This is a genomic window from Nonomuraea sp. NPDC049152 (assembly GCF_040648355.1).
In the GTDB taxonomy this organism is placed as follows: Bacteria; Actinomycetota; Actinomycetes; order Streptosporangiales; family Streptosporangiaceae; genus Nonomuraea.
Map to the genome: position 1 here is coordinate 1 of NZ_JBEZDO010000030.1, position 110960 is coordinate 110960.

Consider the following 110960-nt stretch of genomic DNA (forward strand, 5'->3'; position numbering starts at 1 on the left):
CCGGGCCAACTTCGACCTCCTCCGGGCTCGAGTCCTCCGCTACATCTGACGGAGCCACGCTCTGTCACTGAGATCATCAAAAGTGAGCCAGAGCCCTGGAATGTCAGTGGGCCGCGCGGACAAGATGTCAGTGAGGTCTACGCGCTGCGCCCATCCGAAGGAGGCGGTTCGTCGATCCATGAGAAGTCCGGTGGTGATGGATCCCACAGGTCGTCTTCGATGTCACTACCACTGCCGTACAGCAGGTCCTGGAGATACTGCTCATCTTGAAGGCGTGGCCGGCGCCACCATGGCGGCTCAGCGAAGGTGCCCTCGGGATCGTTGAGGTGGTCGCCTCGCGTGAGGCGCAGACTGTACTGTGACGATGAACACGCCCGTACAGGAGCGCACGATCCGCGCAATCCCGTTGCTGGCCGCACTGGCAGCCCTCGTTCGCGACCGCGCGAGCGACACCATTCCCTTGCGCAGCATCACCTTGAGGGACCACGATGTGGTCATCGTCACCTCGGCCGACGAACTCGCGCTGGACTACGACATCACCCCGGCGCAGATGGCCAGGACGCTACTCACCAACCCTGCGGAAGGCGCCACCTCTTCCCATGCACCTCCAGCCGACTCGCCCGCGCTTCGCTTCGCCTACCTGCTAGAAGACGTCCTCGCCTATCGCGATGCCTGGACCGATTACCAGCTGGCGGTGGTGCCTTCCGCACGGTTCGGCCTGTACAGGATCAGCGTGGCCGAGGACGCTGTCCTCATCACTCTTGAGCGTGAGGACGGCGTCAGGCACACGTTGCAGGTCGCCTTGGACTACGACAGCGGGCTGGGATACAGCTTGATCGACTTAGCGCATGAGAGCACGTGACGTCCCGGTAGGCGATGCCGCCGCGAGATCGGGTTCACCTCCCTGCACGAACGGATCGACACCACCACCCCCGGCGGACGCCTGGTCTTCCACGTCTTCGCCGCACTCGCCGAATTCATCCGCGAACTCATCATCATCGGCACCAACGAGGGCCTGACCGCCGCCCGCGCCCGCGGACGTACCGGCGGGCGCCCCACCGTCGTCGATGAGAAGATCCTGCGCGCCGCTCGCGACATGCTGCCCAAACCCCGCTACTCCATCACCTCGATCGCCAAGCTCCTCGGCGTCTCAGTCGGCACCCTCTACAACCACATCCCCGACCTCCAGGAGCTCCGCGCCGCCGGACAGAGCGCGGCCCTGCCCGCGCCTCAACCTCCGTCCTGAACCTCCACCGGCGCAGATAGCGATCTCGCGAACGCTGAGGGCTGGGTGCAGAAGGTGTTGGGCGCGGGGGTTAGATGCCAGTGGATGCGCGGAACCCACAGGTCAGCGTGACCACGCCAGTGCCGCTGCGGTTGTCGGCGCGAGGCTGCCGAGGGTGGTCACCGCCTGTTCCTGTGATGGGCTGTTGATCTCGACGAGTACGCCATGCCGAACGCCGAACAAGACAACACCGCCCAGCCCGTGCTCGCGGATCCACTGCCCCGAAGTCAGCTGCCGGCAAGGGTACGGCGGCTCGCCCGGGTACGGCTTTTCGCACGCCGCCTGCGGGTTGCCCACCGAAACCGGGTGGAGGGCGACTGCGCTGGAGTTGAAGTCGAGAAAGACAAAGGTGTCGTTGGGGTCGTGCTCGATCTCGACCCACACGGGCGCCTGACCCTGGAGGCCGAGCAGCGGGATGTCAACGGCTGCGAGAGCGCGCTCCTCATGCCAGTTGACGATCCACGTGCGACTCTGCAGCACCATCGTGACGAACACGCCCACGCCGAGGGCTGCGCACAGCACGGGCCACCGCCACCTGACGCGAGTGACCACATAGCCGGCGATCACATAGGCGACGACCCCTGCGACCAGGATCGGTAGCCCGAAGAGCGCCCGTGGCAAGCTGGTGATCGAGGGGCCCGGGGCAAGAGCGATCATCGCGGGGATGAGAGCGGCGAAGGCGCCGGTCCCCAGGAGAGCTACCCAAGGCGCCCGTTGAACCCGGAACACACTGGTCAAAATGAGGCCGAGTGGGAGCGGGAAGAGCAAGGCGGCGAAGGCATGGAGGATGGCGATGCCTTCGGCGGTGACGTACAGCACGCTTTCAACCGCACCAACGATCGCCCCGGCCGCCCCAGCCCTCCCCAGAATCCCCAATGTTCGCATAAGGCGCCATCATGCATGGAAAGTTCATTTCGGCACAATAAGGACTCGGCTCCTCGGATGCCGCCACCGGCCTGGCTACCGAGGGGCGCGCGTCACCGCCGAAGCCGACCCTGCCGCCCGCCGTCGTACGCGCTGACGTCCACCCAACACCAAGGTCATTCTCACCGCTAACGGCTGTACCGCTATTCCTCAACCCCGTTGCCTGAGTCTGTACGAGGTGCCCTTCACCGGGGGCGAGAAGACCGACTCACCCGGCCACGTAGCGCCTCGGGAGTGGTCTTGGTGGAGGTGGGTGAATACAACAGCGGCCACGTCGGACGCGCCGTACCCGGCCGTGGTCAGACCATCGGTCAGCACACTCGACCAAGGGCTCGATCTGTGATCCGTAGCCGAAGAACCGCTTGCCCAGGCCAGTGTCGAGCAGGGCCAGGCCATCAGGGGTTTGCACGCACAAGCAGTTGTAGCCGAGCGCGAGTGACGATCTACCGTGTGTCGCGGCGCACAGCTCTTCGCTCGGCACGCCGGATTCGGGCGTGAAGAACTCAGCCAATGGCGGTTCCCAGGGCGGCTTCGGTTGACCATCGCTGATCACCACACAGCTGAGGCTGCCGACGGGGAAACTGTAGATCACACGACCAGCGTCCCAGGTCGGTTGGGACACCCCGCGCAGATCGAGGGGGTATCCACGTGCCGCGATCAGCCGGAAGCACAAAGCCCGCTGACATCGATTCCGCGCGACCACTGACCATTCTCACCGCGCCCAACAGCCGGAGCGACATCCGGTCGGCCACAGGCTTGTACTGGTGCCCGCAGAACGTGCCAGGTTGCCTAGCCGCTTGCTACGATGACCATCGACGACGATGGCCATGCGAATGGGGAGTTGCGGGCGATGACGACGGGCGGCTCGGGGTTCTCGATGATCCCTGTGGTCAAGAAGAGCGCGGCGGTCCAGGTCGCCGACCAGCTCGTGGCGGCCATCCGCGACGAGCACCTCAAGCCGGGCGACAAGCTCCCCTCCGAGCGCGAGCTCGCGCAGAACTTCGACGTCAGCAGGCCGACGATAAGGGAGGCGCTGGCCGCCCTCGAGCTGGCGGGGCTCGCCAAGTCGCACAAGGGCAGGGGCACCGTCGTGACGGGCTCGGCCGCCGCCGTCGCCACCTGGGGGGTGGAGGTGCTTCCTCCACAGGTCTTCGAGGCGCGGCTGGCGATCGAGCCCGCGCTCGCCGCGCTGGCCGCCGAGAAGCGCTACCCGGAGGACATGGACATGCTGGAGGCGACGCTCGCCAAGATGGAGGCGGCGTTCGCCGAGACCGGCGACTACGGCAGCGACCTGCCCCTCCACAGGGCCATCGCCCGCGCCGCCCGCAACCCCATCCTCGAGCAGTCGCTGGAGGAGGCGCTACGCCACGTGGGCGGGCCGCTCTGGACGGAGCTGCGCCGCCGCGCCCTGGTCGAGCCGAGCGCTCGCGGCGGCCACATGGAGGAGGCCCGCATGGTGATCAAGCACATCAGGGCGGGCAGGGCGGAGGAGGCGGCACAGGTGTGGCGCCAGGGCCTCCTCCGCTACCGCGACGAGATCATCGGCGCCGAGACCGCGTGACCCACGGGGTCAGCCCTCGCTGATCACGTGGCCCCGCGCCTCCAGCGCCTTCGACGCCCGCCGCAGGTCGGCCGTCCTCACCAGCAGGTAGTCGGTGTCGAACGTGGACAGCGCGAACACCGAGACGCCCGCCTCGGCCAGCGGCGCGGTCAGCGAGGACAGGATGCCGACGAGCGAGAAGTCCAGCTCGCCCGCCACCCGCAGGGCGCTCCATCCGCTCTCCACCCTGGCGCCCTGCGGCTCCTCGCCCGCGGCGCACACGACCGAGACCTCCTCGGCCGTGACGGTCACGCCGTACAGCTCGGCCGCGGGCGGCGGCTGGGGCGCGGCGGATCCGGCCGGCAGCCTGCAGACGGAGTACCCATGGGAAAGAAGGCGGAGCTCCACGTCCATCACCTCTGAAGAGCGTTGGGAAGTTCGGCCACGACGGGCGACAGGGCGTCGAGCGCCTGGGACAGGTAGCCGGTGTCCATTCCGATGTTGATCCTGAACCACCCCTCGCGTCCGAAGAACACGCCGGGCGCGACCAGAACGCTCGCCTTCCGCCTGAACAGGTCACCGACCTCGACGGAGGGCAGGTCGCTGTCGTAGCGCACGAACGCCAGCGCCGAGGCCATCGGCGCGAGTGCGGTGAGCCTGCCGTCCTGCCGCTGCATCCATGAGGAGAACAACTCGTAGCCCCTGCGCACGCACGTGCGGTTGCGGTCGAACAGCCGCTCCCTCGTGGAGGCGCGCAGGGCGCACTCGGCCAGGTGGTTGTCCAGGCGGCCCGTGGCAATCGCGACGTACTCGTGGCGTCGCCACAGGTCGGCGAGCTCGGGATGCGTGCACACCGCCCACCCGATGCGCAGACCCGACAGGCCGTAGGACTTCGACAGGCTCCCCACGCCGATGACCCGGTCGGTCATGCCGACGAACGAGGGCGTCTCCCGCTCGGTGAGACGCTCGCTGCCCCTGTAGACCTCGTCGGCGACGATCCACGCGCCGCAGTCCTCGGCGATCCGGACGATCTCGGCCATCTCCTCCTCGGTGAGGATGTAGCCGGTCGGGTTGTTGGGGTTGCACACGTAGATGATCCTGGTGCCCGGCGTGGCGACCCGCCTGAGCTGCTCCAGGTCGGGCGCCCAGCCCCGCTCGGCGTCGAGCTCGAACGCGGCGACGTCGCAGCCGCGGTTGAGCGCCAGCCCCCACACCTGGCGGTAGCCGGGCTCCATCACCACCACGCGGTCTCCCGGTTCGCAGAGCGCGTCGACGATCGCGGCGTTGGCCTCGGACGCGCCGACGGTGACCAGCACGTCGTCGGAGCCGATGCCGTCGTAGAGGCCGGCGATGAGGCCGCGCAGGCCGCGCTCGCCGTTGACCTCCGGGTAGTACAGCGGCACGGACATGATCCGCTCCACGTCCTTCCCACCCTCGATGAGGTCGGCGACGGTGACGGGGTCCACGGTCGAGTCGGCGAGGTTGAAGCGCACGGTCTGCTCGTAGTCCGACTGCCAGTTCTCGAGCTCGAACTTCTGGAAGGTCACGGACACTCCCTAAGGACAACAGGTCAGGTTGCCTGGCAGGTTGCCTGATGCCCAGAACCCTGTCAAGGGTGGGCTTAGTGCGGGAATTCTTGGTGAATTCAGGGCTTGACACGGCATCTCAGCACATGGAGTCTGGCTGTCAACCTACCAGGCAACCTTTCATGTGAGGGGTGATGCTATGGATCAGATCCGTGTCGAACATGACCTCCTCGGCGAGATCACGCTGTCTTCGAGCGACCTGTTCGGCATCCATACGGCGAGGGCCAGCGAGAACTTCCGCCTCGGCGGCGAGTCGCTGCGCCAGTTCCCCGCCCTGTTGACCGCCCTGGCGCTGGTCAAGAGCGCCGCCGCGTGGACGAACGTGAAGCTCGGCGTGCTTCCCGCCGAGATCGGACAGGCCGTCATGACCGCGGCCCACGAGGTGGCGGAAGGCCGCCTGCACGAGCACTTCCCGCTCGACGTGGTGCAGGGCGGCGGCGGCACCTCGACCAACATGAACATGAACGAGGTCCTCGCCGGCCGGGCCACCGCCCTGCTCGAAGAGGCCGTCAAGGTCGACCCGCACGACCACGTCAACAGGTCCCAGTCGACCAACGACGTGATGCCGACGGCTCTCAACATCGCGGTCCTGACGACGGCGCGCGCCACGGTACGGTCTCTGCGGCTGCTGGCCGAGTCGCTGGAGAGGAAGGGCAGGCAGTATCGGTCACTGGATCGGCTCGGCCGTACGTGCCTGCAGGACGCCGTGCCTGTGCCGGCCGCCCTCGTGCACGAAGGGCAGGCCACCTCGGTGCTGTCGGCCGCCAGGGTCCTGGAGTCGGCCGCCGACGAGCTGCGCATGGTGCCGCTCGGCGCGACGGCGATCGGCACGGGCCTCGGCGCCCCTCCCGGCTACAGGGAGCCGGCGCTGCGGCGGCTGGCCGAGTTGACGGGACTCGACCTGGAGCCATCGGCCAACCTGTCGGAGGGGATCTCCTCGCTGGAGGGCCTCGCCTCGGTCGCGGACGCCATGGCCAGGGCCGGACGGGTGCTCGCCCGCATCGCGAGCGACCTGCGCATCCTGGCCTCGGGCCCGATCGGCGGCTTCGGCGAGATACGGCTGCCGCCCGTGCAGGCCGGGTCGTCGATCATGCCGGGCAAGGTGAACCCGGTGATCCCCGAGCTGGTCATGCAGGTGTCCTTCCAGCTCGAAGGCGGTGCCCACATCGTCCACCTGGCGTGCTCGGCGGGCGAGCTGGAGGTCACCCCCATGGGGCCGGTGGTCACCGCCGAGCTGCTGCGCGGCCTGCGGCGCCTGGACCGCGTCGCCGTCCTGTTCGCCACCCGGTGCGTCGACGGACTGGCGTGGAACGAGGACGCGGTGCGCGCCAACCTGCGCGGCTCCCTGCAGGAGGCGGTGGAGTCGGCGGTCGAGCACGGCCACACCTACGCGGTCACCCACTTTCCCCTCGAACCAGCAGAAGGCAGGACATGACCCGCGCGCTCATCACCGACCCGATCCACGACGGCGCCACGGATCCCGTGCTCGTCTGGAACAGGGAGGAGGCCACGTGGTGGTGCCTGTTCGTGCACCGCAGGGCCAACACCAAGATCGGCGGCCCGGCCAGGATCGGCCGCTGCCACGGCAGCCAGGTCGCCGTGGCCAGCTCGGCCGACGGCGGCGGGAGCTGGCTCTACCGAGGCACCCTCGACCTGCCGGTCGAGCCGGGGCTCAACACCTTCTGGGGCCCTGACGTGCTCTGCCACGACGGCGTCTACCACCTGTTCGTCACCTTCATCAGGGGCGTGCCCGACGACCCCGCGTGGGACACCCACGGCAGGCCGAGCCCATGGCGTCGAGAGGTGCACCATCTGACCAGCGCCGATCTGTGGAAGTGGACGCACGGCTCGCGCCTCGACCTCGGCACCGACCACGCCGTCGACCCCTACGTCCACCCGCTGCCCGAGGGCGGCTTCGGCCTGTGGTTCAAGGACGAGGCGCGCGGCGGCTCCATCTGGCTGGCCGTCAGCCCCGACCTCGACGAATGGAAGGTCGAGGGGCGGGCCCTCGCCGACTGGCACGAGGGACCCGCGGTGTTCACGCTGGGCGGCTTCGCGTGGATGCTCGCCGAGAGCCGCTCGGGGCCGGCCGTCTACCGCTCGGACGACATGCGCGAGTGGGAGCCGAGGGGCGGCCTGGCCGTACCGGGTGACGTGCCGCGACAGCCGTACGTCCAGCCCTTTTCCGAAGACAGAGCCCACATTCTCTACTACGCGCAGACCGGAAGGGACAGCTTCGGCGAGGAGGTGCCGACCGCCGGACAGGCGTCGGACATCCGCGCCGCGGAGCTGGCCCTGGTCGGGGGCGACCTTGAGTGTCGTACGGCGAGCGCGCTGAGACTGACCGGCGGAGCTTCCGCCATCCGGCGTCCGCCCGCGGCGAGCACGTCAAGCCCCTGAACCTCGCACAGCAAGTTGGTGACACCATGAACAACCGCATCTTCGTCGTCGCCCTCGTCACTCTGCTCCCGCTGACCGCCTGCGGCACCGGTGCGGCGCCCGCCGCGGCGCCCTCGGCCGCTCCGTCCGCCGCCGCGTCCGCCGCCGCGATCGCCAAGGACGAGAAGCTGGCGGCGGCCGTACCCCAGGAGATCCGCACCCGCGGCACGCTCGTCATCGGCACGAACGCGCCCTACGCCCCGCTGGAGTTCTTCGCCGAGGACAACAAGACCCTGGTCGGCTTCGACATCGACACGGGTGACGCCCTCGGACAGGTTCTCGGGCTGAAGGTGGAGTGGAAGAACACCTCCTTCGACAACATCATCCCCGGCCTTGAGGCCGGCAGGTACGACATCGGGATCGCCGGATTCGGCATCGAGAAGGACCGCCTGGGCGTGGTCGGCTTCGTCTCCAACTACCTCAGCGGCGGCGGCTTCCTGGTGAAGAAGGGCAGCGGCGTCAAGGTCAACGACTTCAAGGACACCATCTGCGGCCTGCGCGTCGGCGTCCAGAGCGGCACGACGCAGGTGGAGCGGCTGGAGAAGGCCGACGCCTACTGCAAGGGCGCGGGCAGGCAACCGGTCCAGATCATCCGCATCCCCGACCAGAACCAGGCCGTGCTCACCCTGTCCAGTGGCCGCGCCGACGTGGTGACCGCCGACAAACCCGCCGTGGAGTGGGCGGCCAAGCAGTCCGAGGGCGCGCTGTGCGTCACCGGCACCTATCGCACACCCCACAGCCTGTCGGGCATCGCCGTTCCCAAGCGTAACGCGGCGCTGAACGGCGTGCTCCAGGCGGCGATGACCAAGCTGCTGCAGGAAGGGCACTACACCCGCATCGCCGGCAAGTGGGGCGTCGTGGACGGCGCGATCGAGAAGTCGGAGATCTTCACCGACCCCGGCCAGGTCCAGGACGGTGACGAGATCTTCCCGCAGCCGATCAAGGAAGGGTGTGCCTAGCCATGGCGACCGGCACCGCCCGGCAGGGCCTGCGGTCCGACGCCGACATCAAGGCGATACCGGTCAGGCGCCCGTGGCGGTGGGTCGCCACCGCGCTCGTCCTGATCCTGCTCGCCCTGCTGCTGACGTCCATGGTCACCAATCCCCGCTACCGCTGGGAGATCGTGGCCAGGTACCTGCTCGACGGCAGCGTGCTCAACGGACTGCTGCTCACGCTGGAGTTCACCGCGATCGCCATGGTGATCGGCATCGCGCTCGGTGTGCTGTTCGCGGTCATGCGCGGCTCGTCCAACAGGGTGCTGGCGTGGACCGCGGGGGGCTACATCTGGTTCTTCCGCGGCACGCCGCTCCTGGTCCAGCTGATCTTCTGGTTCAACCTGAGCGCGCTGTACCCGACGATCGAGCTCGGCGTGCCGTTCGGGCCGACCTTCGCCACGCTCGACGCCAACACGCTCATCACCCCGTTCATCGCGGGCGTGCTAGGGCTCGCGCTCAATGAGGGCGCCTACATGGCCGAGATCGTCAGGGCGGGCATCGTGTCCGTCCCGAAGGGTCAGCTGGAGGCGGCCAGCTCGCTCGGGATGTCCAAGAGCATGACGATGCGCAAGATCGTGCTTCCCCAGGCGATGCGCGTGATCATCCCGCCCACCGGCAACAACGCCATCGCGATGCTCAAGACCAGCTCGCTGATCAGCGTGCTGGCCATCCCCGAACTGCTCTACAGCGTCCAGATCATCTACGGGCGCAACTTCCAGACCATCCCCCTGCTGCTGGTGGCCAGCATCTGGTACCTGCTGGCGACCTCGATCCTGACCGCCGTGCAGACGCGGATCGAGAGGCACTTCTCACCCGACCGCGACCCGGGCGAGCCGTACGGCGTCCGCCTGCGGCGCAACCTCACCTCCCGCCGCGCCCACGTCAAGGAGGAGCGCTGATGTCCGTTCTGGTCCGTGCCGAGGGGGTGCACAAGCACTACGGGCGCAACCACGTGCTCAAAGGCATCGACCTGTCGCTGGAGGAGGGCCAGGTCATGTGCCTGGTCGGCCCCTCGGGGTCGGGCAAGAGCACGTTCCTGCGCTGCGTGAACCACCTGGAGACGATCAACAGAGGCAGGCTCTGGGTGGACGGCGAGCTGATCGGCTACCGGCAGAGCGGCGAGGCGCTGCACGAGCTCAACGACAAGGAGGTGTGCGGGCAGCGCGCGCGTATCGGCATGGTCTTCCAGAGCTTCAACCTGTTCCCCCACTACACCGCGCTGGAGAACGTCATCCTCGGGCCCTGCCTGGTCAAGAAGGAGTCCAAGGCCGCCGCCACCGCCCACGCCGAGGAGCTGCTGCGCAGGGTGGGGCTCGGCGAGAAGCTGCACAGCTACCCCAACAGGCTGTCGGGCGGCCAGCAGCAGCGCGTCGCCATCGCCAGAGCGCTGGCGATGCGGCCCAGGCTGATGCTCTTCGACGAGCCCACCTCCGCGCTCGACCCCGAGCTGGTCGGCGAGGTCCTCGACGTGATGCGAGGACTGGCCAGCGACGGCATGACCATGATCGTCGTGACGCACGAGATGGCCTTCGCCCGTGAGGCCGGCGACACGCTGGTCTTCATGGACGACGGCGTGATCGTCGAGTCGGGCGATCCGCGCGAGGTCCTTGCCCGTCCACGGCACCAGCGCACCCAAGCATTCCTGTCCAAAGTGCTGTAACACCCGGGAGCAACACATCCATGAAAGCTTTCCACGCCGACGTCGTCGTGATCGGGCTGGGCGCCATGGGGTCGATGGCCGCATGGCAGGCCGCCGCGCTGGGCGCCTCGGTCATCGGCATCGAGCAGTTCACCGTCGGCCACGCGCGAGGGTCCTCGCACGGCGGGTCGCGCATCTACCGGCAGATCCTCTTCGAGGGCAAGGAGTACGTGCCCCTGGCCCGCCGCTCCCTCGACCTGATCAAGGCCCTCGAACGCGACAGCGGCGAGGCGCTGTTCACCCCGTCGGGCGGGCTGGTCATCGGCCCCGAGGACGGCCCGCTCATCCAGGACGCGCTGGCCAGCGCCACCGCGGGCGAGGTCGCCTACGAGTGGCTGGAGGCCGACGACCTGCGCCGCCGCTACCCGCAGCACGCCGTCTTCGACGACGACGTGGCCGTCTACGAACCGGGAGCCGGAGCGCTGCGGCCCGAGGCGTGCGTCACCGCCGCGGTGGCGGCCGCCAACCGGGCGGGCGCGCACATCCGCACCGGCGTCCCCGTCTCGGCGCTGCGGGTGGAGGACCGGCACGTGGAGGTCACGGTGGGCGAGGAGCGGTTCGTCGCCGACAAGGTGGTGCTCGCCTCCGGCGCCTGGACCCTCGACCTGCTGCCTGAGGTGTCACTGCCGCTGCGCACGCAGCGCTCGTGCCTGTCGTGGTTCACGCCGCGGGGCGACAGGACCGCGTACGGACCCGAGCGCTTCCCCACCTTCGTCCGTGAGAGCCGCGGCCTGCACGGATGGGGCATCCCCGACGTCGACGGCCAGGGAGTCAAGGTCGGCGTCAGCGGCACGAGCAAGCGGTGGCTGGACCGGCCCGAGGACAACTGGCACGACCCCTCCCCCGAGGACCTGGCGCCCGTCGAGGACTTCTGCCGCATGGCCTTCCCCGGGCTCGACCCGCACACCGCGAAGGCCACCGCCTGCATGAACTCCAAGAGCCCCGACGGCGACTTCGTCATCGGCCCCGTCGGGGCCGGCGGAAGGGTGGTCTTCGCCGGCGGCTTCTCCGGGCACGGGTTCAAGCACTCGGCCGCCGTCGGCCTGGCCTGCGCCCAGCTCGCGCTCGACGGCGCGTCCGAGTTCGACCTCGCGGCCTTCTCCCCCAGCCGGTTCGAGGACGGCCGATGACCATGCGATACACCAACCTCGGACGCTCGGGCCTCCAGGTCAGCAGGCTGGCCCTCGGCACCATGAACTTCGGCCCGCTGACCGACGAGGAGACCTCGCACCGCATCCTCGACGCGGCCGTGGACAGCGGCATCAACCTCGTCGACACCGCCGACGTCTACGGCGCCGACGCCAACAAGCAGGTGTACGGGCTCGAACCGGAGAAGGGCAGGACCGAGGAGATCATCGGCACCTGGCTGACGAAGACGCCCTCGCGCCGCGACCAGATCGTGCTGACCACCAAGGTGTACGGCGCGATGGGGCCCGGCGTGAACGACATCAGGCTGTCGGCCAGGCGCATCAGGCGAGCCTGCGAGGACTCGCTCCGCCGCCTGCGCACCGACCACCTCGACGTCTACATGCTGCACCACGTCGACAGGTCCACGCCGTGGGAGGAGATCTGGGGCGCGCTGTCCCAGCTGCGGCAGCAGGGCAAGGTCCTGTACTTCGGCACGAGCAACCACGCGGCCTGGCACATCGCGCGCGGGCAGGCGGTGGCCGAGCGGCTCGGCGAGTTCGGTTTCACGGTGGAGCAGAGCATCTACAGCCTGATGCAGCGGGCGGTCGAGCTGGAGGTGCTGCCCGCCTGCCGCGACATGGGGATCGGCTTCCTGCCGTACAGCCCGCTGCACGGCGGCCTGCTCAGCGGCATCCTGCGCAAGCGGGAGGTCGAACGCGGCAAGGAGGGCCGCGCGGCGGCGGCGCTGCGCGGCGACAGGGCGCGGGTGGAGCGCTACGAGCAGGCGTGCGACGACTTCGGCGAGCATCCGGCCACGGTCGGGTTGGCGTGGCTGTTGCACCAGCCGGGGGTGACGGCGCCGATCGTGGGAGCGCGTACGGCGGAGCAGCTGACAACGGCGCTTCGCGCGCTGGAGATCGAGCTGGACGAGGAGCGGCTGGCGCTGCTCGACGACATCTTCCCCGGTCCCGGCGGCCCGGCCCCCGAGGCCTACGCCTGGTAGTCCACCCCGGTGACGCAGTGACCAGGCCCCGCGTCCCGTCTCCTGACGCGGGGTCCACGGCAGCTGCGCACGGCCAATCTGCTGCAGCAGGGATGATCAGGAGTGGATCGCGAGAATCGCGACCACGGCGCCGACGGCGTACAGCGCGCCCGCGCCGATCAGCAGCGGTCCCACCAGCGCCTGAAACCAGCCGCGCGCGCCGTCGTCGATCCTGACCTCTCGCGGGTGGGCCGGATCGTAGATCACTTCCACCCGCGCGCCGAGCTCGTGGGAGGGACGCGGATAGGTGACCCGCGAGTCGGCGGTGATCTCCCTGCCGTCGAGTGTCGTGAAGCGCAACGACGTCAGCCAGCGCTGCCCGCCGCCGGCCTGCGTGCGCGGACGCCTGCCGATCACCTTCGCGGGGACCCGCACCCCGTGCCGCAGGAGCCGCTGGTCCCTGATCGTCCGGCGAAGTCCGGCGACGACCAGTGTGAGACCCAGCAGACCGACTAACGCGACGATCGTCTCGATGTAGCTCATGGGTCACCCCTCAGCCGGATCGTAGACTCACCTGCCCGCATGCAAGGCATGGATTATCACCGTTGCCCCATCTTGAACAGGTATCGATGATCATGTGATACTTCGGAAGCAAAGAGTGACTGATGTCGGAAGAGTGACTCTTCTGGCGCATGGTGCTTGAGACGTATTCAAAGTGGGGAATCGTCGCCATGTCGTTTGACAGGGACACCGCCGTGACGGGACCGCGCGTCCTCCCCTTCTACCGGGCCGTCCCCCGGCTCATGAAGGATCCCGTCACCGAGCTGGCCAAGATGGGCACCGAGGCAGGGGGGCAGATCGTCCGGCTGGACATCGGCCCTTTCCGGCCCTACCTGGTCTCACATCCCGACCATGTCCAGCAGGTGCTGAAGACGGACTGGCCCAACTTCGTGCGCGAGGGGATGTTCTGGCGACCGCTGCGGCGTGTGACCGGCCAGAGCATCCTGGGCGAGGGTGAGGGCTGGGCGTCCAGCAGGAAGATCCTTCAGCCGTTGTTCACCGCGAGGTACATCGCCTCACTGGGCGAGGACATGGCCGACATCATCGCCGACTGCGTCCTCGAACTCGACGACCACGCGCGGACCGGCCGGCCGGTCGACGGCGGATCCCAGATGACGACGATCGTCAACCAGACCGTCATCAAGGTGCTCTTCGGCGGCCGGATCTCCCCAGACATCGCCGAGCGCCTCACGCCCGAGTTCGCCACGTGCGCCACGTCGATCGCCTTCCGACTGCTCTTTCCTTTCGCTCCCTACTCCATCAGGGTGCCAGGGGACCGGGCGTTCCTCGCGGCCGCGAAGAAGATCGACGAGATCGTCTACCCTCTGGTCGAACGGGCGCGCGAGCAGGACACAGGCACCAACGAAGTGGTCTCGGCGTTGATCAGGGCCAGGATCGAGCAGGACGGCCAGGCGGACCTGCGACAGGTCCGCGACGACCTGGTCAGCATCTACGGCGCCGCCTCGGAGACCACGGCGATGTCGTTGACCTGGCTGTGGTCGGTACTGCATGACCATCCGGACGTGAACGCGAGGCTGCAGGAGGAGATCGACGAGGTAGTGGGCGAGGGCCAGGTCCGGCCGGCGCATGTCGCGAAGCTCAGATATCTCCGCATGGTCTTACAGGAACTGGTGCGCCTTTATCCGCCGGGGTGGATCATCCCCCGTCAGGCGGTCGCGGACACGGAGATCGGCGGGATCCGGATCAAGGCGGGCTCGCAGGTGCTGGTCAGCCCGTACACGAGCCACCGGCTCACGGAGTTCTGGGACCGACCGCTCGAATTCGACCCGGAGCGCTGGGCGCCGGAGCGGAACCATCGCCCGCATCGCTATGCCTTCTTCCCCTTCGGCGCGGGCCCGCATGTCTGCCTCGGACAGCACCTGTTCTACCTCATGGCCCCTTTGGTGATCGCCAACCTGCTGAGCAGGTACCGACCGGTGCTGACCAACCCGCAGCGCCTCACCCCCGTGCCGGGGGCATCGGTGCGGCCGAAGGAGAAGCTCATGCTGAAGTTGCTGCCGATCAACCGGAGCCGATGAGCATGAGCGCGCGAACCAGGAAGAAACGTCCGGCCAAGGTGGGCGTGTGAGCATCGGAGAGATCGCGGCTCATGAGACGGAGAGCGTCACCTCGGCCGCCGACGCGCTGCTGACTGGTCTCATGCACAAGCCCTGGGGCCAGGTCTCCCTGTCGACCTACGAGACCGGCCGCCTGGTCACCCTTGCTCCCTGGCTGATCGGTCACCAGGAGCGGATCCGCTACCTGCTGGCCGCCCAGCGGCAGGACGGCAGCTGGGGGGCGCCCGACGGATACGGGCTGGTGCCGACGCTCAGCGCCACCGAGGCGATCCTGTCGGCGCTGCTGCGCGACGATTACGACATCGAACGGCAAAGCATCAGGGACGCCGCCGACGGTGGCCTGCGCGTCCTGGCCGGCTGGCTGAGCGGGCGACAGGAGCTGCCCGACATGCCGGCGATCGAGCACATCGTGCCCTCGCTCGTCGCTCTCATCAACCGGCACCTGGAAGACCTGCCGGGCCGGCCGCCGCCGCTGCCCCTCCCCCACGGCATGAGTTACGACACGATCACGCTGGTCAGGTCGTGGATCGAGTCAGGGGCGGAGGTCCCGGAAAAACTGCTGCACGCTCTGGAGGTCGCGGGCCCTGCGGCCATCGGGGCCGCCTCGGTCCGGCCGACGGCTATCGGCACCATCGGGGCCTCGCCTGCCGCCACCGCCGCCTGGCTGGGAGATCGGGGGGCACGCGACCCGGACGACCCGGCCCGCGGGCACCTCGAGGCGCTGGCCCGTCGCCATGGCGGTCCCGTGCCCGTCGGAGTGCCCATCACGGTGTTCGAGCGAGGCTGGGTGCTGAGCTGGCTGGTCCGCGCGGGCGTGCCCGTCGACGTGCCACCGGAGATGGTGGCGGACCTCAGAGCGGCGATCGGCCCCGCCGGAGCCTCCGCGGGACCTGGGCTGCCGGCCGACGCCGACACGACCTCCGTGGCGTTGTACGCGCTGGCACTGCTCGACATGCCGTACGAGCCGGACAGCCTGTGGGCGTTCCATTCCGGCACACACTTCTCCACCTGGCCAGGCGAGCAGGGGTGCTCGGTCAGCGTCAACGCCCACGTGCTCGACGCCTTCGGCCAGTACGTCGTCTGCCGGCCAGGCGCCGCCGCCCGATACGGCGAGGCCATCGCCGACGTAGCGGCCTGGATCCGCGGCCGGCAGCGGGCCGACGGAAGCTGGATCGACAGGTGGCACGCCTCGCCGTACTACGCCACGGCCGGCTGCGCACTCGCCCTCGACGAGTTCGGCGGCGACGCTTCGGCCGCCGCCGTGCGGGGGGCCGTCGACTGGGTGCTGGCCGGTCAGCGGCCCGACGGCTCCTGGGGACGGTGGGAGGGCACCGCGGAGGAGACCGCCTACGCCATGATGACCTTGCTGCTCACCCGTCGGCGCAGCGCCGATCCCCGGTCCGCGGAGGCGGCAGCCCGCGGCCACGCCTACCTGATGCGCTCGTCGGGCGCGAACCATCCTCCCCTGTGGCACGACAAGGACCTGTACACGCCGGTCGCCGTCGTGCGCGCCGCGGTACTCGCCTCGTCGCACCTGGCCCAATGGGCCTAGCCCGCGTGGCCTTCCACGTCACGGGACAGGTCGTGAACGGTGTACGCGTGGGTGTCCCTGGCCATGTACCACCGGCCGTTGAACGACACGCTCCTGCGCTGCCCTTCCGCGATCTTCTCCAACTCGGCGGGCACATCGACGAGCTCGGCCTCGAAGGCCACCTCGAGCTCGTCGATGTGGGCGGCGACCCGCGCGACCGCCGACGCCGCGCTCATGCCCGCCCTCTCCAGGATGCTGATGGAGTTGGGCTTACCCTCGACCTTCTCCCGCTCGAACGTCCTTATGTCGTTGGCCAGCCGCACGCACGACGCGCCGAGATGCGTCACCGGCTCGATCGACGTCCAATGCGCGGCGTCGGCGAGGACCGGGCCGCAGATGGCCAGGGCCGCCGACCACCACGTGGGGTACAGAATGGTGAGCATCCCGTTGGCGAGATAGTCCTCATACGATGGCCACGGCTGCCTTGCCGAGGCCCAGGCGCGCTCCTTGGTCATGGCCGCGCCCGCGAGCTCCAGCTGCCGTGCCAGGTTCGGCGCGTGGAGCGCAGCGCCGGCGTATCCGTGGAACCGGGCGCACCACTGAGCCCAGGCGGCCAGGATCTGGCCCGCGGGGCCCCCGGAAGGGTCCGCGTTCGCGTCGCCGGAGAGGATCGCGGGAAGCTCGGCGAAGAACGCCGCGAAGTCATGCTCGGACCACTGCCCGGCGATGCTGTCAGCGATGTCGTCGACGCCGAACAGGATCGCGGTCAGTGCCCCGAGGTCGGCGATCTGATCTCGATGCGCGCGCGGAAACGTGGCCGCGGCCGACAGGCAGCTGAAGGCGAGTCTGCTGGCCGAGCCCTCTCCATCGGCGAACAGGACCGGATAGGGGCGCAGGAGTGCCGCCGCCTCGGGTACCGCGCCCAGCGCGGCCCGTAGGACGACGCCGCGGTCCTGGCTGGGCACGCCGGCCAGCTGGTGCGATCCCTTGAGTAAGCGGTCCGCGAGGTCGTTGCGGATGCCGAAGTAAGTTTCAGGGCTCGGGCCGCTCACCCATCGAGCCTAGCCATTCCCGATCTTGTTTGACAAACAACGTAACTGACCGGAAAACCATTACTTGATCATGATCGTGATCCTTGCTAAGGTGCCCGGGTCGTCGGCGCCGGTATGCCACTGCTCGTCCCGGTGGTCAGCCCCTCACATGACTTCGCAGAGTAGGTTCTATGCGCCTCCGCAATACACGTCTGCGGACCAAGGTCACGGCTTTGCTCCTCTCCCTGACAGCACTGTGGGCATTCGCGGCCTGGGTCACGCTGCGCGAGGGTGTCAACCTGCTCTGGGTCGCACAGCTCGACAGCAGCGTGGTCGGACCGAGCGAGCCGCTGCTCGTCGAGCTCCAGCGCGAACGCAGAGCGTCGATGATCCAGTTGGGCGAACGCTCCTCCCGCTCCCGCAAGGAGCTGCAGAGCCAGCGCCAGATCGCCGACCGCGCCAGAGCCGACTTCGAGAAGTCCGCACGCGCGGGCATCGTCGAGTGGGCCACCGATGACGACGGGGAGAAGCGGCTCACCGAGGTGTTGGCGAAGCTCGGCAACCTCGCCACGATCCGGCAGGCCGTCGACGTCGGAGCCATGAGCCGGATCGCGGCGAGCGTGGCCTACGCCGATGTCATCGATTCCTTCTACCGGATGTACGGCTCGGTCGCGACGCTCGATGACAAGACGGTCGCCAAGGACATCCGTACCCTGCTGGCTCTCAGCAGGGCGCGAGAGATTCTCGCCACAGAGGACGCGTTGCTGGCTGGAGCGCTTGCCGAAGAACGGTTGAGCGTCAGGGAGCACACGCAGTTCACGAAGACCGCGGGCGCCTGGCGTGTGGTCGCCGAGCAGGCCGCCGCCGAGCTGCCGGACTCCGACCGGGCCGCCTACACGAAGCTGGCCAATGGCCCCGCGTTCACCCGGCTGGCACATCTGGAGACCCTGCTCACCGAGCAGAACGCCGCCGCCGAGGGCATCCCGTTCAGCGCCGACCAGTGGAAGGCCGCGACCGAGCAGGCCCTGGCCGACTTCAACACCTTGGTGCTCGGTGCTGGAGACCGCGTCGTCGAGCGCGCGACGCCCGTCGCGGCCGGTGTCATCGTACGGCTGGCGCTGGCCGGCGGCCTGGGACTCATCGCGGTCATCGCGTCGATCGTCCTGTCCGTCACCACGGCCCGAGCGCTCTTCGCACAGCTGCAGAAGCTGCGCGACGCGGCGCACGAGCTGTCCGACGAGCGGCTGCCGAGGGTGGTCGAACGCATCGGTCACGGCGAGCACGTCGACCTCGCCGTCGAGGCGCCGCCACTGGAGTTCGGCACCGACGAGATCGGCCAGGTCGGTCAGGCGTTCAACACCGTCCAGGAGACCGCCATCCGCATCGCCGCCGAGCAGGCGGCGCTGCGACAGAGCATCCGCGACATCCTGCTCAGCCTGGCCCGCCGCACTCAGGGTCTGGTGCACCGGCAGCTCAACGTGCTGGACGTCATGGAGCGGCGAGAGACCGACCCCGAGGACCTGAAGGAGCTCTTCCGGCTGGACCACCTCGCCATCCGCATGCGGCGCAACGCGGAGAACCTCATCGTGCTCTCCGGCTCCTCCCCCGCGCGCACGTGGCGCAACTCGGTGCCCATGGTCGACGTGGTTCGCGGCGCCCTGGCCGAGGTGGAGGACTACACCCGGGTGTCGCTCCTGCCGATGGGCGACGTCGTGCTGGTGGGCAGGGCCGTCGGTGACGTCATCCACCTGCTCGCCGAGGTGATCGAGAACGCCGCCTCCTTCTCCCCGCCCTACACGAACGTCCAGGTCAGCGGGCAGCTCGTGGCCAACGGCTACGTGCTGGAGATCGAGGACCGCGGTCTCGGCATGAAGCCCGACGACCTGGCCGCGGCCAACGAGCGCATCGCCAACCCGCCCGAGTTCCGCATCACAGGGACCACCGCACGGCTGGGCCTGTTCGTGGTCAGCCGCCTGGCCGAACGCCACGGGATCCAGGTGGTGCTGAGAGCCTCGGCGTACGGCGGAACAACGGTCATTGTGCTGCTCCCGCGAGAGCTCGTCGAGACCGACCCGGCGCGGACGGAGGACGAGCCGCCGGCGAGCCTGCCGCGCAGGCAGACCGCGATGACCACGACCACGCGCTCGGACACCCGCCCGACCTCGCGTCCGGACACCCGCCCGACCATGCGCCCGGCCGCGCGCCCTGACACGTTCGCGGCGCCGCCGCCTCGCACGGCGCCACCGGCCGCCGACGTCGAGGCCCCCTCCGCGCCCGACCTGCCCAAGCCCGAACCGGCCGGCCGCACCCCGTCAGGGCTGCCGCTTCGGGTGCCGCAGGCCAACCTCGCTCCCGCCCTGCGCGACGAGGCTTCATCCGCACCGTCCGCCCAAGAGGAGGAGGATGACCCGCGCTCGCCAGAGGAGATCCGCGCGATGATGGGATCACTGCAGCTGGGCAGCCGGCTCGGCAGGTCCGAGGCAGCCAGGCTCATGCAGGACGACCGGTCGGGAGACGACACGTGACAACCACCAGCCCTGATCTGAACTGGCTGCTGGACGATCTGATCGGCCGGGTCAACGACACCGACCACGCGATCGTCCTCTCCTCCGACGGGCTGCTGATGGCCACCTCCGCGCAACTGCAGCGCACCGACGGCGAGCACCTGTCAGCCGTGGCCTCCGGGCTGCAGAGTCTGGCCAGAGGCGTCGCGGAGCAGGTGAACGGCGGCGCCGTCCGGCAGACGGTCATCGAGTGGAAGTCCGGGTTCCTCATCGTCAGCGTGGCTGGGGAGGGGGCCTGTCTGGCCGTGCTCTGCGGGCAGACCGCCGACATCGGCCTGGTGGCCTACGAGATGGCCATGCTTGTCACCCGCGTCGGCCAGTACCTCAGCTCGGAGGCGCGTACCGCCCACCCGCCTGCCGGGAGCGAGCGGTGAGCAGGCCGGACGAGCCCGCGAACGATGACTGGGTCGACCCGGAGATCATTCGACCTTACGTGGTGACCCGTGGGCGGACCCAGCACGCCAGCGGCACGTTCGACCTGATCTCCATGGCACTGTCGATGGGGCCTTCCCCCGGTCCTGGAGCCGGGCTCGATCCCGAGCACCTGTCGATCCTGCGGATGTGCCGCCAACCGAAGTCCGTCGCCGAGATCGCCGCGGATCTGGATCTTCCCATCAACACGATCCGCGTGCTGCTGGGCGACCTGTACGAACGGAGTCTCGTCTCCGCGCAAGAACCCCACTATGAGGCGGACATGAACGACATGAACACATATAGGGCGGTGCTTGATGGACTTCGCTCGCTCTGATCGCCCGCGCATGCCGACCGCGATCAAAATCCTGGTCGCGGGCGGCTTCGGTGCCGGCAAGACGACCATGGTCGGCGCCGTCTCCGAGATCAAGCCGCTGCGGACCGAAGAGATCCTCACCGACCGCAGCGTCGGCGTGGACGACACCTCGGGCGTGACGGCCAAGCGCACCACCACCGTGGCGATGGATTTCGGCCGCATCACACTGAGCACCGACTACGTGCTCTACCTCTTCGGCACACCGGGCCAGGAGCGGTTCTGGTTCGTCTGGGACGAGCTGGCCGAGGGGTCGCTGGGCGCCGTCGTCCTCGCCGACACCCGGCGCCTGGCCGACTGCTTCCCCTCGATCGACTACTTCGAAAGGCGCGGCACACCGTTCGTGGTCGCGGTGAACGCCTTCGATGGCGCGCCATCGTACGAGCTCGACGAGGTTCGGCTGGCACTCCAGCTCAACCCGTCGGTCCCGATCGTCATGTGCGACGCCAGGAAGCGGAAGTCGAGCCGGGATGTGCTCATCACGCTGGTGGGGCATTCCGCCAAACTGCGGGCGGAGCTGGTCGGCACCTGACGGCCCGCCTCGTCGCCGCACGCGCCGATGGAATTGCGGATGACCTCATCCACCGGGGATCTGACACAAATCACAGAAGATCTTGAGCGATATTTGTCTGATCGCTAAGGTGTGCCGAGTGCCACATTCCCCTGGTGTGCGACAACCGCGGTCATTACGCGGCCCTGGCAGGGCCTCGGCGGGCCACAGCAAGCACCGGCGATGGCGGGCAACACGGGTCCGTAGCAAGATCGTCGCGATGCTCGTCTCCCTGGTCGCCCTCTGGGGATTCAGCGCATGGGTCACCATCGCCGACGGCGTCAACCTGCTGTGGACCACCACGATCGACGCGAACGTCGTCCAGCCCAGCGAGCCCCTGCTGAAAGGTCTGCAGCGCGAGCGACGTCTCACCATCACCGCCCTCGGCTCAGGATCGGCCGCCCACCAGCAGCTGCGCGCCCAGCGCGAGGAGAACGACCGGCTACGGCAAGCGTTCGACGGGTCCGCCCGCTCGACCACGGCACAATGGGCCGCCTCCGACTCGCTCAACATCCGCTCCCGCGAGGTGTTGCGGCAGCTGGCCACCCTGCCCAAGCTGCGCCAGAGCATCGACGCCGGGCAGCAGAACCGCCGGCAGGCGCAGGCCGCCTATGACAGTCTGATCAACAGCTTCTACGACATGTACGACACGGCGCTGACCGCGCTCGGCGACGAGCAGCTCGTCAAGGACGGCAGGACACTCGCGGCGATGAGCACGGCCCGCGAGCTCCTGTCCCGCGAGGACGCGCTTGTCAGCGGCGTCCTCGCCGACGACGGCTTCACCCGCGAGGACCAATCCGAGGTGACCAAGGCGAGCGCCATCGCCACCTACACCCTGGAGCAGGCCGCCTCCGCACTACCCGCAGCGGACCGGCAGGCCTTCCGCGAGTGGCGGTCGGGCGCGTCCCTGACCCAGTTGCGCACGCTGGAGCAGGCCATGGCGGCCGCCGACCCCACGGTTGGCGAGGCCCCGATCAGTGCCCAGGAGTGGCGGGCCGCCGCCGACGGGGCGCTGTCCGGTCTAGACACTGTGATCCAGACAGGCGGTGACCGCCTGGTCGACCGGGCGGTACCGGTCGCGATCGGCGTGCTCATCCGTCTCCTGATCGCAGGCGGGCTCGGACTGGTGGCTGTCATCGCCTCGATCGTGCTCGCGGTCACCACCACCAGGTCGCTGCTGGCCCAACTGAACCGCCTGCGGGCGGCGGCGCTCGACCTGGCCGAACGGCGGCTGCCTGCCGTGGTCGAGCGGGTCAGCCACGGTCAGAACGTCGACCTGGCCGAGGAGGCGCCGCCGCTGGCGTTCGGCCCCGACGAGATCGGCGAGGTGGCACGCGCGTTCAACACCGTGCAGGAGACCGCGATCAGGGTCTCGGTCGAGCAGGCCGAGCTCCGGCTGAGCACCCGCAACACGCTGACCAGCCTCGCCCGCCGTACTCAGGGGCTGGTCAAGCGGCAGCTCGACGCGCTCGACGTCATGCAGCGCCGCGCCACCACCCCTCAGGAACTGACCGACCTGTACGCGCTGGACCACCTGGTCGTCAGGACCAGGCGCGCGGCCGAGAACCTGCTCGTGCTGGCCGGCGCCACACCGGCCAGAACGTGGCGGCGCTCGGTCCCGCTGCTCGACGTGGTACGCGGCGCGCTGGCCGAGGTCGAGGACTACCGCAGGGTCTCGATCACCCCGCTCGACGACAGCCACCTGCTCGGCAAGGCCGTCGGCGACCTCACCCACCTGCTCGCCGAGCTCATCGACAACGCCGTGTCCTTCTCCCCGCCCACCACCACCGTCACGGTGAGCGGGCAGCACGTGGCCAACGGGTACGTGCTGGAGATCGAGGACCGCGGTCTCGGCATGTCCTCCGCCGAGCTGGCCGAGGCCAACAGGCAGATCGCCGACCCGCCGGAATTCAAGATCACCGGTACGGCGGCGCGGCTCGGCTTCTACGTCGTCAGCAGGCTCGCGGCCAGGCACGACATCCTCGTGACGCTCAAGCCCTCGCCGTACGGTGGAGTGGCCGCGGTGGTCCTCGTGCCACTCGAGCTGCTGCCGGAGCCCGAGGAGAGCGATCTCTTCGAGCCGGCCGTCGCCCCGCGGAGGGCGCCGGTGCCCGTGCCGCGCCCGCAGGAGGCTCCCGCGCCGAGCTCGCAGACGGCCTTCGCGCCGAGCGCGCAGGAGCCCCCCGTCCTGCCGGTCCGCCGGAGGAAGACGCCCACCGCCCCGCCTCCGCAGCGCCCGGCGCCCGCGAATCCTCTCCCGCAGCGGACGGCGCCCGCGCCTCCGCTCCCCCAGCGGCAGCCGTCGGCTCCGCCGGGGCCGTTCCCTGCCTCGACGCCCTTGGCGGCCCCCACCCCGGCCCTGGCCCCGGCCCCCGCGCCTGCCCCGAGCACCGACCAGCCACTCCTCACCCCTGGAGGCCTCCCCCTGCGCGTGCCCCAGACCAGCATCGTTCCCGAACTGCGCGACCCGCCATCCCCCTCCGCCGCCGACGCGCGGCCCGACGAGCCCGTACCGGGCATCGCCGAAGACGAGGACGATCTGCGCATCCGCTTGGCGGCCCTCCAGCGGGGCACCGTCCGCGGCCGCGCCGCCGCCGAGCGCATGCTCAGCGGTCGCGACCACTACGGCGACCAGGAGTCGACATGACCACGACCCAGCTGAACTGGCTGCTCAACGACCTGACCAAACGGGTCACCGACATCAGGCACGCGATCGTCCTCAGCAGCGACGGGCTCCTGCTCGCCGCCTCCGACGGCCTGGAACCCGCCGACGCCACCCGGCTGTCGGCCGTCGCCGCCAGCCTGCAGAGCCTCGCCAAGGCCGCCACCGACTACGCGGGCGGCGGCCAGGTCAAGCAGACGCTCGTGGAATGGCAACGGCTGATCCTGCGCGTGACGGTCGCCGGCCATGGTGCCCGTCTCGCCGCGCTCACCGCCCACGATGCCGACCTCGGCCACGTGGCCTACGAGATGGAGATGCTCATCGCGAAGGTCGGTCAACACCTGTCCACGAACGAACGCCTCACCTCCCTCAACGGCACCGACCTGGGAGAAGGTGAGGTCGCTTGATGACCCGCTCAGGCCCGCCCGAGCACGAGATCGACCCCAGCCTGCTGCGCCCCTTCGTGATCACCAGGGGGCGCACCCAACCGGCCCGTGGCGCCTTCAACCTGATCACCCAGGCGATCGCGGTGGCCGGACAGCCCGCTCTGGGGCTCGACCCCGAACACGCGGCGATCCTGCGGCTGTCCAGGGCTCCGATCGCGGTGGCCGAACTGGCCTCCCACCTGGACCTGCCGCCCGGCGCGATCTGCGTCCTGCTCGGCGACCTCCTGGAGCAGGACCTGATCGACGTGCAGCACCCCCAACCCGACACCGACATCCAAGACCCGCAGGTCTACAAGGCGGTACTCGATGGTCTTCGCTCTCTCTGAACGGCGCCGCATGCCCAACGCGGTCAAGATCCTGATCGCGGGCGGTTTCGGCGCGGGCAAGACCACCATGGTCAGCGCCGTCTCCGAGACGCGAACGCTGCGCACCGAGGAACTGCTCACCGAACGCGGCGTCGGCGTGGACGACGTCTCAGGCGTCTCCGCCAAGCGCTCCACCACCGTGGCCATGGACTTCGGGCGCATCACGCTGAACACCGACTACGTGCTCTACCTGTTCGGCACACCGGGCCAGGAGCGTTTCTGGTTCCTCTGGGACGAGCTGGCGCTCGGCGCGCTCGGCGCGGTCGTTCTGGCCGACACCCGCAGGCTGGCCGACTGCTTCGCCGCCGTCGACTACTTCGAGCGGCGCGGCACGCCTTTCATCGTGGCGGTCAACTGCTTCGAGGGGGCCGACCAGTTCGAGGTGGAGGAGATCAGGCTGGCCCTCCAGCTCGACCCGGCCATCCCGATCCTGCTGTGCGACGCGCGCGACAAGGGTTCCAGCCGCGACATGCTCATCGGCCTGATCGACCACGCGCTCCAACGCCGGCTGCTGCACGCCCCCTGACGGCTGTTGCCGTTCCGGCAACGATGTTTGCCGTCCTGTGTGCCGATGGCGCATGCTCTCCGGCGAACGGAGGCAGCCATATGACAACGCACACGGAACACATCGGAACAGCCCAGGGCGCGAGCCCGGGCTCGGGCTCCGACGAGCGGGCCGAGCGGCGGTATGACGTCGTGGTCGTCGGCGGCGGTGCGGCGGGGCTGAGCGGCGCGCTGACGCTGGCCAGGGCGCGGCGCTCGGTGCTGGTGATCGACGCAGGACGGCCGCGCAACGCGCCCGCCGCCCACGTCCACACCTATCTGACCCGCGAGGGCATGCCGCCCGCGCAACTGCTGGCCGAGGGCCGCGCGGAGGTGATCGGCTACGGCGGCGAGATCGTGAACGGCACCGTCGTGACCGCCGAGCGCATGGACGCGGGCGGATTCCGCGTCGTGCTCGACGACGGGTCCGCTGTCGCGGCCGAACGGCTCCTGGTGACGACCGGCCTGGTCGACGAGCTGCCCGACGTGCCGGGCTTGGCCGAGCGGTTCGGGCGCGACGTGCTGCACTGCCCCTACTGCCACGGCTGGGAGGTGCGAGACCAGCGGATCGGCGTCCTGGCCACCGGGCCGCTGGCCGTCCACCAGGCGCTGATGTGGCGGCAGTGGAGCGCGGACGTGACGCTCTTCCTGCACACAACGGAGGGGCTCGGCGAGGACGAGCAGCTCTCCGCCCGCGGCATCACCGTGGTGGCGGGGCAGGTGGCGGAGCTGAAGGTGAAGGACGACGCGCTCACGGGAGTACGGCTGGCCGACGGCGCCGTGGTCCCCTGCCAGGCGCTCGTGGTGGCCGCTCGGCTCACCGCCCGGGTCATTCCCGGTCTGGGACTCGAGCCGGTCGACCAGGAGACGGGCGGGCACGTGATCGGCAGCCACATCCCCGCCGACCCTTCGGGAGCGACGGCGGTGCCGGGCGTGTGGGTGGCGGGAAACGTCACCTCCCTCGTCGAGCAGGTCATCGGCGCGGCGGGCGCCGGCGTCAGGGCCGGGGCGGCGATCAACGCCGACCTGATCGCCGAGGAGACGCGCCGAGCCGTCGCCGCCGCTCGCCACTCATCGGACGAAACCTTCTGGGACGCCCGCTACGACCAGAGCGACAGGGTGTGGAGCGGGAAGCCCAACGACATCCTGGTCCGCGAGGTCACCGGCATGGAGCCTGGGCGGGCGCTCGACCTGGGATGCGGGGAAGGTGGCGACGCGATCTGGCTCGCCCGGCGGGGATGGCGGGTGACCGGCGTCGACATCTCCGGCGTCGCCCTCGACCGCGCGGCCTCGCAGGCCGCCGCGGAGGGCGTCGCCGCCCTGGTGGAGTGGGAGCGGCGCGATCTCGGCGAGTCCTTCCCTGAGGGCACCTTCGACCTGGTGTCCACGCATTTCCTTCACAGCTTCACGGAGATGCCTCGGGAGAGGATCCTGCGGAGGGCGGTCTCGGCGGTCGCGCCAGGCGGAGTGCTGCTGATCGTCGGACACTCGGACACAGGACCGTGGCATCACGATTCCGAGCTGCGGTTGCCCAAGCCGGAGGAGGTGCTGTCGTCCCTCGAGCTTCCTGAGGGGCGATGGGAGGTGCAGCTGTGCGAGGAGCACGAACGGATCCAGACGGGACCGGACGGACGCCCCGCCAGCCGTACGGACAATGTGGTGAGGGTCCGCCGGCTCCCCGGCTGACGGGTCCTCGCGGTTGGGCTGGTTCTTCCCTCGCGCCGGCGGTTCATCCGCCTTTCATTTCTGTCCCCGACGCTCTCATGGGAGAAGCGAAGCAAGGGGTTAGCGTGAGCATCACCGCCGAGAAGGCCCAGCGGGTGTCCGGGTCCGCGCCGCGCCGCGGGCGCGGGCGGTGGATGTCGTGGCTGGTGGCGGCGTTGATCGCCGCTTGGGCCGTCGTCAGGGTCTTCGGGCTGGAACGTGGATCGTTCCTGACCCAGCTGATGACGCTCACGCCGTACGCGCTGGTGGTGGGCGTGGTCGTGGCGGTGGTGCTGGCCGTCCGCAGGAGGGCAGCCGCCGTGCCGGCGCTGGCCGCGTGCGTGGCGCTGGCCGCGGTCGTGCTGCCGCGCGCCTTCGCCGACCCGCTGACCGCGCGGGGACCGGCGCTCAAGGTGCTGTCGATCAACCTGTTCTCTCGGGCCGACGCCGAGTCGGTGGTCTCCTTGGTACGCGAGTTCGACCCGGACGTGTTCAGCGCGCTCGAACTCGCGCCCGAGACGGTCAGGCGGCTCGACGAGGCGGGGCTGGACACGCTCATGCCGTACCGCGTGCTCCAGCCCGCGTGGGGCGCGACGGGCAGCGGCCTGTTCGCCAAGCACCCGCTGACCGAGCTGAAGGGGCTGTTCACGCCGATCGGCCATCACATGCCCGCGGCCACCGTGACCCTGCCGTCGGGCGCCCAGGCCCAGGTGGTGGCGATCCACCCGAACCCGCCGCTGGGGCGGATGGCCACCGAATGGAACGCGTCGCTCGCGGCGATGCCTCCGCCGTCGCCCGACGTGGTGCGCGTGCTGGCCGGGGACTTCAACGCCAGCATCGACCACAGTGCGCTGCGCGGCCTGCTCGGGAAGGGTTACATCGACGCGGCCGAGACGGCGGGCAAGGGGCTGACGCCGACGTGGCCGCACGGGCGGCTGATCCCGCCACTGATCACCATCGACCACGTGCTGGCGGACCGGCGGGTGGGAGTGGCACGGGTGGAGGTACGCGACGTCCCCCGGACCGACCACCGCGCCGTCTTCGCCGAACTCCGCCTGCCGTGACACCGCCGGACGACGCCCGGCAGGTCACGCCTGGAGGCTGAGGCGCGGGCGGGGGTTCACCGGCGGCGGATGAAGGTGCCCAGGCTGTTCTGGTTGAGGTGCTCGACGGTCACCGCGGTCGCCTGCCCCGCTTCTCGCACGGTGAACCGTACGCCGGACAGGCCCACCGCGTTCTCCCCCTGGGTGACGTAGCTGAAGGTGTCACCGTCGTAATGGCGTAGCGGGAACGCCATCCCCTGGGGGCCGAGCCGCATCACCAGCCCGTCCTGGGTGGAGGTGACCTGCATCGGCCCGTAGTAGGCGTTGTCGTAGGTCCCCACGTACACGTCGGGGGCGTGCGCCTGTGTGGCGTCGGCGGGAGGCCGGGTGTAGTCGATCTTCGATCGCCCGGCCACGTCCATCTTCGCGAACAGCTTGCCGATGAGGGGCAGCCAGTCGACGGTCTGCCTGCCGTGCTGTGCGATGTCGAAGAAGATCTCGGCCACGGTCTCCGGCACGCCGACGGGTTCGCCGTTGGTGAGGACCACGATGCCGAGTCCCTCCGTCGGCAGCAGCGTCACCGTGGTGGCCGCGCCCTGATCGAAGCCGCCCGAGTGGTTGAGCCGGAGCCGTCCCAGCGCGTCGTAGTTCACGTTCCAGCCGAGCCCGTAGAACCCGGCCTCGCCGTACGGTGCCCGGGGCGGCATGGAGACGATCTGCGGCAGGTGCGTCTGGTCGAGGGCGGCCGCGTCGATGACCGTCCTGCTGCCGAACTTCCCGTCGCCGAGCTGCAGCCGCATCCAGGCGACCATGTCCCGGGCCGTGGAGCTCGCGCCGCCTGCCGGGGACTGCGCCTGGGGGTCGCGGGTGTACGTGGCCTCCCAGCGGCCGTCCACCTTGACGTGCAGGAAGGCCCTGTCGGGCGCATTGGCGTAGTCGGAGAAGAGCGAGCTGGTGGACTTCATGCCGAGGGGCCGGTACAGCACCTGGGCCGACAGTTCCTCCCATGTGACGCCGCGGGCCTGCGCCACCGCCTCCGCCGCCGCGGTCAGCCCGAAGTTGGTGTAGGCGTAACTCGCGCGGAACGGCGCCAGCGGCTCGTAGCGCAGGTGCCCGACGATGTACGGCCTGCCGTAGCCGAGATCTTCGAGCAGGTCGCCCGCGTGGTCGGGAAGACCGCTGCGGTGGGCGAACAGGTCGGCCAGGGTGACGTGCCTGCTCACCCATGGGTCCTTGAGCGAGAACCCCGGATCGTGCTTGATCACGGGGTCGTCCCAGGCGACCGTCCCGCCGCCCACGACCCCTGCGACCACGGTCGAGGCCAGGGGCTTGGAGACCGAGGCGAGCTGGAACACCGTGTCGGGGCCGACGGGCTGGGGGTCGCCCACGCCCCGTACACCGTATCCCTTCAGATACAGCGTACGGTCCTGGTGGACCACGGCGACCGACAGGCCCGGCACGCCGGTCTTGGCCATCGTGTCGCGGATGACCCCGTCGAGACGGGCGACGGCGCCGTCGATCTGCGCCCGGGTGAGCGAGGGCGCCGCCTGGGCCGGCGGGGCCGCGGATAGCTTCGGAACGGGCGTCGTGGCGGTCGTCGACGCAGGCGGAGTCGGTGAGGTCGGCGGGGTCTGTGCGGCCCGTGGGGTCTGTGACGTCACCGGGAGGCCTCCGGTGGCCGACGCGCCGAACCGCCCGGCCGTCGTCACCATGCCACCGGCGCCGCAGGCGGTGATCAGCAACACCCCCGCGCCCGCGGCCGCCAGGCCCGCACGCCTTCGCCACCGTCTCACCTTTAGTAGGTAACCGGTATTTTCGCAGTTCACACGGCTACCGGGCGCTTCCCCGTCTGGGAGGGCCATCGTGAAGAGGCGTGGTACCTGCGTGTGGACGGTCAGTGGCGGGGGCTCGGGCGGTGCGGTGGGTGGAGGGCGGCATGCGGTTGTTCTCGCCTCCACCCACCGCGAGGGTTACAGCGGAATCGCGCCGGTTATGGTGGTGCCTGCTCCATGGACGTCATTGACGGTCAACTTGCCGCGCAGCGCCGCGAACCGTGTCACAGGCACGGCGAATCGCTGGCTCGCCGGCACAGGGAAGCCCTCACCGTCATGGCTGATGGTCAGTCTGAGCCCGTAGTCCCCCGACGTGACGGCGATCGACACCCTCCGCGCCCCGCCATACGTCTCGATCTGGCCGAACACAGCCTTGATGGTGTAGCGGACGGCCTCCCCCACCTCACCCGGTACAGGAGACGCGGGCAGCGCCCAGATCTCGACCACGACGCCCGTCCGTGCCGACCACTCCTGAGCTAACGTCTCCAGCGTCGATCCGAGCGCGTCAGGCTCGGTCACATACAGCTGCATAACCATGTATCCCCCTGTTTCCTGTGCCCGACCTGAGCGGGCAGCCCCGTACATGGACCCCTGTGACGGACGTCCACGCGTACCCCGCGTCCGGTGTCCTGCCGCGTGGCGCGCGACAAGATCGAACGAGCCCCTGCCGAAGGTGATGCCTGCCCCCGTGTGGCCGAACATTCCCTCGTACGAGCCCTGACGCGGGCAGTCATGCATGTCCCCGAGTATGGCGTCTCGGCACCTGCCGTACGACGAGATCGGAGGAGACTCCGATGGGCTTTCCGCCTGCCGTACGACACGTGCGAATCCGGCTCCGATCAGCCGCGATGGCGGCCGTCGTCCGTCGCGGCGGCGGCGCCGGCGACGGTGAGCGCCGCGAGCGCTCCGATCAGCTTGTCCTTCATGCCCAACTGGTCGAAAACCCGCACGGCACTCCCAACTCGATCACTACCAGGCTGTCCGGAACCGCATAATACGGCCCGGACATTAACAACCTGATCAGCTCGACCGGACGGTACCGAACAGTTCCGTCGAGGTCAAGATCTCTATAGCGTGGATTCATGCCGACCAGAGCCCGCGAACGACTGCTCGTCACCGCCGAGGAGCTCTTCTACGCCGAGGGGGTCAGAGCGGTCGGGGTCGAGCGCATCCTGGGCCGCTCCGGGGTCGGGCGGGCCTCGTTCTACCGGCACTTCCCCGGCAAGGACGACCTGGTCGTGGCGGTGCTGCGGCGGGGCGACCAGGCGTGGAGGACCTGGCTGGCCGAGCGGGTGACCGCGCTGGGCGGCGAGGCGCTGAACGTCTTCGACGCGCTGGCCGAGCGGTTCGCGCGCGCGGACTTCCGGGGGTGCGCGTTCATCAACGCCATGGTCGCGACCGCCGATCCGGACAGTGCGGCGCATCGGGTCGCCGCCACCCACAAGGAGCGGGTCACCTCCTATGTCGTGGAGCTTCTCGCCGAGAGCGGGCATCCCGGCGGGGAGGGGTTGGCGCGCGAGCTCGTCCTGCTGATGGACGGCGCCATGGTCACGGCCTTGCGCGAGCGGACGACGACGCCCGCGCACCGTGCCCGCGCCATGGCCGCCGTGCTGCTCGACCAGGGCTCCGGCCGCCCTGACCCGCCCTCGGACGGGCGATCCAGGCGACCCGGGATCCGGCTGCTGCCACGCTCGATCGCGGATGGGTGATCCCGGCATCCCTGGATGGGCGACCGGCTGGAACGAGCGGTCAGGGCGCGAGGCGGACCGCCACCTCCACGCCCACGGGAGCGCCGTCCTCCAGCAGGCCGATCTGCCGGAGGTGGCCGAGCGACACGTTGACCCCGTCGCTCTCCACGGCCGCCAGCAGGGCGAGCACGGCTGGGTGTGCCGCCCCGTCGACGACAGGGACGTCCTGCTCGAACCGCCAGCGGACCACCATCTCCTCGCCTGGTTCGATGGTGCCGCGCCGCACGTCGTCCCAGTCGGCCGGGGGCAGGTCGGCGACCGGCCAGCAGCACACCACCTCCGTCTCGGTCTCGCTGCCCTCCGCGGCCCCGATCGTGGTCCAGAACGCCCCGGTCGGCGCGTTGCCCACCGCCGACAGCCGTCGCCACAGCCCGGCGAACAGCTCGTTGGCCTCCTCGTCGTCGGTCACCTCGGGTGGGAGGACGACGCCTGCCCAGTGCTGCCGCTCCGCCTGCCGTACCTCCGTCTGCCACTTCACGGGGCCCGCCAGCAGCCGGTCGAGGACGGCGAGCGCGGCGTCCTGGCGTTCGCGCTCGGCGGCCAGCCTGGCGCGGTGCACGACCAGCGCCGCGGCCGCGGTCTCGGGGTCATGGAGCAGTTGGGGCGCCTCGGCCAGCGGCAGATCGGCAGAGCGGGCCGCCTTGAGCCTGAGCGCGGACTCGAACTGGGTGGCGCTGTAGCGGCGGTGCCGCGACCACTCGTCGACGATGGCGGGCGGCAGCAGGCCCTGCTCGTCGTAGAGGCGCAGCGCCTTCATGCTCAGGCCGGTCAGCTCGGCGAACTCTCCGATGTTCATCACGCGTCCCAGTGTGGGACCTCCCCCAGGGGCAGGTTCCACCTCGACCCTCGCGCTCGTGTACGGCGGCAGCACCCGACGGGCACAGGCGGCCGGGGAAACCGTCCGCGCCTGCTCGACCGGCTGCCTGACCTACCCGCGGGGGAAGGCGCCGCCCATACGGCGGGCGTAGGAGGCGAAGTCGCCCGGCTCGCGGCCGAGCACGCGCTGGACGCCGTCGGAGGTGTGCTCGGCACGCCCCTGGCTGATGTGGTCGAACAGCTCGCCGAGCAGCGCCGCGTACTCGGCGGGATACCCGAGCGCGGCGGCCTCCTCGCGGTACCGCGCGAGGCTGAGCGGGGTGTAGCCGATGGCTCTGCCGCTGGCCCTCGCCACCTCGGCGACGGCCTCGCGCCACGTGATCGCCTCCGGACCCGACAGCTCGTAGATCTCGCCCTCGTGTCCTTCGCCGGTCAGCGCGGCGACGGCCACGTCCGCGACGTCCTCCAGGTCGACGAACGGCTCCTTCCCCTCACCGGTGGGCAGCCTGACATCGCCTGCGGCCACGGGGCCCGTCAGCATCAGGTCCTCGCTGAAGTTTTGCATGAACCACGTCGGACGCAGGATCGTCCACGCCGTTCCCGACTCCCTGACCGCCTGCTCGGCCGCAGAGGGGGCGCCCATCTCGGCCCACACCCGCGCGGACAGCAGGACCAGCCGTTCGACGCCGTGGGCGGCGGCCAGTTCGCTGAAGGCCCGTAGCGTCGTGGCGGCGTCCGCGTCCTGCGAGTCGACCAGATAGGCGGCGCCGACGCCGGACAGCGCGGGCTTCCATGTCGTCTCGTCGGCCCAGTCGAAGCGCGTCTCGCCCGACCGGGACGCCACCCGGGGGGTACGGCCCTGCGCGCGCAGCCGTGCCGCCACCCTGCGGCCCGTCTTGCCGGTGCCGCCGAGAACCAGAATCGGTGAAGTCGTCATGCGCCCCAGTCAAACGCCGCCAGACTGGACGGTCGATGGCTGAAGCTCCTGGATCGATGTCTGCGCGTCTAGACTGCTCGGTGTGGAAGACGCGTTGTCGAGCCACGACCCGGTGATCGGCAGGGCGCTGCGGCTCATCCACGACGACCCCGCGCACCCGTGGACGGTGGCGAGCCTGGCCGACAAGGCGGGCGTCTCGCGGTCGCGGTTCGCACAGCGGTTCGCCGAGCTGGTCGGCCAGCCGCCCATGGCGTACCTCACCGACTGGCGCATCTGCCAGGCCGCCGACCTGCTGGCCCGCACCGACGGCACGGTCGACGCCGTCGCCCGCCAGGTCGGCTACTCCAACGCCTACGCGCTCAGCGTCGCCTTCAAACGCACCCTCGGCGTACGGCCCAGCGAGCACCGGGCCAGGTCCAGACCGACCGCCTGAGATCACGGTGGCCGCCCGAATCGCGATGGTGAGGTGTGCCGAGAATGGGAGGTTTTCAGTAGGATTCACCGCTTATGGCGTCCCCTCTGCGGCTGCCCGTGGAGAGCCTCAGGCTCGCCGGCAGACATCTGTTGCCCCTGGCGTTCTTCTACAGCGCGGGACGGCTGGTCCACGACCTGGTCCTGCTGGTGGCCGCCTACACGGCCGACGTCGAAGGCCCCCGCAAGTACGTGGGCTTCGCCGTGATGAGCCTGGCCGTGCTCGCGACGCTGGCCGCCTACATCGCCATGTTCAGGGTGATCAGGAGGGGCGAGGCGCCAGACCCGTCCGCGGGGGCAGCCGAGGGCGAGGTGGACGACAGGCTCAGGACCGCGATCGCCCACACCCTGCTGCCCTTCCTGGCGTTCTACGGCGCGTGGGGCCTGTTCGCGGAGGACGTGCGCCAGTACAGCGTGCTGGCCCAGGAGCTCGGCGGCGTCAGGCAGATCGACAACCTGTCCTTCGACCCGCTGCTGGTGACCGGCGCCATCGCCGCCGTCACGTTCGTCGTGCGCGTCCTGCTCGAGAAGTGGTATGAGCGGGGCCGCGGCGCGGTCGCCGGGGTGCTCACGACGGCCTTCGAGTCCATGTGGATGTTCTTCGCGGTCATCAGCCTGGAGGTGTTCATCTCCGCCAGGATCGAGTGGCTCACCTCGCGCGCCGCGTGGGCGACGGTGAGCGACGCGGTGGGCGCGGTGCTCGGCCCCCTCGGCGACCTGGTGGGCATGGTGCTACCCGATCCCATGGAGGCGCTGGTGCTCCCGCTGGTCTGGCTCACGATCGCCGCGGTCGTGTACGGCAGGGACATGTCGCGCGAGGAGGAGATCGTCGCGGGCACCCGCGTGCAGCCCGCGGCGGGGGCCGTGTGGCAACGGTTGCCGCGGCAGATCAGGTCGGCCGCGCAGTTCCTGACGGGCGGCCTGCGCGACAAGTACACCCCGATGCTCAACGGCATGCGCTTCGTCCTCAGCGCGGGCGCTCGCTTTTACCTGACGTTCTGCCTCTGCTACGTCCTGGTGACCCTGGCCGGGGACTGGACCTTCGTCGGCGTCACCAGGCTCGTCGGGCCGCACGAGAGCAACTGGTGGACCATGTGGCACGGCCCGGTGCGGTTCGGCGTGACCGCGCTGTTCGAGGTGGTGCGGATCAGCCTGCTGGCCGCCGCCCTCCACCTGCTCGGGCGCCACCGTGAGACCGTCAGCGCGCCAGCCTGAGTGCCTCCAGCGCGCCCTCCAGGCGTACCTCGACCCGCAGCGGATCGGCGGCGGCCGCGGGAACGACGAAGGAGGCCTGCCACCGCACCTCCTTACCCGTCTTCGGGGCTACCGCCTTGTAGTTCTTGTCGACGCGCGCGCACGTCGGCTCCACGCCGTCGAGCGGGGTGACCGAGCTGCCCGTCGCCGAGGTCCACACCCGGCCCGACGGGTCGCGGACCGCGGCGGCGCAGCCCTTGGCCAGCGCCTTGCCGGCCTCCCGGGACAGCGGGGTCACCCCGATCACCGCGGTCAGCGCCCTGGTACCCGCGGGGGCGAGCTCCCCTGGCTGCGCGGGCTCCAGGCTGATCAGCCGCCACCGCGATCCGGCGTGCTCCGCGGTCCCGCCGGGCGGCGCCTCGACGACGGCGTCTCCCCTGGCGAGCGAGTACCGCTCCAGATGGGGTAGGGCCTGGATGGTCACCACCCCGGTGACCGCGAGCGCCAGGCCGAGCGCGTAGCGAACGTTTCTCAAGGCGCGCTCTCCTTGATCGTCACCGTCGGGCCCGCCGCCGCGAGCCGCTCGCGGGTGAGTCCCAGGTCGATCTCCACCGCCGGGCCGAGCGCCCCGTTGAGCCGGTGGATGCTGGAGTAGCGCGCCTTGCTGATCACCAGCCGCGCCCCCTCCACCTGGCCGGGAAGGATCTCGAAGGCCAGCGCGCCCTTCCGCCAGATGCCCGCCTGCAGCGACTCGCCCTCCAGGCCGAGCACCCGGTCGCTGACCGCGAACTCGGCGCCGTCCGCCGACCGCAGCACGGCCGTTCCCAGCGTGACCTGCTCGGTGGTCGCCGCGGCCCCCGCCCGCACCACCACCCACACGCCGCCGGTGGTCATCGTCTGGTCGCCGAAGGACTTCTCCAGCCGCAGCGTGCGGCCCAGGTCCACACCGTCGACCCTGAAGGTGTACGGCAGGACGCGCACCTCCTCGCCCACCACGCCGCTCGTGGCGATCGGCCGGTAGGTCAGGTCCGCGTCGGGGACCAGCCGCTGTGCCCCGCCGATGGCGGCGAGCAGGGCCAGGCCGATCGCCACGGTCGCCGCTCTGTTCATCCGCGCTCGACCCGTGCCTTCAGGGTCGCCATCACCTCGCCCTTGAACCACAGGGACACGCCCGAGCTGTAGCCCAGCAGCGACCAGCTCGGCTCCCACGTCTCGTCGCGCATCGTGACCGTGACCTGCCGCGGCTCGCTCACGGACGCGGGCAGCACCCAGGCGAACCTGACCTTCTCCGCCATCCCGGGGTTGATCTGACCGCCCTGGGAGTCGTCGCGGAGGACGGCCTGGCGGTAGAGGTCGGCGATCGGGTCCACGTGATAGCGGTCGGCGTGTACGTCGAAGTCGAGGTACAGCTCGGTCAGGTTCACGGCCTGCGGGCTGACGTTCGTCACGTCCATGTCGAGCACCAGGTAGCGGCCCTTCTGCCCCGCGTCCGACCAGGGAAGCGGGTCCTTGGTGGTGAACGCGACCCGGCCCGGTTTGATCGCGACCCTGTGGCCGGTCACGCTCTGGCCGAGGGAGATCTGCCGCGGGCCTTCCTTGACGGCGTCCTCGAGACCGCCGAGCGGCCAGGCGATCAGGAGGGACGACACGACCACGGCGGCGATGCCGCCGTACCATCGCCACACCCCACGCCCGTGGGGCGACATGTCCCCTTCTGTCCGCACCTGCGGCATGATACAGACGATCGCCGCCCCGTTCAGGTCTGCCGGCGTTGCCGCATCTCGGCCTCGTAGACGTGCCGCCTGCCGTCGAGCAGCTCGACGCGAGCCTGGTGTTCCAGCTCCTTGAACGTCTGGTAGTAGCCGTCGTCGTACTCCTCGACGATCTGGAAGGTCCAGTGGCCGGGGATGACCTCGCGACCGAGCAGTTCGGTGCTGATCCGCCGCGCCAGCTCGCCCTGGCCCGCCGACTCCAGAAGCTCGACCACCTCGTCGAGGGTCAGGTCCGCGGTGCCCGTGAGCTGGTGGAAGGCGTAGAGGTGTCCGCGGGCGCGCTCGATGGTCTCCAGCGCCTCCGACAGGCGGCCGAGACCCTCGACGATCGCGTCACTGGCGCCTTCGGGACGGCGATGGTCGTGATCAGGTGTGTACGGCATGGTTGCCGGATACCCGTCCGACCACGAACGATGCGTCAGGGCGGGCCGATCAACCGGTGGCCTGACAGGCCGTCAGGGGAGAGTGATACGTTATGCGGCTTTAGGTACGTATCAAGAGATTTGGGGTTCAACGTGCGACTGATCCGCGGCATGGTCGCCGGCATGGCAGTGGGGTGCGCACTGACAACCGCGGGCTGCACGGTGGCGCTGCCGTTCGCCGACCCGCATCGCGCCCACCGGCCGACCCCCACCACGACGCCCACCACGAAGCCTTCCGCGAAGCCTTCCGCGCCGACCCGGGAGGACTTCGCGGGCGTGCTGGCCGACTACGTCGAGCGCAACAACACCGCCAACGCGAAGCAGGACGTCAAGCTGCTCGAGGCCTACGAGGGCGGGTCGAGCCTCGCCATCGACAAGGCCTCCTACGCCTCGAGCACTCCAGGTGGCGGTCCACATCCCGCCGAAGAAGGACGACCTCGGACAGTTCAGGGTTCTCGGCAGCTACTCCGGCATCACCGGAGGGAGCGGCCGATGACGCCACGGTGAACCCCCGGGCACCGCATAGCCAAAAAGGCCCCCAACTATCCTCTACATCCATGGCGCCGGCTGGGTCTTCGGCAGCGCCAACACCCACGACCGCCTCGTGCGCGAGCTCGCCGTCAGGACCGGCGCTGAGCGGGCTGCCACCCGCCATGGTCCTCAACGGCGAGGCCGACGTCCTGCGCGACGAGGGCGAGGCCTACGCCAACAAGCTGCGCGAAGCGGGCGTGGAGGTCACCGCGATCCGCTGCCAGGGCGTGGTCCACGACTTCGTCATGGTCGACCTGCTCCGTGACACCCATGCCGGCAAGGCCGCGCTGGAGATCTCCACGGCCTTCATCCGCCGGTTGCTCGGCACCGACTGAGTCAGGCGCGTGGGGCCCGCTCACGGGGTGGGCCCCACGTCGTAGCCTGGACTATGGCAAGAGCCGTCCCGGCCGCCGCCACAGCTCTCCCCGCGCTCAGGGCCGCGAGGGCGCCCGATGTCTACGCCTGCTACGCCGACCTGGCCGCGCACGAGAGCGAGGGCGAGGACTACCGGCGCGTCCAGCGCCTGCCCAAGCGGGCCAGGGTGGCGCACATCGCCATCCACGGCGGCGCGATCGAGCCGCCGACCACCCAGCTCGCCCGTTACGCCGCGGGCGGCAGGCACGCCTTCTACTCCTTCGAGGGACTCAAACCCTCCGGCAACGGCGTCCTGCACCTCACCTCCACCCACTTCGACGAACCGCGTGGACGCAAGGTGGTGGCCGCGGTCGACCACACGGTCTCCTGGCACGCCGCGGCGGACGCCAAGGCGATCACCTACGTCGGCGGCCGCGACAGGAAGCTGGCCAAGAGGATCGCGACCGCGCTGCGCGCCGCGGGGTTCGCCGTCGCCGCGTCGGGACCGAAGGAGCTCAGCGGCGACCACCCCGCCAACATCGCGAACCGGAACCGCAGGGGCATGGGCGTGCAGCTGGAGGTGAGCAAGGGCCAGCGTGAGCGGTTCTTCGCGGACGGGAACCTGAGCCGCGCCTGGATCGAGGAGCCGGCTCACCGCACCAGGGCCTTCTACCGCTACGTCGCCGCCGTCGACGGCGCGCTTCCCTGGTAACCGGCGCCGAACCCCGGCATCTTTCCGATATCCGCCGCGCCGTGACGCAAGCCTGCCGTACCCTCCTAGTCACGACACGCATTCTTACGATTACCCAGAGCGAGGGGATGAGGGTGCGACGGTCCATCAGGGGCAGCAGGGTGCGGGCGCAGCCGTACCGTGACCTCGTCTGGCTCGCCTACCTCTCCCTGCCCGGCGCGGCAGGTGAGGAACGGCGGCTCGTGCTCGCGCACCGCCTCTCCGCCTCCGCCGTGACCGGCAGGGCCAGGATCGACGAGGTACGGCTGCGCAAGTCGTTGCTCCGCAAGGTGCTGCGCGGGCGGCTCATGCCGTGGTCGGGCAGGCTGGCCAGGGTCGAGGCGGTGCCCGCGGTCACGCGACACGGCGACGTGGAGTTCACCAGGCGCTTCGACGGCCTCCCCGCGCCCGCCCGCGCCGCCTACGCGCTGCTGCGGCTCGAGGAGCGCCCCTACGACCAGGTGCTGGAGATCCTGACGGGCGCGGGGGTCGACGACCCTGGCGCGGCCCTGGCCGCCGTGGCCGACTTCGAGGAGCAGGCGGGCTGGATGTGGCGGCCCGCGTTCGACCCCACGCTCGTCAGGATCTACGGCCGTCCTCCGGTGGAGCGCAGGCTCAGGGTCGCGGCGGCGGCGGGGCTGTGCCTGCTCGCGAGCCTCGTCGTCCTTCCCCAGCTCGACCTCGAACGGCCCGGCATCGCCGCCGCCCCTTCGGTGGCCAGTCCGGAGATCCTCCGGGCCGCCCGCGACGCCTGGCGCGCCGGCACCGACCTCGACCTCGCCACGTGGGCGCCGAGGGGTTCACTCCTGCGCGACAAGGAGCTGGTGCGCCGCGCGATGGGCGCGTGGGAGGCCGGCAGCGCGCAGCTGCTGTTCGCGGGGCAGGTGGACGACGCCAGGGTCGTCCTGCTGAGGCGGCCCGAGCGGGTGGCCCGCTACACCGAGACGGCCAAGGGCCCGACCCTGGAGGTCCTTCCTGAGCCGCGCGTCAAACCTGACGGCGCCAGCCCGCTCAAGCTGCGCACGACCGCCGCGGGCAGCCGCTACCTGCTGCCGCCGTGGGTGCGCGAGGTGTCGAGGACGGCAATGGCGGGCCGGACGCCTCGCTGGCACAAGGTCGAGGTCAGGGACGGCGTGACCGCTGCCGTCCCGCTCGCCGGGCGCCCCGGCTGCTGGCAGGGGCCCGTCCTGCGGCTGAGGGCTCCGGAGATCGCGCAGGGCACGCCGTACACGATGATCGATTTTGGCCGGTTGTCGCTCGCCAACGCCTCCTACCAGCCGCCCCCGCCGGCGGAGATCAACAGGAACGGCCCCTACGAGCTGGACACGCTCCCCCAGGCGTTCAGCGCGTGGAAGCACGTCGGGTGCGCGGTGGAGCGGCCGGAGGGGGAGATCCAGGGGGCGACCGCGTGGGAGTTCTGGGCGGGCGAGCTGCCCGAGGGGGCGCGCGGGCGCTGGGTCTGCCTGCGCACGTCCGACGCGGACGGCGGCAGCGCGGTGCGGGGAGTCCTGCTCACCACGAGCGGCGGGCGCACCACCGGCACGCCGACCCCCGCCCACGCCGGCACCTGGGACTGCAGCAGGCTGCGCGGCGACATCGTGGCGGGCGTCTGGTGGAAGGCGCCGTCGGGCAGGCGCTACTACGTGGCCGCGGGCAGCAGGCGGGTCGTCGCGATGAGCGTCGGCGAGCATGACGTCTCGGGACGGCACGTCGCCATCGCAGGGTCGGGCATCGCCCGGCCTCGGCTCTCGGCGGTCAACGAGGCCGGCCAAAAGGTGTCCGCCCTCCAGTGAGGCCGACGTCGTCCCGCCGCGGTGGTGAACCGGATTCTCACGCCGCGGGTCTGCAGGGTGGGCGGGTGTCGCCGTCCACGGGCTCGTCCCACCCGCCGATCGCGGTCTCGGCAACGAGCAGGTCGACCACGTCGGCCAGGCTGCCCCTGCGGGCGAACGCCCTGCGCTGACGCTCGGCCGAGCTGCCCCTGCCGAGCGCGTCCCGCGCCAGCGCCGAGACCAGCTCCCAGTCGCCCGCCTCCTCCAGCTGCGGCCGCAGCCCCGCCACCATCCGCTCGATCACGCTCGCGGCGGGGCCGCGCACGCCCTCCACCGGATCGACGAGCTCGCCCTCCATACCGGACCGCGCCGCCTGCCACGTCGCCGCGCGCACCGGCTCCAGCTGCACCTCACTGTCGGGGTCGCGGCGTATCGCCGGGCACTCCCTGACGACCAGCGCCCTGAACAGCCCCGCGATCAGCACGATGTCGTCCACCCTGGTGCACGAGTCGCAGATCCGCAGCTCGACCGTGGGCACGTGGGCCGAGGGCCTGATGTCGAAGTAGGCCATGCCCGCGTCGGAGATCACCCCCGACCTGATGAGCTCCTCGAGCATCCCCTCGTACTCCGCGGCAGACTCGAACTTCGCCATCGGGCCCGCGGTGGGCCAGCGCCGCCACACCAGCGTCCGGTAACTGGCGTATCCGGTGTCCTCCCCGAGCCAGTACGGCGAGCTGCAACTGAGCGCCAGCATCGGTGCCAGCCACGGCGCGAGGCGGTGCGAGATCGCGATCGCCAGGTCGGGGTCGCCCACCTCGACGTGCACCTGGGTGGCGCAGATCAGCTGTTCGCGGGCGAGCAGCTGGTAGTCGTCCACTATCTGCTCGTAGCGGGGGTCGGGCGTGACCCGCATCTGCTTCAGGTCGGTCAGCGGAGCGCTGCCTGCGGCCACGACGCCGAGCCCGAGGTCCTCCGCCACGGCGATCATCACCGCCCGCAGCCCGGCCAGATCGCGGGCGACCTCGCGCAGGTCGTGAACGGGCAGGGTGTGCGACTCGACGGCGGCGCGTTGCAGCTCCTTGGTGAACCGGTCCTTCGGCAGCGCCTCCAGCAGGAGACCTGACCGCGGCACCAGATGCCGGGTGCCGGTGTCGACGATGTGGAACTCCTCCTCGACCCCGATCGCGGGTCCCGTCACGACGACCCCCTTTCAGCACGCCGACGGTCATCTCCCCAGGAATCCCGCCTTCGCACATCACGGACGCCTCCTATCAGGCTGACCTGCACGAACGCGAGTGAAGCGGCCGCGTCGGGGTAGGCGGACAGGAACCTCAGCCCCGAGGAGGGTCCCATGGAAATGCGACGTAAGCCCACCGCCGGATCGCCCGTCCAGCTCGCCGCGCTCGTGGTCGGCGCAGTGTTCCTGCTCGTCGGCATACTCGGCTTCGTCCCCGGGATCACCACGCACTACGACGACCTCGGGCTCGCGGGCCACCAGTCGGGTGCGATGCTGCTCGGCGTCTTCCAGGTGTCGGTCCTGCACAACGTCGTCCACCTGCTGTTCGGCGTCGCAGGCCTCCTGCTGGCCCGCAGTTGGGCGGGCGCGCGCGGCTACCTCATAGTCGGCGGCGTCGTCTACCTGCTGCTGTGGCTCTACGGGCTCCTCATCGGTCACGAGAGCGCCGCCAACTTCGTGCCCGTCAACATGGCGGACAACTGGCTGCATCTCTTCCTGGGCATCGCCATGATCGCCATGGGCTACCTCCTGTCCCGCGGCCGTGTGGCCGCCCGGCACTAGCCGGGACTCTGCCCGAGCGGTGACGCGCGGGGATAACCGAGTGCCTACGGAGTGTAGTTTCCGGTGACGTTGGGCGAAATTGTGTGACTCGTGACAACCAAGACCCCGGGTGAGACCGTCGAACCATTGACACGCGCTGCGCATGGGGGCTGGTTTGGTTCCGGGTTACCGCGAAGTACGTCAGCTGGGCGCCGGCCGTACGGGCCGGGTGTTCCTGGCCACCTACCAGTCCACCGGCGCGTACGTGGCGATCAAATACCTGAACGCCACCCTGCGCAGGGACGCCGAGTTCATGGAGCGCTTCAGGGCGGAGACGCCTGGGCTGGTGGAGATCGACGATCCCAACGTCGTGCGCTTCTACGAGTACGTCGAGACGCCGACCAGAACCGCCGCGGTGATGGAGCTGGTCGACGGGGTGTCGCTGCGGGCCATCCTGACCGAGCATCGCAGAACCAGCCCCGAGGCGGCGCTGGCCGTACTGAAGGGAACGCTGCTCGGGCTGGCGGCGGCGCACGAGCGGGGTATCGCGCATCGGGACGTGAAGCCGGAGAACGTGCTGGTCCAGGCGGATGGGACGAGCAAGCTCGCCGACTTCGGGCTGGCCGTCCACGTGGAGGAGCCGGGGGTGCCCGCGGGCAGCCCGCCGTACATGGCGCCCGAGCTGTGGACGCACGGGACGGCGGGCGTGCTCGCCGACCTGTACGCGGCGGCGTGCGTGCTGTTCGAGTGCATCACGGGGCGGCAGCCCTACCGGGCGCCCGATGTGGCCGCGCTGCGCGACAAGCACCTGGTGGAGCCGGTGCCCGTCGAGGTGGTGCCCGACGCGGTCCGCGACCTGTTACGGCGCGGCCTGGCCAAGGATCCCGCGGCCAGGCCGCGCTCGGCCAGGGAGTTCGCGGCCGAACTGGAGGACGCGGCCGTCGCCGGGTTCGGGACGGAGTGGGAGAAGCGGGGGCTCAGGCACCTCGGCGAGCTGGCGACGCTGCTCGCGCTGCATTACCCGCTGGCCAACCCCGGCTCGCCGCAGGAGGCGCCCACCAGGGGGTCCCTGGTGCGGGAGTGGCGGGTGCCGAGACTGCCGCCGCACCTGTGGATCGCGGGAGGGGCGCTGGTCACGACGCTGATCGCGCTGCTGATCAGTGGGGGACGGCTGCCGCCGGGCCCCGGCACCTTCCTCGCGCCCCCTCCCAAGTCGCCCTTCGAGCTGGGCGCGACGCCCGTCGACTCGAAGCCGACGTCCAAGAAGGCCGTCCCGAAGCCCACGGCGTCCAGGACGAGCGCGGGCACGCGCACCGCGCCGGCGAGCAGGCCGCCGGACACGACGGTGACGCCTCCGCCGCCGACCCCTCCGCCTGGCCGGCCGTCCGTCCGGCCGTCCGCCTCTCCCTCCGGGTCGCCGCCCGCGCCGCCCACGAGCGCGCCGCCCAAGGCGGGCGCGCTGTCGCCCGCCGTCAAGTCGGCGGACATCGTCACCTGGAGCGGGTCCGCGGGGGCGGTGAAGGTCGCGACCGAGGGCACGGGTCCGGTACGGCTGCGCGTCAGCTACACCCGCAGGGAGGGCGACGGGCCTTCCCGCACGGTCCACGAGGACGTCCATGAGTTGAAGGGCAGGACCGCCTACACCGTGCCGCTGTCGCGGGATCTCGGCGAGGTGGCGTGCGGGAAGCGGGCCCATTTCGGGCTGATCGTGCAGACCGAGCGGGCGGCGGCGAACGGCCCGCAGATCAGCGAGGTCCCCGTGGACGGGCCGCCGTGCGCGTCGTCCCCCACGGGTTCCTCCCCCGCCGCCACGTCTCCCACCGCCTCCTCGACGACGGCGGCCGCCACCCCGCCCGCGACCTCGCCCGCGACCTCCTCCTCCACCACCGCGCCCGCCTCGGCCCCCGACCCGACCGCTTCCGCGCCACGGGTCACCTCCGAGCCGCCGTCATCACAGGAGGCCGCCCCCGACGATGACCCCTGGTCAGGCGCCACCACGTCACCGGCTCCCGGCGACTCCTAGGCCGGCACTGAGGGCGCGGCTTCGACGAGGCCGTGAATGAGCATGTCGAGGGCCTTCTCGAAGTCCCTTGCGGGGTCGGCGACGACCTCGGGCATGCTCGCGAGCAGCCTGCTGAAGTGCGGCAGCCGGGCCGGATCGACCTCGCGGACGTAGGCGCCGAACTCGCGCCGCCCCGCGTGCTCATGGACGTCGCCGGTGAAGCCGGCCGTCGACAGCATCAGCGAGCCGAAGACCAGCGCGTTCACCGCTCCCAGCGCCCGCCACACCCCGACGTCGTCGAACCCGGCCTGGTAGAGGGCGCCGACCACGCCGTCGAGCGGCGCGAGCGCCCGTTCCGACGTCGGGTTCGACTGGTCCGTCACCAGAGCCAGCGGCACCACCGGGTGCCGGGCGAAGGCGTGGTACATGTTCCCTGCCACGGCCCTGATCTGCTCAGGCCACGGCAGCGAGGGGTCGGGCCGCTCGATCGTGCTGAAGACACGCTCGGCCAAACCGTCGAGGATGTCGGCCTTGTTGTGGACGTGGTTGTAGAGCGACATCGCCTCCACGCCCAGCGACTTGGCCAGCCTTCGCATGGACAGCCCCTCGAGCCCCTCTTCCTCCGCCAGCCTCAACGCCGCGTCGAGGATCTTCTCCCTGTTCAGAGGGTCGCGCCGGGACATCCATGGGCTCCTTGTGCGGTTGTGCCGATTGACAAAGCTTACACCGTATGTATGTACTTACGGCGTAAGCATACGGCGTAAGTAAGGAGCGGTTCGATGACCGACGTGGTGATCGTGGGTGGCGGGCCGGTCGGCCTGCTGCTGGCGAGCGAGCTGAAGCTGGCCGGAGCCGACCCGCTGGTGCTGGAGTCCGCCATCGGCGAGCAGCGGCGCACGCGGGATCTGGGCCTGCGCGGGATCAACGCGCGCAGCATGCACACCCTGGGGCTGCGCGGGCTGACCGGGCCGCTGGTCGAGGCGCAGTGGGCGATGTTCCGCGGGCTGGCGGCGCAACGGACGCCCAAGGACGAGGAGGACGTCATCGGCTTCATGATGAGCCTGTTCGAGAAGGGCGAGAGCGGCGGCCACTTCGCAGGGCTGCCGCTGTTCGGCGAGGTCACCAGGACGCCCGAGCGCGTCCTGATCAAGCAGCATCTGCTGGAGGGCGTGCTGGCCGACCGCGCCGAGTCGGTGGGCGTGCGGATCCGGTCCGGCTGCCAGGTGACGGACGTCGCCGACGAGGGTCCTTACGCGGTGGTCACGCTGGCCGGCGGAGAGACCCTGCGCGCGGGCTACGTGGTCGGATGTGACGGCGGGCGCAGCACGGTGCGCAAGCGCGCCGGATTCCCCTTCGAGGGCACGCCGGCGACCATGACGGGCCGCACCGCCGTCGCCGAGTTGGCCACGCCCATCGCCTCGGCCATGCGCGGCCCCGGCGGCCTGCTGAACCTGTCGCTGGTGCCCGGCGAGATCGCCACCATCGAGTTCGACGGCGGCCCTGACGGGCGCGACGCGCCCGTGACCGCCGAGGAACTGCAGGGCAGCATCAGGCGGGTCAGCGGGAACGACGCGGTCGTCACCCGGGTGGAGGCCGGGATCCGCTACAGCGACAACACCCGCCACGCCGACACCTACCGCAGGGGCAGGATCCTGCTCGCGGGGGACGCCGCCCACGTCCACTCGCCGATCGGCGGCCAGGGACTCAACCTGGGCCTGCAGGACGCGGCCAACCTGGGCTGGAAGCTCGGCCTGGTGGTGCGGGGGCTCGCGGGGGAGGACCTGCTCGACACCTACACCGCCGAGCGGCACCCCGTGGCGGCGACGGTGCTGCGCAACACGCGGGCGCAGGTGGCGCTCATGCGGCCCGGCCCCCAGGTGGACGCGCTGCGCGAGGTGCTCGGCGAGACGCTGCGCATTCCCGGGGCGCAGCGGCACTTCCTCGACATGGTCAACGGCACGGACATCGACTACGCGCCAGGCTCGGCGCACCCCCTGGTCGGCCGGTTCCTGCCCGACCTGGAGATCAAGGACGCCGGGTACGCCAGGGACCTGCAGGCCGGCGGTCACGGGCTGCTGCTCGACCTGGCCGACTCCGCCGAGGTGAGAAGGGCGGCCTCCGGCCACGGCGACCGCGTCCGCGTGATCACGGGGGCCGCGCCGGACGGCTCCGTGGAGGGCCTCGCGGCCTTGCTGGTCCGCCCCGACGGGTACGTCGCCTGGGTCGGCGCCGACGGTCTCGCGGACGCGCTGACCACCTGGTTCGGCCACGCCACCTGAGGGAGCCCGCTCGGCACGCGGACCGCGGCTGCGGCCAGGCGCCGAACACGTCCTGCGGGTGCGCCCGTGTGCCCTTGTGAGGTAACCAAGCGTGCGCTAGCTTGGCAGGCGATGGACACCTACTGGGCCGCCTGCGCGCGCGGCGAGTTGGTCATTCAGCGATGCACGGCCTGCGAGCGGCGGGTCCACCTGCCCGCCGCCGCGTGCCCGTGGTGCGGCGGAGCCGACCTCGTCTTCGAGCCGGTCTCCGGCGACGGAGTCGTGCACACCTTCACGGTGGTGCACCGCTCGTTCGTGCCCGAGTTCCGCGGGCGGGAGCCGTACGTGCTGGCCTGGGTGGATCTGCCGGAGGGGGCGCGCGCATTCGGCCGAGTGGTGGAATGCCCGCCGGAGAGGGTGCGCATCGGGATGCCGGTGCGGGTGACGTTCAGCGACGAACTGCCGCAATGGAGGCCCAGGTGAACGTTTTCATCCCCGTGGAGGACGTCGGCAAGGCGATCGCGTTCTACGGGCTGCCGGTGAAGTTCAGGGACGGTGACAGGTTCGCGCTGCTGGAGGGCGGGATCGGGCTCGCGGGTCCGGCCGAGCACCTGACGGGCGCGACGGCGTTCTGCCTCAAGGTGGACGACATGGCGCGTGCCGTACAGGACCTCCTCGCCAGGGGCGGGGCGGTGGAGAGGGAGCCCGAGGCGGGCCCGCACGAGACGCGGGCGGTCCTGCGCGACCCCTCAGGAAACCTCTTCGTGCTCTACTCCCCAGGAGGTTCCGCATGACCCCCTATGGCAACTACGCCTACGCCATCCTGACGGCGGGGGCGCTGCGCACCCCCGGCAAGGTGGCGCTGACCTACTGCGGCGAGCAGAGCCTCACCTACGACGAGCTCAACAGGGCGGTCAACCGCCGGGCGCACGCGCTGCTGGCGGCGGGAGTGCTGCCGGGCCAGCGGGTCGCGGCGCTGCTGAACGAGACGTTGACGGTCGCGGAGGTCTACCTCGCGCAGGCCAAGGTCGGGGCCATCACGGCGGCGCTCAACCCCTACTGGCCGGTGGAGACGCTGCGGGCGGTCGTGGCCGCGTCGGGCTGCACGGCGTTCGTCCACGACGCCACCGTGGCGGCGATCGTCGAGGAGATCAGGCCTGCCCTGCCCGAGATCACCACATGGATCAACGCGGAGGAGCTGACCTCGCGGGAGGAGGGCGAGCCGCCGCTCGGCGCCGCCTTCGACGACCCGCTGGCGCTCTACTACACCTCGGGCACGACCGGGCTGCCCAAGCCCGTCGTCCACACGCACGCCTCGTCCCTCGCGACCGCGCAGATCTGGCTCGACGTGCCGCGCGCGCCCGACTCGGTCTTCGGCACCGGCGCGATCATCTGGGGTATCGGCTTCCCCGCCATCGTCGGACCCGCCCTCTACACCGGCATGCGGCTGGTGCTGGAGCAGGACTGGGGTCCCGGCAACTTCCTGAAGGTCGTTCCGAGGGAGAAGGTCACCCACCTGTCGCAGATCCCCTCCTTCTACGCGGCGCTGCTCGGCTCGGCCGAGCACGAGCAGGTGGACCTGTCCTCGATCAGCGTCATCATGCTCGGCGGCGAGCCGCTGACGGCGTCGCTGCTGTCCAGGATCAAGCAGCGGTTACCCGAGGCGGGCGTCTACTCCTACTACGGCCAGACCGAGGCCCCCTACACCTGCATGGGCAGGGTCGACGACGGCTCGACCCCGCTCGGCACCTCGGGCAGGGCCCGCACGGGTTGCGCCGTCGCGATCACCGACCCTTCGGGCGCGCGCGTCGTCGACACGGTCGGCGAGATCAACCTCGCGGGGCCGCACCGGATGGCGGGCTACGACCTGCTGCCCGACAAGACGGCCGAGGTGCTGCGCGGCGAATGGTACGTCGGCGGCGACCTCGGCACGCTGTCCGCCGACGGCGTCCTGCAGGTGCTCGGACGGCGCGAGGACGCCATCCTCAAGGGCGGCGTCTGGACCCAGCCCTCCGTCGTCGAGGAGGCGGCCACCGCGCTCGACTCCGTGGCAGAGGCGGGCGCGGTCGGGGTCGGCGACGGCCGGATCCTGCTCGCGGTGGTGCCCATGACCGGGCAGGCGCTCGACTCGTCCAAGATCGCGCTGGCGCTGGCCGACACGCTGCCGCCGCACCAGCGGCCCGACGTGATCGTGGTCGCCGAGTCCCTGCCGCACTTCGCGGACGCCTCAGGCGGTCCAGGCAAGCTGCTGCGGCGCGAGATCCGAGAGATGTACCAGCACCTTGTGGACTGAACACCGGGTCAAGGAACTGCTGAGGGAATCCGGCATCCCGGTGCCGCGAGGGGTCGCCGACCCCGCCCTCGCAGGGACGCTGACCCCTCCCCTGGTGCTCAAGGCGGCCGGTCTGCTGCACAAGTCCGACGCGGGAGGGGTACGGCTCGGCCTGACCCACGACACGCTCGGCCCCGCCGTCGCCGAGATGCGCGAGCGGCTCGGCGACGGGTTCCTGATCGAGGAGCAGGCCCCTGCCGGGGCCGAGTTGATCGTCGGGCTGGTCCGCGACCCCGGGTTCGGCCCGGTCCTGCTGGCGGGCCTCGGCGGGGTGTGGACCGAGGCGCTGCGCGACACCGCGCTGCGCCTGTGCCCGATCTCCGAGACCGACGCGCGGCGCATGCTGGCGTCGCTGCGCGGCTCCTCCCTCCTGTACGGCTACCGCGGCTCCCCCGCCGTCGACGTGGACGCGGTCGTGAAGCTCCTGCTGACGATCGGCGGGCACGGCGGGCTGTGGGAACGGCTGGAGCTCGGCGAGTTCGAGCTCAATCCGGTGATAGCGAGCCCCTCGGGCGTGGTCGCGGTGGACGCCCGCTATCTCCCCTCGGCCTCTCCACCCCCTGTCGCGCCCGTCGCGCAGGACTTCACCGCCCTCTTCGAGCCGCGCAGGGTGGCCGTGGTGGGCGCGTCCACGAGCAGGCCGAACTTCGGGAACATGTTCCTGGAGTTCTACCTGGCGGCGGGCGCGGACGTGGTCGCGGTCCATCCCACGGCCACGTCGGTCGGCGGCGTGCCCGCGGTGCCCTCGCTCGCCGCCGCCGACGTGGACTATGCGCTGGTGGCGGTGCCCGCCTCACGCTGCGCCGAGGTGGTACGGCAGGCGCGCGGCGTGCCGTACACACAGGTCATGAGCGGGGGTTTCGGCGAGGCAGGGCATCCCGGCTCGGAGGCGGCGCTGGTCGAGGCGGCCCGCGAGGCCGGGACGCGGCTGCTCGGGCCGAACTGCATGGGCGTCTACTGTCCCAGGGGGAGGCAGACGTTCGTCGGCGGCGGGCTCGGGCCGCAGGGGACGGTCGCGCTGATCTCGCAGAGCGGCGGGCTCGCCGGGGAAGTGATCAAGGTGGGTGAGCGGCGCGGGCTGGCGTTCAGCAGGGTCGCCACCGTGGGGAACGCGGCCGATGTGACGCCCGCCGAGCTGCTGCGCTGGCTGTCGGCCGACCCGTCGACCTCGGTCGTCGGCCTGTACCTGGAGGACCCGCGCGACGGTCTCGCGCTGTTTTCGGCGCTGGCGGGGTGCCCCTTGCCGGTCGTCATGCTGGTGGGCGGACGCAGCGGCCAGGGCCGTCGGGCGGCGGCCTCGCACACCGGGGGGATGGTGAGCGACTCCCGGATCTGGCAGGCCCTCGCCGACCAGACCGGCGCCGCCCTCGTCACTTCCCAGGACGCCCTGATCGGCACCCTGGCCTACTTCCAGTCCCACGCTCCCGTCCGCCCCCCGGCCTCCCCGAAGCCCCCCAGCCCACCGACCCACCGGGACCCCGACCACCCGCCCACCTCCGGCTCCGGCCTCAGGGCCCCTCGCCACTCCCCCGAAGCCGCCCGCGACCACCCCACCCCCGATCCTTCGGAAGACCGCGGCCCCGGGGGCGGGCGGGCCGGGGTGTTGGTGGTCGGGCCCAGCGGAGGCGCGGGCGTGCTCGCCGCCGACGCGTTCGACGACGCGGGGCTCACCCTCGACCCCCTCCCCGACGACGTGCTCGACGACCTCAGGAGCCTCGGGCTCGGCGTGGGAAGCTCGCTGGCCAACCCGCTCGAAGTCCCCGTCGGCCCCAGAGGCCGGCCCGACCTCGTCAAGCTGGTGATCGCCGCGATCGTCCGCCGCCTGCCGTACCAGGACGTCGTCGCCCACGTGAACGTGCAGAGCTTCTTCACCTACGGCACCACCGCCGAACCCCTGCTCGACTACGCCCGCCACCTGGGCGAGGTCGAAGGCGTCAGGGTCACGCTCGTCACCAGGAACGGCGAGTTCGCCCCGCCGGGCGTCGAGGACGAGATCAGGGCGATCGCCGCCGAGGCGGGTATACCCGTCTACCGATCCATGGAGGCGGCCGCGATCGCCGTCGCCGCCGGTCAACGTTTCTGTGGAGGCACCGATGGGACTGCTTGACGGCAAGGTCGCGCTGATCACCGGGGGCGCGCGCGGCATGGGAGAGGCGCACGTGCGGCTGTTCACCGAGGAGGGCGCGCGGGTCGTCTTCGGCGACGTCCTCGACGACGAGGGCAAGGCGCTGGCCGAGGCGACCGGCGCCACCTTCGTCCATCACGACGTGACGAACCCCGCGGAGTGGGAGCGCGCGGTCGGCGCCGCCGTCGACACGCACGGCAGGCTCGACGTCCTCGTCAACAACGCCGGGATCCTGAAATACGGCCGGATCAGCGATATGTCGCTGGAGGACTTCGAGCGGGTCCTCGACGTCAACCTCAAGGGCACCTGGCTCGGCGTGAAGTCCGCCATCGAGCCCATGAAGGCGGCGGGACGCGGCTCGATCGTCAACATCTCCTCGATCGAGGGGTTCATCGCCGCGTCGGGGATGTCCGCCTACGCCGCCTCGAAGTTCGGCGTGCGCGGCGTCACCAAGGCGGCGGCGCGCGAGCTGGCGCCTTTCAAGATCCGCGTCAACTCCGTCCATCCCGGCGCGATCAACACCTCGATGGCCACCGACCCCGAGCTGATGGCCGAGGTCGACGGCGAGGCGTTCGTGAAGTCGATGGTCATCAAGCGCTTCGCCAAACCGGTCGAGGTCTCGCACGTGGTGGCGTTCCTGGCCTCGGACCGGTCCAGCTACTGCACGGGCAGCGAGTTCACCGTGGACGGCGGCCTGCTGACCGGCGCGGGCTACTAGCGCTGGTCCCGTACGGCATGCTCACCCTGGTCAACCGGACGACCCCGCCCTGCGTCCAAAGTGAGCGTGGCGACGGGGCGGGCCCGGTGCGAGCGCGGTGGCGAGTGCCGCCCCCGTCGCCGGCATGCGAGCGATCAACGTTCCACCGCCATGAACAGGCTGCCGTCGTCGGTCCGCCCGGGAAGCCGGTAGCCGTCCAGCTTGCGCGTGGCCCCTGTCGCGGGGTCGATGGCCATGACCTTCACGTTCCACCTGTTCTTCGCGTCGAGCGCGCCTGTCTTCACCGTCAGCACGCCCGCCCGCCACGCCAGGCCGTACGCCGAGGAGTCCAGCGACGCCCCGCCAGCCGGCCACCGCCCCGTGTTCAGATCGAACAGGCGGACCCTGCCCTGGTCCAGGGTCACCAGCGTGGTGCCGTCAGCCGACAGCGCCAGGTCGGCGAGCACGACGTCCTGCGGCGGGATCCAGGAGGCGGCCGTGCCGTCCGGCCTGTGCGCCGACACCTGGATGGTGTTGTCCCGCAGCAGCCGTCTGGACAGCGCCTCGTCACCGTCCTCGCTGAACCCGGCGAGTTCGCCGCCGACGGGCAGCGACACGGTACGGCCCGAGCCGACCTCGACGAGCAGGTCGGGGGCGTCCTTCGCGCGCCGTCCGTCGCCGAGCCGCTCGTCGTAGTGGTCGATGAGCAGCCGCTTGCCGTCCTCGGAGAGCCACATGGCCCTGACGTGCTCGCCCGAAGGGCCGACGAAGTCCTTGCCGCCCGCGAACGAGGCGACGACCACGCGCAGGTCGCTCGCGCGGACGTAGGCGAGGTGGAGACCGTCCCCGCTGATCGCGACCGGAGCGGAGTCCCACGGGGAGGTCTTGACCCGCGCGACCGACAGGCTCTTCCGCTTGCCGTCGGCGAACTCCAGCTGCCATGTGCCGGTCGGCACCTCGCCGTCGTAGGTCGGCTGCGCGTCCAGCCACGCGGCTCGAAGAGGTGTCGGGCCCGACGTGAAGCCACCGCTGAGCACCTGCGCCAGCAGGACGAACGCGAACGTGCCGTACAAGATCTTCACGTCTGGTTGGACCCGGAAGGCTCACCCCCGGTTGACAACGAATCAGTAACGGTCACCGAACGTGACCGGTTTGTACGGGTCAGATCCGTTACGGGCCGGGGGTGGCGGGCAGCGGCCGTCGCGCGTGGGATTCGAGCGTGGCGCGCATGGCCCGGGTGAAGCGGCCGGCCCCCCGCGCGTCGGGGGTGTAGGCGAGGACGGTGTGCCCGTCGAGGCGAGCCTGCATGCGGCCACGCAGCGAGCCCGGCAGTGCGGGCCCGAGCAGCGCGACGACCAGGTTGCCCCCGGCCGGGGAGAGGGTCAGATGCCGATCCAGGCGGCGGGGGTGATGAACAGGCCCGTGGCCTCCACCAGCGACTCGCCGTCCGGCAGCGCGATGCGACCCTCGGCCCACGTCTTGCGGCCCTCGGTGCGGGTGTACTCGGCGGTCGCGACCAGGACCGTCCCGTACGGCACCGGCCTGCGGTAGCGGACGGTCAGCGTGCCCGTCATCCCCGCCGAGCCCGCGGTGGCGACCGCCTGGCCGAGCAGGTGGTCGAGGATCATGGCGCTGATGCCGCCGTGGACGCCGTTCGGCGGCCCCTCGTGCAGCGGCCTGAACACCACCTCGGCGCGCACCCCTCCACCGAACACCTCGATGACCAGGGGAAGCGCGTGCGGGTTCGCGCCGCCCGTGACCGCGTTGCCGAGGTGCCTGAGCGTGCCGTGGGGGGCGATCTCGAACGGTTGCGGGGTCTGGCGGATCGTGGCGCGAAGGCGTTCGGTGACCGCGGTGAGCATCGCGGTGGCGGCCGTGAGATCGGCCTCGGCGACGTCGGTCAGGGCGACCGCGTCCATCAGATCACGGGTCTGCTGGGCAAGGGCGCAGAGGGCGGCGAGGCGGGATTCCTCGGTTCCTAGTTCGACCGACATGCGGGACACCCTACCGAACCCCATTCGGTAGATCTTTTCCGGATATGTCGGTTTTCGGGAGAAATTCCTGGAAGCCTCTTGACCTGGGGTTTCCACTCGCCAGGGGACTTTGCGGGGACTTGAGGAGTGCTTGACCTGCCCGTTCCCAAGGTAGCCTCCAACCTCACGAGCCCCATCGTGCACGGAAGGTCCCTTCATACTTCCATGACCCCAGAGACAAACAAGCTTCTCAAGCTCCTCGAAAACGAACTCGGCTACGCGGAGGGCAAAGGCGCGTACACCAAGTTCGGCGACTGGTACGGCAAGACGGTCGAGTTCGACGCCGACTACAGCGGCGCGCCCTGGTGTGACATGTTCCTGTCCTGGGCCGCGCACAAGCTGGGCTACGAGGAGTGGGTCGGGCAGTTCGCCTACACCGTCGCGCACGCGGAGTGGTTCAAGGAGAACGACGCGTGGGGGCACAAGCCGAAGCCCGGCGCGCTCGTCTTCTACGACTGGAGCGGCTCCAACAAGATCGACAATATCGACCACGTTGGCATCGTCACGAGGGTCGAAGGGGACACGATCTTCACGATCGAGGGCAACATCGACGGCGGCGTCGCCAAGCGCAAGGAACGCGACCAGAGCAAGGTCGTCGGCTACGGCTACCCGGAGAAGATCAAGAAGAAGCTGGAGGCGGCCAAGCTGAAGGAGGCCGAGGTCGACGGGTCGTTCCCGCCCGACACCGAGCCCAGCCAGGTCGACAGGCTCCAGTTGCCCCCGCAGTCCGAGACGACGGGCGTCACCGCGCTCATCCCCAAGCGGGAGACCGTCTCGCCCGATCCTTCGGTGTCCGCGGCGGGCGAGCAGGGGGTCACGCCCAGGATCTCGCCTTCCGTCCCCTCCGCCCCCGCCCCCGGTGACGCGCCCGCGACGACGACCGCAGGGCAGAAGCAGGGTGCCAAGAAGGGCAAGCACGCCAAGCCCGCCACCGCCGACACCGCGGCGGTCACCCGCGAACCCGTCACCGCGTTCAAGGACACGTCGGCCGCGACGCCGGTGCCCAGCCTCGGCGCTCCCGCCATCATCGGGCCGGTGCTGCTGGCCGCGCTCGGGCTGCTGGCCGTGGCCCGCACCCGCCAGCTGAGGGTACGGCCCGCGGCCGCCGCGGCCGCTTCCCGCTCGTCCCGCCAGCCCGCCGCCCGCCCCTCGACCACCCGACGGCTCGACCCCCAGCCGGAGCTCCAGCCCGACCGCGGTCCTGGTCGCCGCCGCGCCGCGGGGACGCGCCGCCGCAGGCCCGGATCGACGCGTCCGGTCGAGCCGCTGTTCACCCCGGCGACCACCACGCCGGAACTGGCCCCCGCGGCAGAAGCAACGACCCCCCTCACCGCACTGGCCGCACCCTCCAGCGTGGCGACCACCGGTTTCGACGCTCTTCCCGGCGCCGTCCGGTCGGACCTCGACGCGGCCGCCGCGCTCGCCGCGGGGCTGGCGGCCTCGAACGCGATCGTGGCCGAACTGGAGGCCTCGACCACGCCGTTCGACGCGTTCAGCACGACCGGACGCGGCCCCACCGGCGCCGATGACGCCATCCTGAACACCGACCTCGACCTGTTCGGATCCCGCCGCGACCCGTTCACGGACGACGACGCCATCCTCAACACCGACCTCGACCTGTTCGGCGGCGGCCGCAACCCCTTCAGGGACGACCACCCCGACCTGGACGTCTTCGGTACGGCTCCCGCCTCGGGGACCGGTCACGACGTCCTCGAGGCCTGGGAGGGGTCGGCCTTCGCCGCCGCCCATGAGCCCAGGTCGCTCGACGGCTACCGGGGCAGGCGCCGCCGCAGGGAGCACCCGGCGGACGAGACGACCACGTTCAGGCCGGACGTCCCTGCGCGCGGCCGCCGCCACCGGGCCGCGGAGACCGTCAGGACCCACCGCGCCACCTCCACGGGCGCCCCCGCCACCACGTTCTCCCCTGACGCCCCGCTCAGAGGCCGCCGCCACCGCCAGGCGACCCCGGCCCGCTCGGCCGCCCAACCGGTCCCGACCCGCGCGACCGCCCAACCGACCCAGACCCGGACGACCCTCCCATCAGGTCAGGGCCGGGCGGCCGTCCAGCCTGTGCCCGTCCCCGAGCCGTGGCACACCCTGTGGGAGGCCGTCGAGAGGGAACCCGCCCTCGTCGGCGCCGGCCTCTCCCCTGAGACGGACACGGCCGGCCGTACCGCCAGAGGCCGGAGGGGCCGCCACCGAGCCTGACCCCGGCGCCGACGCCGGTCAGACCCCGTACTCGGCGGCGAAGGCGGTCAGGCGGTCCACGGCGTCGCGGGTGCGCGTCCAAGGGCGGACGATCAGCCGGTCGACGCCCATCGCCGCCCACGCGGTCACCTCCTCAGGCGACGCCAGCCCGTACGCGTGCACGGTCACCGAGCAGGGCCGCCCGCCGCGCAGTTCGGCCAGCCGTTCCAGCTGTGGCCTGGCCGACTCCAGCGTGTGCGGCATGCTGATCCAGCCGTCGCACAAGGTGGCGGCCCTGCGCAACGCCGCCGCCGACTCGCCGCCCGCGAGGATGGGGAGCGGCTGCTGGATCGGTTTCGGCTCGAAGGCGACCTCAGGGAAGGTGAAGAACCGGCCGGAGTGGGCCACGGACTTCTCCGACCACAGGCGGCGGGTCACCGCGATGGCCTCGTCGAGGCGGGGTCCCCGGGTGGCGAAGTCGACTCCGGCGGCGATCCACTCACCGGGGTACCAGCCCGCCCCGACGCCGCAGATGGCCCGCCCTCCGGAGACGAGGTCGAGGGTGGCGAAGGCGCGGGCGGAGACGAAGGGGTGGCGCAGCGCGAACAGGTGCACCGCCGTACCGAGCCTGATCGTGGAGGTGAGCCCGGCGAGCCAGCACAGGTAGGCGGGGGCGTCGAACAGCGGGGTGTGCGGGGTGATGCCGGGCGCGGCGGAGCCCGGGTAGCGAGCGAGCGACAGGTCGGTGGCGAAGACGAGGTGTTCGGGCATCCACAGCGACTCGAAGCCGAGCTCGTCGGCGGCGACGGCGACGTCCTTCCACGCGGCGGGGTGGAGGAGCCCGAGGGGGACGCCGAACTTCACGCGCCGAACACCGCCTCCGTGACGCGGGCCCTGTGGAGGGCGGTGGTGCCGTAGGCGGCGGTGAGCGACCAGGTCCTGGCCAGCCAGAAGCGCAGGTCGAGCTCGTGGGTGTAACCGATGGCGCCGTGCACCTGGAGCGCGGTGCGGGCGGCGAGCGCCGCGGCCTCGCCCGCGGCGGCCTTCGCGGCGCTGACGTCACGGTCGACGCGGGACGGCGGCAGGGAAGCGGTGCGGTCCACCGAGAGGGCCGCCCTGTGGACCAGGGGCGCGGCGAACTCCACCGCGATCGCCACATCCGCCAGCTGGTGCTTGACCGCCTGGAACGCCCCGATCGGCCGCCCGAACTGGGTCCGGGTCTTCGCGTGGTCGACCGACCTCGCGAGCAGCGCCCTGGCCACCCCGATGAGCTGTGCCGACACCCCGACCGTCACTCTGCGCAGAAGAAGGTCCGCCCCTGCGAACGCCTCGCCTGGCCCCACGGCGCTCACCGAGAACGGCACGCGCCCAGGGTCCACACCCGGCTCCGGCTCCAGGACCGGGCTAGCCACCGAGTGCCCCGCGACGTCCACCACCACCTCGGCCAGGTCAGCGTCCAGCGCCACACCGTCCACGAGCAGGCTGGCCCGTCCCGCGAGCGGCAGGTGCGGCGCCGCGGCCAGGGTCTCCACGACGGGCCCCGTCATGGCCGCCCTGCCCGTCTCCTCGAGAGCGGGGATCACGTCGATCAGCGACAACCCGAGCCCGCCCGCCTCCTCACCCACCAGCGCGGCGAAGAAGCCCAGCTCGGCCAGCTGCTTCCAGCCTGACCCCCGGTCCGAGGGGTGGCAGTGGTCGCGCAGCACCTCCCGTACGGCGGCGCCGAAGGAGAGCTGTTCGTCGGTGAAGGTGAAGTTCATCGGGGCAGCCCCAGGACGCGTTCGGCGATGATGTTGCGCTGGATCTCGTTCGTTCCCGCGTAGATCGGCCCCGCGAGGGAGAACAGGTACCCGTCGAACCACGGCGTCGACGCGGCGGCCGGACCAAGGAGCTCCATGGCGAGGGTGTGCATGCGCACGTCGAGCTCGGACCAGAAGACCTTGCCGAGGCTCGTGGTCGCGCCGAGCTCGCCCATGACGGCTCCGAACGTGTGCAGCCGGTAGGCCTCTGCGTCGATCAGGCACCTGGCCGCCCTGTCCCGCAGCACGGGATCGGCGTCGCGGGCCAGGGACACCAGCCGGTCGGCGGTGGCGAGGAACCGTCCGGGACTGCGCAGCGTGAGACCGCGCTCGGACGACGTGGTCGCCATCGCGATCTTCCAGCCTTGCCCGACCTCGCCCAGGACCATGTCGTCGGGCACGAAGACGCCGTCGAAGAACAGCTCGGCGAAGCCGTGGGTGCCGTCGAGCTGGGCGATCGGCCTGACGAGCACGCCGTCGAGCGGGAAGAGGAAGTACGTCAGCCCGTGGTGGCGCGAGCCCGAGGTCCTGAACAGGCCGAAGCCGTGGGAGGCGAAGGCGGCGCGGGAGCTCCACGTCTTCTGCCCGTGCAGGAGCCAGCCGCCGTCCACCCTGACCGCTCGCGAGGTGAGCGCCGCCAGGTCGCTGCCCGCTTCGGGCTCCGACCAGGCCTGCGCCCATACATCCTCCGCTCGCGCCATCCTCGGCAGGAGCCTGGCCCGCTGCTCCGGCGTGCCGAAGGCGAAGAGGGTGGGCGCGAGCAGGAAGATGCCGTTCTGGCTGACCCTGCCGGGAGCGCCGGAGGCCCAGTACTCCTCTTCGAAGATCAGCCACTCCATCAGGGAGGCGGCCCGCCCGCCGTACTCCTCGGGCCAGGAGACCACCGACAGGCGCGCGGCGGCCAGGTCCGCCTCCCATGCGCGGTGCGCCTCGAAGCCTTCCCGCGTGTCCATGGAGGGCAGCCGCGGGGGCACGTGACCCGCGAGCCAGTCCCTCACCTGCGCGCGGAAGGTCTCCTCTGCGGGGGTGAAGTCGAGATCCACTCACCCAACCTAGCGCACGCTTGGTTACTTGAGAAGCTCGACCAGCCGCTCCGCCAGCGGGGTGGCGCTGGCCGGGTTCTGCCCCGTCACCAGCCGGCCGTCGACCATCACCCTCGGCTGCCAGTCGGGCGCGGGCTCGTGCGTGGCGCCCTTCGCGACCAGGGCGTCGGCCAGCAGGAACGGCACGACATCGGCCACTCCCGCGGCCTTCTCCTCGGCGTTGGTGAAGGCGGCCACGCGCTTGCCCGACACCAGCGGGGTGCCGTCGGACAGCGTCAGGTTCACCAGCGCGGAAGGGCCGTGGCAGACGGCGGCCACCACACCGCCGTTCTCGTAGACCTCCCTGCCGATACGGGCGACGCCTGGGTCGTCGGGGAAGTCCCACATGGTGCCGTGGCCGCCGGAGAACAGGACGGCGTCGAAGTCGCGACCGTCGAGGTCGGCCAGCCTGCCCGCGTCGCGCAGCTCGTCGGAGGCGAGGAAGGCGGGCTGCGCGGGGTCGTCGGGGTCGTAGCCGTCCTGCGGCGGCTGCCCGCCGAGAACGCTGGCCACCCGCACCTCGAACCCCGCCTCGCGGAAGACGTGCCACGGATGGGCTGCCTCGGAGACGTAGTATCCGGTCTTTCGCACCCCGCCAAGGTCGTCATGGCTGGTCAGGGCGATCAGAATGCGCTTGCTCATGACCTCGATGATGCCTCTCCAAGCCATCAGCGACAAATAGCCGAGCAGGCCTGTAGGCATCATAATACTGATATGTCGCTGTCACTGGACCTGCTGAGAACCTTCCTCGCCGTGCACCGTACGGGCTCGATCACGGCCGCCGCGCAGACGCTCGAGCTGTCGCAGCCCGCCGTGACGGCGCAGGTCAGGGCATTGGAGGCGGCGCTGGACCGGCCGCTGTTCGACCGGTTGCCTCGGGGCGTCGCGCCGACCGCCGCGGCCGACGAGCTGGCCAGGCGCGTGGCCGGATCGCTCGACGCGCTGGCCGAGGTGGTGGGCTCGGAACTGCCCTCGGGGCAGAGCGTGCACCTGGGCGGGCCCGCCGAGTTCGTGTGCGTGGAGGCGATTCCCGTCCTCGCGCCGCTGGTCGCGGAGGGGCTGGTGCTGCGCACCACGTTCGGGCTGACCGATGACCTGCTGACCGAGCTGGCGGCGGGGCGGCTGGACCTGGTGATCTCCACGGTACGGCCGCGCGTGCGCGGCGTGCAGGCCGAGGCGCTCTACGACGAGGAGTTCGTGCTGGTGGCGGCGCCGGGTGTGCCGATGGACGGGCCGATCATCGCCTACGCGGAGGACCTGCCGATCATCAGGCGCTACTGGCGAACGGTCTTCGGGCGCCGGGCGAGCATGACGGCGCGGGCGATCATCCCCGACCTGCGCGGCGTGCTGGCCGCGGTGCGCGCGGGGGCGGGCGTCTCGGTGCTGCCCGCCTACCTGTGCGCCGACGACCTGGCGGCGGGACGGCTGGTCGCGCTGGCCTCGCCGGAGGTCCCGCCCCTCAACACCGGCTACCTCGCGGTCCGTGCGGGCGGCCTGGCCAGGCCCGCGGTGGCCACGGTGTACGGCCACCTCCTCGCGGAGTTCAGGGGAAGACTGGCGCCTACTCGGTGAGCCTGGCGGCGAAGGCGTCGAGTTCGGCGACGACCTCGGTGGAGATGCCATGGCGGGGCAGGCGCGAGGCGAGAGCCGTACCGAAGCCTGCCATCCTGACGGTGTCATCGATGAACGCGTCGAGATCCTCGGGCCAGGGGAAGGACGGCTGGCTGATCAGCAGCGAGGCGCACCCGTGCGCCGCCGACCACAGCCCCAGCGCGAGTGTCTGCGGGTCGCCGCGCAGCACGCCCGCCGCCACGCACGCCGAGACGGCCTCGACCATGTAGCCGAAGCACGCCTCGGCCGCCGAGCCCGAGCCCTGCCGCATCATCAGCACCCTGTACTGCGCGGCGTGGTCGAGCGCGAAGCGCACGTAGACCCTGCCGCACCTGCCCAGCGCCCTGAACGGGTCGTCGATACCGCGCGCGGCCTCGCGCATCCGCCGTTCGAGCTCGTCCCACGCGCGCAGGCAGACCGCCTCGATCAACGCGTCCTTGTCGGCGAAGTGCAGGTAGACCGACGGGGTCGAGACGCCGGTACGGCCCGCCACCGCGCGCAACGTCAACGCCTCCTCGCGCCCCGTCTCGACCAGGAGCTCCTCGGCCGCCGCGAGGATCTGCTCGCGCAGCCTCACCCCTTCGCCAGGATTGGCGCGTACCCGCTTCATCCCATCAGGTTGACATCGTCAGGTTGACGCCGTCAATGTGACCATATGACGACATTTAGGGATGCGACCGCTGTTGCCGCGCGCGCGGACGGTGGTTTCGACGCCACGCTGGACGAGAAGTGGAGCGTCGGCGACAAGGCCCACGGCGGCTACCTCCTGGCTGTCATGGGCAGGGCCGCCATCGAGAGCGCGGGTCAGGACCACCCGCACCTGACCGCGGTGAGCGGCTCGTTCATCTCGCCGCCCTCGTTCGGGGCCGTGCGGATCGACGTGGAGACGCTGCGCAGGGGCAAGGCCGTCACCCAGGTCCGCGCCCGGATGTCCCAGAACGACGCCCCGCTCGTCGAGGCCCTGATCACGCTCGGCCGCCTCGGCGAGGACGACCCGTGGTGGTCGGGGCTCGAGCCGGTGGAGCTGCCCGACGAGCAGGAGTGCTGGCTGTCGCCCACCGAGCCCCCGGGGGCGGGGATGCGGGTGTCGCTGATGGAGGTCGTCGAGCAGCGGCTCAACCCGGCCCATCTCGCCTTCGCCTTCGGCGAGCCTGCCCGCCAGGGGGTCATCGCCGGCTGGCAGCGGCTGGCCGACGGCTCCGACTGGGACCCGCTGTCGCTGCTGGTCGCCATGGACCCGGTGCCGCCGGTCTCCTTCGACCTCGGCGCGCCCGGCTGGGTGCCCACGATCCAGCTGTCGGCCTACATCAGGCGGCTGCCCGCGCCGGGACCCCTCAGGGTACGGCTGACCGCCGCCGACGTGACGGCCGAGCGGATGGACGAGACCGCGCACGCCTGGGACGCCAAGGGCCGCCTCGTCGCCCAGGCCACCCAGCTCGCCGCCGTCCGCACCCCGCCCCAGCCGTGAGGCGCCCGGCTGATCATCCTGGCGGATCCACCGGGGCGGCTCAGCCGTAGATCGCCCGGGTGATCACCACGGCGCAGGTCTCGATGGCCTGCGCCGACTGGTCCTCCGCGGTCTTGGAGTCGAATTGACGTGCTCCTCCGCATGAATGGGGAGGATTCTCATGACCGCTACGCGGCCACCCCTTGCAGAGTGGCACGGGTAATCCCACCATGAGTTGCTTGACGCTTCACAGGCCCCAGTACGGCAAGGCCTCCACGTCCAGTGACCACCTGTCCGGCGGCTGAGTTGTACCGATACAACTGGGTGCGGGCGGCGTTGACGTCAGCGTTGCCGATCCACCCGCAAGCTCGGTTCTTGCACACGAACCGGGACTGACTCTCCCGCGAGCCCTCGGTGATCGTGTGACAGGCGTGACATTCCCGGCTGGTGCCCGGTGCCGGGACGACGGCGACCTTCCCACCCTTGTCGATCACCTTGTAGGTGAGGAACTCGGCAGTGCGCGACCATGCCTCGCAGGCGATGGCCCGGTTCAGGCCCCGTTTTTGCGCGACGTTCGTCCCCGGCGCTTCGATGGTGCCGGACGCGGAGGCCAGCATGTTCTTGACCTTGAGGTCTTCGAGCACGATGGTCCCGAACCGGTCGGCGAGCTCGGCCGTGGTCTGGTGCTGCCAGTCGGTGAGGCGGCGCTTGGCTTTCGCGCGGAGCTTGCCGATCTGGTCGTAGGTTCTCTTCAACCGGTTGCTGGTGGGCCAGCTCGGTGTGGCCGCTCGTTTCTGGCGGGCGGCTTTCCGCTCCAGGCGGAGCAGCCGCTCTTGTTCCCCGCCTGTCAGCCATTCCTTGCGGTGGCGGATTTTCTCCCCGGTGGCCAGGGCCAACGGCACGGTGATGCCGCGGTCGATCGCGGTTGCCGGTCCCGCGTGCGGGGCGGGCAACGGTTGCTCGGTCTGGGTACGGAAGACGATGTGCCACCCGCCCGGCTCCTTGACCAGCCGCGCCCCGGTGATCTTCCCGTCCGGGCCGCCCCGGGTGAGGCCGAGCAGGTCCTTGGTCCACCGGAACCGGACCCGACCGAGCTTGGGGATGTTGACCTCGCCCCACCGCCGGTTGATCCGGGTGATGTTCAGATCCCGGCCTTGGGGGACGTCCACGGCCATCCGGGCGCAGAACCGGCCCTTGAACGTCGGGCGTCTGGCCGGATGGTCGGGGTTGAAGAAGTTCGCCCACGCCTGCCGGTAGGTCTTCAGGACGGCTTGCGCCGCCTGCGCGGGCAGATCCTTCAGCCAGTCGATCTCCTTGCGGGCCTGGCGAATCGCCTCGTCACACTGGGCCAGGGACGCGAGGCGTCCCTGGCGGAAGGTGCAGAACTCGTGCAGCAGGTTCCACACCACCCGCGCGTTGTGCGCCTGGCCGTCCAGGGCGGCGATCTGCCGCTCGTCCAGGTCCAGGCGCGCAACATGAGCACGGTTGCGTTTCTCCAGCCCCACAAGGCTCACCCTATCGTTTGGTGTATGCGTGGTCACGCTCGGTTCCAAAAGTACGGGTCAGGGCGTGCTCAGGTCCTGGAGAGTGACCCGCGGCGTTGTCAGCCGAGATAGGCGGCGCGGACCACGGGGTCGGCCCTGATCGAGGACGGCGGTCCCGTCGCGATGACCTTGCCGAGGTCGAGGACGACGAGGTGGTCGCAGGTGTCCATGACGAAACCCATGTCGTGCTCGACCAGCAGCACCGTGGTGTCGAGCGCGGCGACGACCTCGCGCAGCCGGGCCGTCTGGTCCGCGTCGAGCCCCGAGGTCGGCTCGTCGAGCAGCAGGACGGCGGGGCGGTCGGCGAGCGCGCGGGCCAGTTCGACCAGCCGCCGCTGTCCCACGGGCAGCGCGGCCGCGTAGGCGTCGCGCAGCGGCAGCAGCCCGCACAGGTCGAGGACCTCCTCGACCCGCTCGCGCCGCGCCGCCTCCAGCCGCCGCCTGCCCGGCAGGCCCGCGAGGTCGGCCGGCACGCCCCCGCCCCCGCCGCGCCACTCCATGGCGGCCAGGACGTTGTCGGCCACGGTGAGGCGGCCGAAGACCTGCGTGCGCTGGAAGGTCCTGCGCAGCCCCGCCCGCGCCCGCCGTACCGCGGAGACGCCGGTCACGTCCGTGCCGGCGACCAGCACCCGCCCCGACTGCGGGCGGCGCAGGCCCGAGACGACGTCGAACAGCGTGGTCTTGCCCGCGCCGTTCGGGCCGATCACGCCGCATACCTGCCCGTCCGGCACGGTGAAGGAGACCTCGGACAGGGCGCGGACCCCGCCGAAGGCCACGCAGACGCCCTCCACGGCCAGCGTGCTCATGACGACACCCCCAGGTAGGCGGCGGTCAGCCGGTCGGCGTCCACCTCGGAGCGAGGGCCCGTCCAGGTGACGCGGCCGAGCCGCATGAAGGCCACCCTGTCGGCCACGGCCAGCGCCTCGGTGGCCTTCTCCTCCACCAGCAGCAGCGCCACCCCCCGCTCGCGCAGCTCGGCGAACAGGGCGAAGACCTGCTCCACGATCAGCGGGGCCAGGCCGAGCGACGGCTCGTCGGCGATCAGCACGCGGGGCGGCCTGACGAGGGCGGGCGCGAGCGTGAGCAACTGCTGCTCGCCGCCCGACAGCGCCCCCGCCGGCACGGTACGGCGGGCGGCCAGCTGCGGCATCCGCTCGTAGACCTGGTCGGGCGCGTCCAGCCAGGTCCGCAGGTTCTCCTCGACGGTCAGCCCGGGGAAGACGCCACGCCCCTCGGGGGCGAGCAGGACTCCCGCGCGGGCCCGCAGGTGGGCGGGCAGGCCGGTGATGTCGCGGCCGTCGAGCAGCACCCTTCCCGTGGTGACCGGCACGTCCCCTGCCGCGACGGCGCAGGTGGTGGACTTGCCCGCGCCGTTCGCGCCGAGGAGGGCGACTACCTCGCCCGGCCTGATCTCCAGGTCGACGCCGCGCAGGACGGTCACGTCGCCGTAGCCGGCCACGACCCCTTCGAGGCCGAGCACCGGGGCTGGTCCCGGCGTCCCCTCCCCGCGGGCGCCGGCGAGCTGTTCAAGGCGGTCTCCGGGAAGCGCGGAGGAAGCGGCAGCCCGCGATCCGGGCGCCTCCTCCCGCCGGACTCCGGCGAGCCCTTCGGGCGGGTCGCCTGGGGCAGGGGACGGGGTGGCGGTCCCTCGGGCGCGGTCCTGAGGAGAGACCGCGGGCTCGGCGGCGCGACCGGCGCGGCGGCGGTGGCGGGCCTGGGCCAGCTGGGCGAGGACCCCGTCGGGATGCCTGGCGAGGATCATGCCGCCGGTCCCGAACAGGATCGCGCCCACGTGCGCCGAGATCTCCCACCCCGCCAGCAGCTCGGGGAAGATCGCCGCGATCAGCCCGCCGAGCACCGCCCCGCCGATCCTGCGCACGCCCTGCAGCACCACCACGGCCAGCCACACGAACCCGGCGAACGCCGGAAGGTCCGTCGCCGTGATCGACCCCTTCGACGTCGCGTACAGCACCCCGCCCAGCCCCGCGATCGCCGACGCCAGCGCGAACAGCATGATCTTCGTGCGCGGCCCCGACACCCCGACGGTCGCCGCCGCGGCGGGCGCCGACCTGACCGCCAGGATCGCCCGGCCGGACACCGACCGCTCCAGGTTGCGGACCACGACCCCGACCAGCCCGATGAGGACCAGCAGCAGCACGACCCGCACGCGTGGATCGGCGGTGTCGGCGAAGCCGAACGAGAGCGCGGGCAGCGGCCAGCCGATGGTCCCGTTGCTGAAGGCGTCGACCTGGAAGAGCACCTGGTCGGCGAGGAGGGCCAGCGCGAGCGTGGCCAGCGTGAGGATCCGGCCGCCGAGCCGCAGCGCGGGCAGCGCCACCAGCATCCCGACGGCCGCGGCCGCCAGCACCCCCACCAGGATCGCCACGGGGAACGGCCAGCCGGAGGAGAGCGCCCACCCGCAGGTCAGCGCGGCCATCGCGGCGAAGGCGGCCTGGGCGAGGTTCACCATCCCGCCGATGCCCGTCACCACCACGAACGAGCAGAAGATCAGCGCCAGCACCAGCCCCTGCGCCACCACGCCCACGTAGAAGTCGTCGGCGGGCCTGGTGAACGTCCAGGCCAGCAGCGCCGCCAGCGAGACCAGCCACGGCAGCCGTCGCCGCCACACGGGCAGGTCGGCCAGGTAGTCAGGCGGCGGCACGTCCTGGGCCGCGCTGCCCGCCACCCGCTCGCGCGACCTGTTGAGCAGGACGAGCCCGACGAACAGCAGGATCACGGGGACGGCGGTGCGCAGCCCGGTGATCTCGGCCGCGAAGTCCGCGTAGCCCGCGACCAGGTTCTGCACCACGCCGAGCCCGAGTCCCGCGGCGAACGTCCACGGGATGGAGCGCAACCGCCCGAACACCGAGGCGGTCGCCGAGGCGAACAGCAGCACGGTGAACGCCCCCGAGTCCAGCCCCACCACGGGGACGGCCAGCACTCCCGCCAGGCCCGCCAGCCCCGAGCTGAGCGTCCACGCCAGCGCCGAGGTGGCGTCGGCGTCGATCCCGCGCAGCGTGGCCAGCCCCCGCCGGTCGACGGAGGCGCGCATCCGCAGCCCGTACGGCGTGTGCCGCATGAACAGCCACAGCCCCGCCGCCACCAGCGCCGCGACACAGAACGTGATGAGCTGGTCGGAGTCGAAGGTCATCCCGCCGAGCGCGACCTCGGCCGCGGGGTAGGGCCCGACGCCGTGCGGAAGGGCGGTGGCGTCCGCGGGCGGCAGGCCGAGCGGCCCGTCCACGAGGTCGGCGATCAGCAGGCCTAGCGCGGGCAGCGCGATCGTCAGCCCGATCGTCGCCACGATCTGCGCGGTCTCGCCCGCGTGGGCCAGGCCCCTGAACATCGCCTTGTGCAGGCCGTACCCGAGCAGCGGGGCGAACCCGAGTACGGCGAGCAGGGCCGCGGCCCATCCCGGCCACCCGAGACCGACGTTGAGCTCGAAGAAGACCAGCGCGGTCAGGAAGCCGACCGCCCCGTGGGCGAAGTTGAACACGCCCGTGGACGCGTAGGACAGGGTCAGGCCCGACGCCAGCACCGCGAAGACGGCGCCGGTGACCAGTCCGCTCAGGACGTAGGCGAGCATCTACTTGAGCGGCACGTTGTCGAAGCACTTCATGCTCTTGGCGACCTGGTAGGCGCCGCCCTGGAGCTTGACCAGCGCGCCGCAGCCGTTGGGCTCGTCGTGGTCCTTGGGGTACTGGATCTTCCCGAAGCCGGCGTTCTCGTAGCTGAACGCGCCGTTGCCGGTGGCGAGGAACTTCTCGCGGGTGAGGTCCTTGCCCGTCTGTTCCAGCATCTTCAGGAAGATGTCGGCCGACCAGTAGCCGATCGCCAGGTGCTGGGTGAGCGTGGCGCCGGGGGCGACCTTCTCCACGTCCTGCTTGAGCTGGGCGATCTCGGGGGCGCTGGACTCGAAGGGCTCGAACATCGGCGCGGCGATCACGCCCTCGAGCGCCTGGGCCGTGGCGGCGTCCTTGAGGATGGCGGAGTCGTAGCTGGTCGCGTCGCTGAGCACGCCCTTGTACCCGGCCTTCTTCAGCGCCGAGTAGAGGCCGACGTTGAACTTGGTGCCCGCGATGATCGACACGACGATGTCGGGCGGCGCGCCGCCGTTCGAGGTCATGATCTTGTCGACGTAGGGCAGCCAGTCGGCCGGCGGCGCGGCGGCGGGCAGCGCGGAGTTGAGCCCGACGAGCTCGAACCCGGCGGCCTGGAAGGACTGGGAGATGGTCTTGCCGCCGTACTTGCTGCCGCTGGAGTCGGAGGTCTGGACGTAGACGGTCTTGCCGTCGGCGCCGCCGAGCAGGTCGGCCATCTGGTTGCCCCACCAGGTCTGCGAGCCCGCGCCCGCCTTGGGCGCCAGGCAGCCGTTGTAGCCGAAGCCCGTCTTCGTGCCGCACCACTGCGGGCCCGTCGCCCAGCCGAACCACGGCACGCCCTGCTGTTCGAGGAAGACGGCGCCGCCGAAGTTGGGGGCGTGGACGGGGACGAGCGCGAAGACCTTGTCCTTCTGGACGAGCTTCTTGGCGGCGGCGTCGCCCTTGGCGGCGTCCTGGGTGTCGTCCTCGGCGCCGACAAACTCGATCTTCCTGCCGTGGACGCCGCCCGCCGCGTTCGCCCGCTCGAACCTGGCCTTCGCGCCGATCTCCGCGTCCTTGGTCGAGTAGCCGCTGGCGCTGGTCTTGGTGAGCACCCCGCCGACCTTGACCGTCGTGTCCGTCACTCCGGGGGTCTGTCCACCGCCGCCCGGAGCCGCCGTTCCCTGTTGCGCCGCGCACCCCGCGAGCGTCACCACCGTTGCCAGCACCACGAGTTCTCGCCGCAACCCAGCCTCCGCCTTTTTGGCCTAGCGCTCGCTTGGTTTTGCGTCAGCGTAGGTTCGGGCGGAATGGGTGTCAACGCTTCTAAACCAAGCATTTGCTTGCTAGCGTGTGGCGCATGCTGATGCGCGCCGCCGTCCTCACCGGATTCCACCAGCCGATGGAGATCCGCGAGGTGGAGATCGACGATCCGGGCCCCGGCGAGGTGCGCGTCCAGATCAAGGCGTCCGGCGTGTGCGGGTCCGACCTCAAGGCGATCGACGGCAAGAGCCCCGTCGTCCGGCAGCTGCCGTTCATCCTGGGCCATGAGAGCGCCGGAATCGTCGAGAGCGTCGGCGAGGGCGTGACGGCGGTCGAACCCGGCGACCACGTGATCATCGCGATGAGCGGCGCGTGCGGGAAGTGCCGGCACTGCGGAGCGGGCCGCTTCCACCTCTGCTCGGGTCCCGCCAGGCTGACCGCGATCATGGGCGGGGCGCCCAGGATCACCATGGACGGCCAGGAGACTCGCAGGTTCATCGGCATCGGCTCCTTCGCCGAGTACGCCGTCGTCCGCGAGGCGATGTGCGTGAAGATCGCGCCCGACGCTCCCTTCGACGCGATGTGCCTGCTCGCCTGCGGCGTCATCACCGGCGTCGGCGCCGTCCTGAACGTCGCGCGGGTCACCCCCGGCTCCAGCGTCCTGGTCGTCGGCTGCGGCGGCGTCGGCCTCAACGTCGTCCAGGGCGCGGTACTGGCGGGCGCGACCACGATCATCGCCGCCGACGTGGTCGAGCAGAAGCTCAAGCTCGCCGCCCACTTCGGCGCCACCCACACGCTGCTCGCCGGCGACCTCCCCCAGCAGGTCGGCGAGATCGTGCGGGGTGGCGTCGACTACGCCTTCGACGCCACTGGAGTCGCGAGCGTCCTCGGCCAGGCCTTCGCCGCCACCCAGCCCGGCGGCACCACCGTCATGGTCGGCAGCCCCGTCGCGGGCACCCCCCTGACCGTCGAGCCAGGGCTGTTGTTCGCGTCCCGTCGCCTCATGGGCACCCAGGGCGGCGACGCGGCGCCCCTGCGCGACCTGCCCATGCTCGCCGCGCAGTACCTCCGCGGCCGGCTCGACCTCGACGGGCTGGTCACCGAACGCCTCCCCCTGACCGACATCGACCAGGCCGTCGCCCACGTCCGCCAGGGAGCCGTCGCCCGCTCCGTCATCGTCTTCTGACCCTGTCCGGCCGCGCCGCGCCCTACGATGGTGCGATCATTCGCGGCGGCCGGCGGAAGCGGGACGATGACCACACTCGAGCAGGGGCGTGACACCCGCACCAGAATCCTCGCCGCCGCCCGCGCGCTGTTCGCCGAGCGAGGCTACGCCGCGACCTCGCTGGCCGACATCGCCGCCGCGGTCGGGCTCACCAAGACGGCGGTCGCCTACCACTTCCATCCCAAGGACACGCTGGCCGCCGAGCTGATCGCGCCCTGCGCCGACGACATGCTCGACCTGCTCGGAGCGGACTTCCCCGACCGGAGCGCGTTCGTGACGGCCCTGGTGGCGTTCACGGTACGGCACCGCGCGGTGATCAGGCTGGTCATGGAGGACCTGGGCGGCGCCGACGACGCGCCTCCCGGCTCGCCGGGCGAGGCCATCAGAACCTTCCGCGACGAGATCTTCGCCAAACTCGTCGGCCCCGACCCCTCGCAGGAGACCCGGGTGCGCGGGTGGGCCGTGCTCGGCGCGCTCCAGTGGGGCGTCGTCCAGACGATGGACCTGCCCGAGGACAGCGTCCTGCCCACCCTGACCGCGGCCGCGCTCGCCATCTGACCCCGAGACCGGCGAATTCGGCAGGCCCTGACGTCACACCCCGACGGCCTCACCGATGGACGCGCGCCGGCGTCACATGAGGGTGTCCTCCGCGAATGTCAGCCACCGGCGGTCCCATTGCTTGCCGAGATTCTCCGCGTATCCCGCCGCGACGAATTTCTCGCGAAGCGCGGCCCGTCCCGCCCGGTCGCCGATACCGTGCGCCTCCTCGTTGGTCAGCGGTGGTTGTCCGGCCGCGCGGCGAGCGTCCTGCGCGTCGGCGATCGCGCGGTCGTAGGACGAGCCGTAGCTGTCGATCATCTCGGTGCCCCTGGTACCGGCGGATTGCCGCGCGAACTCGTGCGCCTTGACGTCACCTTCGACCTCTTCGTCGAGCCCCGCGTTGATGAACTCCTCGCGCCCCATCCGGAGGGCGTCGGGTGCGTTCTGGTGGCGGGCGTGGTTGACCTCGTGCACATAGGTTTCGGCGAGGCTCGCCGCCGAAGACGAGTCCGCGCTCCCGATCCGCAGCACGTTCAGAGAATCGGTGAAGTCCCCGGCCGCCGAGAAGCCGCCCGCCAAGTCACCGACCTCGCTCTTCAGGAAGAGGACGGTGATGCCGTGGTCCCGCACCCAGGCCAGCGCCTCGCGCCCCGCCGGAGTCCGGGCGAGCTCCTCCTCGGTCCTCCTGCGCGCCTCCTCGTCGGACGGTTCGAGACCGTACTTGACGTAGTACTTGGCGGCGGCCGCGGCGACGGGCAGCGCGGGTATGGACATGAACAGCCCGGTCAGGGTCGCCCTGGCGCGCACCAGGGTGCCGACCACCACCTCGCCGACGTGGCGCCGCGCCTGGAGGAGCAGGGTCCGCAACGCCTGCCGTACGCCCACCAGCCGCGCGGCCCAGAGGACATAGCCCGCGGGTCCTGCGATCAGGGCGCGGACCAGCGACACGGCGAGCACCGCGAGCATGTAGAGGACGACCGCCTTCCAGGCGACCCGCACCACCACGACGACCATGGTGCCGGCACCCATCAGCTCCGCGGCCCCCGCGCCGGCCGCCAGCTGGCGGCTGGGGCCGTCTTCGCCGTGCCACATGGTCTGGAGGGCGGCCACGTCGGCACCGCTGTTGGCGGTCCAGAGGTACTCGGCCGCGGGTTCGATCCGCTTCGACCCCTGCCGCAGTTCTCCGCCCAGCTCGATCCATGCCCTCGCCCTGCGCATCCGCTCCTGATCGTCGTCGTCCGGCAGGGGTGCGACATCCTTGACCAGGGCATACAGCTTCGCCAGCGAGCCGGACAGATCCACCGGCTCACACGTCCGCGCGAAGGTCGAACGCGCCGTCCCTGCGGATGGCGGCCACGGAGGCCGCCTCACCCTTGCGGTGGTTGGCGGAGGCGGTGGAGAGGTCTTCGGCGACCCCGTTCAGGCGCCGGACCAGCGAGGCGTAGGCCACGACCGCCTCCTCTCGCACAGCGGTGTACTCCTCGTCGAAGAGCGCGCCCGGTGCGCCGGCGTCGCTGTCGGCCCGGCCGTGGGCGCCGGCGAGGGTCCGGCCGATGAGCTCCTCCAACCGGTCGGCGACCTTCTGGATCACGATGGCGGTGGACCGCAGGCTGTCGTGATCGACCTGCAGGACCCGCTGCTCGTCCTGGGATGGCATGGGTCCGAGGATACGAACACGCACTCGTGCGTCCGGTGAACGCGACTTGATCAACGGGCCAACAGCGGAAGACGATCATCTGCCCGCGGTCATCCGGTAGGCGAGCCCTCACCCGAGGTCGGTGTGGGGGTCGGCTCGGGGTCGGTGCCCGCCGGTGGATCCACGTCGGGCGGCGTGGACGGCTCGGCCGGGTCGGGGAGCGACTGCGCCGCCACGCCCACCGTGATCACGATCGCCCGGCCGGGCCCTGCGCACGTGCCGGGCGGCACGCTCTGCCCGAGCACCGAGTCCACCGCGCCGACGTCGACCACGATCTGCGGGCGCAGCCGTACGGCGAAGCCCGCGCCCCTCAACGACGCCCGCGCCTCGCCCCTGGACATCCCCACGACCGACGGCACCGGCGCACCGCGCCGGGCCACCGTCAGCGCCACGGCCCGGCCAGAGGTCACGCGGGCGCCCGCTCCAGGCCTGCTGCTGATCACCTGATCGTTCGGCAGGTCGGAGCAGCTCCTGCTGATCTTCCCCACCTTCAGCCCCGCGGACGTCAGCGCGGAGGCGGCAGCCTCGCGGGACAGGCCCGCCAGCGCGGGCACCTCGACGCCGCTCGCCGACACCCGCAGGTCGACCCTGGAGCCCCTGGCCAGTCTGGTTCCCGGACCGGGCGTGCTCCTGAGTACCTCGCCCGCGGGCCGGGAGGAGCCGGCCTCGGTCACCGATCCCGCGACCAGTCCTGCGCCCTCGATCGCCGCGATCGCCGCGGAACGGTCCATCCCCACGACCGCCGGCACAGGGAACAGCATCGGCTGGGCGGGAGGCGAGGCGGGAGACGAGGCGGGGGCCGTCGCGGGCGGCGGACGCTCGGTCGTCGCGGGCGTGTCCCTCAGCTTGCCCGAGCTCTGCCGGCCGGACGAGGGCGCGGGCGTCGAGGCGACGGCCACCGGCTTGGGCGCGGTGGCGGCTGGGGTCCCGACGCTCCGCAGCGCGGGCACCAGCACCGCGACCAGCACCGCGGCACTGATCAGAAGTGCGCACGAGACGGCCAGCGAGACCCTGTTGGCCGCGGGCCCCACCCAGCGGCCAGGATGCGTCGCCTCCGGCGTCCGGCCCGCGGGGCCCGGCCATGAGGGATGCGCCTGGCTCCAGCCACTCGAGAGATGCTCGTCCGACCAGGGGACCACGGGGTGCCCGGCGGAGGCCCCGCTCCGTCCCGAGGCGCGAGCCGCTGCAATCGGTCTGGCGCCCGAGACGGACTCGGCGCCGCGCTGCGCGGGGATCTCGGGCAGCAGGTATCCGCCGGCGGCGCCCGTCGCCTCCGGCTCGGCCAGCGGGTGCGGATCCACACGCAGGATGTGCGGCGGAGGTGAGCGCAGCACCTCCACCGGCACGCCTTCGCCCGCGTCCAGCAGCTCGAGCAGCAGTTCCCTGCTGGTGGGCCTGTTGCGCGGGTCCTTGTCCAGGCAGTGCGCCACCAGGTCGCCGAGCTGCCCGTCGAGCCGGCCCAGCATGGGCGGCGCGGTCAGGATGCGGTGGAGCACCGGTGCCACCGAGTCCTGGCCGAACGGCGCGGAGGCGTTGGCCGCGAAGCACATCGTCGCGCCCCACGAGAACACGTCGACCGCTCCGGTGATCGCCGACGCGGTGATCTGCTCGGGCGCCATGTAAGCGGGAGTGCCCACTCCCCTGCCGCTGACCGTCGCGGCCGCGTCCAGTGCCTTGGCGAGGCCGAAGTCGATCACACGCGGGCCGTCCGACCCGAGCAGCACGTTCTGCGGCTTGAAGTCGCGGTGCACGATGCCCGCGCGGTGGATGGCGGCCAGCGCGGTGGCCGTGCCGACCGCGAGCCGTTCGAGCGCGCCGCCGCTGCGCGGCCCCTCCAGCGCCACGTCCCTGGCCAGCGAGGGCCCTTCTACGTACTCGCTGACGATGTACGGCCTGCCGTCGTCGAACCCGGCGTCGACCACCTGCGCCGTGCAGAACCGGGCGACGTGCTTGGCCAGCTCGACCTCGCGCATGAAGGCCGCAGGCTCGTCCCCCACAGGTCCGTGCAGGAGCTTGATCGCGAAAGACTCCTCGCCTGAGGTGCCGAGGTAGACGATCCCCTGACCGCCCTCCCCCAGCCGCCCGGACAGTTCGTAGTCGCCCAGTCGCTGAGGGTCCCCCGTCCTGAGCGGTTTCGGCACGGGCGCCTCCCCTCGCCGCCCACCGGTGACCTCTCTACTGAAGTCGAGGGATCGCGGCGCGTCAACGGACCGTGACGCCGTTGTAACGTCCTATTTCTGGATACTTCCGGTGTAGCGAGGGGTGTCTTCACCGGCTCTGATCACCTGAAACGTGTAGCCACGCGTGCCCTCGGCGGCGAACACCACCCTGCCCGGATGGCATCCCTCGCCCCTGACCTGCGACAGGTCGTAGGTGGCCGTGTCGATTCTGGTCAGGACGCCGTCACAGTGGAGGCCCTCTCCCCAGCGCATCGTCCCCTTGCCCGCGTCACCCGGCAGGCTCAGCCGTATCGAGAAGGTGACCTTAGAGCTAGGGTGATGCGCCGCGCCCGACCACTCGCCGGCGAGGGGCGGTGGCTCGCTCCGCCACGGGCTCGCGACCACCAGCGCGCCCGCCGCCACCGACAGGGCGCCCGCGGCGGCGGCCGCGATCCACCGGCGCGGGGCGCGGCGGGGCCTGACCCGGTGCTCGCCTGAGACGAGTGTGGCTCCGTGCCCCACGTCCGCCGCCTCCTGCCACGTTCCGGCCGCGCGACCGGGAGCGGGCTCCTCTCGCGCGCCTCCCCCTCCGGAGGTGGCCGCCCTCTGCCGGGGGATGCCCGTGTCCGGGCCGATGGGACCGCCGAGCAGGGCAGCCAGCGCCTCCTCCGCTGTGGGCCTGCCCCCCGGCGCCCTGGCCAGGCACGCCACGACCAGCTCGCGCAGCGGCCCCGACAGCTCACCGAGATCCGGCGTGCCGTACAGGATCCTGCCGAGCACCGCGGGATAGGAGTCGGCCGCGAACGCCGCCCGCCCGCTGGAGGCGAACGACATGGTCAGCCCCCACGCGAACAGGTCCACGGGCGTCCCCGCCGGCTCGCCGCTGATCTGCTCGGGCGCGAGGTAGGCGGGCGTGCCGACGGGCTGCGCGCCGAGCGTGCTGGTGGAATCGAGCAGCCGCGCGATCCCGAAGTCGATCACCCGCGGCCCTTCGCGGTCGAGCAGCACGTTCTGCGGCTTGAAGTCGCGGTGCACGACGCCGGCCCGGTGGATCGCCGCGAGCGCGGTCATCGTGCCCACCGCGAGCCGGTCGAGCGACCCGCCCGCGCGCGGCCCCTCCCGCATGACCAGCGCGTGCAGCGAGACGCCCTCGACCAGCTCGCTGACGACGTACGGCCTGCCGTCGGCCACTCCCGCGTCGAGCACGCGCGCCGTGCAGAAGGGCGCGACCCTGCGGATGCTCTCGATCTCCGCCAGCAACCGCCGCTCGGCGCTGTGGCTGCGGGCGTGCAGCCACTTGACCGCCACGCGCTCCCCCTCGGGGGACAGGGCCTCGTAGACCACGCCCTGGCCGCCCTCCCCGAGACGGGCGAGGATCCGGTATCCCCGCAGGTCCTGCGGATCGCCTGGTTGGAGGGGGCTCGACGGCATGCCGACAACTATAGGAACGCGGCATACCGATCAAGAACCGGCAGGACCTCGTCGGCCGTCCCGCTCGGCAGCGACAGCACGGTCTCCTCGATGCCGAGCGTGGCGTAGTAGTCGAGCTTGCCGTCAGTGGGCAGCGTGCCGAACGGGATGACCTTCGCCGTCGCCGACGCCTCCCTCAGGGCGGGCAGCGCGGCCTTGATGCCCTTGCCGCCGATCGGCATCCACCCGTCGGCGTACTCGGCGACGTGCGCGAACAGCTTGGGCCCCGCCGCACCACCGACGTAGACCGGGGGTCCCGAGAGCGGCTTGGGCCACGACCACGACGGCTCGACGCCGTCGAAGACCGCGACCTCCCTGCTCCACAGCGCCTTCATCGCCAGCACGTTGCGCCTGGCCGCCTCCCTCCTGTCCTTGTACGGCACGCCGTGGTTCTCGATCTCCTCCACGTTCCAGCCGAAGCCCACCCCGACGACCACGCGCCCGCCCGACAGGTGGTCCAGCGTGGCGACGGCCTTCGCGGTGACGATGGGCTCGCGCTGGGCGGCCAGCAGGATGCCGGTGCCGAGCGTGATCGTCGAGGTCACGGTGGCCGCCGAGGCGAGGGCGACCAGGGGGTCGAGCGTGCGCCGGTACTCCTCGGCGAGCTGCGGCGTCCCCGTCGGCGGCGGGGTGCGGCGGGAGACGGGGATGTGGGTGTGCTCGGGCAGGTAGAGGGAGGAGAAGCCGCGTTCCTCCGCTGCCCTGGCCAGGTCGGCGACGGGCATCGCCAGGTCTGTGCTGAACATCGTGACGCCAAGCCGCATGACCGCTCCTTAACCAAGCGATTGCTCGGGACCGTTTCTTAGAGTAGCTTGCCGCTCATGGGATTCGCTGCGGTCGCGGGCGTGCGGCTGTTCTACACCGACGACGGCTCAGGCGACACGACGCTGCTGCTCGTCCACGGCTGGGGCGCGGACTCCCACCAGTGGGCCCAGCACATCCCCTCTCTCGCGCGCAAGCACCGGGTGATCGCGGTGGACCTGCGCGGGCACGGCTACTCCTCGGCAGGGGAGAAGGACAACAACCCCGTCCGCATGGCCGAGGACCTCATGGAACTGCTCGACCAGCTCGGCGTCGAGCGGTTCGTGGCCGTCGGCCACTCCATGGGCGGGGTGATCGTCTCGCGGCTCGCCGTCGAGCATCCCTCGCGCGTGGCCGCCGTCGTCGCGGTGGATCCGGGCTACGGGCGTCCCGACGAGGTCGTGGCCATGGCGGTCGCGATGCGGGACAGGCCCGCCGTACAGATCGACGAATGGTGTTACACCCCCGCCTCGCCCGGCTGGCTGCGCGAGTGGCACCGGCGCCGGTTGCTGGCCACGCCGCCGCACGTGCTGGCCGAGGCCTTCGACGGGCTGTGGTCGGGGGAGGAGGCCATCGGCTCGCGGGGCGCGGCCGGGCCGTACCTGTCGCGGCGCGAGTGCCCCGTCCTCACCTTCTGGACCGACCCCGCGCAGGCGGCGTGGGAGACGGGCCTGTTCAAGCATCCCGCCTCGCGCACGGTCTGCTGGCAGGGCAGCGGACACCGGCTGCACGAGGAGCGGCCCGCCGAGTTCTTGCTCGTGGTCAATCAATGGCTGAAGGAGATCTCCCGGTGAAGTTCGCCATCTTTCTGAACCCCCAGATCCCCGGCTCGGGGTACGCGGCCGAGGAGAACGCGCGGGCCAAGCGGCCGATCGGACGGGACACCGAGTCGTACCAGAGGCTGCTGCACGAGGTGCGGGAGATCGCGGTGCACGCCGACAGGATCGGCTTCGACGCGCTGATGATGACCGAGCACCACTTCCATTCGGAGGGGATGGAGTTCTCGGTCAACCCGCTCATGTTCCTCACCGACCTGGCCGCGAGGACGGAGCGGATCCTACTGGCGCCGCTGGGCCTCGTGCTGCCCGCATGGGACCCGATCAGGGCGGCCGAGGACGTGGCGCTGCTCGACCAGTTCTCCAAGGGGCGGCTGCGGCTGGGGGTGGCGCGCGGCTACCAGAACCGGTGGATGAACGTGCTCGGCCAGCGCTGGCACGCGGCGGCGGCCAGGTCGGACGGCTCGTCGAGCGACAACCGCAACTTCGACGTCTTCGGCGAAGTCCTCAAGATCATGAAGATGGCTTGGACACAGGAGACCCTTCGCTACAAGTCCGACGTCCTCGACTATCAGGTGCCGTATCCCTTCGAGGGGATCGAGGGCTGGCCCGCCACCGAGTGGACGCGGACCTTCGGCGCCCCCGGCGAGCTCGACGACGACGGCAAGGTCCAGGCGGTCAGCGTCTGCCCCAGGCCGTACCAGAACCCGCATCCCGAGCTGTGGCAGCCGTTCACGATCTCCGACCGCTCGGTCATCAGGGCCGCGCAGGAGGACATCATGCCGTGGATGTTCACCCCCAACCCCGACGACCACGCCGCGAAGGCCAAGCTCTACCAGGAGGAGTCGGCCAGGCAGGGCCGCGACTACAAGCTGGGCGAGCACACCGGCATCCTCAAGATCGTCGGAATCGCCGACACGACCGAAGAGGCGATCAACACCTACGGCAAGAAGATCCCCAAGGACTTCGCCGCGTTCTTCGGGCCTTTCGGTTACCTGGAGGTGCTGCGCAAGAAGGAGGACGACAAGCACCAGCCGATCTCGCCGGAGAAGGGCGACGTGCGCCGGATGAACGACGTCGAGATGGCGCTGTTCGGCTCGCCCGACGACGTCAAGCGCGGCATCCAGCGCATGCTCGACCGCATGCCCGACCTGGAGTGGTTCGGCCTGTACATGCAGGGCCAGCAGGGCGTCCTCCCGCTCGACACCGTCAAGCGCAACCTCGAACTGTTCGCCACCAAGGTCATCCCGGAGTTCCAGTCAACTACCTCCGGGTGATCCCGAAGACTTGCTCTCACGGTCCCATCTGGAGGAAGGGAGGCCGGTAGCGTGCGGGCGATTGACTGCGCCCCCGCTCGCGACGGCGCGCTGGGCGATGTTGCGAGCTGCGATGTGATCGGCGTGCCCAGCGAGGCCACACCTGGTGCAAAGAAACCGACCGCGTACTGGCCGGTTGGCCTTCGAGACGAAACCGCATTCAGGGCAGCACTGGCTTGTGTAGGACGGGTCCACCAGCGCAAAAGCGATCCCGAGTCGTGCGGCCTTGTAACGCGTGAACGCAATCTGCTGGGCGAACGCCCAGGAGTGCAAGGTGCGCCGCTGGGACCGATAAGCCCTTGCCCGCCCGCGGATGCCGTGGAGTTGTTCCATGGCGATGCCTCGGCCGGTGCGTTCGGTCTCTCGCACCATGTGTTTGCTGATCTGATGATTGACATCCGTCATCATCCGGTGCTCGCGTCCGGACATGCGGCGCAGTATCCGCCGCGCCGACGAGGACCTCTTGCGCTGCAACCGTCGGCGCTGGCGGTGCCGCCGAGCACGTATGGCGCGCACGTGCGCGTTACCGCGAATCGTGCCCGGCAGCGCGGCACCAGGGAGCACCACCCCATCAGAGGTCACGGCCAGGTTTCCCGTAAAGGCCGCACGCGCCTCGTAGCAGGCCAGACGATGCAACGCGACCAGCTTGAAGGTTCTGTGCGACCAAGCCAGCCGGGAGACAAAGGTGGCAGCCTCGTTACACAGCTCCATCGCCGCTGCCAGCCGCACCGCATCTCCGGGGACCGGGTTGAGCCGAAGCTGTATGACAGACGGCAGACCTACACATTTAGCCTCCGACCTGTGAAACGCCAATACGATCACCCGCCTCCTATGATCACCACGCATATTACCCATTGAGATGAAGTCATTACAGAGAGTTCTGACATAAGGAGTGATGGACCATGAGGCACAGCCGATGAAGTTCTGGCTCGGCGCATCCTTCTGCGACACCTCGGAGTTCGTCGAGCTGGCCGTGACGGCCGAACGCTGCGGGTTCGACACCTTCACGCTGTCGGACCACCTGTTCTTCGCCGACTTCAGCACTCCGTACCCGTACGGCAGGATGCGGTGGACGGCCGAGACGCACTGGCCTGACGTGTGGGTGACGATCGGCGCCATGTCGGCGGTGACGACGCGGCTGCGCTTCTCGCCCAACGTCTACATCGCGCCCGCGCGCGACCTGATCACCGTGGCCAAGCAGGTCTCTACGGCCGCCGTGCTGTCGGGCGACAGGGTCAGCTTCGGGGTGGGCGTCGGCTGGTGCAAGGAGGAGTTCGTCGCCACGGGGCAGGACTTCCACACGCGCGGGCGCAGGCTCGACGAGATGCTCCCTCGCCTGCGCGAGCTCTGGTCGGGCGCGCAGGTCGACCTGCCTGGCCTGCCGTCGCTGTCGATGTCGCCCGTGCCCGCCGTACCGATCCCGATCTACGTGGGCGGCGACAGCGAGGCGGCGCTGCGCAGGGCGGCCCGCGCCGGCGACGGCTGGATCGGCAACAGGATCTACACCGAGGAGCAGATCGACGCCGTCCTCGCCGACCTGCGCCGCTACCTGAAGGAGTACGGCAGGCAGGAGGACGCGCTGGAGATCATCGCCCCGCTGGCGGTGCTCCCCGACGCCGACACCTACAAGCGCTTCGCCGACAAGGGCATCACCGGCACGATGGCCGCCCCCTGGTGGCTGTCGCCCGACGAGCCCAAGACCGACACGATGGAGCGCTTCGCCGAGGAGGTCATCGCCAGGATGTGAGGCGCACAGAGCTCACCGGGCTTGGGGCACTCCCAGCTCGGCGAGCGCCTGGGCCACGATGTCCCTGGGCGCCGTCTCGACCACGCCGATCCTGGTCAGGGCGGCGATCCCCAGGTAACCGCTGTAGCCCGCGACCGCCCTGTCCCAGGCCCGGGCGGCGGGCTGCCCCAGTTCCTCCAGCGCGGCCCGCATCACCGCGAGCCTGCGCGCGCTCACCCTCCTGACCACCTCCGCGATGAACGGATCGTCCGCCGCGCTGATCAGCCTGAACGAGATCGCCGCGTCCGCCGGATCGGCGAACGCCAGCTCCAGCAGCGCGCGCATCCGCTCGGCCGGGTCGCCGACGTCCGTCAGCCGGGCGATCACCTGCTCGGTGTGCGACTCCCACAGCGCGAGCGCCGCCTCCACGAGCGCGTGCCTGTTGGCGAAATGCCAGTAGAAGCTGCCCTTCGACACTCCCAGCCTGGCCGCCACCGGCTCCACCGCCACGGCGGTGAGCCCGCCGTCCGCGAGCGCGTCGAGCGCCGCCCTGGCCCAGTCCTCCGCGTTCACCCGACCCATGCGCCCAGCCTGCCATACGGGGGCGTATGGTCTTTCCATACGCAACCGTATGGAAAGGCGGATCGCGCATGCCCACCCTGGCCGACCGGTACATCCCCCACCCCGAACACGCCGAGCGGCACTCGATCGTCATCGACGCCCCCCGCGAACGCGTCTGGGCCGCGCTGCACGACCTGAAGGCGAGCGACATCCGCGCGGCGCGACCGCTGTTCGCGGTCCGCAACCTCGTCTCGCGCCTGCTCCACGGGCACGCCCAGAACGATCTGCCCGTCTTCGACGTGCTCGAGGAGGTGCCCGGCAGTGAGATCGTGCAGGGCGTGGTCGGCCAGTGGTGGCGGCTCGGCGCCGCGACCAACCTCCCCGTCGCCGACTGGGAGAGCTTCGACCTGCCCGGGTACGGCAAGGCCGTCTTCAGCTTCCACCTGTCCGACCTCGGCGGCGGCCGCGTCCTGCTGACGACCGAGACCAGAGTGATCACCACCAGCCCCGACGCCCGCCGGGCGATGGCCCGCTACTGGGCGGTGATCAGGCTCGGCAGCGGTTTCGTGCGCCGCGTCATGCTGGGCGCGCTCAAGCGGCGCGCGATGGCCCGATAGCCTCCTCCCATGCTGGAAGAGATAACGGCGACCCGCTACGTGACCCCGTTGCGGGAAGGCGGGTCGCTGCCGGGGGTGGTCGAGGCCGACGACCTCGGCACCTATGTCGTGAAGTTCCGCGGCGCGGGACAAGGGCCCAAGGTCCTCGTCGCCGAGATCATCTGCGCCGAGCTGGCCAGGCGGCTCGACCTGCGCACTCCCGAGCTCAAGCTCATCGACCTCGACCCGCAGATCGGCCTGCGCGAACCCGACTTCGAGATCCAGGAGCTGCTCCGGGCCAGCGAGGGACGCAACGTCGCGATCGACTTCCTGCCCGGCGCGCTCGGCTTCGACCCTTTGTCGTGGCGCCCCGATGCCGGCTTCGCCGCCGAGGTCCTGTGGTTCGACGCCCTCATCCACAACGTCGACAGGACCTGGCGCAACCCCAACCTCCTGGTCTGGCACCACGACACCTGGCTCATCGACCACGGCGCCGCGCTGTGGTTCCACTACAGCTGGAAGAACGCCGACCCGCAGCGGCCCTTCGACGCCGCTGACCACGTCCTCGCCCCGTTCGCCGCCGACGTCCACGCGGCGGGCGACCGGCTGGCCGCGAAGATCACCAGGGAGCTCCTCACCGAGATCACCGCGCTGGTGCCCGACGAGTGGCTGGAGGCGGAGCAGGGGTTCGAGTCGGCGCAGGCCGTACGGGACGCCTACGTCGAACACCTGCTGGCCCGCGCCCACGGACCCCGCGACTGGTTGCGAACCTCTCCGAAGGACGAGCGGAAGAGCGGCCCCGGCTCGGTCGGCGCCTTCTGGAAGCAGGGAGACGAGTGATGGAGCGCGACGTCTACGAGTACGCCGTCATCCGCGTCATCCCGCAGATGGAGCGTGGCGAGCAGATCAACGCCGGGATCCTGCTCTACTGCCAGCCGCGCGCCTACCTGTGCGCACGCGTCGAACTCGACGAGTCCCGCCTGCGCGCCCTCGACCCCGGCACCGACCCCGCCGAGGTACGGCTGGCGCTGGCGGCCTACGAACTGGCGTGCGGCGACTCCGCGGGGCCGCTCGTGGGCGAGTCCCTGGGCAGCCGGTTCCGCTGGCTGACCGCCCCGCGCAGCACGGTCGTCCAGACCTCAGCGGTCCACGCGGGCCTGACCACGGACCCCGACGCCGAACTCGCGCGCCTGTTCGACCGCCTCGTCCGCCTCTGACGCCGGCCCGCCGGCCCCGGACGGCGGGCTCTAGCGGTGTCCCAGGATGTTGATCACTCGCCCGTTGGGGTCGCGGACGAAGAACCTGCGCACGCCCCACTCCTCGTCCTGCAGCGGGTGGACGATCTCCGCGCCGCTCTCGCACACCGCCGCGTAGGCGGCGTCCACGTCGTCCACCTCGACGCTCAGGTCGGGGTTGACGGGCGCGGTCTGGTCGGCGGTCATGACGCTGACCTGTGCGGCGGGCTGGGTGGGCGAGGCGAGGGTCATGATCCAGCCGTGGTTCATCACCTCCTCGAAGCCCAGGAGGGCGTAGAAGTCCCTGCTCTCCTGGATGGCCTCGGAGGTGATGTTGGGCACGACACGGCGAACGGTCATCGACGGCTCCCGGTAGGTGAGGTGCCGCCGATTCTCCCAGAACCGCCGGGCGGCTGGGTCAGTCGCGTGCGTCGACGAGGCGGGACAGGCCGTCTAGGAGCAGCTCGAGGCCGAGACGGAACGCGCCCTCCGGATCGGTCGCCAGCCCGGTCGCCTCGCCGAGACTCGCCGAGACCCGTTGGGCGACGGGATAGGAGTCGCCCGCCATTGCGGCGCCCAGGCTCGGCCCGACGCTCTCCCACCACTGCACGTCGGTCAGGGAGCTCTCCTCCCTGATCCGCCGAAGCGAGAGGGTCCCGCGCGCGGCGCTGGAGACCAGGCCGAGGATCGCCGTCAGCGCCCGGTCCATTTCGAGGTCGCTCAGGCCCAGCCCGTCGAGCGCGGCGAGTTCCGCTTCGTACTTGCCTGACACGCCGGGCCCGGGGACCGGACGGCCCGGCGCGACGTCCACCGTCCAGGGGTGGGCCATGTGGTGGTCCCAGTTGGCCTGGGCGATCCGCTCGACCCTGGCCCTCCAGGGCCCGGCCGGTGGCGACGCGTAGACCTCCGCGGCGACGGCGTCGAGCATGACCTCGATGAGCTCGGACCGTCCGGCGATGTACGGGTAGAGCGCCATCGCGCTCACGCCCAGGTCGCCGGCCACCCTGCGGAGGGTGAGCGCGTCGAGCCCCTCCTGGTCGGCCACGGCGATCGCCGCGTCCGTGATGCGCCTCAGTGTGAGCCCCGATCGGCTCACCGTCTCGGTGGGTTTCCACAGCAGCCCGATCAGCTTGACCGGGTCTCCCGGCTGCTCGGCTCTCTTCGCCATCATCAACCCCCAGAGATTTACGTTGTACTATACATTGTCCGAAAGAAGGTCGAGCAGGTGGGAGGGCGTATGGATACCGGACCGGCGCGACAGGCCCCGATCGTCGTTCGCGGGGTCCGCAAGCACTTCGCGAAACCTCGAACTGTTCGGCAGGCTGGCGGGCCTGAACCGCCGGCACGCCCGCGACAGGGCGGCCGAGCTGCTCGAGACGGCGGGGCTGACCGGGGTGGGGAAGCGGCCGGTGGGGGCGTTCTCGGGCGGGATGCGCCGCCGCCTCGACCTGGCGACGTCCCTGATCACCACGCCGGTGGTCCTGTTCATCGACGAGCCGACCACGGGGCTCGACCCGCAGGCTCGCCACGAGCTCTGGGGCTCGGTGCGCGCCCTCGCGGACGCTGGGACCACCGTCCTGCTGACCACCCAGTACCTGGAGGAGGCCGACGCGCTGGCCGACGACGTGGTGATCCTCAGGGAGGGCCAGGTCATCGCGCAGGGAACGCCCGAAGACCTCAAGAGCCTCGTGGGCGAGCCGCGCTGGGAGCTACGCCGGCCGAAGCTCGAAGACGTCTACCTCCATCTGCACGCCACGCGACCGGCAGGAGCACCCGCGTCATGACGACCATCTCCCTGACAGTCCCCGCACAGGCGACCGCGCGCACGCGGCTGTGGCGGGAGGCGACGATCCTCGCCGGGCGCACCATCCGGCACCGGTGGGCCAGGCCGGTGACGTTCGCGGTCCAACTGCTGTTCTTCAAAGGACTGAGCCGATGACCGACCTCGACCAGGTGATCCGCATTCGCGGCGCGCGGGAGAACTCTCTCAAGAACGTCGACGTCGACATCCCCAAGCGCAAGCTCACCGTCGTCACCGGGGTGTCGGGCTCGGGCAAGTCGTCCCTGGTCTTCGACACGCTCGCGGCGGAGTCGGGGCGGCAGCTCAACGAGACGTTCTCGGCCTTCGCCCAGGGCCGGCTGCCCAGCTACGGGCAGCCCGACGTCGACCACCTGGAGAACCTGTCCGCGGTGATCATCGTGGACCAGAAACGCCTCGCGGGCGGCCCCCGCTCCACCGTGGGCACCGCCACGGACATCGGGGCGCGCCTGCGGCTGCTGTTCTCCAGGCTCGGTGAGCCCTCGGCAGGCTACTCCAACGCCTACAGCTTCAACGACCCCGCGGGCATGTGCCCGAACTGCCAGGGCCTGGGCGTCGCCGCCACGGTCGTCGTGGCCGAGCTCGTCGACGAGGACAGGTCGCTCGCCGAGGGCGCGATCACCTTCCCTCCCTTCGCGCCGGGGCAGTGGATGTGGAAGGCCTACGCGCGGTCGGGCTTCTTCGACGCCGACAAGAAGATCCGCGACTACTCCGCCGAAGAGCGCGACATCCTCCTGCACGCCCCCGCCGGCACCCTGAAGCCGCCCGCGGGCATGGACGCCGTCGGCACCGCGTACGAGGGCCTGCTCCCCCGGTTCACCCGCATCTACCTGCAACGCGAACCTGAGTCGTTCAAGGGCGCCCAGCGGGCGGCGTTCGAGCGGATCGTCGCCAGGCGCCGCTGCCCCGAGTGCGCGGGCTCGCGGCTGGCGCAACCGGCACGCGCCAGCCTCGTCGACGGGCGCTCCATCGCCGACTGCAACGCGATGCAGGTCGACGATCTGCTGGCCACGATCGGCTCCTTCGACCGCCCTGAGGTCGCGCCGCTGACCGGCGTGCTCCGCGAGCACCTGGGACGCATGGTCACCCTCGGTCTGGGCTATCTGAGCCTCGACAGGGCGACCTCGACGCTCTCCGGCGGCGAGTCGCAGCGCATCAAGATGGTGCGCCACCTCGGCAGCGCCCTCACCGACATGCTCTACGTCTTCGACGAACCCACGGTCGGCCTGCACCCGCGTGACGTGCACACCCTCGGCGAGATGCTGATCGCCCTCCGCGATCGCGGCAACTCGGTGATCGTGGTCGAGCACGCTCCCGAGGTCATGGCCATCGCCGACCACTGCATCGACATGGGCCCAGGCGCGGGCGCGGCGGGCGGCACCGTCGTCTTCGAGGGCACCTACGCCCGGCTCCGCCAGGCCGACACCCTCACGGGAGCCGGGCTGCGGGCGGACAGGACCGAGCGGGGCCGGCCGCGCCCCGCCATCGACTGGATGCTGATCGAGCACGCCGCCACCCACAACCTCCACGACGTCACCGTGCGCATCCCGCGCGACGTCATGACCGTGGTCACCGGCGTGGCGGGGTCGGGCAAGAGCAGCCTCATCCTGGGTCATCTGCCCGTCGTCGAGCCCGGCGCGGTCGTGATCGACCAGCGGCCGATCCGCGGCTCGCGGAGGTCCAACGCGGCGACCTTCACCGGACTCCTGGACTCCGTCCGCCAGATCTTCGCGAAGGCGACCCGCCGGCCCGTCGGCCTGTTCACTCCCAACTCGACCGGCGGCTGCCCCGCCTGCGAGGGAACCGGCCTGATCTACACCGACCTGGCGTTCATGGAGGGGGTCACCACCCGCTGCGAGTCCTGCAAGGGCAGGCGCTTCACCCCCGAGGCCCAGCGGCACAGGGTCGACGGTCGCTCGATCGCCGACGTCTTCGAGATGAGCGTCAACGACGCCCAGAAGTTCTTCACCCAGAAGTCCGTCCGGGATCCCCTCGACCGCCTGGACGACGTCGGCCTCGGGTATCTCACCCTCGGGCAGCCGCTCAGCTCCCTGTCCGGTGGGGAGCGCCAGCGGCTCAAGCTCGCCACCGAGCTGGCCGCGCCCGGCCGTACGATCATCCTCGACGAGCCCACGACCGGGCTGCACATCGCGGACGTCGAACGGCTCGTCGGCCTCGTCGACCGGCTGGTGGACTCCGGTGCCACGGTCGTCGTCATCGAGCACAACCTCGACGTCGTCCGCGCCGCCGACTGGATCATCGACCTCGGCCCCGAGGCGGGGCACGACGGGGGCCGCGTCGTCTTCGAAGGCACCCCCCGGCAGCTGGTCGCCTCCTCCGACACCCACACGGCCCGCCACCTCCGCCACCACCTGGAATCCACCGGCCTCACCTGACCGCGCCTCCACGGGGGCGACGCTCAGGCGAGGCATCCCCATGGATGTGATCAGTGTCACGGGTCGCGGGTGTCAGGGATCGGGCCGCCGCGCCCAGGCCGTAGCCGGCTCCCAGCACCACGATGCGGTGTGTCATGGTTCCCCCTCTTGAGTCACCACCTGAACCGGGCAGCGGCCCGCCTGCACCTGTACAGGTCGCTCCACCGGCTCGGCGTCAAGGTGCGCGAACAGGTCGTGATCGGCAAGGTCACGGGCGAGGTGCTGGTCCTCGGCGACGGCGGTGAGGCGCGGATGTCGTGCCAGACCGGGATCCCGATGGGCCTGTACGCGGGGAACGCGGTCGCGGACCTGGTCGCGGGCCGGGATCCCGCGCCCGTGTCAGGATCCGTTACGTCTGGACGGACATCAGCCTGGGCCGCCGTGACGGTGTCACCCAGTTCACGCGGGCCTACGACAGCCCGCTCGGCGGCGCCGTGCTCACCGGCAGGGCCTCGGCGCTGTTCAAGGAGTTCGTCACCAGGGGCACCGTCCTGACGATGCGCCATCCGGGCCCCCGCCTCCGGCGCAGGTGAGCCTGCTCACAGGCGGACCAGCATCTTGCCGACGTTACGGCCGTGCATCAGGTCGAGGAAGGCGGCGGGCGCCCGCTCGATGCCGTCCACCACGGTCAGCTCCGTGCGCAGGGAGCCGTCGGCCAGCCATCCCGCCGCCTTGCCGATCCACTCCCCGAACAGGTGGTAGTAGGAGGTGACCAGCATGCCGCGCATCGTCGCGTCCTTGGCCGCCAGCGAGAACAGGTTGGCGGGCCCCGGCACGGGCGAGGTGGCGTTGTACGCGCTGATCGCGCCCACGAGGGCGATCCTGCCGCCGGGGCGCAGGGCGTCGATGGCGGCCACCAGATGGTCGCCGCCGACGTGGTCGACGTACACGTCGACGCCCTCGGGCGCGACCTCCGCCAGCTGTACGGCCAGCGAACCCTCCCTGTAGTCGATGGCGGCGTCGAAGCCGAACTCCTCCACCACCTTCTTCGCCTTCAGCGGCCCGCCGGTCGAGCCGATCACCTTGGCGGCGCCCAGCTTGCGGGCGAGCTGGCCCGCGACGCTGCCGACGGCTCCCGCCGCGGCCGAGACGAACACGACGTCGCCCTGCCGTACGGGAGCGACCTCGGTCAGCGTGGCGTAGGCGGTCAGGCCCGTGGATCCCAGCGCGCCCAGGTAGGCCTCGGCGGGCGCCAGAGCGGTGTCGACCACGGTCGCGGCCGCGGCCTCCACCACCGCGTACTCCCTCCAGCCCGCGAAGTGCACGACCGTCGCGCCCACGGCGACGTCGGCGGAGCGGGAGGCGACGACCTCGCCCACCGCCGAGCCGTCCATGGGGGCGTCGAGCTCGAAGGGCGGGATGTAGGACTCGACGTCGTCCATCCGGCCGCGCATGTACGGGTCCACCGACATCCAGGTGTTGCGGACCAGGATCTGTCCCTCGGCCAGGTCTGGGACCTCGGTGGTCGCCAGGGAGAAGTTCGAGAGCGCGGGCTCGCCGACGGGGCGGGCGGCCAGGCGGATCTCACGGCTTGCGGTCATGGTGTCTCTCCTCGTTCGTTGGTGAGCACCACAGTGCGGCAGGCCGCGCACGATCGGCTGGTGGTCGGCTGGGGGTGGCCTGGGGGGCAGGCCGGGAACCCCCCTCCGGGGTCCTCCCCCGGTTCTCAGGGGTGGATTCAGGGTGGTCCCTGAAGGCGTTCCCCCGCGCGTGTAGGAAGGTGAGCATCGTGAAGACGAAGAGGACGATCGTGATGGCGGGCCTTCTGGGGCTCGGAGTGCTGCTGACGGGCTGCGGCATCGCCGGCGCCGAGGAGCGCGACACCGCCTCCTACGACGTCACCGACAAGGTGGCGGGCGTCAAGATCGAGGGTGACTCGAGCGGCATCGTGGTCACCGAGTCCGACCGGCAGGGCGTCCACGTGACGGAGACCCTGACGTGGCGGAACAACAAGCCGAAGCCCACCCACGTGGTCCAGGGCGACACGCTGGTGCTGACGTTCACCTGCCCGATCTCGGTGGGGATGTCCAGCTGCGACGTCGGCTACGAGGTCGAGGTGCCGCGAGGGCTCAGGATCAAGGCCGGCACCGACTCCGGCGAGGTGACGCTGCGCGCGCTGTCCGGCGAGGTCGAGGCGACGAGCGACTCCGGCAGGATCGAGGCCAGGGACCTGACGGCCAAGCGGGTGACGACCGAGAGCGACTCGGGCGACATGACGCTCGTGTTCGCCGGGCAGCCCGACAAGGTCAAGACGACGACCGACTCCGGCACGACCGAGGTCCGCGTGCCGCAGGGGCCGTACAACATCACGACAGACACGGATTCGGGGCGCAAGAAGATCACCACGAAGAGCGACGCGTCGGCCTCCCGCGTGATCGAGATGTCCAGCGACTCGGGCGACCTCGAGGTCGTCACCCCCTAGTACGTCCGCAGGACGGGGGCGCCCTCTATCGGGTTGACGCCCCGATCGCGCCGAGCCGGCGCGTGAGGTAGGTCGCCGCCCTCCTCGTCCAGGCGCGCTGATGCGGGGAGGGGCTAACGGAACAGGTCGGCGTTGGCGGCGGCCCATTCGGCGAAGGGGCGCGGCGGGCGGCCCGTCACCTGCTCGACCGTCGGCAGCACGACCGACTCGTCCAGGTTGCCGGCGGCGAAGAAGTCGAAGAACGCGTCGACGTACATCTCCGGCATCGCCGCGCTCATCTGGGCGCGCGCCTCCTCGTCCGACAGCCCGACGAAGGTCAGGTCGCGTCCGAGCACCTGCCTGAGGACGCGCAGCCGGTCGGCCGGCAGCAGCGATTCGGGACCCGTGATCGGGTACACCTGGCCCTCGTGCCCGTCGGCGACGAGCGCCGTGGCGGCGACTGCGCCGATGTCGAGCGGGTCGACGGCCGCCACGCGCACGTCGGGGAAGGCGTCCCTGACCACGTCTCCCGCCTTGAGCTGGTCGAGCCAGCGCAGGGTGTTGGCGAAGAAGGTGCGCGGCCGCAGGATCGTCCACGCCACCCCCGACGCGCGGACCAGCTCCTCCGACTCGATGTGGTAGCGCGAGACGGCGTTGTCACGGTTGCCGGTCTCCGCGGCGCTGGCCGACAGCAGCACCACGCGCTGGACGCCCGCCTTGCGGATCTCCTCCAGCGTCTCTTCCATGCGGTCGTAGCCGCTGAGCAGGAACATCCCGCGCACCCCGTCGAGCGCCGCCGCCACCGACTCGGGGTTGTTGAGGTCGCCCTTCGCCAGCTCGGCGGGCAGGTCGGCCTCGCGCCTGACCAGCGCGCGGACCGGCTCTCCCGCCTCGGCGAGCGCCCTGACGACCGCGCTGCCCGCGTTTCCTGTGGCTCCAGCGACAAGGATCATGACGTCCTTTCTACTAGAAAACAGGCCCCTCTCCTGGAACTCCCCTAGAACAGGACGGACATGAAGGTGTCGATCTCGCGGAAACCGACCTTCCGGTAGACGGTCCGCGCGGCGTGGTTGAAGTCGTTGACGTAGAGCGAGACCACCGGCGCGAAGCAGGACAGCGCCGCCTCCACCACCGCGGCCATCCCTGCCACCGCGTGGCCCTGACCGCGCAGCGAGGGGTCGACCCACACGCCCTGGACCTGGCACGCCTGCGGGGTGACCGCGCCGATCTCGGCTTTGAAGACGACCTTGCCGTCCTCGATGCGGGCGTAGGAGCGGCCGATGCGGATCAGCTCCGCCACCCGCGTGCGATAGAGCGCGCCGCCGTCGCCCCCGTTCGGCGAGACGCCCACCTCCTCGGTGAACATCGCGACGCAGGCGGGCAGCAGGATGTCGAACTCGTCGGGACGCACCCGCCGTACCAGCGGGTCGGCGGGCACCGGCGACTTCTGCGAGGTCGCCATCACCGGCTGCGACCAGCGGATCGCCCTGGCCCGCCCCCAGTACGGCTCGAGCCGCTCCCACAGCAGCTCGACCGCGGGCGCGGGGCCGACGATCGACGAGCACCTGCGCCCCTGCTTGCGCGCGCGGTCGGCGAAGGCGTGCACGGCCTCGGGGCCGGCGTTGACCGGCACCAGGTTGGCTCCGGCGTAGCAGAGCGAGATGAGCGCGCCACGCGGCCCGAACCCCCACATCTGCCCGCCCAGGCGCGTCGGATGCAACCCGACGCTCCTGACCCTGGAGGCGACGAAGACGTTGGCGACAGGGTCGGTGTCGAGAAGTGCGAGCACTTCGTCCCTGTCGCTGTCGTCGAGCACACGCGACGCCGATGTACGCAGCATCACACCGGCCAGCCTACGCGACCTGCCCCCTTTTGACAGGAACCACGCCATCTATCGGGCGCCGAGCAGCTCCGGCAGGATCCGGGGGTCGCGCGGCCCCTCGGGCGCCGTCATCCGCTGCGCGGCGACGGGCGTGGGCAGGCCCTGGCAGGTGGTGTCGGTCTTCGGCACCGTGCCGTCCTCCAGGTACCGGACCAGATGCCGGTCGACGCAGGCGTTGCCGGCCAGCGACGTCCCGTGGTTGCCGCCCGGCTCGACGACCATGCGGGCGCTGGGGAAGCGCCGCCGCAGGTTCAAGGCTCCCTCGTACGGCGTGGCCGCGTCGCGCCGCGACTGGAGCATCAGGATCGGCGGCAGCGAGGGATCCGCCTTGACGGTGACGGGCCTGCCCCCAGGCTCGGACCAGAACGCGCACGGCGCGTTGTACCAAGCGTTCGGCCAGGTCAGGAAGGGGGCGGCGCGGTGCGACCTGGTCATGTCGGCGTGCCACCTCGACCAGTCGCGCGGCCAGGCGGCGTCGCGGCACTGCACGCCCAGGTAGACCGCGTAGCCGTTCTCGTCGTCGGCGTCGTTGCCGGCGTGCTGGCGCCAGGCGTCGACCAGGCCCTGCACGTCGCCATGCCGTACGTAACGCGACCAGGCTCCGGCCAGCTGCGGCCAGATCGAGTTGACGTAGCCGCCCACGGTGAACAGGTCGTCCAGCTCGCTCGGCCCGACCAGGCCGCCCGCCGGCCTGGTGGCGAGCCGCCTGCGCATGGAGTAGTAGGCGAAGGAGGTCTGCCTCGTGGTGCGGCCGAGCCCGTAGACGGCGTTGTTCTTGGCCGTCCATGCGAGGAAGTCGCGGTGACGGCGCTCGAAGGCCCCGTTCTGGGCCAGGTTGGCCTGGTACCAGATGCCCTCGGGGTCGACCGAGCTGTCGAAGACCAGGCGCTTGACCCTGCTGGGGAACAGCGTGGCGTAGACGGCGCCGAGGTAGGTGCCGTAGGAGTAGCCGAGGTAGCTGATGCGCTCCTCGCCCAGCGCGACCCTCATGCGGTCGAGGTCGCGGGCGGAGTTCTCGGTGGTCATGTGCGGCAGCATCCAGGACCACAGGTCGCCGCAGCGGGCGGCGTACTCCTTGGCCCTGCCGATCAGCACCTGCTCGGCCGCCGGGCCGCTCGGCACCTGGTCGGGGCGGGGCGGGGCGTAGTAGCGCGCCGGGTCCACGCAGTGCAGCGCGGGTTCGCTCTTGCCCACCCCCCGCGGGTCGAAGCCGATGACGTCGAGGCGGGAGGCCACCTGCGGAGGCAGCGCCGCGGCGACGTACTTGGCGATCTCCTGACCTGACGCGCCCGGCCCTCCCGGGTTGACCAGCAGGACACCGAGGTGGTTGGCGTCGCGGGAGACGGTGCCCTTGATCCTGTTCAGCGCCAGCGTGATCTGCTGGCCGTACGGGTCGCGGTAGTCGAGCGGCACCCTGACCTCGCCGCACTCCACGCCCGGCTGCTCGGGCGTGTCCGCCGCCGGGCCGGTGAGCCCCACCCCGCCGAGCACCTGATCGGTGACCGAGGGCTTCTTTCCGCACGGCCCCCAGACCACGCCGTCGCCGATCGCCCTCGCCTGAGCGTCCGCGGCGCCACTGACTCCGGTGGTCAGCAGCGCCAATACCGCACCAATCCCGACAACCCGCTTCACCCGGCTGCACTCCCTCTGCTCCATAGGACGAAGCGATGATGCCGTGAGCGACCAGACGGACACGCAGCGTATCCGAGATTGATTACCAATCTGTAACGCTCTCCTTGCTCTTCGTACGCACCTCCCCCTTCATCGGCACAGGGCTCTTCCCGCGCGCCGCGCCCTTCCGGCGCGCCGTGCTCTTCGCGCGGGTCAGTGCGATCACGGTGAGGGTCGCCACGGCGGCGAGGCAGGCGAGAGCGACGCATACCGCGTGGAGCGCGCCGGTGAAGCCGGCGCCGTCCAGCCGCCCTCCGCTGAGGGCGGCCAGCATCGCGCCGACGCCCGCCAGCGCGAGAATCTCCGTCGCCACCCGCGCCGTTCCACGATGACGAAGAGCACGCCGAGCCCCACCGCCGCCGCGAGGGCGCCGAGGACGAGCGGGCTGCCGAACCCCAGGCCGGGCCCCTCGTCGAGCGCGAAGATCAACAGCAGGGGAGAGGTGGTGAACAGCAGGTCCTTTCGAGCGACCGCCAGCATGCGCCGCGCGGGCCCTGCGAGCGGGGCGTGAGACGAGGTCGCCCTCCCGAGCCTCCCCCAGCCCCAGGCGGGCGAGTCACGGGGCTGAGGTTCTTCCGGGGGTGACCACCAGCGTGCGCCGGGTGGCGAGGCGGGCGGCTGGGTCGCCCGCGCTTCTGAAGCCGAGGGTCAGCCGACGGTGACCTGGACGCCGGAGTCGTCGTCGAGGTCGACGTCCACGCCCATCTCCTCGGCGATGCGCAGCGCCTCCTCGATCAGCGTCTCGACGATCTGCGACTCGGGGACGGTCTTGATGACCTCGCCCTTCACGAAGATCTGCCCCTTGCCGTTGCCGGAGGCGACGCCGAGGTCGGCCTCGCGCGCCTCGCCCGGCCCGTTGACGACGCAGCCCATGACCGCGACGCGCAGCGGCACCTTCATGCCCTCGAGCCCCGCCTGGACCTGCTCGGCGAGGGTGTAGACGTCGACCTGGGCGCGCCCGCACGAAGGGCACGAGACGATCTCCAGGCCGCGCTCGCGCAGCCCGAGCGACTCCAGGATCTGGGCGCCGACCTTGACCTCCTCGACGGGAGGCGCGGACAGCGAGACGCGGATGGTGTCGCCGATGCCCTCGGCCAGCAGCGCGCCGAACGCCACGGCCGACTTGATCGTGCCCTGGAAGGCGGGCCCCGCCTCGGTGACGCCGAGGTGCAGGGGGTAGTCGCACTGCCTGGCGAGCTGCCGGTAGGCGTTGATCATCACGACGGGGTCGTTGTGCTTGACCGAGATCTTGATGTCGCGGAAGTCGTGCTCCTCGAACAGCGAGCACTCCCACAGCGCGGACTCCACCAGCGCCTCGGGCGTGGCCTTGCCGTACTTCTGCAGCAGCCTGGGGTCGAGGGAGCCGGCGTTGACGCCGATGCGGATGGGCACGCCGTGGGCCTTGGCGGCCCGCGCGATCTCGCCCACCTTGTCATCGAACTTCTTGATGTTGCCGGGGTTGACGCGGACGGCCGCGCAGCCCGCCTCGATGGCGGCGAAGACATACTTCGGCTGGAAGTGGATGTCGGCGATGACGGGGATCTGCGACTTCTTCGCGATGATCGGCAGCGCGTCGGCGTCGTCCTGGGACGGCACGGCGACGCGGACGATCTGGCAGCCCGAGGCCGTGAGCTCGGCGATCTGCTGCAGCGTCGCGTTGACGTCGGCCGTGACCGTGGTGGTCATCGACTGGACCGAGACCGGCGCGTCGCCTCCCACCGGCACGGTGCCGACCATGATCTGGCGGGAGTGGCGCCGCTCGGCCAGCGGCTTGGGACGGACCGAAGGGATGCCCAGTGCTACGGAAGTCACGCCCCCCAGTCTAGGCAGCGATAGGGACCGTCCGGTTACGTGGTTTAGAACATCCCCTTCGCGATGTTTCGCGCCCATGCGTCGGCGGCGAGGACCTCTTCGACTGATTCGGCCGGAGTCGTGACGTGCCGTTCGACGACCTTCGCCACAGTGTCGACGATTCCCAGGAAGGGAAGCCTGCCCTGCTGGAAAGCCTCGACGCACACCTCGTTGGCGGCGTTGTAGACCGCGGGGGCGGTGCCGCCTTCTGTGCCGACGTGCCTGGCGAGCGCCACCGAGGGGAAGGCCTCGTCGTCGAGCGGCTCGAAGGTCCAGGTGTGCGCCCTTGTCCAGTCGACGGCGGAGGCGGCTCCCGCGACGCGGCCCGGGTAACCGAGCGCGAGCGCGATGGGCAGCCGCATGTCGGGCGGGCTGGCCTGGGCGATCGTGGAGCCGTCGACGAACTCCACCATGGAGTGGATGATCGACTGCGGGTGGACGACGACCTCGATCCTGTCGAAGCCGATGTCGAAGAGCAGGTGCGCCTCGATCACCTCCAAGCCCTTGTTGACCAACGTGGCCGAGTTGATCGTGATGACGGGCCCCATCGACCAGGTGGGGTGCGCCATCGCCATCTCGGGCGTGACGTCGGTCAGCTCCGAGCGGCCGCACCCGCGGAACGGACCTCCGCTGGCGGTGACGACGAGCCTCCTGACCACCTCCGGGTCGTAGCCGCTCCCCGGCGGCGCCGCCGCCCACAGGCTCTGCTGCAGCGCCGAGTGCTCGGAGTCGACGGGGATGATCTGGCCGGGCTTGGCCAGCCGCTTCACCAGCGGCCCTCCGATGATCAGCGACTCCTTGTTGGCCAGGGCGAGCGTGCGCCCCGCCTCCAGGGCGGCCAGCGTGGAGGTCAGGCCGAGCGCGCCGGTGATCCCGTTGAGCACGACGTCGGAGTCCATGGCCGCCACCTCTGCGACCCCTTCGGGGCCGCCGAGCACGGTGACCCCTGGCAGCGCCTCCTTCAGAGCGGGTACGGCCGCCGCGTCGGCCACCGCGACCACCTGGGCGCCCGTCTCGACGGCCTGCCTGGCGAGCAGGTCGGCCCGCCCTCCTCCCGCGGCGAGCGCGGTGACGCCGAACCGCCCGGGGTTGCGGGCGATGACGTCGAGGGCCTGGGTGCCGATGGATCCTGTCGATCCGAGCACGGTCACGGAGCGGGAGAGGTCTGAGTCCACGGGCCCATTGTTCCGCATCCCGCGTAACTCCTGTTAACCAGGTGAATTCATGTAAATAAATGTCCGAATAACGCTATATCCGTCTACGCAAATCTTGAGAAATCTGGATATTGGTGCCGCTAACTTCCAACCTCAGTCCCGGTCAATGGAGGTACGCATGCACCGCAGACTCGCTCTGCTTTCCATCCTCACCATCGCCGCCGGCACAGCGACACTGCCAGTGGCGGCGGCACAGGCGGGAGCGGAACCGAAGCCGGTTACCGAGGAGGCCGCCGAGACCAAGACCGAGCAGAAGGCGGTCACGCAGTACTGGACTCCGGAGAAGATGGAGGACGCCCAACCGCTCAACCCGCCTGCCCCCAAGTCGGGCGCCAAGCTCGGCGCGCCGGGCGAGCCCACCACGGGCGTCCCGTGGGAGGCCCCGCCCACGAGCTCGACCCCCGTCGATCCCCAGGCGGCCAAGGCGAGCTCCGGCACCGCGTGGACCGGCGGCGGCGCGATCACCAAGACCGCGGGCCGGGTGTTCTTCACCTACCAGGGCCGCAACGCCTCCTGCTCGGGCAACGCGGTGACCAGCTCGAACAAGAGCGTGGTCATGACCGCGGGGCACTGCGTGAAGATGGGCGGCGCCTTCCACACCAACTGGGTTTTCGTGCCCGGCTACGACAAGGGCGCGCGGCCGCACGGCACGTGGGTGGCCACCAAGCTGCTCACCACGCCGCAGTGGGACGCGCGCGAGGACATCAACTACGACGTCGCCGCCGTGGTGGTGGCGCCGCTGCAGGGCAGGTCGCTGACGGACGCCGTGGGCGGGCAGGGCGTGGCCTTCAACCAGGGCAGGCGCCAGCAGATGCACTCCTTCGGCTACCCGGCGGCCGCGCCGTACGACGGATCGAAGCTGATCTACTGCAGCGGCAGGGCATTCGACGACTTCCTGATGTCGAAGGACCACGGGCTGACCTGCAACATGACCGGCGGCTCGAGCGGCGGGCCATGGTTCGTGAGCTTCGACGAGAAGACGGGGCTCGGCACGCAGAACTCGGTGAACAGTTTCAAGTACAACTTCGCGCCCAACTGGATGTTCGGCCCGTATTTCGGCACCGAGGCCCAGGCGGTCTACAACGCCGCGCAGAACACGAACGCGCTCTGAGCTGATTTACCGAAAGTAGTCACAAGAACACATCTAGTAGTGCAGACTCGGGGCTCATGACTTCGAGCCTCCCCCTGCTTGCGTCCGCGCCACTCGTCGCAGGCATGATGGGCGCGGCACTCATCGGCGCCACGCCCGTCCACCACGCACCGAGGCAGGACGTCGCCGCTTCCGCGCGGCGAGCGGACGTCGTCGAGCACGTGGCCGCACGCGGCTCTCGCGAGCAACGCCGCGTGCTCGACTACTGGACACCGCGACGGATGTCACAGGCCCTGCCCATCGACCTGCTCGACACCGTGGCCAAGGGCGGCCTGATCAAGGACGGCGGCCTGCTCAGCGGGCTCAGCAACAAGACGGGCCTGGCCGTCGCGCCCGAACTGGCGGGCGCCACGGGCAAGGTCGCCCCGCCAAAAAGGCAGGCGGCCCGCCCCTCCACCACGACCAGCGGCTCCCACTGGATGACCGAGGGCGCGGTCACCCGCACGACGGGACGGGTGTTCCTGACGATGGACGGCGTCGACTTCGTCTGCTCGGCCAGCACGGTCAAGAGCGCCAACAGGGACGTCGTGGTCACCGCCGGCCACTGCGTCAAGGACGGCAAGGGCAGCTGGGCCGGCAACTGGACGTTCGTGCCCGGGTACGAGGCCGGGGGCGGCAGGCCGTACGGCACCTACACCGCCCGCCGCATGTTCGTGGCAGGGCCGTGGTCGCGCTCCGGCGACGACAGCTACGACGTCGGCATGGTCGCGCTCAACACCTCGGGCGGCCGGCACGTCGCCGACGCGGTCGGCGCCCAGGACATCGCGTTCAACCCCGCGCGCGGCGGGCAGGCCTACGGCTTCGGCTTCCCCGCCGACCCGCCCTTCGACGGCGAGCGGCTCATCTACTGCGCGGGCAGGGTCGGCGACGACCCCCACGGCCAGACCCGCGACCAGGGCCTGCGCTGCGACATGACCGCGGGTTCGAGCGGCGGGCCTTGGCTGACCTCCTTCGACGCGGTCACCGGGCGCGGCACGGTGACCTCGGTGAGCAGCTTCAAGTACAGCGACGACCGCGGCACCATGTACGGCCCCTACTTCGGCGACTCCGCCAAGGCCCTGTTCACGACCGCCGAAAGGGCGTGACCAGGGAAGAAGCAGCCCGACGCTGCAATACGGGCGAAACACGGGCCGACTACCCTCCGCCCATGCAGGTCATCAGAGTCGCCTCAGAATCACCGCAGGTCTTCGAGTTGTGCGCGGAGCAGCAGGCCGAGCTGGCGTGGCGGCAGCGCGAGGTCGTCGACGACACTCCCAAGCACCTCGACCCACGCATCTCCTTCCTGCTGCTGCACGCCGGCGAGGAGGTCGCGGGCTGCGCAGGGCTTCAGCCGCTGGAGCCGGGCGTGGGCGAGGTGAAGCGGATGTACGTCCGCCCCGCCCACCGTGGCCGCGGCCTCTCTCGCCGGTTGCTGACGGAGGTGGAGAAGCTCGCGGCCGAGTACGGCATGCGCACGCTCCGCCTGGAGACCGGCCGCCTGTTCGACGAGGCGATCGGCCTCTACACCTCCTCCGGCTACCGCCCGATCCCCCGCTTCGGCCCCTACGCCGAGTGCGCGGAGAGCGTCTGCTTCGAGAAGCACCTCTAACAGAACGAAGATCTGCATACCCTCATCCAGCAGGCGTTTCGCCAGATATTTGGCTGAATGACCAGTCAGTGGGTATGGTTCCGGGCATGAGAATCCTGCTCGTGGGAGCCGGCGGCGTCGGCTCCGCCGTCGTGCCCATCGCCGCCCGCCGAGATTTCTTCGAACACATCGTGGTGGCCGACTCCAAACAGAACCGGGCGGCCGAGACCGTCGCCAAGGTGAACGACCCCAGGTTCAGCGCCATCCAGCTGGACGCCTCCGACCGGGCCCAGGTCGCCGCCGCCCTGCGCGAGCACCGCTGCGACGTGCTGTTCAACGCCGTCGACCCGCGCTTCACCATGCCTCTGTTCGACGCCGCGCTCGAGACGGGCGCCCACTACCTCGACATGGCCATGTCCCTGTCCAGGCCGCACCCGCACAGGCCGTACGAGCTGACGGGCGTGAAGCTCGGCGACGAGCAGTTCGCGCGCGACCGCGACTGGCGCGCGAAGGGCAGGCTCGCGCTCGTCGGGATGGGCGTGGAGCCGGGGCTGGCTGACGTGTTCGCCAGGTACGCCGCCGACCACCTGTTCGAGACCATCGACGAGGTGGGCATCAGGGACGGCTCCAACCTGGTGGTCGAGGGCTACGACTTCGCGCCGACCTTCTCCATCTGGACCACGATCGAGGAGTGCCTGAACCCGCCCGTGGTGTGGGAGGACGGCCGGTGGCGCACGACCGAGCCGTTCAGCGAGCCGGAGATGTTCGACTTCCCCGAGGGCATCGGCCCCGTGGAGTGCGTGAACGTCGAGCACGAGGAAGTGCTGCTGGTCCCGAGGTGGATCGACGCCAAGAGGGTGACGTTCAAGTACGGCCTGGGCGAGGAGTTCATCGGCGTGCTGAAGACCCTCCACAAGCTCGGCCTCGACGGCACCGACAAGGTCAGGGTGGGCCAGGAGGAGGTGGCGCCGCGTGACGTGGTCGCCGCCAGGCTGCCCGACCCCGCCACGCTCGGCGACAGGATGCGCGGCAAGACCTGCGCGGGCACGTGGGTGAAGGGCACGGGCAAGGACGGCCGCCCGCGCGAGGTGTACCTGTACCACGTCGTCGACAACGCCTGGTCGATGAAGGAGTACGGCGCGCAGGCCGTGGTGTGGCAGACCGCCATCCACCCCGTGGTCGCGCTGGAGTTGGTGGCGCGCGGTGTGTGGAAGGGCGAGGGAGTGCTCGGCCCCGAGGCGTTCGACGCGGTGCCGTTCCTCGACCTGCTCAACGAGTACGGCTCGCCGTGGGCGATGCGGGATCAGTCGGAGACACGGGCCGCCTAGAGACCTGGGAAGGCCACTACGCCGGCGGGAAAGATCGGAAACAGCGCTTCCGCGCAATCGGCGCACGCCATCACGCGAGAGTCGTCAGAGAGGCGGCCGACGTGCACCCTGGGGCGCGGCCAGCGCTTGTGGCAGACGACGCACGCGTCGCCTTCCCGCTGCGCCGCGCTCATACCGTCGGCGTCAAAGGTCACCATGCCGGGCCAGTCCATCACGCTCCTCGCGCTCGCCGCTGGGGGTTCATACCCGAACCGTTATAGCCCGGTGATCGTTTAGCGCGGTGCCAAGCGAGGGTGAAAACTCGGCGATGGCGATACGCAAAAACGGGCATCCAGCGCAAGCCGGATGCCCGATTTTCGCGTGGTTATGCGGACAGTGCCTTTTCGAGGATGCCGAGACCCTCTTCGAGCAGGTGCTCGGGCATGACGAGCGGCGGCAGGAAGCGGAGGACGTTGCCGTAGGTGCCGGCGGTCAGCACGAGCAGACCCTCGGCGTGACACCTGCGGACGATCTCGGCCAGGGCCTCGGGGTTGGGCTCCTTGGTGCCGGGCTTGACCAGCTCGATCGCGATCATCGCGCCTCGCCCGCGGACGTCGCCGATGATGTCGTAGCGCTCCTGCATGGCCTTCAGCCTGGGCAGCATGATCTCGCCGATGCGGCGGGCCTTGCCGACCAGGTCCTCCGACTCGATCGTCTCCAGGACGCCGAGCGCGGCCTCGCAGGCCAGCGGGTTGCCGCCGTAGGTGCCGCCGAGGCCGCCCGCGTGCACCTTGTCCAGCAGGTCGGCGCGGCCGGTGACCGCGGCCAGCGGCAGGCCGCCCGCGATGCCCTTGGCGGTGGTGATGATGTCGGGCACGACGCCCTCGTCCTCACAGGCGAACAGCCGGCCCGTGCGGGCGAAGCCCGTCTGCACCTCGTCGGCGATGAACACGATGCCGTTCTCGCGGCAGAACTCGGCGATGCGCGGCAGGAAGCCCTTGGCAGGCTCGATGAAGCCGCCCTCGCCGGCGATCGGCTCGATCACGACGGCGGCCACGTTGGCGGCGCCGATCTGCTTGGTGATCGCGTCGATGGCCTGCGCGGCGGCTTCCTCGGCGCAGTTCTCCGGACCGGTCGGCCAGCGGAACGGGTAGGCCAGCGGCACCCGGTAGACCTCGGGCGCGAACGGGCCGAAGCCCTGCTTGTAGGGCATGTTCTTGGCGGTGAGGGTCATCGTGAGCAGCGTGCGGCCGTGGTAGCCGTGGTCGAACACGACGACGGCCTGTCTGCCGGTGGCCAGGCGCGCGACCTTGACCGCGTTCTCGACGGCCTCGGCGCCGCTGTTCACCAGGAACGTGCGCTTCTCGTGGTCGCCGGGCGTGAGGCTGTTGAGCTTCTCGCAAACCTCGACGTACGACTCGTAGGGCGTGACCATGAAGCAGGTGTGCGTGAACTCGGCGACCTGCCTGCCGACCCGCTCGACCACGCGAGGAGCGGCGTTGCCCACGCTGGTCACGGCGATGCCCGAGCCGAAGTCGATCAGGGAGTTGCCGTCGATGTCGACGACCACGCCGCCACCGGCCCGGGTCACGAAGACCGGCAGCGTCGTGCCGATGCCCGGCGGGACGGCCGCCTGCTTGCGCGCGAGCAGCTCCCGCGACTTCGGTCCTGGGATCTCGGTGACGAGGCGGCGCTCCTGCGGAAGCGCAGGGCCTCCCTGCTGGTTGCTCATGCTGTGACGGTACGGCGGGCAGCGCCATGTCTCGATGTGTCGTGATGGCACAATGGGCCTAGCTCGCTTTGCCGGAATGGACAAACACTCGATGGCGCCTTCTCTGCAGACAGTGGTGCGCCGCATGCGGCTGCTTCCGCTGGCCGGTTCGCTCGACCACCCCGTGCGGTGGGTCGCGGTCAGCGAGCTGGAGGACCCTACGCCGTTCCTGGAGGGCGGCGAGCTGGTCCTCACCACGGGGATGCGCCTGACGGCCGACTTCGGGCGTTACGTCGGCAGGCTCGTGGAGCGCGGGGTGGCGGGGCTCGGCTTCGCCGTCGGGCTGACCCACGCGGAGGTGCCCGCGGAGCTGATCGAGGCGGCCGCCACGGCGGGGCTGCCACTGCTGGAGGTGCCGCGCGAGACGCCGTTCATCGCGATCGGAAAGGCGGTCAGCGAGCTGCTGGCGGCCGAGCAGTACGAGGAGATCAGCAGGGCGTTCGCCGCGCAGGGCAGGCTGACGAGGGCGGCGCTGCGCCCCGAGGGCGCGCACGCGGTGATCGACAGGCTGGCCAGGGAGGTCGAGGGCTGGGCGGCGCTGCTCGGCGAGTCGGGCGAGGTCGAGCACGCCACGTCCGGCGCCCGCCTCGACGCCGTCATGCCCGTCCTCGACCGGCTGCGCCGCGCGTCGAAGGACGGCCATCCCGCCGAACGGCCGTTGTCCAGCGTGGCGCTGTCGTCGCCTGGGGAGCACGTGATCGTGCAGCCGATCGGGGGCGCTTCCAGGCGCATCCATGGTTTCTTCGCGGTCGGCGCCCCGCGTCCCTTCTCCCCCATGGCGCACACCATCATCAACGCGGCCGGCTCCCTTCTCACGCTGGCGCTGGAGCAGGGCAGGACGCTGGTGGCGGCCGAGCGCGGCGTGCGCTCGGCCGTACTGGCGTTGCTGCTGGCGGGCGAGGTCGACCAGGCGCGTGCCGCGCTGGCCCCGCTGGGCGGGCGGCTGCCCGAGGAGCCCTTCACCGTTCTCGCGGCCGACGCGGAGACGCTGGAGCCGCTGGAGCCGCGCACGTTCACCAGCGGAGGGATCGCGCTGGTCGAGGAGGTGCCCGCCCTGGCCGAAGGACCCGTCGGGGTGAGCTCGCCGGTCGCGTACGGCGAGCTGGGCAGCGGCATCGAGCAGGCGGGCCGCGCGCTGGAGGCGGCGCGCAAGACGGGCGGCGGCACGGTCAGGTTCGCCGACCTGGCAGGGCAGGGCCTGCTGGCGCTGCTGGATCCGGCGGCCGCGAGCGCGTTCGCCGCCGCGCTGCTCGCGCCGCTCAACGAGTACGGCTCGCGGGCCGACCTGATCGAGTCGTTGCGCGCCTACCTGACGGCCAACGGCCACTGGGACGCGGCTGCGCAGCGGCTCGGCGTGCACAGGCACACGCTGCGCTACCGGATGAAGCGCGTGTCGGAGCTGCTCGGCCGCGACCTCGACGATCCGGGGGTGCGGGCCGAGCTGTGGATCGCGCTCAACTCTTCGGGGCCAGGTAGCCGCAGATCGTCGCGGTCGTGACGGCCTCGTAGGTGCGGCCGTCGCGCAGGTGACCCGCGCGTTCGAGGCTGATCGCGCCCTGCGCCGCCGCCCACAGCGCGTCGGCGATCTTGCGGGGCTGGGTGGGGACGAGGTAGCCGGCGGAGATGCAGTCGGAGATCACCCTGTCGAGGATGTTGAGGGCGGCGCGGGCGAGGGTCCTGGCGCGCTCGCTCGGTTCGAAACCGGGGATGGCCTTCTCGAACATCAGCGTGTAGAAGCCGGGCTCGGCCATGCACGCCTCGCGGTAGGCGGGGCCGAGAGCGCCGAGGTACTCGAAGGGGTCCTTCCGCGCCGGCACGCCTTCGAGGAAGCGGCGGAAGCGCTCGAAGCCCTCCAGGTAAAGGGCCTCGGCCAGACCCTCCCTGCTGCCGAACATCGTGTAGATGACCGTCGTCGAGCAGCCCGCCTCGGTGGCGATCCTGGGCACCGACAGGCCGTCGGCGCCCTCGGCGGTCAGAAGGGTCGCGGCGACCTCGAGGAGACGACCGCGAAGCTGGTCGTGAGAGGTCCTCTCGCCCAGCAGGTAGGCACCCTGAAGCCCCAGCGGCGCAGTGGAGGTCATGGGGCTCGGCCTTTCACGCTCGGAGGAACCGCACCAAGAGGACTTAGCCAGTACGGAGATCACTCAAACCACTCGACAAGCTAAACATCCTGAAATAGCACTACTTCCGTTACACAATCGGGAAAGCTCCTTTGTTCGTAACGGCCTGCCGCCCCCGCGCGGTTGTGCAACGTGGAGAACTTACCCGCCCTGGGTTCTGGCATAGCGTCGGGGTATGGACGTGCGCACCTTCTGGCTCGCTGGACGCCCCGCCAAGGGGGACACCGAGCTCACCGTTACCAACTCCCACGATGGTCGCGTGGTCGGCACCTACTCTGTGCCGACCGAGGCGCAGGTCGAGGAGGCGATCGCCGCGGCGGCCGCCGTACAGAAGGAAGCCGCGGCGCTGCCCGTGCACGTGCGGGCGGAGGCGCTGGCCCATGTGGCCAAGCGGCTGGCCGAGCGCGCCGAGGAGATCGCCCAGCTGATCACCGGCGAGAACGGCAAGCCGATCTTCTGGGCGCGCGGCGAGGTCAACCGCGCGATCTCGACCTTCCGCTTCGCCGCCGAGGAGGCCAGGCGCTGGTCGGGCGGCGTGCAGCGGCTCGACACCGAGCCCGCGGCCACTGGCCGCCTCGGCTACGTCACCCGGCAGCCGCGCGGCCCCGTGCTGGCGATCACACCGTTCAACTTCCCGCTGAACCTCGTGGCGCACAAGGTCGCTCCCGCGATCGCGGTGGGGGCTCCCGTCATCGTCAAGCCGGCCCCCGCCACGCCGCTGTCGTCGCTGGTGCTCGGCGAGATCCTGGCCGAGACGGACCTGCCCGCGGGCATGTTCTCCGTCCTGCCCATCGAGAACGAGCGCGCCGCCGCGCTGGTGCAGGACCCGCGCCTGCCGGTGGTGTCCTTCACCGGCTCGGGCCCGGTCGGCTACGCGATCATGGACCAGGTGCCGCGCAAGCACGTGACGCTGGAGCTGGGCGGCAACGCGGCGGCCGTGGTGCTCGCCGACGCCGACCTCGACTGGGCGGCCTCGCGCGTGGCGCTGTTCTCCAACTACCAGGCGGGGCAGAGCTGCATCGCCGTCCAGCGGGTCATCGTCGAGGAGTCGGTGCGCGAGGCCTTCGAGGAGAAGCTGCTCACGGCGGTGTCCGGCCTGGTCACCGGCGACCCGCTGGACGAGAAGACGCAGGTGGGGCCGCTGGTGTCGGTGGCCGCCGCCGAGCGCGTCTCCGCGTGGGTGGACGAGGCCGTCGCCTCGGGCGCCCGCGTGCTGGCGGGCGGCACCCGCGACGGCGCCACCATCACGCCCACGGTCCTCACCGACGTCCCCGAGGACTCGAAGGTCTCCTGCGAGGAGGTCTTCGGACCCGTCATGATCATCAAGTCGGTCGCGTCGGTCGACGAGGCGTTCGACGCGGTCAACTCCTCCAAGTATGGCCTCCAGGCGGGCGTGTTCACGCGCTCGCTCGACATGGCCTTCCGCGCCAACCGCGAGCTGGAGGTGGGCGGCGTGATCATCGGTGACGTGCCTTCCTACCGCGCCGACCAGATGCCCTACGGCGGGGTCAAGGAGTCGGGCGTCGGCCGCGAGGGCGTCCACTCGGCGATGGAGGACCTCACCTACGAGAAGGTCATGGTCCTCACGGGCCTTTCGCTCTGATCGAACCGAAGTGAACGAAGGAGCCCGATGAGGCGATCGCCTCATCGGGCTCCTTCACGAGCACGCCCTGCTCCTAGCGCCGCAGCGCCGCCAGCTGCTGCTCGAACGGGACCACCTCGTCGGCGGGCGCGGTTCTGCCCCGCAGTCCTGACATCAGCCCGGCCAGCTCCTCCGCCGCCCTTTCGACGCGCTCGGGCAGGCCCTCGGCGCCCCAGTCCTCCGAGGCCGCGTAGACCGCCGTCGGCACGACGATCGCCCGCAGGTAGGCGAACATCGGGCGCAGCGCGTGCTCCAGTGCCAGCGAGTGCCTGGCCGTGCCGCCGGTGGCCGCGATCAGCACCGGCTTGCCCGCGAGGGTGTCGTTCTCGATCACGTCGAAGAACGACTTGAACAGGCCGCTGTACGACGCGGTGAAGATCGGCGTGACGGCGATCAGGCCGTCGGCCGAGGTCACCGCGTCGATGGCGCGGCGCAGCTTGGCGCCGGGGAAGCCGGTCACCAGGTTGTTGGCGATGTCGACGGCGAGGTCGCGCAGCTCGATGACCTCGATCTCCACCTCCGGCAGCCTGGCGGCGCTCGCCGACGCCAGGCGGTCGGCCAGCAGGCGGGTCGAGGACGGCTGGCTGAGACCGGCCGAGACGACGGCGAGCTTCATGGGGTCACACTCCTACGGCAGTGGCCTTGGCCAGCAGCGACTGGTGGGTGGGGGCGTCGGGCACGTTGGCCGGACGGCCGACGGCGAACTCCTTGCGGAGCACGGGCACGACCTCCTCGCCGAGGATGTCGAGCTGCTCGAGCACCGTCTTCAGCGGCAGGCCCGCGTGGTCGATCAGGAACAGCTGGCGCTGGTAGTCGCCGAAGTGCTCCCTGAACTTGAGGGTCCGCTCGATGACCTGGTCGGGGCTGCCGACCGTGAGCGGGGTCTCGGCCATGAACTCCTCCAGGGAGGGGCCGTGGCCGTACACGGGGGCGTTGTCGAAGTAGGGGCGGAACTCGCGGATGGCGTCCTGGGAGTTCTTCCGCATGAACACCTGGCCGCCGAGCCCGACGATGGCCTGCTCGGGGAGTCCGTGGCCGTAGTGCGCGTAACGCCTCCTGTACAGGTCGATCAGCCGCTGGTAGTGCTCCTTCGGCCAGAAGATGTTGTTGGCGAAGAACCCGTCGCCGTAGTAGGCGGCCTGCTCGGCGATCTCGGGGCTGCGGATCGAGCCGTGCCAGACGAACGGCGGCACGCCGTCGAGCGGCGCGGGCGTCGAGGTGTAGCCCTGCAGCGGGGTCCGGAAGCGGCCCTCCCAGTCGACGACCTGCTCGCGCCACAGCCTGTGCAGCAGCGCGTAGTTCTCGATGGCGAGCGGGATGCCGTCGCGGATGTCCTTGCCGAACCAGGGGTAGACGGGCCCGGTGTTGCCGCGGCCCATCATGAGGTCCACCCGGCCGTCGGCCAGGTGCTGCAGCATCGCGAAGTCCTCCGCGATCTTCACGGGGTCGTTCGTGGTGATCAGCGTCGTGGACGTCGACAGGATGAGCCGCTCGGTCCTGGCCGCGATGTAGCCGAGCATGGTCGTCGGCGACGAGGCGACGAACGGCGGGTTGTGGTGCTCACCGGTCGCGAAGACGTCGAGGCCGACCTCTTCGGCCTTGAGCGCGATGGCGACCATCGCCTTGATCCGCTCGGCCTCGGTCGGCGTCGTGCCGGTGGTCGGGTCGGGGGTGACGTCGCTGACCGTGAAGATACCGAACTGCATGGCGATCTCCGCTCCTTCACGTTGAAGTTTCAATCGTCATTAACAGTGACCATCCATAGGATATTCCACGCGACGGGATGCGGCAAAGGGAGGGCAAAAAGAGGAGCGCCCCGGGGTCGGGGGAAACGCCCGGGACGCCCCTGGCGGACGTCGCCCAGCGGGGGGACGGGCACGCCCGCGGCATGGTCACGTGGTGGTCGACGTGCCCCCGATCAACTCACCAGTTCACGCCACCGCTCCTCCCAGGTGGCGTAGTCAGTGCATTCCCCCTTCGGGGGTTTGCAATCCCCCGGTGGGCGAACCGCAAAGGTGACCTTTTCGAACTTCTTCTCGTCGTCGATGCCGTACGCCTCGCAGAGCTGCCTCAGCTCCTTCTTGCAGGCTTTGGGATTGGCGGGCGCGAGCCCCACCCACGCGGCCGCGTCGTGCTGGGTCGAGGAAGCGGCCGTCCAGCTCAGCCAGCGGTATGCGCAGTCGAGGCTGGGCGTGTTCGCGCCGAGCATCCAGGAGTCGACCCAGCCGGTGATGGGTGTGTCGAGCGCCTTGACGTCCCTGCCCGCCTTCTGCAGCAACAGCCTGAAGTACGGCGTGGCCTGCGCGATGTCGACCTTGCCCGTCGCGAACGCCCGTACCAGCGAGATCGGCTCCTTCCAGTAGAGCCGGTGCTTGTTCTTGCCCAGCAGCGTCATGGCCTGGTCGAGCTGCGCACGGGTCAGCTGGTACGGGTCGGCGACCTTGCCGGCGAGCGCGGCGTCGGCGACGCTCAGCGGGCTGTCGGGCAACGCCGACCGCTGACTGTCGTACAGGGCGAGCGCGTCGCGCGGCTTGACCTTGGCGGCATCGTAGATGATCTCGTTGACGCCCCACAGGTACGGCACGCCGTACACCTTGCCGCCGACCTCGGTCTGGTCGCGCAGCCGCTTGGTCAGCTCGTCGTAGCCGGTGACCTTGGCGGTGTCGATGGGCTGCACCTGGTCGGCGGCGATCAGGCTCGCGGCCACCTCGGGACCCGCCGAGATCACGTCGTAGCCCCGCTCGCCCACCTTGGCCTGCATGTCCTGCGCCGTCTGCACGGCATCGAGCCTGGCGATGCGGCAGCCGGTCGTGCTCTCGAAGTCGGAGACCCAGTTGCTGCCCGCCCCGCCCGACTCGGCGTGGCCCTGGTAGGTGAGGATCTGCAGGGTGCCGTCGCTCTGCGGCTGGCTGGCGCTCGCGGAGGGCGTGGGGGTCGGCGTGGACTTCTGCGCCGGTGTCGCCGACGCGGAAGCCGGGCTCGCGCTGGGGGTGACCCGCGCCGAGGTGGTACGGCCCGCGGCCGTACTCGCCGCGCACCCGACCAGCGCCATGCACGCTGCGCCGGCGACCGCCATGGCAGGTATGCGGTGTCTCACGAAACCCCCCTCTGTCCAGCCTGGAGCTTACCGGGGAAGGCGTCCTGGAGCGCGCCGGCCGCGTCGGTCGCCCGGGCGCGCGAACGCCCCGCGGGCGCCGGGCCCGCGGGGCGTTTCTCCGCACTACTTGTTGGTCGGGAACCCGAGGTTCACACCGCCGTGCGACGGGTCGAGCCAGCGGGAGGTGACGACCTTGCCACGGGTGTAGAAGTGGACGCCCTCGGCGCCGTGGACGTGGGTGTCGCCGAACAGCGACGCCTTCCACCCGCCGAAGCTGTAGAAGGCCATCGGCACGGGGATCGGCACGTTGATGCCGACCATGCCGACCTCCACCTCGTTCTGGAAGCGCCTGGCGGCGCCGCCGTCGTTGGTGAAGATCGCGGTGCCGTTGCCGTACTCGCCGCCGTTGATCAGCTCCAGGCCCTCCTCGTAGGAGGAGACCCGCACCACCGAGAGGACGGGGCCGAAGATCTCCTCGGTGTGCACGCGCGAGCCCGCGGGCACGTGGTCGAGGACGGTGGGGCCGAGCCAGAAGCCCGGGGTGTCCGCGGCCTTGCCGCCGCCGAGCACCTGGGTCTCGCGGCCGTCCACCACGAGCTTGGCGCCTTCGGACAGGCCCAGGTCCAGGTAGGAGGCCACCTTGTCGCGGTGCACCTCGGTGACCAGCGGGCCCATCTCGGAGCGCTCGTCGTCCCCGGGGCCGATGGTCAGCCTGGAGACCCTCTCGACGATCTTGTCCACGAGCTCGTCACCGACCGGGTCCACCGCCAGGACGACCGAGATCGCCATGCACCGCTCGCCCGCCGAGCCGAAGCCCGCCGAGACGGCCGAGTCGGCGACCAGGTCGAGGTCGGCGTCGGGCAGGACCAGCATGTGGTTCTTGGCGCCGCCGAGCGCCTGCACGCGCTTGCCGTGCGAGGTGCCGGTCTCGTAGACGTAGCGGGCGATCGGGGTGGAGCCGACGAAGGAGACCGCCTTGACGTCCTGGTGCTCCAGGAGGCGGTCGACCGCCACCTTGTCGCCCTGGACGACGTTGAAGATGCCGTCGGGCAGCCCCGCCTCCTGCCACAGCCGCGCCATGAGCAGCGAAGCCGACGGGTCCTTCTCCGAAGGCTTGAGGATGAAGGCGTTGCCGCAGGCGATGGCGATGGGGTACATCCACATCGGCACCATCGCGGGGAAGTTGAACGGCGTGATGCCCGCCACCACGCCGATCGGCTGGCGCATGGAGTAGGAGTCGACCCTGGTCGAGACGCCCTCCGAGAAGCCGCCCTTGAGCAGGTGCGGGATCCCGCAAGCGAACTCCACGACCTCCAGGCCCCTGGCGACCTCGCCGAGGGCGTCGGAGTGCACCTTGCCGTGCTCGGCGGAGATCAGCGCGGCGAGCTCGTCGCGGTGGGCGTACATCAGCTCGCGGAAGCGGAACAGCACCTGCGCCCGCTTGACCAGCGAGGCGTCGCGCCAGGCCGGGAAGGCCGCGACGGCGGCGGCGACGGCGGCGTCCACGTCGGCGACCGACGCCATCGCAACCTTGCCGCTGACCTCGCCCGTGGCGGGGTTGAAGATCTCGGCGGTCCGGCTGTCGCCGTCGACGCGAGAGCCGTTGATCCAGTGGTTAACGCACTTCATCGTTGATGGTCTCCAAAGCGTTGACGATGATGCCGAGGCCCTCTGCCGCCTCGTCCATCGTCAGGGTGAGCGGGGGCGCCATGCGGATCGCCGTGCCGTACAGGCCGCCCTTGCCCGCGAGCAGGCCGAGCTTCTTGGACTCCTCCATGAACCTGGCGGCCAGCTCGGAGCTGGCCAGCTCGACGGCGAACATCAGGCCCTTGCCGCGGACGGAGGTGACGATCGGCAGCCGCTTCGCGGCCTCGCGCAGCCCGTCGATGATGAGCGCGCCCGTCCTGGCCGCGTTGGCCTGCAGGTCGTGGTCGAGCACGTAGTCGAGCGTGGCGTTGGCCGCGGCCATCGAGATCGGGTTGCCGCCGAAGGTGGCCAGGCCGACCGCGTGCAGGTTGTCGAGCAGGTCGCCGCGGGCCACGATGCCGCCGACGGCGAACCCGTTGCCCAGGCCCTTGGCGAACGTCATCATGTCGGGGGTCACGCCGTGGTTCTGGATCCCGAAGAACGCCGACCCCGTGCGACCCCAGCCGGTCTGCACCTCGTCGGAGATGAACAGGATCCCCTCCTCGTCGAGGACCTCCTTGTAGGCGGCGAACAGCCCGTCGGGGGCCATCGTGAAGCCGCCCACGCCCTGGATCGGCTCGGCGATGAGAGCGGCCACGTCGTTGGAGACGCCGGTCGCCAGCACGTGCCGCAGATCCTCGACGCAGACCTTGATGTAGTCGGCGTCCGACAGGCCCGCGAACTGGGGCAGGTGCCGGTCGGCGCCGTGCAGGAACGTCGCGTTGACCGGCGAGTAGGAGTTGTTCTTCCACGCGCGGTTGGAGGTGACGCCGACCGCGCCGAAGGAGCGGCCGTGGTAGCTCTGCCGCATGGCGAGCACCTGGTCGGACTTGCGCGCGTAGGTGGCGAGCAGCAGGGCCGTCTCGTTGGCCTCGGTGCCCGAGTTGGTGAAGAAGACCTTCGCGTCGGGGATCCCGGAGAGCCTGGCGATCTTCTCGGCCAGCTCGATCTGGCCGCGCAGCAGGTAGACGGTGCTGGTGTGCACGACGC

Annotated in this window: 110 protein-coding genes and 1 pseudogene (1 of these 111 running past the window's edge); 60 read left to right on the forward strand and 51 right to left on the reverse strand. The window is 70.8% G+C overall.

The genetic code is table 11. The annotated features are described in order from the left end of the window. Nucleotides 1–364: 364 nt before the first annotated feature. From AB0B45_RS39230 to AB0B45_RS39240, 3 genes and pseudogenes are all read left to right on the forward strand, one after another. The gene (locus AB0B45_RS39230) at nt 365–862 is read left to right on the forward strand and encodes a hypothetical protein (RefSeq protein WP_358141728.1); all 498 of its coding nucleotides are present in this window, start codon (nt 365–367) and stop codon (nt 860–862) included. Nucleotides 863–889: 27 nt separating this feature from the next. After that, nucleotides 890–1030: pseudogene (locus AB0B45_RS39235) on the forward strand (recombinase family protein); the annotation flags it as partial. Nucleotides 1031–1096: 66 nt separating this feature from the next. Continuing rightward, the gene (locus AB0B45_RS39240; RefSeq protein ID WP_358141730.1) at nt 1097–1246 is read left to right on the forward strand and encodes a TetR/AcrR family transcriptional regulator; all 150 of its coding nucleotides are present in this window, start codon (nt 1097–1099) and stop codon (nt 1244–1246) included. 102 nt (nt 1247–1348) lie between these two features. Here the strand turns inward: AB0B45_RS39240 and AB0B45_RS39245 are convergent, their stop codons facing one another. Beyond that, entirely contained in the window at nt 1349–2104 is a 756-nt protein-coding gene (locus AB0B45_RS39245; protein WP_358141733.1) for a hypothetical protein, read from the reverse strand. A 910-nt stretch (nt 2105–3014) separates the two neighbouring features. On the opposite strand from AB0B45_RS39245, the gene AB0B45_RS39250 reads away from it, so the two are divergent. Beyond that, complete coding sequence (locus tag AB0B45_RS39250; RefSeq protein ID WP_358141735.1) at nt 3015–3770, forward strand: GntR family transcriptional regulator; 756 nt, start codon at nt 3015–3017, stop codon at nt 3768–3770. Between the two features lie 9 nt (nt 3771–3779). Here AB0B45_RS39250 and AB0B45_RS39255 read toward each other — a convergent pair whose 3' ends face one another. Continuing rightward, complete coding sequence (locus AB0B45_RS39255; RefSeq protein ID WP_358141738.1) at nt 3780–4157, reverse strand: ACT domain-containing protein; 378 nt, start codon at nt 4155–4157, stop codon at nt 3780–3782. A gap of 5 nt (nt 4158–4162) precedes the next feature. Continuing rightward, entirely contained in the window at nt 4163–5296 is a 1134-nt protein-coding gene (locus tag AB0B45_RS39260) for an aminotransferase class I/II-fold pyridoxal phosphate-dependent enzyme (protein WP_358141740.1), read from the reverse strand. Between the two features lie 178 nt (nt 5297–5474). On the opposite strand from AB0B45_RS39260, the gene AB0B45_RS39265 reads away from it, so the two are divergent. Genes AB0B45_RS39265 through AB0B45_RS39295 form a run of 7 tightly spaced genes read left to right on the forward strand, consistent with a single transcriptional unit; the run spans nt 5475 to nt 12599 of the window. Beyond that, complete coding sequence (locus tag AB0B45_RS39265; RefSeq protein ID WP_358141743.1) at nt 5475–6770, forward strand: lyase family protein; 1296 nt, start codon at nt 5475–5477, stop codon at nt 6768–6770. Further along, nucleotides 6767–7735, forward strand: a complete 969-nt coding sequence (locus tag AB0B45_RS39270) for a hypothetical protein (protein WP_358141746.1) — start codon at nt 6767–6769, stop codon at nt 7733–7735. The genes AB0B45_RS39265 and AB0B45_RS39270 overlap by 4 nt, the downstream gene beginning before the upstream one ends. Before the next feature lie 26 nt (nt 7736–7761). Then, on the forward strand, nt 7762–8733 hold the full coding sequence (locus AB0B45_RS39275; RefSeq protein ID WP_358141749.1) for an ABC transporter substrate-binding protein: 972 nt from the start codon (nt 7762–7764) through the stop codon (nt 8731–8733). Between the two features lie 2 nt (nt 8734–8735). Beyond that, nucleotides 8736–9668 (forward strand): amino acid ABC transporter permease, encoded by a 933-nt coding sequence (locus AB0B45_RS39280; protein ID WP_358141752.1) that lies wholly within the window; start codon nt 8736–8738, stop codon nt 9666–9668. After that, nucleotides 9668–10429: an amino acid ABC transporter ATP-binding protein gene (locus tag AB0B45_RS39285; RefSeq protein WP_358141755.1), complete on the forward strand. Its 762-nt coding sequence runs from the start codon at nt 9668–9670 to the stop codon at nt 10427–10429. Before AB0B45_RS39280 ends, AB0B45_RS39285 begins: the two co-directional genes overlap by 1 nt. Before the next feature lie 20 nt (nt 10430–10449). After that, the gene (solA, locus tag AB0B45_RS39290; RefSeq protein ID WP_358141758.1) at nt 10450–11598 is read left to right on the forward strand and encodes an N-methyl-L-tryptophan oxidase; all 1149 of its coding nucleotides are present in this window, start codon (nt 10450–10452) and stop codon (nt 11596–11598) included. After that, nucleotides 11595–12599 (forward strand): aldo/keto reductase, encoded by a 1005-nt coding sequence (locus tag AB0B45_RS39295; RefSeq protein ID WP_358141761.1) that lies wholly within the window; start codon nt 11595–11597, stop codon nt 12597–12599. The genes solA and AB0B45_RS39295 overlap by 4 nt, the downstream gene beginning before the upstream one ends. A 96-nt stretch (nt 12600–12695) precedes the next feature. Here AB0B45_RS39295 and AB0B45_RS39300 read toward each other — a convergent pair whose 3' ends face one another. Further along, nucleotides 12696–13121: a DUF3592 domain-containing protein gene (locus tag AB0B45_RS39300; RefSeq protein ID WP_358141764.1), complete on the reverse strand. Its 426-nt coding sequence runs from the start codon at nt 13119–13121 to the stop codon at nt 12696–12698. 188 nt (nt 13122–13309) lie between these two features. Here AB0B45_RS39300 and AB0B45_RS39305 point away from each other — a divergent pair, with 188 nt between their 5' ends. Continuing rightward, nucleotides 13310–14677: a cytochrome P450 gene (locus AB0B45_RS39305; RefSeq protein WP_358141767.1), complete on the forward strand. Its 1368-nt coding sequence runs from the start codon at nt 13310–13312 to the stop codon at nt 14675–14677. 46 nt (nt 14678–14723) lie between these two features. After that, entirely contained in the window at nt 14724–16268 is a 1545-nt protein-coding gene (locus AB0B45_RS39310; protein WP_358141769.1) for a prenyltransferase/squalene oxidase repeat-containing protein, read from the forward strand. On the opposite strand, the gene AB0B45_RS39315 is transcribed toward AB0B45_RS39310, so the two are convergent. Continuing rightward, on the reverse strand, nt 16265–17299 hold the full coding sequence (locus tag AB0B45_RS39315) for a terpene synthase family protein (RefSeq protein ID WP_358141772.1): 1035 nt from the start codon (nt 17297–17299) through the stop codon (nt 16265–16267). The genes AB0B45_RS39310 and AB0B45_RS39315 overlap by 4 nt on opposite strands. A gap of 212 nt (nt 17300–17511) precedes the next feature. Between AB0B45_RS39315 and AB0B45_RS39320 the strand changes: the two genes are divergently transcribed. The 10 genes from AB0B45_RS39320 (at nt 17512) to AB0B45_RS39365 (ending at nt 27960) form a co-directional block, all read left to right on the forward strand. Beyond that, on the forward strand, nt 17512–19803 hold the full coding sequence (locus AB0B45_RS39320; RefSeq protein ID WP_358141775.1) for a nitrate- and nitrite sensing domain-containing protein: 2292 nt from the start codon (nt 17512–17514) through the stop codon (nt 19801–19803). After that, the gene (locus AB0B45_RS39325) at nt 19800–20216 is read left to right on the forward strand and encodes a roadblock/LC7 domain-containing protein (RefSeq protein ID WP_358141778.1); all 417 of its coding nucleotides are present in this window, start codon (nt 19800–19802) and stop codon (nt 20214–20216) included. The genes AB0B45_RS39320 and AB0B45_RS39325 overlap by 4 nt, the downstream gene beginning before the upstream one ends. Further along, nucleotides 20213–20590 (forward strand): DUF742 domain-containing protein, encoded by a 378-nt coding sequence (locus tag AB0B45_RS39330; RefSeq protein WP_358141781.1) that lies wholly within the window; start codon nt 20213–20215, stop codon nt 20588–20590. Before AB0B45_RS39325 ends, AB0B45_RS39330 begins: the two co-directional genes overlap by 4 nt. Continuing rightward, nucleotides 20571–21158 carry an ATP/GTP-binding protein gene (locus AB0B45_RS39335; protein WP_358141784.1) on the forward strand — a complete coding sequence of 196 codons (588 nt, stop codon included), beginning with the start codon at nt 20571–20573 and terminating at the stop codon, nt 21156–21158. Before AB0B45_RS39330 ends, AB0B45_RS39335 begins: the two co-directional genes overlap by 20 nt. 238 nt (nt 21159–21396) lie before the next feature. Beyond that, a complete protein-coding gene (locus AB0B45_RS39340; RefSeq protein WP_358141787.1) occupies nt 21397–23823 on the forward strand; it encodes a nitrate- and nitrite sensing domain-containing protein in 2427 nt (808 codons plus the stop codon). Then, nucleotides 23820–24245 carry a roadblock/LC7 domain-containing protein gene (locus tag AB0B45_RS39345; RefSeq protein ID WP_358141790.1) on the forward strand — a complete coding sequence of 142 codons (426 nt, stop codon included), beginning with the start codon at nt 23820–23822 and terminating at the stop codon, nt 24243–24245. Before AB0B45_RS39340 ends, AB0B45_RS39345 begins: the two co-directional genes overlap by 4 nt. Beyond that, on the forward strand, nt 24245–24610 hold the full coding sequence (locus AB0B45_RS39350; protein ID WP_358141793.1) for a DUF742 domain-containing protein: 366 nt from the start codon (nt 24245–24247) through the stop codon (nt 24608–24610). The genes AB0B45_RS39345 and AB0B45_RS39350 overlap by 1 nt, the downstream gene beginning before the upstream one ends. Then, nucleotides 24591–25175, forward strand: coding sequence for an ATP/GTP-binding protein (locus tag AB0B45_RS39355; protein ID WP_358141796.1), 585 nt, complete (start codon nt 24591–24593; stop codon nt 25173–25175). The genes AB0B45_RS39350 and AB0B45_RS39355 overlap by 20 nt, the downstream gene beginning before the upstream one ends. An 80-nt stretch (nt 25176–25255) precedes the next feature. Beyond that, complete coding sequence (locus AB0B45_RS39360; RefSeq protein WP_358141799.1) at nt 25256–26878, forward strand: bifunctional NAD(P)/FAD-dependent oxidoreductase/class I SAM-dependent methyltransferase; 1623 nt, start codon at nt 25256–25258, stop codon at nt 26876–26878. A 104-nt stretch (nt 26879–26982) separates the two neighbouring features. Then, nucleotides 26983–27960 (forward strand): endonuclease/exonuclease/phosphatase family protein, encoded by a 978-nt coding sequence (locus tag AB0B45_RS39365; protein ID WP_358141802.1) that lies wholly within the window; start codon nt 26983–26985, stop codon nt 27958–27960. A 56-nt stretch (nt 27961–28016) separates the two neighbouring features. On the opposite strand, the gene AB0B45_RS39370 is transcribed toward AB0B45_RS39365, so the two are convergent. Continuing rightward, nucleotides 28017–29732, reverse strand: coding sequence for a serine hydrolase (locus AB0B45_RS39370; protein ID WP_358141805.1), 1716 nt, complete (start codon nt 29730–29732; stop codon nt 28017–28019). Between the two features lie 177 nt (nt 29733–29909). Next, complete coding sequence (locus AB0B45_RS39375) at nt 29910–30308, reverse strand: hypothetical protein (RefSeq protein ID WP_358141808.1); 399 nt, start codon at nt 30306–30308, stop codon at nt 29910–29912. A gap of 545 nt (nt 30309–30853) precedes the next feature. On the opposite strand from AB0B45_RS39375, the gene AB0B45_RS39380 reads away from it, so the two are divergent. Continuing rightward, nucleotides 30854–31480, forward strand: a complete 627-nt coding sequence (locus AB0B45_RS39380) for a TetR/AcrR family transcriptional regulator (RefSeq protein ID WP_358141811.1) — start codon at nt 30854–30856, stop codon at nt 31478–31480. 40 nt (nt 31481–31520) lie between these two features. Here AB0B45_RS39380 and AB0B45_RS39385 read toward each other — a convergent pair whose 3' ends face one another. Both AB0B45_RS39385 and AB0B45_RS39390 read right to left on the reverse strand, forming a co-directional pair. Next, nucleotides 31521–32315 (reverse strand): MerR family transcriptional regulator, encoded by a 795-nt coding sequence (locus AB0B45_RS39385; RefSeq protein WP_358142079.1) that lies wholly within the window; start codon nt 32313–32315, stop codon nt 31521–31523. Between the two features lie 132 nt (nt 32316–32447). Next, complete coding sequence (locus tag AB0B45_RS39390; RefSeq protein ID WP_358141814.1) at nt 32448–33272, reverse strand: NAD(P)H-binding protein; 825 nt, start codon at nt 33270–33272, stop codon at nt 32448–32450. An 82-nt stretch (nt 33273–33354) separates the two neighbouring features. Here AB0B45_RS39390 and AB0B45_RS39395 point away from each other — a divergent pair, with 82 nt between their 5' ends. Both AB0B45_RS39395 and AB0B45_RS39400 read left to right on the forward strand, forming a co-directional pair. Beyond that, complete coding sequence (locus tag AB0B45_RS39395) at nt 33355–33705, forward strand: AraC family transcriptional regulator (RefSeq protein WP_358141817.1); 351 nt, start codon at nt 33355–33357, stop codon at nt 33703–33705. A 74-nt stretch (nt 33706–33779) separates the two neighbouring features. Continuing rightward, on the forward strand, nt 33780–34958 hold the full coding sequence (locus AB0B45_RS39400) for a hypothetical protein (RefSeq protein ID WP_358141820.1): 1179 nt from the start codon (nt 33780–33782) through the stop codon (nt 34956–34958). Here AB0B45_RS39400 and AB0B45_RS39405 read toward each other — a convergent pair. The 4 genes from AB0B45_RS39405 to AB0B45_RS39420 are packed head-to-tail and all read right to left on the reverse strand — an operon-like array spanning nt 34942 to nt 37092. Beyond that, entirely contained in the window at nt 34942–35472 is a 531-nt protein-coding gene (locus AB0B45_RS39405; protein ID WP_358141822.1) for a hypothetical protein, read from the reverse strand. The two genes, AB0B45_RS39400 and AB0B45_RS39405, sit on opposite strands and share 17 nt — an antisense overlap. Next, complete coding sequence (locus AB0B45_RS39410) at nt 35469–36047, reverse strand: hypothetical protein (protein WP_358141824.1); 579 nt, start codon at nt 36045–36047, stop codon at nt 35469–35471. Before AB0B45_RS39410 ends, AB0B45_RS39405 begins: the two co-directional genes overlap by 4 nt. Continuing rightward, a complete protein-coding gene (locus AB0B45_RS39415) occupies nt 36044–36661 on the reverse strand; it encodes a hypothetical protein (protein ID WP_358141827.1) in 618 nt (205 codons plus the stop codon). The genes AB0B45_RS39410 and AB0B45_RS39415 overlap by 4 nt, the downstream gene beginning before the upstream one ends. Nucleotides 36662–36693: 32 nt before the next feature. Beyond that, the gene (locus AB0B45_RS39420; protein ID WP_358141830.1) at nt 36694–37092 is read right to left on the reverse strand and encodes a hypothetical protein; all 399 of its coding nucleotides are present in this window, start codon (nt 37090–37092) and stop codon (nt 36694–36696) included. 132 nt (nt 37093–37224) lie between these two features. On the opposite strand from AB0B45_RS39420, the gene AB0B45_RS39425 reads away from it, so the two are divergent. The 4 genes from AB0B45_RS39425 to AB0B45_RS39440 all read left to right on the forward strand — a co-directional run bounded on the left by AB0B45_RS39425 (nt 37225) and on the right by AB0B45_RS39440 (nt 40539). Continuing rightward, on the forward strand, nt 37225–37638 hold the full coding sequence (locus tag AB0B45_RS39425; protein ID WP_358141833.1) for a hypothetical protein: 414 nt from the start codon (nt 37225–37227) through the stop codon (nt 37636–37638). 50 nt (nt 37639–37688) lie between these two features. Then, nucleotides 37689–37997 carry an alpha/beta hydrolase fold domain-containing protein gene (locus AB0B45_RS39430; protein WP_358141836.1) on the forward strand — a complete coding sequence of 103 codons (309 nt, stop codon included), beginning with the start codon at nt 37689–37691 and terminating at the stop codon, nt 37995–37997. A gap of 53 nt (nt 37998–38050) precedes the next feature. Then, nucleotides 38051–38728: a poly-gamma-glutamate hydrolase family protein gene (locus AB0B45_RS39435; protein WP_358141839.1), complete on the forward strand. Its 678-nt coding sequence runs from the start codon at nt 38051–38053 to the stop codon at nt 38726–38728. 113 nt (nt 38729–38841) lie between these two features. Continuing rightward, entirely contained in the window at nt 38842–40539 is a 1698-nt protein-coding gene (locus tag AB0B45_RS39440; RefSeq protein ID WP_358141842.1) for a hypothetical protein, read from the forward strand. 37 nt (nt 40540–40576) lie between these two features. On the opposite strand, the gene AB0B45_RS39445 is transcribed toward AB0B45_RS39440, so the two are convergent. Continuing rightward, nucleotides 40577–41716: a glutamate--cysteine ligase gene (locus AB0B45_RS39445; protein ID WP_358141845.1), complete on the reverse strand. Its 1140-nt coding sequence runs from the start codon at nt 41714–41716 to the stop codon at nt 40577–40579. Nucleotides 41717–41875: 159 nt separating this feature from the next. On the opposite strand from AB0B45_RS39445, the gene AB0B45_RS39450 reads away from it, so the two are divergent. Beyond that, nucleotides 41876–42316 (forward strand): DUF4383 domain-containing protein, encoded by a 441-nt coding sequence (locus AB0B45_RS39450; protein ID WP_358142082.1) that lies wholly within the window; start codon nt 41876–41878, stop codon nt 42314–42316. A 142-nt stretch (nt 42317–42458) separates the two neighbouring features. After that, nucleotides 42459–44318, forward strand: a complete 1860-nt coding sequence (locus AB0B45_RS39455) for a serine/threonine-protein kinase (protein ID WP_358141847.1) — start codon at nt 42459–42461, stop codon at nt 44316–44318. Here the strand turns inward: AB0B45_RS39455 and AB0B45_RS39460 are convergent. Beyond that, nucleotides 44315–44980: a TetR/AcrR family transcriptional regulator C-terminal domain-containing protein gene (locus AB0B45_RS39460; protein ID WP_358141849.1), complete on the reverse strand. Its 666-nt coding sequence runs from the start codon at nt 44978–44980 to the stop codon at nt 44315–44317. The genes AB0B45_RS39455 and AB0B45_RS39460 overlap by 4 nt on opposite strands. Before the next feature lie 96 nt (nt 44981–45076). Here AB0B45_RS39460 and AB0B45_RS39465 point away from each other — a divergent pair, with 96 nt between their 5' ends. The 6 genes from AB0B45_RS39465 to AB0B45_RS39490 all read left to right on the forward strand — a co-directional run bounded on the left by AB0B45_RS39465 (nt 45077) and on the right by AB0B45_RS39490 (nt 51730). Further along, nucleotides 45077–46576: an FAD-dependent monooxygenase gene (locus AB0B45_RS39465; RefSeq protein WP_358141852.1), complete on the forward strand. Its 1500-nt coding sequence runs from the start codon at nt 45077–45079 to the stop codon at nt 46574–46576. A gap of 111 nt (nt 46577–46687) precedes the next feature. Then, nucleotides 46688–47038, forward strand: a complete 351-nt coding sequence (locus AB0B45_RS39470) for an OB-fold domain-containing protein (RefSeq protein WP_358141855.1) — start codon at nt 46688–46690, stop codon at nt 47036–47038. Next, a complete protein-coding gene (locus tag AB0B45_RS39475; protein ID WP_358141858.1) occupies nt 47035–47349 on the forward strand; it encodes a VOC family protein in 315 nt (104 codons plus the stop codon). Before AB0B45_RS39470 ends, AB0B45_RS39475 begins: the two co-directional genes overlap by 4 nt. Then, complete coding sequence (locus AB0B45_RS39480; protein WP_358141861.1) at nt 47346–48848, forward strand: class I adenylate-forming enzyme family protein; 1503 nt, start codon at nt 47346–47348, stop codon at nt 48846–48848. The genes AB0B45_RS39475 and AB0B45_RS39480 overlap by 4 nt, the downstream gene beginning before the upstream one ends. Then, nucleotides 48838–50994 (forward strand): acetate--CoA ligase family protein, encoded by a 2157-nt coding sequence (locus AB0B45_RS39485; RefSeq protein WP_358141864.1) that lies wholly within the window; start codon nt 48838–48840, stop codon nt 50992–50994. Before AB0B45_RS39480 ends, AB0B45_RS39485 begins: the two co-directional genes overlap by 11 nt. Continuing rightward, nucleotides 50981–51730: a glucose 1-dehydrogenase gene (locus tag AB0B45_RS39490; RefSeq protein WP_358141867.1), complete on the forward strand. Its 750-nt coding sequence runs from the start codon at nt 50981–50983 to the stop codon at nt 51728–51730. Before AB0B45_RS39485 ends, AB0B45_RS39490 begins: the two co-directional genes overlap by 14 nt. A gap of 134 nt (nt 51731–51864) precedes the next feature. Here the strand turns inward: AB0B45_RS39490 and AB0B45_RS39495 are convergent, their stop codons facing one another. The 3 genes from AB0B45_RS39495 to AB0B45_RS39505 all read right to left on the reverse strand — a co-directional run bounded on the left by AB0B45_RS39495 (nt 51865) and on the right by AB0B45_RS39505 (nt 53703). Next, the gene (locus AB0B45_RS39495) at nt 51865–52791 is read right to left on the reverse strand and encodes a hypothetical protein (protein WP_358141870.1); all 927 of its coding nucleotides are present in this window, start codon (nt 52789–52791) and stop codon (nt 51865–51867) included. 88 nt (nt 52792–52879) lie between these two features. Beyond that, the gene (locus AB0B45_RS39500; protein ID WP_358141873.1) at nt 52880–53017 is read right to left on the reverse strand and encodes a hypothetical protein; all 138 of its coding nucleotides are present in this window, start codon (nt 53015–53017) and stop codon (nt 52880–52882) included. 74 nt (nt 53018–53091) lie between these two features. Then, the gene (locus AB0B45_RS39505; protein ID WP_358141876.1) at nt 53092–53703 is read right to left on the reverse strand and encodes a PaaI family thioesterase; all 612 of its coding nucleotides are present in this window, start codon (nt 53701–53703) and stop codon (nt 53092–53094) included. 204 nt (nt 53704–53907) lie between these two features. On the opposite strand from AB0B45_RS39505, the gene AB0B45_RS39510 reads away from it, so the two are divergent. Beyond that, complete coding sequence (locus tag AB0B45_RS39510) at nt 53908–55950, forward strand: CHAP domain-containing protein (RefSeq protein ID WP_358141878.1); 2043 nt, start codon at nt 53908–53910, stop codon at nt 55948–55950. A gap of 18 nt (nt 55951–55968) precedes the next feature. Here AB0B45_RS39510 and AB0B45_RS39515 read toward each other — a convergent pair whose 3' ends face one another. Genes AB0B45_RS39515 through AB0B45_RS39530 form a run of 4 tightly spaced genes read right to left on the reverse strand, consistent with a single transcriptional unit; the run spans nt 55969 to nt 59452 of the window. Continuing rightward, a complete protein-coding gene (locus tag AB0B45_RS39515) occupies nt 55969–56793 on the reverse strand; it encodes a TIGR03619 family F420-dependent LLM class oxidoreductase (protein ID WP_358141881.1) in 825 nt (274 codons plus the stop codon). After that, complete coding sequence (locus AB0B45_RS39520) at nt 56790–57689, reverse strand: acyl-CoA dehydrogenase family protein (protein WP_358141884.1); 900 nt, start codon at nt 57687–57689, stop codon at nt 56790–56792. The genes AB0B45_RS39515 and AB0B45_RS39520 overlap by 4 nt, the downstream gene beginning before the upstream one ends. Beyond that, complete coding sequence (locus AB0B45_RS39525) at nt 57686–58771, reverse strand: acyl-CoA dehydrogenase family protein (protein WP_358141887.1); 1086 nt, start codon at nt 58769–58771, stop codon at nt 57686–57688. The genes AB0B45_RS39520 and AB0B45_RS39525 overlap by 4 nt, the downstream gene beginning before the upstream one ends. A gap of 24 nt (nt 58772–58795) precedes the next feature. Then, complete coding sequence (locus AB0B45_RS39530; RefSeq protein WP_358141889.1) at nt 58796–59452, reverse strand: type 1 glutamine amidotransferase domain-containing protein; 657 nt, start codon at nt 59450–59452, stop codon at nt 58796–58798. Nucleotides 59453–59524: 72 nt separating this feature from the next. Between AB0B45_RS39530 and AB0B45_RS39535 the strand changes: the two genes are divergently transcribed. Beyond that, nucleotides 59525–60382 carry a LysR family transcriptional regulator gene (locus AB0B45_RS39535; RefSeq protein WP_358141892.1) on the forward strand — a complete coding sequence of 286 codons (858 nt, stop codon included), beginning with the start codon at nt 59525–59527 and terminating at the stop codon, nt 60380–60382. Here the strand turns inward: AB0B45_RS39535 and AB0B45_RS39540 are convergent. Next, nucleotides 60372–61031 (reverse strand): TetR/AcrR family transcriptional regulator, encoded by a 660-nt coding sequence (locus tag AB0B45_RS39540; protein ID WP_358141895.1) that lies wholly within the window; start codon nt 61029–61031, stop codon nt 60372–60374. The genes AB0B45_RS39535 and AB0B45_RS39540 overlap by 11 nt on opposite strands. Nucleotides 61032–61076: 45 nt before the next feature. Between AB0B45_RS39540 and AB0B45_RS39545 the strand changes: the two genes are divergently transcribed. Continuing rightward, nucleotides 61077–61889 (forward strand): thioesterase family protein, encoded by an 813-nt coding sequence (locus AB0B45_RS39545; protein WP_358141897.1) that lies wholly within the window; start codon nt 61077–61079, stop codon nt 61887–61889. A gap of 167 nt (nt 61890–62056) precedes the next feature. Here the strand turns inward: AB0B45_RS39545 and AB0B45_RS39550 are convergent, their stop codons facing one another. From AB0B45_RS39550 to AB0B45_RS39565, 4 genes are all read right to left on the reverse strand, one after another. Beyond that, nucleotides 62057–63373, reverse strand: a complete 1317-nt coding sequence (locus AB0B45_RS39550; protein WP_358141899.1) for a transposase — start codon at nt 63371–63373, stop codon at nt 62057–62059. Nucleotides 63374–63471: 98 nt separating this feature from the next. Next, nucleotides 63472–64218, reverse strand: coding sequence for an ABC transporter ATP-binding protein (locus AB0B45_RS39555; RefSeq protein WP_358141902.1), 747 nt, complete (start codon nt 64216–64218; stop codon nt 63472–63474). After that, nucleotides 64215–66998: an ATP-binding cassette domain-containing protein gene (locus AB0B45_RS39560; RefSeq protein WP_358141904.1), complete on the reverse strand. Its 2784-nt coding sequence runs from the start codon at nt 66996–66998 to the stop codon at nt 64215–64217. Before AB0B45_RS39560 ends, AB0B45_RS39555 begins: the two co-directional genes overlap by 4 nt. Further along, the gene (locus tag AB0B45_RS39565; protein ID WP_358141907.1) at nt 66999–68240 is read right to left on the reverse strand and encodes an ABC transporter substrate-binding protein; all 1242 of its coding nucleotides are present in this window, start codon (nt 68238–68240) and stop codon (nt 66999–67001) included. It lies immediately after the preceding gene. A gap of 113 nt (nt 68241–68353) precedes the next feature. Here AB0B45_RS39565 and AB0B45_RS39570 point away from each other — a divergent pair, with 113 nt between their 5' ends. Next, on the forward strand, nt 68354–69442 hold the full coding sequence (locus tag AB0B45_RS39570) for an alcohol dehydrogenase catalytic domain-containing protein (protein WP_358141910.1): 1089 nt from the start codon (nt 68354–68356) through the stop codon (nt 69440–69442). Nucleotides 69443–69508: 66 nt separating this feature from the next. Beyond that, complete coding sequence (locus tag AB0B45_RS39575; RefSeq protein ID WP_358141913.1) at nt 69509–70039, forward strand: TetR family transcriptional regulator; 531 nt, start codon at nt 69509–69511, stop codon at nt 70037–70039. 72 nt (nt 70040–70111) lie between these two features. Here the strand turns inward: AB0B45_RS39575 and AB0B45_RS39580 are convergent, their stop codons facing one another. The 5 genes from AB0B45_RS39580 to AB0B45_RS39600 form a co-directional block, all read right to left on the reverse strand. After that, nucleotides 70112–71323 (reverse strand): hypothetical protein, encoded by a 1212-nt coding sequence (locus tag AB0B45_RS39580; RefSeq protein WP_358141916.1) that lies wholly within the window; start codon nt 71321–71323, stop codon nt 70112–70114. Nucleotides 71324–71327: 4 nt separating this feature from the next. Continuing rightward, nucleotides 71328–71678, reverse strand: a complete 351-nt coding sequence (locus AB0B45_RS39585) for a hypothetical protein (protein WP_358141918.1) — start codon at nt 71676–71678, stop codon at nt 71328–71330. An 89-nt stretch (nt 71679–71767) separates the two neighbouring features. Further along, nucleotides 71768–73858 (reverse strand): PASTA domain-containing protein, encoded by a 2091-nt coding sequence (locus AB0B45_RS39590; protein WP_358141921.1) that lies wholly within the window; start codon nt 73856–73858, stop codon nt 71768–71770. Between the two features lie 90 nt (nt 73859–73948). Beyond that, the gene (locus tag AB0B45_RS39595; protein WP_358141924.1) at nt 73949–75307 is read right to left on the reverse strand and encodes a serine/threonine-protein kinase; all 1359 of its coding nucleotides are present in this window, start codon (nt 75305–75307) and stop codon (nt 73949–73951) included. 8 nt (nt 75308–75315) lie between these two features. Then, a complete protein-coding gene (locus AB0B45_RS39600; protein WP_358141927.1) occupies nt 75316–76110 on the reverse strand; it encodes a TIGR03619 family F420-dependent LLM class oxidoreductase in 795 nt (264 codons plus the stop codon). Between the two features lie 57 nt (nt 76111–76167). On the opposite strand from AB0B45_RS39600, the gene AB0B45_RS39605 reads away from it, so the two are divergent. Both AB0B45_RS39605 and AB0B45_RS39610 read left to right on the forward strand, forming a co-directional pair. Beyond that, nucleotides 76168–76941: an alpha/beta hydrolase gene (locus AB0B45_RS39605; RefSeq protein WP_358141929.1), complete on the forward strand. Its 774-nt coding sequence runs from the start codon at nt 76168–76170 to the stop codon at nt 76939–76941. After that, nucleotides 76938–78200, forward strand: coding sequence for an LLM class flavin-dependent oxidoreductase (locus tag AB0B45_RS39610; RefSeq protein WP_358141932.1), 1263 nt, complete (start codon nt 76938–76940; stop codon nt 78198–78200). The genes AB0B45_RS39605 and AB0B45_RS39610 overlap by 4 nt, the downstream gene beginning before the upstream one ends. On the opposite strand, the gene AB0B45_RS39615 is transcribed toward AB0B45_RS39610, so the two are convergent. Beyond that, nucleotides 78183–79094, reverse strand: a complete 912-nt coding sequence (locus AB0B45_RS39615) for a transposase (RefSeq protein WP_358142085.1) — start codon at nt 79092–79094, stop codon at nt 78183–78185. The two genes, AB0B45_RS39610 and AB0B45_RS39615, sit on opposite strands and share 18 nt — an antisense overlap. A 40-nt stretch (nt 79095–79134) precedes the next feature. Between AB0B45_RS39615 and AB0B45_RS39620 the strand changes: the two genes are divergently transcribed. Further along, a complete protein-coding gene (locus AB0B45_RS39620; RefSeq protein ID WP_358141935.1) occupies nt 79135–79986 on the forward strand; it encodes a TIGR03619 family F420-dependent LLM class oxidoreductase in 852 nt (283 codons plus the stop codon). 12 nt (nt 79987–79998) lie between these two features. Here the strand turns inward: AB0B45_RS39620 and AB0B45_RS39625 are convergent, their stop codons facing one another. After that, nucleotides 79999–80547 carry a TetR/AcrR family transcriptional regulator gene (locus AB0B45_RS39625; protein ID WP_358141938.1) on the reverse strand — a complete coding sequence of 183 codons (549 nt, stop codon included), beginning with the start codon at nt 80545–80547 and terminating at the stop codon, nt 79999–80001. Between the two features lie 68 nt (nt 80548–80615). On the opposite strand from AB0B45_RS39625, the gene AB0B45_RS39630 reads away from it, so the two are divergent. The 3 genes from AB0B45_RS39630 to AB0B45_RS39640 are packed head-to-tail and all read left to right on the forward strand — an operon-like array spanning nt 80616 to nt 82339. Next, nucleotides 80616–81143: a hypothetical protein gene (locus tag AB0B45_RS39630; RefSeq protein ID WP_358141941.1), complete on the forward strand. Its 528-nt coding sequence runs from the start codon at nt 80616–80618 to the stop codon at nt 81141–81143. Between the two features lie 9 nt (nt 81144–81152). Continuing rightward, nucleotides 81153–81962, forward strand: coding sequence for a HipA family kinase (locus AB0B45_RS39635; protein ID WP_358141944.1), 810 nt, complete (start codon nt 81153–81155; stop codon nt 81960–81962). After that, nucleotides 81962–82339 carry a DUF3037 domain-containing protein gene (locus AB0B45_RS39640; protein ID WP_358141947.1) on the forward strand — a complete coding sequence of 126 codons (378 nt, stop codon included), beginning with the start codon at nt 81962–81964 and terminating at the stop codon, nt 82337–82339. Before AB0B45_RS39635 ends, AB0B45_RS39640 begins: the two co-directional genes overlap by 1 nt. A gap of 30 nt (nt 82340–82369) precedes the next feature. Here the strand turns inward: AB0B45_RS39640 and AB0B45_RS39645 are convergent, their stop codons facing one another. After that, complete coding sequence (locus tag AB0B45_RS39645) at nt 82370–82717, reverse strand: VOC family protein (RefSeq protein WP_358141950.1); 348 nt, start codon at nt 82715–82717, stop codon at nt 82370–82372. A 58-nt stretch (nt 82718–82775) separates the two neighbouring features. Continuing rightward, the gene (locus tag AB0B45_RS39650) at nt 82776–83528 is read right to left on the reverse strand and encodes a TetR/AcrR family transcriptional regulator C-terminal domain-containing protein (protein WP_358141953.1); all 753 of its coding nucleotides are present in this window, start codon (nt 83526–83528) and stop codon (nt 82776–82778) included. 31 nt (nt 83529–83559) lie between these two features. Here AB0B45_RS39650 and AB0B45_RS39655 point away from each other — a divergent pair, with 31 nt between their 5' ends. The 4 genes from AB0B45_RS39655 to AB0B45_RS39670 all read left to right on the forward strand — a co-directional run bounded on the left by AB0B45_RS39655 (nt 83560) and on the right by AB0B45_RS39670 (nt 87144). Continuing rightward, the gene (locus tag AB0B45_RS39655) at nt 83560–84141 is read left to right on the forward strand and encodes an AAA family ATPase (protein ID WP_358141956.1); all 582 of its coding nucleotides are present in this window, start codon (nt 83560–83562) and stop codon (nt 84139–84141) included. After that, nucleotides 84138–84296 carry a hypothetical protein gene (locus AB0B45_RS39660; protein ID WP_358141959.1) on the forward strand — a complete coding sequence of 53 codons (159 nt, stop codon included), beginning with the start codon at nt 84138–84140 and terminating at the stop codon, nt 84294–84296. The genes AB0B45_RS39655 and AB0B45_RS39660 overlap by 4 nt, the downstream gene beginning before the upstream one ends. Further along, nucleotides 84293–86572: an excinuclease ABC subunit UvrA gene (locus tag AB0B45_RS39665; protein WP_358141962.1), complete on the forward strand. Its 2280-nt coding sequence runs from the start codon at nt 84293–84295 to the stop codon at nt 86570–86572. The genes AB0B45_RS39660 and AB0B45_RS39665 overlap by 4 nt, the downstream gene beginning before the upstream one ends. A gap of 296 nt (nt 86573–86868) precedes the next feature. After that, on the forward strand, nt 86869–87144 hold the full coding sequence (locus tag AB0B45_RS39670; protein ID WP_358141966.1) for a hypothetical protein: 276 nt from the start codon (nt 86869–86871) through the stop codon (nt 87142–87144). 6 nt (nt 87145–87150) lie between these two features. Here the strand turns inward: AB0B45_RS39670 and AB0B45_RS39675 are convergent, their stop codons facing one another. Continuing rightward, nucleotides 87151–88152: an NADP-dependent oxidoreductase gene (locus AB0B45_RS39675; RefSeq protein ID WP_358141969.1), complete on the reverse strand. Its 1002-nt coding sequence runs from the start codon at nt 88150–88152 to the stop codon at nt 87151–87153. Between the two features lie 188 nt (nt 88153–88340). Between AB0B45_RS39675 and AB0B45_RS39680 the strand changes: the two genes are divergently transcribed. Further along, complete coding sequence (locus AB0B45_RS39680) at nt 88341–89033, forward strand: DUF4097 family beta strand repeat-containing protein (protein WP_358141972.1); 693 nt, start codon at nt 88341–88343, stop codon at nt 89031–89033. A gap of 113 nt (nt 89034–89146) precedes the next feature. Here the strand turns inward: AB0B45_RS39680 and AB0B45_RS39685 are convergent, their stop codons facing one another. The 6 genes from AB0B45_RS39685 to dxr form a co-directional block, all read right to left on the reverse strand. Continuing rightward, entirely contained in the window at nt 89147–89965 is an 819-nt protein-coding gene (locus tag AB0B45_RS39685) for an NAD(P)H-binding protein (RefSeq protein WP_358141975.1), read from the reverse strand. A 44-nt stretch (nt 89966–90009) separates the two neighbouring features. Further along, nucleotides 90010–90852, reverse strand: a complete 843-nt coding sequence (locus tag AB0B45_RS39690; protein WP_358142088.1) for a GNAT family N-acetyltransferase — start codon at nt 90850–90852, stop codon at nt 90010–90012. 51 nt (nt 90853–90903) lie between these two features. After that, nucleotides 90904–92526 (reverse strand): alpha/beta hydrolase, encoded by a 1623-nt coding sequence (locus tag AB0B45_RS39695; protein ID WP_358141978.1) that lies wholly within the window; start codon nt 92524–92526, stop codon nt 90904–90906. 82 nt (nt 92527–92608) lie between these two features. Further along, nucleotides 92609–92878, reverse strand: coding sequence for a hypothetical protein (locus AB0B45_RS39700; protein ID WP_358141981.1), 270 nt, complete (start codon nt 92876–92878; stop codon nt 92609–92611). A gap of 335 nt (nt 92879–93213) precedes the next feature. Further along, nucleotides 93214–94377, reverse strand: coding sequence for a flavodoxin-dependent (E)-4-hydroxy-3-methylbut-2-enyl-diphosphate synthase (gene ispG, locus AB0B45_RS39705; protein ID WP_358141984.1), 1164 nt, complete (start codon nt 94375–94377; stop codon nt 93214–93216). 44 nt (nt 94378–94421) lie between these two features. Then, a complete protein-coding gene (gene dxr, locus AB0B45_RS39710) occupies nt 94422–95609 on the reverse strand; it encodes a 1-deoxy-D-xylulose-5-phosphate reductoisomerase (RefSeq protein WP_358141987.1) in 1188 nt (395 codons plus the stop codon). Between the two features lie 139 nt (nt 95610–95748). Here dxr and AB0B45_RS39715 point away from each other — a divergent pair, with 139 nt between their 5' ends. From AB0B45_RS39715 to AB0B45_RS39730, 4 genes are all read left to right on the forward strand, one after another. Then, entirely contained in the window at nt 95749–96741 is a 993-nt protein-coding gene (locus AB0B45_RS39715) for a peptidase (RefSeq protein ID WP_358141990.1), read from the forward strand. Nucleotides 96742–96797: 56 nt separating this feature from the next. Further along, entirely contained in the window at nt 96798–97865 is a 1068-nt protein-coding gene (locus AB0B45_RS39720) for a hypothetical protein (RefSeq protein WP_358141993.1), read from the forward strand. A gap of 62 nt (nt 97866–97927) precedes the next feature. Next, nucleotides 97928–98368: a GNAT family N-acetyltransferase gene (locus AB0B45_RS39725; RefSeq protein WP_358141996.1), complete on the forward strand. Its 441-nt coding sequence runs from the start codon at nt 97928–97930 to the stop codon at nt 98366–98368. A gap of 86 nt (nt 98369–98454) precedes the next feature. Further along, nucleotides 98455–99675, forward strand: a complete 1221-nt coding sequence (locus AB0B45_RS39730; RefSeq protein WP_358141999.1) for a saccharopine dehydrogenase C-terminal domain-containing protein — start codon at nt 98455–98457, stop codon at nt 99673–99675. Here AB0B45_RS39730 and AB0B45_RS39735 read toward each other — a convergent pair. Continuing rightward, nucleotides 99672–99887, reverse strand: coding sequence for a hypothetical protein (locus AB0B45_RS39735; protein WP_358142002.1), 216 nt, complete (start codon nt 99885–99887; stop codon nt 99672–99674). The two genes, AB0B45_RS39730 and AB0B45_RS39735, sit on opposite strands and share 4 nt — an antisense overlap. A 152-nt stretch (nt 99888–100039) precedes the next feature. Beyond that, nucleotides 100040–101386 (reverse strand): 4-aminobutyrate--2-oxoglutarate transaminase, encoded by a 1347-nt coding sequence (gene gabT / locus AB0B45_RS39740; RefSeq protein ID WP_358142005.1) that lies wholly within the window; start codon nt 101384–101386, stop codon nt 100040–100042. 124 nt (nt 101387–101510) lie between these two features. Between gabT and AB0B45_RS39745 the strand changes: the two genes are divergently transcribed. After that, nucleotides 101511–102923 (forward strand): PucR family transcriptional regulator, encoded by a 1413-nt coding sequence (locus AB0B45_RS39745; protein WP_358142008.1) that lies wholly within the window; start codon nt 101511–101513, stop codon nt 102921–102923. On the opposite strand, the gene AB0B45_RS39750 is transcribed toward AB0B45_RS39745, so the two are convergent. Beyond that, complete coding sequence (locus AB0B45_RS39750) at nt 102880–103506, reverse strand: TetR/AcrR family transcriptional regulator (RefSeq protein ID WP_358142011.1); 627 nt, start codon at nt 103504–103506, stop codon at nt 102880–102882. The two genes, AB0B45_RS39745 and AB0B45_RS39750, sit on opposite strands and share 44 nt — an antisense overlap. Before the next feature lie 214 nt (nt 103507–103720). On the opposite strand from AB0B45_RS39750, the gene AB0B45_RS39755 reads away from it, so the two are divergent. Next, nucleotides 103721–105148, forward strand: a complete 1428-nt coding sequence (locus AB0B45_RS39755; RefSeq protein WP_358142014.1) for an aldehyde dehydrogenase family protein — start codon at nt 103721–103723, stop codon at nt 105146–105148. Nucleotides 105149–105221: 73 nt separating this feature from the next. On the opposite strand, the gene AB0B45_RS39760 is transcribed toward AB0B45_RS39755, so the two are convergent. From AB0B45_RS39760 to AB0B45_RS39780, 5 genes are all read right to left on the reverse strand, one after another. Continuing rightward, on the reverse strand, nt 105222–105803 hold the full coding sequence (locus AB0B45_RS39760) for an FMN reductase (RefSeq protein WP_358142017.1): 582 nt from the start codon (nt 105801–105803) through the stop codon (nt 105222–105224). 4 nt (nt 105804–105807) lie between these two features. Beyond that, a complete protein-coding gene (locus AB0B45_RS39765; protein WP_358142020.1) occupies nt 105808–106893 on the reverse strand; it encodes an LLM class flavin-dependent oxidoreductase in 1086 nt (361 codons plus the stop codon). A gap of 212 nt (nt 106894–107105) precedes the next feature. After that, nucleotides 107106–108284: an extracellular solute-binding protein gene (locus AB0B45_RS39770; protein ID WP_358142023.1), complete on the reverse strand. Its 1179-nt coding sequence runs from the start codon at nt 108282–108284 to the stop codon at nt 107106–107108. A 123-nt stretch (nt 108285–108407) separates the two neighbouring features. After that, nucleotides 108408–109913: a CoA-acylating methylmalonate-semialdehyde dehydrogenase gene (locus AB0B45_RS39775; RefSeq protein ID WP_358142026.1), complete on the reverse strand. Its 1506-nt coding sequence runs from the start codon at nt 109911–109913 to the stop codon at nt 108408–108410. Beyond that, on the reverse strand, nt 109900–110960 hold the 3' portion of the coding sequence (locus AB0B45_RS39780) for an aspartate aminotransferase family protein (RefSeq protein ID WP_358142028.1). Its footprint extends 214 nt past the window's final position; the window shows 1061 of its 1275 coding nt (coding positions 215–1275); the start codon falls outside the window, past its right edge — the gene reads right to left on this strand; it ends in the stop codon at nt 109900–109902. The genes AB0B45_RS39775 and AB0B45_RS39780 overlap by 14 nt, the downstream gene beginning before the upstream one ends.

What these genes read in the sequence shown, in the direction of transcription:
- AB0B45_RS39230 (WP_358141728.1), top strand. Translation starts at nt 365, where the DNA reads ATGAACACGCCCGTACAGGAGCGCACGATCCGCGCAATCCCGTTGCTG.
- AB0B45_RS39240 (WP_358141730.1), top strand. Translation starts at nt 1,097, where the DNA reads ATGCTGCCCAAACCCCGCTACTCCATCACCTCGATCGCCAAGCTCCTC.
- AB0B45_RS39250 (WP_358141735.1), top strand. Translation starts at nt 3,015, where the DNA reads ATGACCATCGACGACGATGGCCATGCGAATGGGGAGTTGCGGGCGATG.
- AB0B45_RS39265 (WP_358141743.1), top strand. Translation starts at nt 5,475, where the DNA reads ATGGATCAGATCCGTGTCGAACATGACCTCCTCGGCGAGATCACGCTG.
- AB0B45_RS39270 (WP_358141746.1), top strand. Translation starts at nt 6,767, where the DNA reads ATGACCCGCGCGCTCATCACCGACCCGATCCACGACGGCGCCACGGAT.
- AB0B45_RS39275 (WP_358141749.1), top strand. Translation starts at nt 7,762, where the DNA reads ATGAACAACCGCATCTTCGTCGTCGCCCTCGTCACTCTGCTCCCGCTG.
- AB0B45_RS39280 (WP_358141752.1), top strand. Translation starts at nt 8,736, where the DNA reads ATGGCGACCGGCACCGCCCGGCAGGGCCTGCGGTCCGACGCCGACATC.
- AB0B45_RS39285 (WP_358141755.1), top strand. Translation starts at nt 9,668, where the DNA reads ATGTCCGTTCTGGTCCGTGCCGAGGGGGTGCACAAGCACTACGGGCGC.
- solA (WP_358141758.1), top strand. Translation starts at nt 10,450, where the DNA reads ATGAAAGCTTTCCACGCCGACGTCGTCGTGATCGGGCTGGGCGCCATG.
- AB0B45_RS39295 (WP_358141761.1), top strand. Translation starts at nt 11,595, where the DNA reads ATGACCATGCGATACACCAACCTCGGACGCTCGGGCCTCCAGGTCAGC.
- AB0B45_RS39300 (WP_358141764.1), bottom strand. Translation starts at nt 13,121, where the DNA reads ATGAGCTACATCGAGACGATCGTCGCGTTAGTCGGTCTGCTGGGTCTC.
- AB0B45_RS39305 (WP_358141767.1), top strand. Translation starts at nt 13,310, where the DNA reads ATGTCGTTTGACAGGGACACCGCCGTGACGGGACCGCGCGTCCTCCCC.
- AB0B45_RS39335 (WP_358141784.1), top strand. Translation starts at nt 20,571, where the DNA reads ATGGACTTCGCTCGCTCTGATCGCCCGCGCATGCCGACCGCGATCAAA.
- AB0B45_RS39340 (WP_358141787.1), top strand. Translation starts at nt 21,397, where the DNA reads ATGCTCGTCTCCCTGGTCGCCCTCTGGGGATTCAGCGCATGGGTCACC.
- AB0B45_RS39345 (WP_358141790.1), top strand. Translation starts at nt 23,820, where the DNA reads ATGACCACGACCCAGCTGAACTGGCTGCTCAACGACCTGACCAAACGG.
- AB0B45_RS39350 (WP_358141793.1), top strand. Translation starts at nt 24,245, where the DNA reads ATGACCCGCTCAGGCCCGCCCGAGCACGAGATCGACCCCAGCCTGCTG.
- AB0B45_RS39355 (WP_358141796.1), top strand. Translation starts at nt 24,591, where the DNA reads ATGGTCTTCGCTCTCTCTGAACGGCGCCGCATGCCCAACGCGGTCAAG.
- AB0B45_RS39360 (WP_358141799.1), top strand. Translation starts at nt 25,256, where the DNA reads ATGACAACGCACACGGAACACATCGGAACAGCCCAGGGCGCGAGCCCG.
- AB0B45_RS39375 (WP_358141808.1), bottom strand. Translation starts at nt 30,308, where the DNA reads ATGGTTATGCAGCTGTATGTGACCGAGCCTGACGCGCTCGGATCGACG.
- AB0B45_RS39380 (WP_358141811.1), top strand. Translation starts at nt 30,854, where the DNA reads ATGCCGACCAGAGCCCGCGAACGACTGCTCGTCACCGCCGAGGAGCTC.
- AB0B45_RS39385 (WP_358142079.1), bottom strand. Translation starts at nt 32,315, where the DNA reads ATGAACATCGGAGAGTTCGCCGAGCTGACCGGCCTGAGCATGAAGGCG.
- AB0B45_RS39390 (WP_358141814.1), bottom strand. Translation starts at nt 33,272, where the DNA reads ATGACGACTTCACCGATTCTGGTTCTCGGCGGCACCGGCAAGACGGGC.
- AB0B45_RS39400 (WP_358141820.1), top strand. Translation starts at nt 33,780, where the DNA reads ATGGCGTCCCCTCTGCGGCTGCCCGTGGAGAGCCTCAGGCTCGCCGGC.
- AB0B45_RS39410 (WP_358141824.1), bottom strand. Translation starts at nt 36,047, where the DNA reads ATGAACAGAGCGGCGACCGTGGCGATCGGCCTGGCCCTGCTCGCCGCC.
- AB0B45_RS39420 (WP_358141830.1), bottom strand. Translation starts at nt 37,092, where the DNA reads ATGCCGTACACACCTGATCACGACCATCGCCGTCCCGAAGGCGCCAGT.
- AB0B45_RS39430 (WP_358141836.1), top strand. Translation starts at nt 37,689, where the DNA reads ATGGCGCCGGCTGGGTCTTCGGCAGCGCCAACACCCACGACCGCCTCG.
- AB0B45_RS39435 (WP_358141839.1), top strand. Translation starts at nt 38,051, where the DNA reads ATGGCAAGAGCCGTCCCGGCCGCCGCCACAGCTCTCCCCGCGCTCAGG.
- AB0B45_RS39450 (WP_358142082.1), top strand. Translation starts at nt 41,876, where the DNA reads ATGCGACGTAAGCCCACCGCCGGATCGCCCGTCCAGCTCGCCGCGCTC.
- AB0B45_RS39455 (WP_358141847.1), top strand. Translation starts at nt 42,459, where the DNA reads ATGGGGGCTGGTTTGGTTCCGGGTTACCGCGAAGTACGTCAGCTGGGC.
- AB0B45_RS39460 (WP_358141849.1), bottom strand. Translation starts at nt 44,980, where the DNA reads ATGTCCCGGCGCGACCCTCTGAACAGGGAGAAGATCCTCGACGCGGCG.
- AB0B45_RS39465 (WP_358141852.1), top strand. Translation starts at nt 45,077, where the DNA reads ATGACCGACGTGGTGATCGTGGGTGGCGGGCCGGTCGGCCTGCTGCTG.
- AB0B45_RS39470 (WP_358141855.1), top strand. Translation starts at nt 46,688, where the DNA reads ATGGACACCTACTGGGCCGCCTGCGCGCGCGGCGAGTTGGTCATTCAG.
- AB0B45_RS39480 (WP_358141861.1), top strand. Translation starts at nt 47,346, where the DNA reads ATGACCCCCTATGGCAACTACGCCTACGCCATCCTGACGGCGGGGGCG.
- AB0B45_RS39490 (WP_358141867.1), top strand. Translation starts at nt 50,981, where the DNA reads ATGGGACTGCTTGACGGCAAGGTCGCGCTGATCACCGGGGGCGCGCGC.
- AB0B45_RS39500 (WP_358141873.1), bottom strand. Translation starts at nt 53,017, where the DNA reads ATGCAGGCTCGCCTCGACGGGCACACCGTCCTCGCCTACACCCCCGAC.
- AB0B45_RS39505 (WP_358141876.1), bottom strand. Translation starts at nt 53,703, where the DNA reads ATGTCGGTCGAACTAGGAACCGAGGAATCCCGCCTCGCCGCCCTCTGC.
- AB0B45_RS39510 (WP_358141878.1), top strand. Translation starts at nt 53,908, where the DNA reads ATGACCCCAGAGACAAACAAGCTTCTCAAGCTCCTCGAAAACGAACTC.
- AB0B45_RS39520 (WP_358141884.1), bottom strand. Translation starts at nt 57,689, where the DNA reads ATGAACTTCACCTTCACCGACGAACAGCTCTCCTTCGGCGCCGCCGTA.
- AB0B45_RS39530 (WP_358141889.1), bottom strand. Translation starts at nt 59,452, where the DNA reads ATGAGCAAGCGCATTCTGATCGCCCTGACCAGCCATGACGACCTTGGC.
- AB0B45_RS39535 (WP_358141892.1), top strand. Translation starts at nt 59,525, where the DNA reads ATGTCGCTGTCACTGGACCTGCTGAGAACCTTCCTCGCCGTGCACCGT.
- AB0B45_RS39540 (WP_358141895.1), bottom strand. Translation starts at nt 61,031, where the DNA reads ATGAAGCGGGTACGCGCCAATCCTGGCGAAGGGGTGAGGCTGCGCGAG.
- AB0B45_RS39545 (WP_358141897.1), top strand. Translation starts at nt 61,077, where the DNA reads ATGACGACATTTAGGGATGCGACCGCTGTTGCCGCGCGCGCGGACGGT.
- AB0B45_RS39555 (WP_358141902.1), bottom strand. Translation starts at nt 64,218, where the DNA reads ATGAGCACGCTGGCCGTGGAGGGCGTCTGCGTGGCCTTCGGCGGGGTC.
- AB0B45_RS39560 (WP_358141904.1), bottom strand. Translation starts at nt 66,998, where the DNA reads ATGCTCGCCTACGTCCTGAGCGGACTGGTCACCGGCGCCGTCTTCGCG.
- AB0B45_RS39570 (WP_358141910.1), top strand. Translation starts at nt 68,354, where the DNA reads ATGCTGATGCGCGCCGCCGTCCTCACCGGATTCCACCAGCCGATGGAG.
- AB0B45_RS39575 (WP_358141913.1), top strand. Translation starts at nt 69,509, where the DNA reads ATGACCACACTCGAGCAGGGGCGTGACACCCGCACCAGAATCCTCGCC.
- AB0B45_RS39585 (WP_358141918.1), bottom strand. Translation starts at nt 71,678, where the DNA reads ATGCCATCCCAGGACGAGCAGCGGGTCCTGCAGGTCGATCACGACAGC.
- AB0B45_RS39595 (WP_358141924.1), bottom strand. Translation starts at nt 75,307, where the DNA reads ATGCCGTCGAGCCCCCTCCAACCAGGCGATCCGCAGGACCTGCGGGGA.
- AB0B45_RS39600 (WP_358141927.1), bottom strand. Translation starts at nt 76,110, where the DNA reads ATGCGGCTTGGCGTCACGATGTTCAGCACAGACCTGGCGATGCCCGTC.
- AB0B45_RS39605 (WP_358141929.1), top strand. Translation starts at nt 76,168, where the DNA reads ATGGGATTCGCTGCGGTCGCGGGCGTGCGGCTGTTCTACACCGACGAC.
- AB0B45_RS39615 (WP_358142085.1), bottom strand. Translation starts at nt 79,094, where the DNA reads ATGGGTAATATGCGTGGTGATCATAGGAGGCGGGTGATCGTATTGGCG.
- AB0B45_RS39620 (WP_358141935.1), top strand. Translation starts at nt 79,135, where the DNA reads ATGGACCATGAGGCACAGCCGATGAAGTTCTGGCTCGGCGCATCCTTC.
- AB0B45_RS39625 (WP_358141938.1), bottom strand. Translation starts at nt 80,547, where the DNA reads ATGGGTCGGGTGAACGCGGAGGACTGGGCCAGGGCGGCGCTCGACGCG.
- AB0B45_RS39630 (WP_358141941.1), top strand. Translation starts at nt 80,616, where the DNA reads ATGCCCACCCTGGCCGACCGGTACATCCCCCACCCCGAACACGCCGAG.
- AB0B45_RS39635 (WP_358141944.1), top strand. Translation starts at nt 81,153, where the DNA reads ATGCTGGAAGAGATAACGGCGACCCGCTACGTGACCCCGTTGCGGGAA.
- AB0B45_RS39640 (WP_358141947.1), top strand. Translation starts at nt 81,962, where the DNA reads ATGGAGCGCGACGTCTACGAGTACGCCGTCATCCGCGTCATCCCGCAG.
- AB0B45_RS39645 (WP_358141950.1), bottom strand. Translation starts at nt 82,717, where the DNA reads ATGACCGTTCGCCGTGTCGTGCCCAACATCACCTCCGAGGCCATCCAG.
- AB0B45_RS39650 (WP_358141953.1), bottom strand. Translation starts at nt 83,528, where the DNA reads ATGATGGCGAAGAGAGCCGAGCAGCCGGGAGACCCGGTCAAGCTGATC.
- AB0B45_RS39660 (WP_358141959.1), top strand. Translation starts at nt 84,138, where the DNA reads ATGACGACCATCTCCCTGACAGTCCCCGCACAGGCGACCGCGCGCACG.
- AB0B45_RS39665 (WP_358141962.1), top strand. Translation starts at nt 84,293, where the DNA reads ATGACCGACCTCGACCAGGTGATCCGCATTCGCGGCGCGCGGGAGAAC.
- AB0B45_RS39675 (WP_358141969.1), bottom strand. Translation starts at nt 88,152, where the DNA reads ATGACCGCAAGCCGTGAGATCCGCCTGGCCGCCCGCCCCGTCGGCGAG.
- AB0B45_RS39685 (WP_358141975.1), bottom strand. Translation starts at nt 89,965, where the DNA reads ATGATCCTTGTCGCTGGAGCCACAGGAAACGCGGGCAGCGCGGTCGTC.
- AB0B45_RS39690 (WP_358142088.1), bottom strand. Translation starts at nt 90,852, where the DNA reads ATGCTGCGTACATCGGCGTCGCGTGTGCTCGACGACAGCGACAGGGAC.
- dxr (WP_358141987.1), bottom strand. Translation starts at nt 95,609, where the DNA reads ATGCGGAACAATGGGCCCGTGGACTCAGACCTCTCCCGCTCCGTGACC.
- AB0B45_RS39715 (WP_358141990.1), top strand. Translation starts at nt 95,749, where the DNA reads ATGCACCGCAGACTCGCTCTGCTTTCCATCCTCACCATCGCCGCCGGC.
- AB0B45_RS39720 (WP_358141993.1), top strand. Translation starts at nt 96,798, where the DNA reads ATGACTTCGAGCCTCCCCCTGCTTGCGTCCGCGCCACTCGTCGCAGGC.
- AB0B45_RS39725 (WP_358141996.1), top strand. Translation starts at nt 97,928, where the DNA reads ATGCAGGTCATCAGAGTCGCCTCAGAATCACCGCAGGTCTTCGAGTTG.
- AB0B45_RS39730 (WP_358141999.1), top strand. Translation starts at nt 98,455, where the DNA reads ATGAGAATCCTGCTCGTGGGAGCCGGCGGCGTCGGCTCCGCCGTCGTG.
- AB0B45_RS39735 (WP_358142002.1), bottom strand. Translation starts at nt 99,887, where the DNA reads ATGGACTGGCCCGGCATGGTGACCTTTGACGCCGACGGTATGAGCGCG.
- gabT (WP_358142005.1), bottom strand. Translation starts at nt 101,386, where the DNA reads ATGAGCAACCAGCAGGGAGGCCCTGCGCTTCCGCAGGAGCGCCGCCTC.
- AB0B45_RS39745 (WP_358142008.1), top strand. Translation starts at nt 101,511, where the DNA reads ATGCGGCTGCTTCCGCTGGCCGGTTCGCTCGACCACCCCGTGCGGTGG.
- AB0B45_RS39750 (WP_358142011.1), bottom strand. Translation starts at nt 103,506, where the DNA reads ATGACCTCCACTGCGCCGCTGGGGCTTCAGGGTGCCTACCTGCTGGGC.
- AB0B45_RS39755 (WP_358142014.1), top strand. Translation starts at nt 103,721, where the DNA reads ATGGACGTGCGCACCTTCTGGCTCGCTGGACGCCCCGCCAAGGGGGAC.
- AB0B45_RS39760 (WP_358142017.1), bottom strand. Translation starts at nt 105,803, where the DNA reads ATGAAGCTCGCCGTCGTCTCGGCCGGTCTCAGCCAGCCGTCCTCGACC.
- AB0B45_RS39765 (WP_358142020.1), bottom strand. Translation starts at nt 106,893, where the DNA reads ATGCAGTTCGGTATCTTCACGGTCAGCGACGTCACCCCCGACCCGACC.
- AB0B45_RS39775 (WP_358142026.1), bottom strand. Translation starts at nt 109,913, where the DNA reads ATGAAGTGCGTTAACCACTGGATCAACGGCTCTCGCGTCGACGGCGAC.